The sequence below is a fragment of the Woronichinia naegeliana WA131 genome (assembly GCA_025370055.1).
In the GTDB taxonomy this organism is placed as follows: Bacteria; Cyanobacteriota; Cyanobacteriia; order Cyanobacteriales; family Microcystaceae; genus Woronichinia; species Woronichinia naegeliana.
On the sequence record CP073041.1, the window covers coordinates 6,976,704 to 7,092,046 of the forward strand.

A 115,343-nucleotide genomic window follows, 5' to 3' on the forward strand; every position below is an offset into this window, starting at 1 on the left:
GCCCCCGCAATATCCCAAATTTTAGGAGTCTTTTCTACTCCCCCCAAGGCCGTTCCCGATGCAACTAAGAGAATGTTATAACTGGTCACTCCCACCAGTCGAAACTTACAGGGAAAAGGCTTTGACATAATGTCCGTACTCCGCGAACAGAGAGTAAATACATGATTTAAACTTGGTTCATCTTGACTTGTCTCAATTAATTCTCCATTCAAATAGGCTCCCTCTGGCCCCGTTAAGCCCGAATCTTGCAGCCAATAACCCCAAAAAGATTGATTTAAGAGGGGAAAATGAACATAACCATAGACGGGAGTACCGCGATAGAGTAATCCTAGGGAAATGCCCCAAATAGGAATGCCTCTGGTAAAGTTAGTTGTTCCATCAATGGGGTCAATAATCCAACACCAATCATTGGCCGGAAAAATATGCTCGGTTTCTTCGGTTAAAACACCATGCTCAGGAAAACGTTCCGCTAGGCGATCGCGGAGTTCTTGATCCGTCCATTGATCTGCTTGAGTCACTAGAGTACCATCGGCCTTATGGGTAGCCGCGACTTTGGCAAATTTCGTCACCAATTCTGTAGCGATCGCGGTGGTGGCAACCTGACAAAATTCCAAGACCTCAGTCCAAAACATCTCCATGTCAACTTCTTGGTATAGTGGATTAGCAGCCCGAAACGAGCGATATAGTCATCATCACATACTATAGGAATTTGCTGTGACCCAGGTTTCGTTTAAGGGGAAACACTTTCCCGCTATTTTTCCAGCGATCTTACCGACTCACCTAACCTCCTCAGGAATGCAATTATTAAACCGTCCTGAAGTCCGTAAATGGGGGCGTTGGAGCCTGGCATCCTTTGGCACAGTTCTCATGTTGTCATGGAATTGGAAATTGGTTATGGCAACGGCAGCCGGTATGGGCAGTATGGGCCTAGTTTATCTGGCCCTTGGAGAAAATTGGCAACGTTACTGGCTTCTTTGGCAAGGGTTTTTCAAAGGTTCCCAGGGAAAGTTAACCCTCGCGGTGGGCAGTGGCAGTTTAGCGGCCTTGAGTACCTACATTGCAGCGGAATTGTGGGCAGATACGGACAATCGCTGGTTAGCAACGGGGATGATTGCTGAAGGGGTAGGAACGTTATTAACCCTTGGTCTGTTAAGTTGGCATATTCTTCATCAGCAAAAACAACAGAGCGATAATCAATTTGAACGTCTTTTGCAACAATTAACTGAATCCGATCCCCTAAAACGCCTGATTGCAGTGCGACAATTAACCAAACGTGCTCATCAATCCGTCTTAGTCCCAGGGGAAAAGCAAGAATTAGAAATTTACTTTAATCTGTTATTAAGCCAGGAATCCGATCCCCACATTCGTCAAACGGTTTTAGATCATTTACAGGCAGAACGGACTCAACTTTCTATCCCTAAAATTAATATTCCTCACTGAACTGAACAGTGATCGCTTTACAGAAGCGGGTGAAACGAGGCGAAAGTGTACCGCAGATACTGTAACGGACTCAACTTTCTATCCCTAAAATTAACCTACCTGTAAATAATTCGTTGATAGATTATCCTATGAAACGGTACGATAGGGCTTTCGAGCTCGCGTCAGATGTAATCAACGAAAATTTTACAGCAAGGACTATTTTTAGAGTTGGCGATCGCTTTTTGATTTTTGAACATTGCCCACAAGAAAACTGAGTTTTCTTTCGTCAACCTAATCTACGAATTGGTGATCGCACTGTCTTTAAATTCTTGATGATTTGCTATGACTTTTTGACTATACTTTTGAGCATAGCCTAGAACTTCTTGATGCCACTGAGTATCTTGGGCAAAATCAACCAATGCGTCGGCATTAGCGGCTCCTTGTCGTCCACTACTACGAAGGTGAGACCAGGCAACAATATCACCTAGCGTTTTCATTAATTTCTCTAGGGATTGTTGGTCTAGATTTGGGTTGTCAGAGGAGAGATCAATCTTGTCTTCATTGGGTTGATATTCCCGCATCACAAAATGTTCTCCGTTAATTTCTAAAGAATGTAGCAAAGCCGGTGTGATCGCTTGCATTTTTTTCTGATTTGCGATAATTCGTTGAGATTCATTATTCCATCGTGATTGGGAAAAGTATGAGATGAATCTGGTAAGGCTTGACGGAATTGATTGCTTTAAGTCAAGCAAATAATTATCATCGGGAGACCCTTTTCCCTCAACAAGCACGAGATAACGTTTTAAGCCTAAACTGCCTGTACCTGCAATGCGCCAAACAATATCAATTACATTAAAAAAATCAGGATTTTCTTGACTCTCAGCAAATTTTTGTAATGCAGTTTTGACATCGTTAAAAGTTGGAGAAGTAACTGGGCAAGTTTTGTCTGGTTTAATCTCAATTTTTCGTACATTTTTGTCATTAACAGGTGCTTTTTTGTCTAAAAATTTAGCTCGATCTTTGTCGTGTACCTCATTTAGTAATGCTTCGACTAAACCTTCCGCCGTGTCCCGCTCAATCCAACGGGCTTTTCCATCACTTAGGGTGGTAGTATAGCTGTTTAAAAAAAGCGTTGCTAATGCCAACGGATCGGCAGAACAAGGTTTAATTTCATCAACTGCTAAAAAAAGACTGGTGATGAGGCGAGTAACATCAAAAGTGCAGGGAGCTAAAACAGATTCGTCAAAATCATTAACATCGAAATAAGTTAGGCGATTATCTCCTTTATAGCTACCAAAATTTTCTAGATGTAAATCACCACAAATCCAGCTTAGGGGAGCCTGATTAAGAGGAGAATCGCTCGGCCAATCTTCGTAAAATAAGTGACAACTTCCTCGTAGGAAAACAAAGGGATTTTCCTTCATTTTTTTATACTTGAGTTGAACTAATTCTTGATCACGTCCTGGATTACTGTTAAATTCTTTAATTCGTTGACATATATCTGAGTTGCACATCGGAATCTCCTTCAGAAAAATCTGATTAAAAATAACTAATGGTTTGCTGAAATGGGAAATACTTCTTGATCAATTTAATATTTTGGGAAGTATTTCCACAAAATTGTTGAGCTTTATGCTAATTAGTAAGTTAAGATGAGAGCATTATATTAATAATCTCTAGAAAATATTCCATTTATCACGACTAAGAAAAAAACCGTGACCATCGGGATTACTACATATTAATCCAGTTCTTTTTGATATACATTTAAAACCTGAACTTCTCCAAATATTTTCATAAGAAAGCTCATATTTACTGCCGCCAATGGTATCACTAATGCAAAGAATTTCAGGTTTGCCCTGCTGACGGAGTAGAAAACCAGCACCCCAATCAAATTCACAGTAGCCAGAATAAGGCTGAGGTGGTAGAGGTTTTAACATACTCCGTATTTCGCAGCGCAATGAGTCTTTGTTTTCGCTAACAAGGGAACAATAAATGTTCCCGCTTGGAGTAACAAAGCTGCCAGTTGAATGATTCAATGAATTACTTGTTTTTCGAGATGGGTGTTCGGAAGCCCACAGAATTGGTGTCTGGAATGAAAAAAATAGACACACAAGCAGACCAACTTGAATTTTCTGGCTATACAGCATCGTACTTAACTAATGTGGTTCGTTATTGGTTGTGGATGTATAAGGTGGTCTGCCGTAACCCATCATTCCTGTACTACTACTACGCCGACAAACTTGATTTTCAACATTTCCCCGAATCGCAACGATTGAATTATCAGGGTTAACTTTTTCAACAATGCCAACATGATCGGCTGAACCATCAGCTTGCCAGTCAAAGAAGACAACATCACCGACTTGAGGCGCTGTATCCCACCATCCATGCTCTTTAAACCATTTTGCTGCATAAGGATGGAAAGCGAAACCTTTCGGTGTAGTAATTGGTAAAGGTAAGCCAGCCATATAAAAGCAATAAGAAACAAACATTGCGGCCCAAGGTGCAGGATCTATACCAAACCAAACACCATATTTAGTATGATCAGATCCCAGAGGCTGTTCTTTGTAGCCAATTTCGTTAGCTGCAACTTGTAGAACTTGTTGTGCAGTTGTCATAAAACTAAATTCTCCTAAAAATCATATCAGAGATTTTTGATTGATCTTCAAAACTTAATGCTCATGAGATGAGGCATCACTCAATTTCCAAACCCTACTCAGTGTTATTTCACGGATAAGACAGGAAGTGAGTTGTAGATTGAGCAATACCTACCAGATTTCGCAATTAATTAGTCAGGAGTGATAGGACTCTCCCATGCCATACGCCATGAAATGGGGCCAATTTTGCCATCAACTTCTAATCCTTTTTGTTGTTGAAATTTGATTAAGACTTCATGATCTCGTTCGCTAAAGACATTATCTGCATCAAGATTCCAACCACGACGTATCATTTGCCGCTGCCAAAGTGATACATCCTGACCTTCCATATTGGGGCTAGTTAGAGAAATGTAACGTTCTGGCCAAGGAGGAGCGACATCAGAATCATCAGGATTATGAGGAGGTTGGGGAGGCACATCATAAGGAGGACGAACATAACCTTTGATTTGTTGGCTTGTTCGATCATCACGCCGCATAACCTGTCCGCCATTGGAATTATTCCCCTTAGAAGTATTGCCTTCAATGGCAACAATGGAGCCATTGGGATTAACTTTTTCTACAATGCCAACGTGATCAGACTTTCCATCACCTTGCCAATCGTAAAAGACGACATCGCCAACTTGAGGGGTTGTGTGCCACCAACCTTTATTTTTGAACCACTCAACTCCGTAGGGACAGAAAGCAAAACCTTTTGGTGTACCTTTCGGTGCTGGAACAGACAAAGGTAAACCAGCAGTATAGAAGCAATAAGAAACAAACATCGCACACCAAGGCTGATGATCCATGCCATACCAAACTCCAAATTTGTTATGGTTAGAATTTGGAGGGTTTTCTTTGTAACCAATTTCACTGGCCGCGATGTGAAGAACTTGTTGTGCAGTAGTCATAGTTGTAAATTCCTCGATAAAGTAAGTGTGAAAGTTTAAAACTGATTTGGGTTAGAAAACTACTTTGTAGTAGTATTTCCAAAGCTTAAGACTCATCAAAGCAAGCATTAATCCTTGCAATTCCACCCCAATTTTTGAAATGTTGGGTTGCAACAGTGTTAATGTCGTCAAGCGATCGCGGCTTACCGTTTCCAGAGCCAGGAAAGACAATGTACATTACATCATTAGCAACTCCACCCGTCTTTGGACTAGAAGGAATAGCTAAAGCTTTAGCTAAAGCAATTGATCCCTCGCCAATTTTGGTAGAAGGGCCGACATCAGCATAAATAGCGTTAGCAATCTTACCGTTCTTATGATTAAAGACAACGGCAAAATCTCCTAATTTTGCCCCTGCACTATGATTGCCAGGCAGGACAATGTAGGGAATCTTGCTAGAGTCAACATATCGACTGGGATCGGTTTTTAGTTTAGACCCATCTTGTAGCGCAGTCATCGAGACAAAGTATCCTTTAAAATTTCCAGACGGTTGTTCGTATGCCTGACTAGGATGTTGAGGATCGGGAACAAGAACATCTGTCCACCAAGATTTATCGGGATAACCTGCATTTTTGAGATCATCTAATCCAATATTGTTAGGATGATAGGCATTAGGTGCGCCATCAGCATCAATGGTCATCCCAGATTTGTAAAAGACAGTTGATAGTCCATTCCATTTCCAGACTCGATGACCTGCGATTATAAAGAGTTGAGTTTTGTTAGTACAGTCCGTCATAGAACCTCCATAGATTCTAAAAAAATTAACGAGAAACTTGCTGAGATCGTGTTGCTCTAGAATTTATACAGCGCGATCGCAGAAGACATAAATCTGAAAAAGATAGAAGATAATCCAAACTAAGAATCGAGTTGACTCTGAAACTTCATCAGATTTACAGAACGATAAGCAGGATGAAGATTGGGAGATTGCCAACGTTGCTTGACGCTTTCGTGTAAATCAGCAAATGTACCCGTCACTTCACGGATATTGGGTTTTCCAATATTGAATGGAAATTTTGGTGTGTTATCAAAAGGTGCTTCAAAATTTGGATTAATCCCATCTTCAACATGGGTTGCATCTAAAGCTAATCCCAGTTTTTTAACCTGTTCCATCATCCAAAGTAAAGCACCATCGGATAATCCACGTTCTTCTTTAGAACCCCCACCAACACAGCCATGCGCGCCAGGAAACCACACTTGAGTTACCTGATTGGGTTTACTAGATTCCATACGAGTTAGATCAAAAACCTTACGAATCTCATCGATCGCCACTGCATGAATCGCATTTTCGATAGTGGGATTTACTTTGTCATCAAAAAAGCGATACCGTTCATTGAACCTTGCATCGAAATTAAGAGAATGAATGATATCAGGAATCCCCAATGAAGCTACCGTATCCCAACAACATAAGGCTTTAATCGGAACCTGTGGCCCATATTGCTTACGGAAAGCGATCGCCTTGTTTCCGTTAGGAGCATTATCAGGGTCTTGTTTTTCTCGGTAAATTTCGTAGGCTGCTGGTATTTTACGAACAAACTCTCGGTGAGGTAAGCCTGAGTTATAGATTAGTCCTGCTAAACAACGAACTGTGTAAGCACCACGACTAAACCCAAACAGATAGATTTCATCTCCTGGTTCATAGTTCATGCAGAGAAAACGATAGGCATCCTGAATCTTGTGGTCAATTCCAAATCCCAATCCACCTCCCATCATTTTGGTTAATTTATCGATTAAAGAAGACCCATCTACTTGTTTCGTACCTAGTCCCTCATCGTAAAAAACGATCTGATGAATATCTTGATTATCAACTAATTTAATAGCTTGAGCCATTTTGACTACATTGGTGGGATAGCCTTGATCTAAATCCTGCCAAGTGCCATCACAACAGACAATAAGACGGCGTTTCATTTCTATCTGATCTCCTAAATACCAATTCAAAAAAATTACTTTGATCAAACTTTAACTCTTGTCATCATTTCTAACTTCTCTAGTCAAGAGAAACAACTTATCAAGACTAAGGATGAAGTAGGTTGATCGATGAAATTACTATTAAGGTAACTTGCATCAGTCTCTAGATTGCATAACGATCGCCGCAAAGAAAATTGCGTTAAACCGCAAAACAAAATACGTTTATCTGCATCTGATCGCCATCAAAAACTCGTTATACTCAGGGGTTGACTACAAGTTATTTAGTGTTAAGAAAAATAACTGTTTGTAACTGTATTTTAACAATAAGAATGTGATTTTATGAAATATTTCTTAACATTAATCTCAACCACTAGCGATCGCCGAATCCCATAACCTAAAATGATTCCCCGCAAAACCTGGACACGCACTGCCCTCTGGCTTGGTATTGGCTGGAGCATCTTTTGGAGTGCCATTTTCTCCGATCTGTTTCTGATTCCCCACCGCCATCGTTGGCAGAACCTTATTCTTCTTCACCTCCATTTCGCTCGAATTCCACCTCCAGAAACCCTGCCGGAAGGATTGCAATTTGCTATCATTCTCATCGGAGGCATCGGTGTTAGCCACTGGGTGATGGTTCGTGTGCGCGATCGCAAAACAACACTGCATGGCCCCACCATCAAACGATTGCATTATTGGCTCTATCCTCTCTTGGCTTTAATCGGATTGGGATTGCTGCACTTTGCATTTCTGGCCCAGGGTTGGATTTTACCTCTGGCCCTACCCCTGATCACCTGGACAGTAACGGGACTATCAACCCTCTTCTGTTTACAGTTGGGACTTCAACAAGACCTGATTAACCAACAACAATGCGAAATCGATCGCTTACAAACCGTTGAACAAGCCGCCGTTATTTCCCAAGCTAGAAAACTGATGCACCGCCTCGCCTCCGATATTCACGATGGGCCATTGCAAGAACTAAAAGTGATCATGGATCGCCTAGAAATCCTCCAGAGCCAATTCCCTGAACCGCCCATTGACCCCATCCTCGATCAACTGGCTACCCTCGGCACTCACCTGCGCCAACACCTCAGCCGAACTAATGCGATCGCCTTGGAGATTACGCCCGAACTTCGCAATGGTTTAGACCAGGGCATCCAAACCCAACTCAACAATTTGATCCAATCAGGAGAACTCACTCTCAAGGTCATTCAACAATTGCAACCCCTGACCGAACCCATCCTCAATAGTTTGTGGCTCGAAGCCCGCGAAGACCTTTACCGCTTTTTTAAAGAAGCCATTCATAATGTTATTCACCATGCCCAACCACCTTACGGATCAGCCACTCAAGTAATTGTTAGCCTTAAACAGCAAGATCATCAGGCCATGCTAACCATTGAAAATGACGGTACATTTCTTGACCCGAAAATATTTGAACCGAATGCCCAACAACGACAAAAGGGTGGTTACGGCACAAAATTAATGGATACGATCGCCGCCGAATTACCCGATGGAAAAATCCAGCGTATTCCTTTAAGTAGTGGTGGACTACAGATACAATTGACTTGGAACCAAAATTTGAGCTTTAATTAAGTATAGGTTTCAACGGGCATAAGTTAATGCAGAGCAGCGTTCCTATTTTTTTGATCATTGAAGACCACCCCGAAGTGGCCCAAAATAATTGTCTCTTTCTCAAAGAAATAGACTCTACAGCAATTTGTACTATTGCAGCAACCCATCCCGAAGCCTTTGAGCGTCTTAATCTTCAACCCATTGCCCTAACTGTCGTTGACTTGTTAGTGGGTACTTTGACTGGTGAACAATCTGCCCACAATGCCCTCGCTTTTTTACAGCAAGTTTTAGAACAATATCCTGACTTAAATATTCTCATCTACACCAGCGAGTATAGCTATCTCAAGCCCCTTTCCCAGCGCATTGGTTCCCATCAAGGCGGTTTTGTCGTTGTCAGTAAACTTGAGCGGCGTAAAGTGTTTTTGGAAGGTGCAAGACAGGCTCTAGAGGGTAAACTGGCCTTGCCGAGAGAACTTCGTCACGATATTAATCTTACCGAACGGGAACTGGATATTCTAACCTTACTTTGCCAACAATCCCTAACCGATAAAGCGATCGCTGAAACCATGAATCTTTCCTTGAAAACCATCCAAAACTGTGTGCAACGTTTGAAAGTGAAACTCAGTGTGGACTATTTAGATGAGAATCAAACCAGTCCTCGTGTAGCCCTTTGTATGGAAGCGATGCGACGCAAATTACTTGTTTTTTGAGAGTCTTTGGAATTTTGCTTGCTGTAAAATTTTCGCCGTTTAACTTCCTAAACATAAAAAGCGATCGCCGTTCAACTTCCTAAACATAAAAAGCGATCGCTGTTTAACTTCCTAAACATAAAAAAAGTCTTGCTGTAAATTTTTCGTTGATTAGGTCTAAATGCGATCATGAAAATCTTAGCGTACCGTGCTCAAGGAGAAACCATCAACTAATTATTTATAGATGGGAGCAGTTTGGTGATGCGGAGGCACACAGAAAACGGAGTTAACCGAAGTTAAACAGCGTCAACTGCTTTATATTCGCTCCCCGATTGACCGATGGAGGCTTACGCTTCCTTGGTTCTAGGGTCTGGGACTTGCCTTTGTCCGTTTTCGCCTCCAATAATCAACTTCCTTGTGGTATCAATTACTGGAAACTTCCGAGTCCGTTCTAGCAATATTTCCTTTGTTTTTTAAAAAACAAGGAGGCGGGGAGTTCAAAATCCTCCATTCTTGCAGGATACCTTCGGCAACATTGGTATTTGAGTGCAATACGACCCCATTATCTCTGGTAAACTGCTCCCCAGCGCGAGCCTTTTTAAGAGTCTCGAACTGAGAATCGAGTTGTGACGTATCAACACTTGTCAATTCCAACAATCGCGCAACCTACGCGGTTTGAAACTTAATAACGATTGTAGCAAAAAAAGGAGGGAATTCTCTTATCGACAAGATTCTTTTTGGTCCGATTAACCCCGTTATACTTCGTTATTCCATGATCAGGTGTGTTGACGACCTTCACGCTTAAAATTGTCGTCGAGCAAAAATGAGATTGGCAAAGGTTAGTAACAAGACAATATATAAGAAGCCGTAGAGAGCACTACTCAGCAATTCTGTTGTCGAGGGCAGAAGACCATAAACCGCATCATTTTTTAAGTTAAATCGTTCTAAATTCGGTAAGACCAAGTATAGCGATCGCGTCAAGGTTTCAATATTGGCATTCTTGGTAATGGCACCGAGTTTCAGTAGATCTCGACTAATGTGACCCATAAAGTAAACACCAAAACTAAAGAGAGTGGCCAAAATCGAACTGGTAAAAACGCCAAAGAGAATGGCCACCGCCGTTAAGACCGCCAATTCCAAGAGCAAAAATGTCTGGGAAATGAGAATACTGGTTAAGGAGAAGGGAATTTTCGCCCAGAGTAACATCAGCAAATAGATGATAGTCATAGCCGCAATCATCACGGCGAGAACTGCTGATAAACCTAAATGTTTACCGATAATAAATTCTGTCCGACTAATCGGCTTGGGAATAAGTACTAAAACTGTGCGTTTTTCAATTTCCTTATTGATTAAACCTGTGCCAACAAAAATAGCAATGATCGCACCTAATAGAGACGTAGCAGCTAAACCCAGATCCAGAAAGATTTTACCGTCTGCGCCAACGGAAATTTCGGGCAAGAGTCTCAGCGCCAGAGCCATCAGGATCGCAAAGAAACCAATCACATACAAAATGCGATCGCGGATCACTTCTCGAAAACCATTAGCGGCGATCGCCCAGATTCTAAAGAAATTCATAGGGAAGAAATATCACAGATAACATTTTGATTATAGGATTGATCGAAAAAGAGGCAAGATTCCTCAGCAACTATGCTGATCCTCTAATATTGCGTTTCTTTGATCGTGAATTTTATCCAGGAAATTTAGCTAAAATAGGGCAAACAATGGTTAGGACGCAGAACTTTTGTGGAACAAAAACAGAACACTCGTCAGTCAGCAACCCGACAATTGCCCCCCCAAACCCGACTACTCAATAGTCATTATGCTATTTTAGGACTGCATCCGTCTGCCTCGGCCATTGAAATTCGCCGTGCCTATCGGGAACTGAGTAAACGTTATCATCCTGATACCACTCTGTTGGCGGCGGAAGTGGCCACCTTTAAATTTCAGCGATTAAATGAAGCCTATGCCATTCTCAGTCATCCTGAACGGCGATCGCTGTACGATCTCAAAATTGGTTATTCCCGTTATCATGTGATTCAAGTTCCCCTTGAACCCTCAACGATGGATACGGATGATCAGGGCTTGTCTCGTACTGCCTATCTTGACCCCAATGATCGTCCCCTATCGGCGGGAGAAATTTTTGCCCTCTGCCTGCTGGGGCTGACCCTGGTGGGCTGTTTGGGACTGGCCCTGCTGGTGGCTTGGCTCCGGGGAGATGCTCTCGGACTGACGGCTAATTTGGGCTTGAGTTATTGAACAGAATCTCTGGAAGAGAAGATTCAAGGAGAAAATAACCTCAGTTTTAACAGAGATCCTGAATAATGAAAGTTAAACTATTCTAAATTATTCTATTTCTGAAATATTTATTGCCTAAAATACAATATCTAACCTTGACGATTTTGCCTTTTGCCTATGTCTCTACCGTCCTCGGATACTCCCCTTTATAATCACCCCTTGCCAGCGATCGAAACCTGGTTAACCGAACTTGGCTGTCAGCAGGATCGTCAAAATCTTCACTGTTGGAAAATTCAATATCCTGCCTGGCAGGGGGAACTTTGTCTGGAAGTGGAAGAATTGATTGTTCGTTATTTTTCTCAGACAGCTCAACCGGAAGTGACACGAAGTTTCAAGTATTCGCTCAGTCGTCAAGACATTGAATCTGCGGTTTTTACTGGCCCCTAAGCTTTGGTATTCAAACTATGGAACCTTTCACCCCAGAGAAATTTCTCGTTTTGGTTGTTGACGATATTCGCGCCAACGTTCATCTGATCACCGAATTATTAGAGGCGATTGGCTATGCAACGACTTTTGTTACCTCTGGACGGGATGTCTTAGATCGAGTCAATTTGGCCCATCCTGATTTGATCCTTTTGGATCTGATGATGCCAGAAATGGATGGTCTAGAGGTCTGTGCCAAACTCAAGGAAAATCCTGAAACCTCTGATATTCCCATTATTTTCTTAACCGCTAGTAGTGAGACGATGCACCTTCTCCAAGCCTTTGAACAGGGAGCGGTAGATTATGTCACGAAACCCTTTAATCCGCCCGAACTGTTGGCCAGGGTTAAAACCCATTTGGAATTAAAACATACCCGCGATCGCCTAGAACAGGCCCTTTTAGAGCAGCAGGCTGCGGAAAGAGAAATCAGGGAAGCAGATCATGTGCTCCGCACCACCACCACTCGCCTTACGGCCCTCATTCACAACTTACGGTCTGGCATTCTGGTGGAAAATGAAGTCGGCCAAATTGTTTTAGCGAATCAAGAATTCTGCCGTCTTTTTGGCATTCAAACTAAAGTAGAAAGTTTGATCGGAGTTGATTTCTCCCTCTTGACTTTGCGGATTAAAACCCTGCTGGTAAAACCGAATGAATTTGACCCACGTTCAGATCATCTAGTTCATCCTTCCCGTCTGGTAATCAATGAAGAAATCTATTTACGAGATGGCCGAATCCTAGAGAGAGACTACGTTCCCATTGAAATGAACAATGAATCTTTTGGGTATTTATGGCTTTATCGAGATATCACACCTCGCAAACAGGCTGAGCAAATGTTGGAGCAAAAACTACGGTGGACAGTTTTACTTAAAAAAATCACCGAGGAAATTCGGGGCAGTCTAGATAGTCAGCAAATTTTTCAGACGACAGTTAATCAAATCGGGGCCACTTTTGAGGTGAATCGTTGTGTGATCCTCACCTATCTGGAGCAAACCGCCTCTCCCCTACTGTGTGTGGCCGAGTATTTGACCGAAGGGGTGGATTCGATGCTGAAAATGGATCTCCCTTTGATGGATAGTGCCCATCTGAAAAAGATTTTAACCCAAGACCAGGCTGTCATTTCTGAAAATATTGACACCGAAGAACTACTGGAATCCGAGCGATCGCTGTATCTCCAACTGGGAGTCAAATCCCTCATCGCGGTGCGAACCTCCTATCAAGGCAAACCCAATGGTATTGTTGTGTTACACCACTGTACCCAGTATCGTCATTGGCATGAGGATGAAGTGGAATTGCTCGAAGCCGTGGCGGCCCAAGTGGGTATTGCCCTGGCTCAAGCGAAATCCCTAGAACAGGAACGCAAAATTCGCCGACAGTTAGCGGAACAAAATGAAGAATTATCCCTAGCCACCCATGCCGCAGAAATGGCCAATCAAGCCAAAAGTGAATTTCTGGCCACCATGAGCCATGAAATTCGTACTCCCATGAATGCCATTATTGGCATGACTGGATTATTATTGGATACTACCCTCAGTTCTCAGCAGCAATACTATACAGAGATTATTCGCAATAGTGGTGAAAATCTCCTGACTCTGATTAATGATATTCTCGACTTTTCCAAAATTGAATCGGGCAAACTGGAACTGGAAGAACATCCCTTTGAACTGACTCAATGTATTGAAGAGGCTCTAGATTTAGTCATTCCCAGGGCCAGTGCGAAAAAATTGGAATTAGTCTATCGTTTTGATCCGGCTGTTCCCCAAAGCATAATTGGAGATGTCACCCGCTTACGACAAGTTTTAGTCAACCTCCTGAGTAATGCCGTTAAATTTACGGAGCATGGCACTGTTACCGTGGCCGTTGAAGTGGCTACACCTGCCCTGGTGGAGGATAATGTCTATAATCTTCGTTTTTCAGTTCAAGATACAGGCATTGGTATTTCTAAACCACAACAAGATTTTCTCTTTAAAGCGTTTAGCCAAGTCAACACTTCTATTACTCGTCGCTATGGGGGTACCGGTTTAGGTTTAGCTATCTGTGCTCGCTTGACGAAAATGATGGGGGGCGGGATTTGGGTCGAGAGTCAAGGAGGAGCAACGGGCAATGTTCCTGACGATTGGCAAACAGGTCAAGGGGACAACACAACCGGAACAACTTTTTACTTTACTGCCAAGGTGCAAGCGGTGATTCCAGAGGAGGGAGTGCCCCATCCCTTAGAAACTCCTTCCCTGGAAGGGCGGAAAGTTTTAATCGTGGATGATAGTTTTAATAATTGTCAATTTTTACAGGCTCTTTTGGAGAAATGGGGCTTAATTCCCCAGGTGAGCTTGTCCCCGCTAGAGGCTTTACATTGTTTAGAAGCTGAAGGGGTGCGACCTTTAGTTGATAAAAGCTGTTGTAATCAGGGTTCTACAGGGAACCCATATTGATCAAGTTTTGCCCAAAATTGACTCCATCGTTCCTTGGTCAATACCAAAGCTCGTAGGCTCAAAATAATTCCTGCTCCTTTTTCCTTCCATCGCATCCCTGAACAACATAATCGTTGTTTGACCAACGTCTTACAAGCTGCTTCCGTAACACCTGAACCAATCGGATACTTTTTCTCTATGTATTCAGCATAATCCATTTGATGCTGATGATTCTCGTAATAAGTAATCGCCGCTTGTAGTTTCTCGGTAAGATTCTTAGAATGACTTTTTTCTTCTTTGACTTCTTTCATCAGATTTAGCAGTTCTCCTGCTTTTCCTTTTTCATGCTTGAGTTCTCGACAATTTTCAGTCAACCATTCTTTTTGTTTTGACACGGTATTCGGATGCAACGCTTCTGCCAAGGCACCTAAGTAACCAGAGGCATGATAGAAATCTAATATCTGTTCTTCCGTTTGCTTTTCTAAAAACTTCCAATTTGATTCTGCCCCGTCTGCTATCCCGACCAATGTTGCCTCTGGATAACGGTTTTTCGCTCGCTCAATTTCTCTTTCTAATCTTTCTAGAAAACTCTTTTTTCCATACTCTGGTGCCGCACCTAGATAGATTGTATGTTGACGTTCGCCTTCACTATCGTATAGGGAAACGGTTCCCACCATTGCTTCACGGTAGCCATCCTCACACATCAGCATACAGGTTCCATCTAATCCTATTCCCACTGTTGCAATTTGGCTATCCTCCTTGGGCGGGGCATAACTCCACGCTTCTTCTTTTGCCTGTACCACACTTCCTACTGCTTCACTCAATCTTTGGATATAGGATAGCGCTACTTTTCTACCATGATTTTCTAATAAATCATTTTTCACCTCTTTGCCTGCCATCCCTGACATTTTTGAGGATACCTGTTTTGCCAATAATGGCGTTGATGTTATGATTATCCTTGCTTCTCTTTCTAAGGGGCAATACGTTTTTCCTCAAAGGTGAACGCTGATATACATGACGATTCACTATAACCTCACCATAAGGTGTTTGATATTCTTTCGGTTGCTCTCCCTTACTCTTCCAGATTTCTTCACCGATTTTTAAGGGTGAACCATCTGTATCTAAATATTTCAAGGCTTCTTTGCTGGCGATGCAACCTACTTCGTTTAAGCCTTTTTGAATATTTATTTCTGTATCCAACATTGAACGACTGAGTTCTAATGTTAGTTCTATTTTTATCTTTGAACCCTCTACATTAATTAGTTTTGCTGTCATCATTGTTTCCTCTTTGTCACTTTTCATCCCATGTTAACACTTTTCTTTTCCTTCATCAACTAAAGGTCACACCCAGCTGAAGAACATTTTGATGCCGCCATTTTAGATCTGAAAATGCCAGAGATGGATGGTATTAGTTTGGCCGAGGCGATTCGCGCTTTACCGACCCAACGGGATTTACCGCTCATTATGTTAACGGGTGTTTATCTATCTCCTACAGAGCAACGGGGCCAGACCTCGGTGCAATTTGCTGCTTGGTTACAGAATCCGATTAGAGCACACCAACTCTATCAAACCTTTATCCAAATCTTTAATCAGACCGATGCCTCATCTCTTCGACAGCGAGAGCCAGTCCGTCGGGAATCCAATACAGGTAGTCCCAGTAACTACCAGACTTCTGGGTCGATTCGGATTTTGTTGGCCGAGGACAATACGATTAATCAGCAAGTGGCCCTACTGTTGCTCAAGAAATTGGGTTATCGGGCTGATGTGGTCAGTAATGGCAAGGAAGTTTTAGATGCCCTAGAGCAAGCTGATTACGATCTCATTTTAATGGATGTGGAAATGCCGGAAATGGATGGTTTATCAGCAACCCAAGCTATTCGCACTAAGTATCCTCACACCCAACGCCCCTGGATTGTCGCAGTAACGGCCTATTCTATGCTCGGCGATCGCGAACGGTGTTTAGAAAACGGCATGAATGACTACATTAGCAAGCCGATTCGGATCAAGGAATTAGAAGATGCCCTCAGTCAGGCAACGCAGCAACTAGGATTAGGAACTGAAAAGCCATCTGAAAACGTTCCGGCAGCAACAACAACCTCTATGCCTACCACTCCTCCCATAACAGAGGCGGAAAGGATCATTGAGGCTAAAGTCCTAGATTCCATTCGTAAACTGGGAGGCTCTCAAGGGCAGATGATTCTTCAAGGCATTATCCAAGATTATTTAAACACTGCCCCTCTCCTCTTAGAGGAAATTCAAAAAGCGATTACCGCTAGGGATGCGAATCAACTGAGACAGTCCACCCATTCTCTGGGGTCAAGTAGTGCTAATCTCGGAGCCGTTAACTTTGCCAAACAGTGCAAAGTCTTGGAAAATCTCGCCCGTGCAGAGGATTTAAGTCTGGCAAAAGAGCAGGGACAAGGCTTGGTGACAGAGTATGAGAAAGTAAAAATAGCGTTGCAAAGTGAATGTACTCATGGTTGATTCGATTGCGTCTTCGTCCCCAGCCCCTTTGATTCTGATTGTTGATGATGATAATTCTTTGCGGACGCTACTGCGGTTAGCCATGCAGGGGGAAGGTTATCGCACCGATGATGCCACCAATGGGCAGGAGGCCCTGGCTAAATTTGAGCGTTTACAGCCAGATATTGTGTTATTAGATGCCATGATGCCGGAAATGGATGGCTTTACCTGTTGTCAAAAACTGCAAGGTTTCTCGCGTGGTACAACTACTCCCATTCTGATGATTACGTTCCTCGATGATCAGGAGTCAGTGGATCAGGCTTTTGCGGCGGGGGCAACGGACTATATTACTAAACCCATTCACTGGGGCGTTTTATCTCAACGAGTACGGCGATTACTTCAGTCCCAACGGGCCCTAGATACGGCCAAAGAAGCTCAGGAACAACTTCGCAAACAGCAAATTTGGGAAACCCTTTTTCAAGATACCCTTCAGCAGTTCAGCCAGGCGCGTGCCTTATTTCCCCTGTTGCAATCGACCCTTAACTATTTACAAACGATTCTGCAAAGTTCACGGATTGTTTTGAGCTATCCCGATCAGTCCTTGTTTCTAGAGGTGGTGGTTCCGATGATGGCCTCGGCTCGCAATCTGGCTTTTGCGGATTTAGCGTTTTTAAGTTCCTACGAAAACTATTATTTAACAGGGCAAATACTCCGTTTAGATCATTTAGCCACCAGTCCCTTGGCAACTTCGGAAATGGCGATCTTGAATGCTCTCAATTGTCAAGCTTTAATGAATGCACCTTTATTAAAAAATGGTCAGGTGGTGGGACTTTTAGCGGTTCATAGTCAATCGCCTCGGTCTTGGGATAGTTTAGATGCTCAACGGTTAGCCATGTTAGCCAATTTGATAGCGATCGCCCTTAGATAACTCAGGTTCAGATGCTGCGGTTAAACTGGGCGGTGGTAGATAGGGAATAATAACGGTAAAAATTGAGCCTTGATCGACTTCACTGCTTAAGCTCACCGTGCCTCCATGAATGGCTACATAGCGTTGAACAATGTGTAAGCCTAATCCGGTTCCTGAAATATTGCCCACATTATTGGCACGATGAAAGGAGTCAAAAATATAGGGGATGTCTTCGGCTGGAATGCCAATACCGCGATCGCTGACTTGAAAACGAATTTGCTGCTCATCAAGATCAACTTTAAAATCAATGTCGGCACAAAGGGGAGAATATTTAACCGCATTACTCAGTAAATTAGAGAGAACGTGATGCAGAATGCGGCGATCTAAATAAACATTATCGGACAGTAAAAAAACATTGGTTTCGGTTCGAGCTTGAAGAGAGGAGTTAAATATAAAATTAATACTATGACTCTCCTGAAATTGAGTATAAATTTCCTCGATTAGCATAGAACAAAATTCCCTTAAATCGAATTGGGTGCAGTGAAGTTGAACTTTACCGGCATCGAGACGACTCAAGACTAAAACATCTTCAATCATATCTTTCATCCTAATCCCCGCATTATAAACTTGATGCAGGTAATGAGTTTTCCGCTCTTTCGTTAATTTGGCATTGTATTTGAGTAAAAATTCGGCAGCACTGAGAATAATCGTTAAGGGGGTTCTAAATTCATGGGAGGCAACATCAATAAATTGACTTTTTAATTGGGCCAATTCTCGCTCCTGTTCGAGGGCTTTTTGAATTTCCTGCTCTGCTTTTTTGCGATCGCTGATATCCTTACCAATGGCGAGAAAAAGTTGATCATGTCGATAGTCAATACGTTGAAGATGAATTTCCACAGGATAACAGGTCTTATCGGCCCGTTGATGCTCGGTTTCATAGACCAAATGATTTTGCTGGTGTTGACCTAGAGGCATCAATAATTCTGAAAAGGAAGCTTGATCAAAGGAAGGAGCCAGGTTAAAAAAGCTCATCTTTAATAGCGTTTCTTTGCTATAACCGAGATTGCGAACTGCGCCTAAATTAACAAATTGTAATCTTGCCACATCAAAAATATAAATTTCGTTAAAGCTGGCTTCGATAATATATAAAAACCGATTCCGTTCGGCGATCGCCTGTTTTTGTTCCGTAATATCGCGAAAACTACCAATCACAATACGCTGATCTTCGTATTCCACAACACTCCCCGTAATATCCACAGGAATTGTATAGCCTTGCTGATGACAAATTAAGGTATCTAGTAACTGTCCCTGACCTTGACTAATAATATCGATAAATTGTCGTTGGGTACGTTCTGATTCCTGGGGGGGATGAAGTTGGGAAAAATGCAAATTTGTGAAGGTCTGACGGTCATAACCAAAAAGTTCTATGGCCTTTTGATTCACCTCTAAAATCTTGCCAGCCAGATTAGCAATTAAGAGCGCATCACTAGCTCCTTCTAATAAAGCACGATAACGATTCTCACTACTTTGCAAGGCACTGGTTCTTTCTTCAATACGAACTTCTAACTCTTGATTAAGGGCAAATAAATTATCTTCGGCAATTTTTCTGGCGGTGATATCCTCAGAAATACAGAGTAAATATTCCGGTTCTCCTTGCTGATTCAAGAGAGGAACTTTAATGGTATGCAAATAAATACGGCCATTGAGATAGGAATCAATTGTTTCTTCTGCGATATTAATTAAAGTTTTACTGGCTACGCATTCTCGATCAGCCTGATCAAACAATTTAGCTTGTTCTAAAGAATGAAGATCAAAAACCGTTTTACCGATCACCTCCTGATTCGTTAGCCCAAATAATTGTTCACTTTTGGGATTCCAAAGCACTATTTCACCAAAATGATCAACATTGGCATCTTTCACAAATAGGGCGACAGGTAAATAGTCTAAAAGGCTCTGTAAAAAATCTTGAGATTGCCGCCATTCTTCGGTGCGATCGCTGACTTTTTGTTCTAAGGTTTGGGTGAGTATCGCTAATTCTAACCATTTTTGTTGCAGGGTTTTAGCCAAAAAGCCAATTTCATCCTCCCGTAACGGTGGCAACTCGATTATTTCGCCTTGAACCTGATTTTGAACCGCGCTTTGAAGTTGCTGAAGTGGAATGAGCAAACGCTGTCGAATAGCCCAATAGGCAACCCCTAAAGCTAAGACAATCCCCGCGATTGATAAACTAGCATTGGCAATTAAAAAATGAGTCGATTGCTGTTGTATAGGTTCTAAATTGACAACCACAATAATAAGTCCAAAGTGCTCTTGATTGCTAAAGAGAACACTGCTAAAAGGGAGAACTTTAACAAACAAAGGATGGGATGTTTTGGTTAGTAAAATATCTAGCTCTTTACCCTGTTGAGAAGCCTGATTAAACTGGGTTATTATTTGTTGACGAACGGGTTGCCAAAAGGCTTGGCTTTGACTATCATTAGGGCTACTGGCAAGAACTTCACCGTCAGGAGTTAGTAGCTCAATTTGGAGAATTTCCGGCAGGGTTGCATAGTTTTGAATAATACGCTGAACGACGGCAGTTTGTTGGGAATCGACTAAATTTTCAGTGGCATATTCAATACCATGAGCAATGGTATCGGCACGTTGAGAGACTAAGCTATCGAGTTGGATTTGAGAAATGCGGCCATTGATGATTAAAGTTCCCGTCGTTGTCAGAAGTAGAACAGAGCCAACAACAAGGGAAAGATAATGGGTTAATTTCGACTTTACGGGAGGGGTGTCCATAAATCTAGACTGCTATTAATAAAATGCGCATCGTATCCTAAGTCGGTATAAAGTTTTTTGTGATTATAATAACTGGTATTCATCAATTCGGTTATTTTCTCAATTGCTGAGGCGATCGCGGTGGGTGAACCCAAAATTTCTCGATTCAGACGTTGATCGCCGGGTGTTAACCCTTGATAATCGGTGGCCATAGACTGGGGCGATCGCTGTAAGGTCTGACCTAAAACCGAAAAAAGGGTATCAGGCGATTTCTCCAACACATTGATGATATCTAACCAAACCCAAAATAAACGGCGAAAGCGATCCTGTTTTTCTGCAAAAAGAGATTGACGAGTTGCAATCAGATCAATCACTAAACTTCGGGTCTGGGCCGTCGTATAAATAATCTTGCCGCCAATCCGGTGGGCCACTTCTCCTAAACGGGGCTGCCAAATCACTGTTGCATCGATCGCGCCCTGGGTAATATGATCAACGGCGACATCATCGACAAGATTTATCCAGATTAGATCCCTGGCAGAAAGGTGATTAAGGGCGATCGCCTCTAATAAAATTAATTGATTAATTGTTCCAAACTTAACGCCAACTTTTTTACCCTTTAAATCCGCCAAGCTTTGAACAGGGGGACGAGCCACAATACCATCGCTACCGTGAGAAATATCCACGATCCAGAGAATCATGGGTTTCACTCTCTCATGATAGGGACTCGGCTGCATCAAATCCCAGAGAGTGGTAAAAGTTGCATCTAAAGCTCCATTCAACATCGCCCTAGTGGCATCTTGCAAATTACTAAAGTAGATTAAATCGAGGGAAATCTGTCTTTTTTTCAGCAGCTGTGATTGTTGAGCATAGCGAATAATTTGGTAGCCAACCCAATCATTAATACCAATATGCAGGGGGAGAGATTTTTCATTTTCATGACAACTATTGCCCATCATCGCCAACGCTATCCCAAGGGCCCCATAGCGCAGAAATTTCTGACGCGAGAAAAGTGGAGTTAGATTTTGATCGTTCAAATTCAAGAATGGATGGTAACTAATTTAGAAGTGATAACAGGTTATTGATGCTTTGATTAAGGGATAAAACCAGGGGTTAAAATCTGATCTGGAGTAAAGGGACATTCCCAGGGAAAGGTCTCCAGGGGAAGAAACGTTTCAGTGGCGGCATCAATGCGTGCGTCTTGATAGCAATCTTCCCAATTATCTCTGAGGTAGGGTTTTAGACTAGGACTATCTTTGAGGATTAAATTAATCTGAGTGCGTTGTTCATTGATAGTAGCAATCCAACTGCTTGTTTTTTTAGAAGGTTGGTATTTCCACTTAAGTAAGTGTATGAGTAACACTTTTAAGCGGCTGTAGATTTCCCGTTTGTCGCTACGTCCCATTGATTCAATTTCTTCAACCAGATTTTTAATGTCCAGGTCTTTTAAATTACCGTTTTTGAGTTGATTGATAGTTTGTTCTATCCATAAATTGAAATCGATGTCGTAGAGGGTTGGGCTTAGAGTGTTCATATAACGATACCCTTCAGAATTGGACTTAAGTAAGTGGGCTTAATTAATTGTTAGATGGTGGAACAGGCTTCTAGCCTGTGGACGGGCAGGATGCCCATCCCACGTTTTATCTTTAATTGCAACCAGCTACTTAATGGAGATAAGCTGTTACGAATTTAAATTGCATAACGATTTTGTTGAAAGTCCTGTAACAAGGGGCTTAAGCCCCTTGCCTATATGCGTTTTAGATAGTGAACAGCTTAACGCGGGCTACCTCCTTAATTTTAGTTGACTAAATGCCCAGGAAAATCCTTAAAAATAGCCATGATCAGTAATAGCCGTTTGCATTTTAGCGATCGCTTCTGTCACTAAGAGCATTCCCAATTCTCCCGAAGCACGGGTACGTACACTTAAGCCCTGGGATTCCACCTCCTTGGCCCCAATCACCGCCATCACTGGAATTTTTTGAGTTTCAGCATTGCGAATCATTTTGCCTAAGCGTTCTCCACTGCTATCTACTTCGGCTCGAATGCCCACCGCCTGCATCTGGGCCACAACAGTTTTAGCATAGTCTAACTGCTCATCACTGACGGGTAATAACCGCGCTTGAATGGGGGCCAGCCAGAGGGGAAAATCTCCCGCATATTCCTCAATTAGAATACCAATCAACCGTTCCAAAGAGCCAAAGGGGGCACGGTGAATCATGACAGGGCGTTGGCGAGAACCATCGGAGGCCGTATATTCGAGATCAAAGCGTTCCGGCAAATTGTAATCTACTTGTACTGTTCCCAGTTGCCATTCCCGTTCTAGGGCATCTTGGAAAATGAAATCCAGTTTGGGGCCATAGAAGGCCGCTTCACCAGGAGCTTCAAAATAATCCATACCTAACTGTTGTACCGCCCGACGAATCGCGCCCTGGGCCTTTTCCCAAGCCTCATCGGAACCAATATATTTGTCGGATTCAGGATCGCGGAAGGATAAACGGGCTTTGAATTTTTTGAGTTGCAGACTTTTAAAGACGGCCAAAATCAGATCCACAACCCTTAAAAATTCCCCATCCAATTGTTCTGGCATTACAAATAAGTGGGAATCATCCACCGTAAAGCCGCGCACACGGGTTAAGCCGCCCAATTCTCCCGATTGTTCGTAGCGATAGACAGTGCCAAATTCAGCCAAACGAATCGGTAAGTCCCGATAGGAACGCAATTCATTTTTATAAATTTGAATATGGAAAGGACAGTTCATCGGTTTCAGGACAAATCCCTGTTCCAAGGTCACGGCGGCTTCATCCTCGGCCATCATCGGGAACATATCTTCTTTGTATTTCTGCCAATGACCAGAGGTTTTAAATAAATCCACCCTGGCAATGTGGGGGGTGACGACGGATAAATAGCCCCGTTTCAGTTGTTCCTGTTTCAAAAAATCTTCTAGCAGCGATCGCAGAATAGTTCCCTTGGGAGTCCAGAGGGGTAAGCCGGGCCCGACTTCATCGGCAAAGAGAAAGAGACCTAATTGTTTACCTAACTTGCGATGATCGCGTTTCAGGGCTTCTTCTTTGCGGCGTTTATATTCTGCTAACTGTTCTGGAGTTTGCCAGGCTGTGCCATAGATGCGTTGTAACTGCGCTTTGTTGGAATCACCTCGCCAATAGGCCCCAGCCACACTTTCTAATTCGATCGCTTTGGGGTTTAAGGCTGAGGTATTTTCTACGTGGGGGCCAGCACAGAGATCCCACCATTGTTCCCCCAGATGATAGAGGGTAATAGGCTCCTGGATACTGGCTAAGATTTCGAGTTTATAGGGTTCATTGATGGCCCGAATCCGTTGTTCAGCTTCACTGCGGCTGATTTCTTCGCGAATGACTGGCAATTTTTGGTTGATGATCTTTGTCATCTCTTTTTTGATGGCCTTTAAGTCTTGTTCGGTAAAAGGCTGTTCATTGTCAAAGTCGTAGTAGAAACCCGTTTCTGTCCAGGGGCCAATGGTTACTTGAGCTTTAGGAAATAGTTTTTGGACGGCCATGGCCAAGACATGGGAGGTGGTATGGCGAATTTTTTTCAGGTCTTCTGATTCACTGGTGCGGGGAAGAGCGATCGCTACGGCGGTTTCTACTGCTTGGTTTACCATCGGGATATGTTCTCTGTAACTGACTAAGCCGAGAAGTATGGGATTTTGCTAAATGATAACAAAATACGGTCAGTCCCCTTGTCATAAGAGCTTGCTAATCCTGAGTAGGGCGATCGCTTGTAAGAGGAGAAGGGAGCGATCGCGTTTTGTGGGGATGAGATTTGGAAGGGTGATCGCGTTTCAGGAATCGATTGTTTTGTAAAGTGGCGATCGCGTTGCAAGAGTTTGTTTTTTAAAAATGGCGATCGTTTTTTGGTGGATGATCGTTTTGAGAATGGCGATCGCATTGCAATGGTTGATCTTTTTAGAATGGCGATCGCGTTTGTATTGTGGTAAAGTGCGATCGCTTTAGGTTACAACAAGAATCTGCTCAAAATCATTATTGAATGATATTTACTTGTGTCGAAAGGGTATCAACTTAAGGCGGGACAGCTTACCCTGAAAGGGTTTTAGCTTTCCTCCTACAGAGTAAGCCTTGCAGCCATTTTCCCTAGGCAAGACCCAGAACAAAGTGTCCCGTTTTACGCTGCTACCCCGATCAAGTAAAGAAAATACTCTTATCGAGACCCTTAAATCCACGCAATTCTAGGGGACTTGCTGGTATAAATTTCGTAAGCAATTACCTAAATTAGAGTAACAGTCGCTATTGCAGATTGTATAGGGTTGGTTTTTGTTTTAACGATAATTGTTACGGTTGATTGTGTTACTCCATCTCCTTTGGTGGTGGGGGCTACATAGACAAATGCAGGAGTTAAGTTTTTTATATATGTGCCAATTACAGGGCTTAGAGTAATGTCGTAATCATCACCAGACAATGATGCGTTACTGAGAGTAAATAACTGTGTTTTTCCATAGTTTAGTAGCGCAGTTGGTGGATCTATTGTCAACCCAGTACCAGGAAGTCCTTGAACGCTTGGCTTATTAGAATCATTAGCAGTAAGATTATTTGTAGTTTGAGTAATAAGATCGGGTACAAAGCGTTCACTAAACCCACCAATAAAAGCTAGAGCTAGCAAGCCATAATAATAATCACTAGTTCCTTTGTCCTTGAGAGATATAGGAGAGATACTAGAGTTAAGTAATAAAAAAATAAAGAATGCAAAACCTGCTCCTAAGATAGGTTTAATCAGTCCAATAAAAAAAGGAAGAAAGTCATCTTCGTATTTTTGTGCGGATGGACTGTCAAAATCTTTAATACGAATGAGAATACTAAGCCCTCCCCCTAAAGTTCCTGTCATCAATAATGCAATCATAAAATTAAGTGTATCTTGGTTTTTATTTTGACTGCTACTAATAATGGGAATAAATACCTTTTCCTGATTGTAAGCTTGATTAGCGCGAGGAACCTCTGGCAAAGGAAGGGCTTTTAGTACATCTTGAACAGGAGAGGTGAAATTTACTAATATTGGCCAATTAATATGCATTCCATAAATTATGAACCAATTGATAGGAAAGGCTGATATTACTCCGAGTAAAACTTTGGTTGGTGTTTTAATGCCATGAAAAAAATCATCAGCATAGTTACGAGGATCTGCCCATGACACGCCTTTTATTTTTCGTAATCTTGTCTTTGAGGCATAGCGTAATTTTTGAGCAAGAAGAAGGTTAGGCTTGCCTGTTAAAGAATCGATTGCAATTTCTAAATACTCTACAATGGCTTTAACTTGAGCAACTCGATTAGAATTAGACTCTTTTTTATCTGGATAGATAAATTGAGTAATTTGCTTCCAAATATCATGTTTAACATTAGATGGATCCTCTTGAACTTGAGCCTTTTGGATTTGAACCTTTTGAACTTGGGTCTTTTCAAGTTCAACTTGAGCCATTCCTACCAGTTTAATTAATGCGCCTAGTTCTGATTGCACTTCTCTATCTAATTCAGGAAGAAGTGTGGTAACTTTAAGCCTTGTATCTTGAATTAATTTGTCAATACGAAGATTAAGCTCTTTAATTAAAGCTCCTAGTTCCGATTGCATTTCTATATCCAAATCCAATTTAGAGGGAGATACAGGAGTATTAGTCCTTGTATCTTGAATTAATTTGTCAATACGAAGATTAAGCTCTAGTATGAGATCAATTAGTTTCTGTTCTGTCACCAAATCATCAATTTTTTTTGAAAAATCAGCTAAACCTGGTTCCTCAATGACTTTTTTAACCTCAGCTTTAATCTCACGAAACAGCGTTTCCAATGTTCCCTCTGATTCAAGAATTGGGGAAAGCTGAGTAAGTTTATCTTTAATGTCCACTAAAATAAAATCGGTTGTTTGATTGAAATCTAAGATCGATCCCAATTCTTCAAGGATTTTGTTAATCTTGTTAAGCCAGCCCTGAATAGCTGTTTTTAATTCCGATAAGTCTGACTCTGGCAGATTAAGTTGTTGTAATTTATCTGGAAGGGCAGAAGCTAGAGCCTCATTTTCTCGTTTGAGTGCTTCTATTTCTTCTTTAACAATTGTTTTGTCGATTACTAGTACCTTAGTCGTCTTTGCGATCGCGCTATTTAGCTCTGGATCATCAACCTTACCTTGAATCCTGCCCTGCAAATTATCTGTACTTGTCTTTGCCAAATTTAACTTAGGAGCAAGTTCCGACTCTTTAGCCGCCTTGATCGCCTGAAACTTAGTTTCAATTTCCTGAGTTAAGCTATTAATGGGAGAATTTAAGTCTGTCACTTTGGCCCACCAAAATACTGTTTTCTGATGATAATATTGATTTTAGATGAATAAAGCATATTCTTTATAATACTTAACAAAATATAACCAAGTAACTGTATTTCTTGACTAGTTCCCTTTTGCCGAGTTGCCTTTGTGTACTAAAAAGCAACTTCATTAAGACGTTCTTGCAAGAGGCGGGGAAATTGGGCGTAATATTTTTGATTGAGGGGAGAGGGATGGGGTAAGGGCATGAGGCTAACTTGACGCTGATGATTTAGGCCCTGTTCGTCAGTAGCTGTTAGCGTAACCGTTAAATGGGAAGAAAAGCGATCGCCGCCCAGAAAAAAATTATTGACTTCCCCTTTGCGTCCGTAGGGAATAAACCATTTGAAAGCTTCTGTTCCTAGGGGAATAATTTGTTTACCTTGCCAATGGAGAACTAATAAGCGTTCAATGAAGGGGCGAAAACGTTCTTTTACCTCTGGCGAGTAGGCTTTATTGCCGGGGGGTTTGTAGGGAACCGTATTAGTTAATAAAAGGCGATCGCAGACTCGGTGTAACTCTTGCTTCGATTTAGCCTTATGACCTTGCCAAGCTTGGTAAAAACCGTCTCGCACTAAAGTTCCGGCGGCTCCAATCAAAGGCTGGCCAGCGAAAACCTCATCTCGTCCTAGATCTCGACCAAAAAAGCAAAGTTGACTTTTCAAGTTACCGGCATACAGAACTGGAGCCAGGGGATCCTTACGGGCAGCCGTGTAGATATCAACATCAATGGGAAAGGGTTCTCTTTCCGCCTCTTGACGCACTTGCTGAATAAGATGAGCAATATCAGACATAGATTCCTGGTTCCAACCGCGATCAGTAACTTACCATATCTTGTCTAGAGCATTGCATCGTGATCCCGTCTTGAGATACCTTAGAAGTCGGTAACAAAACTTAAAACTTTTTTTAACACCCTTATTTTTTAGCTAAAATCCTTTGATTCCTCTTCTTTCCACCGTTGTTGCCCACTATGCTCGCGTTTGGCCGAGGGAAACCCTGACGCTTTGGACTCCTTCATCCCATCGTCAACAAGCCTGGGGAATATTGTTATGGTCGGGCTTTTTAGTATCAGTCCCCGTTTTTATCCAAGCTCCCTTGGTGCGCTCCTTTCCCTGGCTGACCTTGCTATTAACAATTGGATGGGTCGGTTTGGCTATGGGGTTAAAAAAATGGCCAAAGACGGCAATTTGGGGTGATCTCTGTCTCGGTTTTAGCTGGAGTTGGTTAGCTGGAGCTATCTATTGGGGTTGGTTTCGCTGGGAACCTCTCATCCATTTACCGATTGAGGCGATCGGTTTACCCTTCGCGCTCTGGGGTGTACGTCAACGCTGGGGGTTGGTTGGTCACTTTTTTTATCTTGGCTCTCTACTGGGGACAGCGATTACTGATAGCTATTTTTACTTAACAGGTCTCATTCCCTACTGGCGACAGGTGATGGCCGTTGAGCCGGATTTGGTGGCTTCTATTTTTCAGTCGGCGATCGCTCAAATTCAAAACCAGGTCGGAGTAAGTTGGGCTATAGTTTTAGTTAGCCTGCTCTTGGGTCTAGGAACTTGGGCTTTGCAAAAAAACGAATCCCACTGGTGGGCTTTTGCTGGAGCAGTGTTGAGTACAATCTTAGTGGATAGCGTATTTTGGCTGGCTGCACTCCTTGCTCACTGATCCCACCCGCTTTCCTGTGGAAAAACTCGAAAACTACTCTTATCTATTATGGCGTACCGTTAAAGGGGATCAAAAATTCCCATTGATGGACAGAAGTTATTGGACAATTGGCCGTAATCAGGAAAACGATATTGTTATCACCGATCACACCATCTCCCGAAACCATGCCATTTTACAGGCAACGGAAGGGGGTGAATTTTTGCTGATTGATCTAGGGAGTCGTAATGGTACTTTTGTCAATGACAGACGAGTGAGCATTCCAGTCACACTACAAAATCGGGATCAAGTCAACTTTGGCAAAACCCAGGTCGAATTTCATTCTCTCACCGATAGCCATCCTAACCATACCTTAATTCTTTCAGAACGAGATACCCAAACGAGTATTGTCCATGAGCGTCGTTTGATGACGGTAATGGTGGCAGATATGCGAAACTTTACAGGATTGTCACGGCAATTGGATGAAAAAATTCTCTCGGCCTTGATTGGGAACTGGTTTCGTCAATCGGGTCAAATTCTACGGCAGGCGGGCAGTTGGGTTGATAAATATATTGGCGATGCGGTCATGGCCATCTGGTTTCATGGCGAAGAGGCGGTAACGATCGAGGAAATTCTGAGAATTCTTGAGGTTATTAGTTACCTCAACCAAATGACCCAAAAATTAGCCAAGCAGTACCCCTTACCCTTTCCTCTTCGGATTGGAGTGGGTTTGAATACGGGTTATGCTATGGTCGGTAATACGGGTAGTGGTGATCATCCCGACTATACGGCGATCGGGGATACGGTGAATGCAACGTTTCGTCTGGAATCTGCTACTAAAGTGCTAGGCTTTGACATTGCGATCGGACAAAAAACCTATAGTTATCTAGAAAATTTTAGTGATCTCAATCAATACTTTACCGAGCATTTAGCTGAGCTAAAAGGCTATGAGAAACCGATTCTAACCTATAGTTTAACTTTTGAACGATTGTTACAATTTATTCAGCTTAATCAAAATATGAAAACCTTAACTTAGGCTATGGCCAGTCAAGAATTTTAGAAGTTACGCATTGACAAAATGGTTCTTCGGTAGGTATTATGCAACAAGCTTATCAAAATACCAAGAAAGCATACATCTCACTAAAAAATTACTACAATTTCTGAACCCAAAACCTCTTCTTTTTATTAACTTTTAGTTTATTATTAATACCCTCGAACCTTCCATTCGTCCTCCTCCTATCAAAATAAGCAGTAGTTTCTCTTCGCTATCGACTAATTGTTGCCGTACTTTTTGGTAATAAGTTTTTTGCTTTTTCTACCCAACTATTGATTTTTTTTACTCCTTCTTCCCAGCTTTTTACTGTTTTATAGATTTCTCTAAATTCTTCTTTCAGCTTGTGTATTCTTTCTGTTTCTGGAAAATTTTCTTTTACTTCTTTTAACTTTTCTTCCTTTTTTTGTTAATTCTTTTTCATTGTTTTAGTAAACCATATTTACTGTGGGTTAATATTTTTTCTTTTGCCTTTTTTATTATCCTAAACACGCTAGTCCAAAACTATGCACTTTCAGTGCAAGGCTTTAGCTGCTACACACTTTACAAGAGAGTATAAAATAAGGAAAGAGTATAAATTCAGAGAGTGTATGGAAGAAAATCGTCACGGAAGTCATACAATTACTCGTCTAACAGTTCACATAGTATGGGTAACGAAATACCGTTATAAGGTATTAAAAGGAGAAATTCAGAAGCGTTGTCGGGAACTGATTATACAGATTTGCAACGCGGAAGACGTGAGAATTATCAAAGGAGCAGTGAGTAAAGACCATGTTCATATGTTAATAGAGTATCCTCCTTCAAAATCAGTGAGTGAACTAGTGAAAAGGATGAAAGGAAGAACATCAAGATTGTTACAGCAGTAATATCCAGAATTGAAAAAACAATATTGGGGAAAACATTTTTGGGCAATAGGATATGGAGCATAGAGTACAGAAAATATGAGTGAAAAAATGGTGGAATAATACTTAGAACACCATCAAAACTCATCGAACAAGGGGAGCGAAGACTTTATGTTGGAGTAAAGGACTTTCAGTCCTCATTAAACCTCTGCACTGAAAGTGCAGAGTGGTTTAGTTTTCATTTTTTACTTCTTTTCTTTTTTCATCTAATTCCTCGTTCACTTGTTTCATTACATGGAATCTATCGGCGTTGTCAAAATTAAAGAGGAGCTAAATCAGCATATAAGCGAAAACGCTTTGATAGCAAGGTTTTCACTATGTTACAATTCATCCTTCATCTTCTTATCTGACAACACCTAGTGATTAGGCGAGAGATCAATCCAGAGAAAATTCGCCACTAACTGGCCATCTGTGAAGCACATAATATTAGCTAACAACTTTCCCAATATGGATTTGATCAAGAGCATCGACTCACGATAACGATGTCCTTCCAAACCTCCGCAAACACTGGTGATAGAACGGTTCGATCTTCTGTACCTGTGTAGCAATCACCCGCTCCTGCAACTTCCAACGACGAATGACATCCCAGCAAAAGTCTTGAAATAGCTGCGTCCTCGGCAGGTCGTAGGGGGGAAATAGTTGCTGAGAGCGCGACTCGGCAAAACTCAGAAGGGCATGGGGATTGGGATCGGTGATGATGCACCGCCGGCGATCTCAAATGGAGAATCTCATGGGCTGCAAACTGGTGCTGCCATTGCTGTAGCCAATCTCCCGATGGATCCAGCACGACAAAACGGTCTCGCATGGATTTTTTCTTTTGTAGCAGGTGGGTCACTAGGGTTAGGGCTTGGGGGCCGGCCCCCACAATGGCAATATCAACTAGCGGAGGCAATGCTGACGGCCTGAGGGATGATCGCATGGGTGTGGAATCATTCATGAATGGATTGCTCGAAAAGGAATAAAGGATTGCATTAAAAAGCTTAATTCATTATGATAATGATTATCATTCTAAAAATAATCTTCGGAAGTTATTTATGGTTGCCACTGTCGATTGCTTAACGGTACCCGTTACCGTACTGACGGGGTACTTGGGGGCTGGAAAGACTACCCTGTTAAACCGAATCCTCACCCACGAACACGGCAAGAAGGTTGCAGTAATTGTCAATGAATTTGGCGAAGTAGGCATTGACAACCAGTTGGTGGTAGATGCCGACGAAGAAATTTTTGAGATGAACAACGGCTGCATTTGCTGTACCGTGCGCGGGGATTTGATTCGGATTATCGCCAACCTGATGAAGCGTCGGGATAAATTTGATCACCTGGTGATTGAAACCACGGGACTAGCAGACCCTGCTCCCGTGATTCAGACCTTTTTTGTGGATGATGAGGTGCAGACTCAAACCCATTTGGATGCGGTGGTAACGGTAGTGGATGCCCACCATATTTGGCGGCATTGGGAGGCTGATGAAGCCCTCGAGCAGATTGCCTTTGCCGATGTGATTTTGTTAAACAAGATCGATCTAGTAAAGGAAGCAGAACTAAGAGAACTCGAACAGCGCATCCGCAGCATAAATGCGATCGCCAAGCTCTATCGCACCCGAGATGCCCAAATCGAAATGGATGCCATTTTGGGTATCCAAGCCTTTGACCTGAATAATGCTTTGCAAATTGACCCTGATTTTCTCAATGAAATCGCCCATGAGCACGATCAAACCGTCCGCTCCATTGCTCTAGTAGAGGCAGGGGCTCTAGACGGCGAGAAACTCAATCAATGGCTTGGCGAACTCTTGCGGAACCAGGGTAGCGATATTTTTCGCATGAAAGGCATCCTTAATATGGCAGGCGAAGATTGTCGCTTTGTTTTTCAGGGTGTTCATATGCTCTTTGATGGCAACCAGGATCGTCCTTGGCGGCCCAATGAAACCCGCAAAAATGAATTGGTGTTTATCGGTCGCAATCTAGATCAGATGGACTTAGCAGAAAGCTTTAGAGCCTGTTTAGTGACAGCATAAATCCTGGAATGAGAGCAATGCCAAGAGCTAGAACACAAGATTTACTGCACCTTTCATGGCAGGGGATGCTTTCGGACTATGTTACCGTACTCGCTTGGACTCCCGACGACAATCGCTTGGCGGCTGGTTCTGCGGCGGGGGAAGTGGTGCTATACAATGCCAATACTGGCACTCCTACTGTCCTACAGCCTGCCTGGGGACAATCTGTAGATGCCCTATCGATTTCCCCTGACGGTAATTTTTTAGCAGCAGCGGGACAATCAGGAACAATAATGATCTGGCAAATTGGGGAGAGATCTCTCCGGGTTATCAGTCAATTGACCTATCCCCACGCATGGCTTGATCGCCTGCAATGGAATCCTAAATATCCAGAGTTGGCCTTTAGTTTCGGTCGCCATGTCCAGGTGTGGGATGCTTTAAGCCAAACCATCGTCACCACCCTCAACTTTGAAAATTCTTCTGTCTTAGATCTAACATGGCATCCTAACGGTGAGCTTCTGACAGTGAGTGGCAACCAAAATGTGAAAACCTGGCATCGACAAAACTGGGATGATGATCCGACACTTCGGGAAACGGGAGGTGCGAGTGAGGCGATCACCTGGTCCCCCGATGGCATTTATTTGGCATCTGGAAATAATGATCGCTCCTTATTGGTCTGGGAATCGGGAAATCCCTATCCCTGGCGAATGCAGGGGTTTCCTGGTAAAGTTCGTCAGCTTGCCTGGTCAACACCAGCATCAACAAGAGATAGACCGATTCTGGCATCTACTAGCGCAGATGGAGTTGTCATCTGGCGGAGGGAGGCTAATTCATCCATTGACTGGAGTGCCACTGTACTTGAGCAACATTATGGCACAGTGACAGCGATCGCCTTTCAGCCAGGTTCCCGTTTATTGGCTTCTGCCTCTGATGATGGCTGGATCTTTCTGTGGCATCAGGCAAATAGGCTTGCTCAAAGACTTCAAGGGGTGTCCAAAGGTTTTTCTGCTCTGGCATGGAATCATCAGGGAACTGCCCTAATAACGGCTGGACAGCAGGGAGAACTGTTGATGTGGAAACAGCAAATGCGAGGCAAAGGTTTTAGATAAGAATTTAGCCTACATTCCGCGGATTGCCGCCACCCATAGAGTAGTTAATCGGAACCACTCTATTTCTAAAGTATAAAAACAAAATATTAGGGTTGGCTTTGACCGAACGTCTGTGGTCAGAAATCTTAATATTGATTACGATTACCCTACTTTTAAAAATAGCTTTGATTGAGGAAGAAATAATCATGAGAATTTTTATCCAAGCAAGTTTGGCGATCGCTCTTTCTTTCGGGATATTTCCTGTCCCAACGCTACAGGCCCAAACCCTTAAAAAACCCATTCTTGTGGCTAAACCTGGCCTAGATGGAATACTGGATAATCAATCGTCGAATCAGGGATTATCCCAAGTGACCAACGTTTCTGAATTGCGAGACGTGCAACCGGCAGATTGGGCCTACGAGAGCTTGAAAAGTTTAGTGGAACGATATGGCTGTATTGTCGGTTATCCCGATCGCACCTTTCGCGGCAACCGTGCTTTAAGTCGTTGGGAATTTGCAGCAGGATTAAATGCCTGTTTGAATACCATTGAAAGATTACTACAGGAAAATGTGGCGGTTTTGCGGGAAGACCTAAATAAACTTAAGGCTTTGGCTCAAAATTTTGAACAAGAATTAGCTGGTTTGGGGGCCAGGGTAGATAACTTGGAAGCTCGTACGGCTTATTTAGAAGACCATCGTTTTTCGACGACGACTAAATTAACAGGAGCAACGGTTTTAGGGTTAACAGGCATCGCATCGGGAGATAAAAACAACGGCACCGAAGCTATTCCCCAAGTCCCCGCCCTGGGCTATCGCACCCGCTTAGAATTTAATACCAGTTTTACAGGGGAAGATTTGCTGTTTACACGATTATCAACAGGCAATCAATCGGATTTTCTCGAAGAGACAGGTACATTTCAGGCAACTTTGGGTTTTGCTCAACCCCAAAATAATGAAGTGGGAGTTGAACAGGTTTATTACCGTTTTCCTGCTGCTGAAAATCTCACGGTTTGGGTAGAGGGCTTTGGGGCTTTAGATGATTTTAATAACACTCTTAATGTCCTAGATGGAGACGGTAATTTTGGAGCTTTATCGAAGTTTGCCACCCGTAGCCCCATCTATTACGGTGCGGAAGGAGGCGGTATTGGTTTACAAGGAAATTGGGGGGATTTGCAATTTAGCGGCGGTTATTTGGCCCCAACTTCTAACAGTCCTAGTTCGGGGGAGGGGTTATTTAATGGTAGTTATGGGGCGATCACCCAGGTGGGTTATGTTCCCCAGGACGGCAAGGGCGGTATAGCCTTGGTTTATCGTCATGGTTACAATACTGTTGATACTTTTACAGGCAGCGATCGCGCCAATTTCCGGGCTTTTACTGAAGCGGAGTTTGGAGAGGCGGTTCCTGTCTCAGACAATTCCTACGGTCTGGTCTTTAGTTGGCCCCTCGCAGACCAGTTTGTCCTCGGCGGCTGGGGGGGTTATACCAATGCCCAGGTTTTAGGTAACTTAGAGGCTCAGGTAAGTCGAGGCGGACTAGATATTTGGAATTGGGCTGTGACCTTGGGCTTTCCTGATTTATTTAAGGAAGGGAATTTAGCGGGAATTGTAGTTGGAATGCAGCCCTGGGTTGCCAGTTCTAATGTAATTTTGGGCAATGGACTTGCGGCTCAGGATCAAAATACTTCCTGGCACTTTGAAGCCTTCTATCAGTATGTTATTAATGACCATATTCAAATTACGCCTGGTATTGTTGTGGTGACCAATGCGAATAATGATGATCGCAATGGCACTTTGGTGTTAGGAACCATTCGGACAGTCTTTGCCTTTTAATCTTTATCGGGTATAGTTGACATACTCCCCTGCGTGAACGACGGGGGATTCTTATTCATAGTTCACAGAGATCCACTTACGATTGTTGGTTTCCCTTCAATGATAGAGGTGGTTCTCTCCCTATGCTTTCCCTCTTCCGAGGCAGATTCCTTTTGCCCAAAGGTACTGTTTTGCCATGACCTTCCCAAAATCCCCATCCCTTTTTTGAGGATATTAATTGCCGCATTTGTATCACGACAAATCTCTATTCCACAATTGGGACAAGAATGAGTCCTGGTACTCAATGACTTTTTCGCCCGATGACCACAATTAGAACAATCTTGAGAAGTGTAGTGAGGTGAAACCGCCACCACTGCTTTGTCCCAGATTTTCCCGTAGTAGTCTAACCATTGGGTGAATTGATACCAACTAGCATCAGAAATTGACTTAGCCAAAGAATGATTCTTGACCATATTCGACACCTTTAAATCTTCATACACCACGACATCGTTAGATGCCACCACGTTTCGGGCTTGCTTAATTGCCCAATCTTTCCGTTGGCGTTGAATTTTAAGATGGGTTTTACCCAGTCTTTTTCGTGCTTTATGGTAGTTATTGGATTGGGGTTTAGCCCCTTTCACGAATTTTTTGCTTAATCGTTTCTGAGCCTTTTTTAGTTTACGCTCAGATTTTCTTAAGAACTGGGGATAGATTACAGCATTATCGTTTTGGTCTTTGGTGAAATATTTTAATCCCAAATCCAAACCAACAACATTACCGGTATATTCCCCTTGTTCTTTGCGGTCAGCGTCAAAGCAGAACTGAGCATAATACCCATCTGCTCTTCTGACTACTCGAACTCGATTAATCTTTAGCCGAAACAGGTCTTCTCTCGTTTCTTTGTTGCAATATAGGGAAAAGGAACCAGCATTAAAACCATCAGTGAAAGCAATTTTCATGCAATCATCAGATAGTTTCCATCCTGAGACTTTATATTCTACAGAGCGACAATGTTTTTTAAACTGGGGATAGCCTTTCTTCTTTTCTCCTTTTCTGCAACGACTGTAGAAGCTAGAGATAGAAGCCCAAGCCCGTTCCGCACTAGCCTGTCTAGCCGCCGAATTTAACTTCTTCGCAAAAGGAAATTCCTTGGCTAATTCTTTGCATAGCACATACAAATCGGCTTTACCTACCCCTTGATTATCCATCCAATACCCGACCGCTTTATTCCTGATAAATTGCGCGGTACGGATAGCTTCATCAAGAGACTGGTATTGCTCTTTTGCTCCGTTCAGTAGTTTGGCTTCTCTGACTATCATTCCCCTAGTTTATCACAAAAGATTGCAGATAAAACATTAAGTTGATCTGGAAGTCGCCCTAGAAGGGCGAGGCTTTTACCCATTTTTCTGGTAAATAATTCTTTGATAGCTTTTCCTGTGAAAAGGGATGATAAGACTTCTGCGATAACATCAGGCATAATCAACGGAAAATTTACAGCAAGATAAATTTTAAACCTGGCCATGAGTATCGGCTTGTACGGCTTCGATCAGCGATCGCACCTGGGCTGTACCGTCTGAAGGTTCAAAGGAAGTGGGAAACTTGCGACTGGTTAACATCCGCAAACCCAGGGGCAAAATACTGCTAATGCCCTTGAGATCCCGAAAATAATTACCCACAACGTAGATACCAAACTTGCGTTCATCTACCCAACCACCGGCTTTAACCAAATCGATGAGAACTTTGCGGTGACGAATAGAACGACTGCTTTGGGCATCCTTGCGGTCTAGAATTTGCTGTTTAATTTTGCCAATCTGATCCATCGGAGCCACCTCCATCGGACAAACCGTGTTGCAGAGATAGCAACGGGTACAACCCCAGACTCCCTGGGTTCCGTCTGTATAATGCTCTAAACGCTCTTCAGTTTGGCTATCCCGTGAATCGCCTAATAGACGTTGAGCCTTGGCCAGGGCATGGGGGCCAACAAAATTGGGATTAGCAACCTTCCCATTACATTCGGAATAGCAGGCCCCACACAAAATACAATTGCCCATCTGATTAAGTTGTTCCCGTTCTGCCACCGTTTGTAAAAATTCTCGCTCAGGAATAGCCCGCCCTTGACTGCTCACGTAGGGATCAACCGCTTCTAGATCATCCCAAAAGGGCTGCATATCGACGACTAAATCTTTGACAACGGGCAAGTTTCCTAAAGGGGCGATTGTAATCACAGGGATACCATTTTCTGATTGATGCCCAAATTGTTTTAACTCATTGCCAACATTTTCCTTACAGGCAAGAGCCGAACGACCATTAATGCGAACGCTACAACTGCCACAGATGGTGTTACGACAATTTTTCCGAAAGGTCAAGGTTCCATCCTGTTCCCATTTAATGCGATTGAGACAGTCCAGGAGGGTGGTTCCTGCTTCTACCTCTAAGAGATAGGTTTGGCTGTAGGGATGACCATGATGGCTCTGGCGTAAAACCTTAAGTTGAACTTGCATGACAATCGATGACGGAGAACAGGACTGTATATCTATTAATAGTCTAAAGCACTGTCTAGCGACTAGGACGAAAGCAGAGAGTAAATCTTGCTCCCCAGAAAACCAACGATCAACTGACGATTATAAAATAAGGCGACGCGATCGCGCTGTAAAGAAGAAAGGATAACCGTTTAAGTATTCTTAGGGAGGATCAGGGTTCGTACAAATACTTAATCCCTAGAGGTTAACGAGGTAAGGGTCAATTTTCTCCGATCTTAAACGCAAATTCAGCGACCCAAAAGTGATAATCACGGCCAATCATCCCCTCCCAAAAAGTCCTGAAAGTTAGACTTCCACATTATTTGTTGCTTCCCAGACAGAATCTTATCTTCCTAAATTTTTGATCAAAAAATGGTTTGTCGTTAAGATTTAGTGCTATATTTTGATCAAGATCAATTTTCGATGGATTTGAAAATCCCTCTCTAAAAAGCTAGGAAGATTTGAGCCTTATGTTCGAGCAAACTACCCCATTAACTGGCAAAGCTCTCTTACAAAAAGTGAAAGAGCTATCACAATTACCCCGCCGTGAAACCGCAAGAAGCTGTGGTTATTACTCAACTTCAAAAGACGGACAAGTCCGTGTCAATTTGACAGACTTCTATGATGCTGTCCTTGCAGCAAAGGGAGTTCCCCTCGATCCAGGTGGCATCAAAGATGGTCGGGGACGTGAACCGACATTCCGTGTGAGTGTCCATAAAAATGGTCAAATTGTCATTGGCTCTACCTATACAGAGCAAATGGGCTTGGTCTCAGGGGATGAGTTCGAGATTAAACTCGGTTATAAGCATATTCATCTCAAACAGATTGGTGTTGACGGTGAGGAGGATTAGGTCTAGACAGACTATCATCTAGGCTATTTATTTTCTCACCAGGAGGTACTTTTAGAGTATCTCCTAATTTTTATTATTTCTTTTTCTCAAGGAGAGGATCTGCCTTGCTTCCTCCTTCTCCCTTCAGATTTTGATGGCAACGGCGATCGCGGCAATATTTTTTAGTTCAAAATACGGGTTAAGGTAATCTCTAATTCGGGAAAAGCGAGGGAAGTGAGGGTTTGGGGTGCAGTCAAAATAGTCTGATCTTGATAGTAGCCCTCTTGAGGAGAGTGATAGACTTCTAACTGAGCTTGATTCAAATTGACGAGCCAGACTTCATTAATACGATGCTTAGCGTAAAGCGGAATTTTAATTTCTCGATCATAACTGAGGCTAGAATCAGCCACTTCGATCAAAAGCAAGACATCCTGGGCTTGGGGCAGTTGATGAGCATAAAAGTCTTCACGAGGTTTAAGCAACACTAAATCGGGTTGGGGTTCAGAATGAGGAGCTAGCCGCAGAGAATTTTGAATACTAATAATTGTTCTTTTTTGGAGTTGGAGAGTCAAAAACTGATCCAATAAACGGTTAATCGTTGCCGCATGACGAAAACCAATGGGTGACATGGTAATCACTTCTCCTTCGATGAGTTCTAGGCGATCGCTCGGCGGAAAGATCTGAGCTTCCCCCATTTGGTGGAACTGTTCGGTCGTAAATTTGTGGGTGAGTAATTGCATGATTTTTGGGGTAGGAGAGAAAGACGATCGCGGCAATATTTTTTAGTTCAAAATACGGGTTAAGGTAATCTCTAATTCGGGAAAAGCAAGAGGAGTGAGGGTTTGGGGTGCAATCAAAATAGTCTGATCTTGATAGTAGCCCTCTTGAGGAGAGCGATAGACTTCTAACTGAGCTTGATTCAAGTTGAAGAGCCAGACTTCATTAATACGATGTTTGGCGTAAAGCGGAACTTTAATTTCTCGATCATAACTGAGGCTAGAATCAGCCACTTCGATCAAAAGTAAGACATCCTGAGCTTGAGGCAGTTGATGAGCATAGAAATCTTCACGGGGTTTAAGTATTACTAAATCGGGTTGGGGCTCCGAATGAGGATCTAGCCGGATAGGATTTTGAATACTGATAATGGCTCGTTCACCCAGTTGACGCGGGAACCAATTACCCAAATAGTTAATAACAAAAGCATGACGAAAACCAATGGGCGACATGGTAATCACTTCTCCTTCGATGAGTTCTAGGCGATCGCTCGGCGGAAAGATTTGAGCTTCCCCCATTTGGTGGAACTGTTCGGTCGTAAATTTGTGGGTGAGTAATTGCATGGTTTTTAGTAAAATTGGCTAAAATCTTGCTTATTAAGTCAGTTTCTCTTTTTTAAACTTGCAACAATACAGAAAACAATCACAAAACGCCAGGTAATTACATTAAATCATAGGCAACCCAGAACGGCTTTTCAACATTTTTTTTCTCAGACATTCACCTTCGTTGATACATTCCTCTCCGCAAGCCATTTTCTTAGACTCCTCTTCTACAATGAAACTATTTAGAAAAAAAGATAGTCTGGGGTGTATCCTAGGACTTTAATCCTTGCCCTGAAGTTGTAGTCATAAAGTACCCGTGTTTAAACAGTTCACCCGTCAACTGAAGCGAAAAACGAGTCAAGTTCTCCGTTCTCTGGCGGAGCAGCTTGATCAAACTCCCCCCGATGCCAACGTTGCAGATGAAACTGAGCATTCTCCAGATATAACGGAGGAGAAGATAGACCCCAGTCTGACATCAGCCAATCCGACAACGGGTCAAGTGATTATCCAAAATCTTACCTATGGTGAAGCAGAAGGAGAAGGGTCTCGACGCAGGGTGATGGTGACGGTATCGCCTCAAGACATTCCCACCGAACCCAGGGTGATTTTAACGACGGAGCCTAGTTCCTCACCAACTGAGCCGACTACGCCTGTCAGTCCCAGTAAATCCCCTAGAAGTAGAAGACGCAGACGTTCTCCTCAGCCCAATGCTCTACTGAATAAAGTATCAACGGCTCTTGCTCCCATCGGTTCAGGGTTACAGCAAGTTCGACAACATCCGCGTTTCTGGTTGCTAGTCGGTATGGGTCTGGGAGCTAGTAGCGGCGCGATCGCCCTTAGTTGGGGAATTTATAGTCTAGAGAAAAATACCCAGGAAAATATTGACAATGTTCTGACCTATGCTCAACCAGGGACATTAACCATCAAGGCCAAAGATGGCAAAGTACTGCAAGAAATTGGGCCCGTCAGTCATGATCAGTTAAAAGTGGGGGCTATTCCCCTCTTGGTCAAACAAGCCTTTATTGCCAGCGAAGACCGTCGTTTTAATGAACACCGAGGCGTTGATTTACAAGGTATTACCAGAGCGTTGTTTTCTAACTTGCAAGCGGGAGAGGTTAGGGAAGGGGGCAGTACCATTACCCAACAGTTAGCCCGTCAAGTCTTTTTAAATCAAGATCGTAACTTTGGGCGCAAGATCCGAGAACTCCGACTGGCTCAAAAAATTGAAGAAAAATTCTCCAAAGAACAAATTCTAGAACGATATTTAAACTTGGTTTATTTAGGGTCTGGAGCCTATGGGGTGGCCGATGCGGCTTGGGCCTACTTTAGTAAAACACCTGATCAACTTACCCTGACCCAGGTCGCCACTTTAGCGGGTGTGGTTCCGGCTCCTAGTTTGTATTCTCCCCTTGAAAATAAAGAGACCGCCACCCAACGCCGCAATGAAGTTCTGCGGAAAATGCAGGATGTGGGCTTTATTACCCAGGCCCAAATGGACAAGGCGATCGCCGAACCGTTAGTGGTTAAACCCAGTCCGCTCAAACGCTTTGAACGGAATGCGCCCTACTTTACAGACTATATTCTCCAACAATTACCCAAGCATATTTCCGAAGCGGATCTGAAAAAAGGAGGGGTAACGGTGATCACCACCCTTAATTATCCCTGGCAGCAGGCAGCCCAACGCATTTTAACGGAGGAAGTGAAGAATTCAGGTCAGTGGCAACGCTTTTCTCAAGCGGCCTTGGTCTCCATTGATCCGAAAACTGGGGCTATTAAAGCGATGGTGGGTGGTAAAGACTACGAAAAAAATCAATTTAATCGCGTTACCCAGGCCAAACGTCAACCAGGTTCTACTTTTAAACCAATCCTTTATTCCGCCGCGATCGCCTCTGGGATTTCTCCTAACAAGACCTACCTCAATGCTCCTTTTACCATTCGCGGTTACACTCCCGAAAACTATGGCGACAAATACACAGGCGAGCAAATGTCCTTGCGGCAGGCCCTCACCAATTCGGTCAATGTGGTCGCGGTTAGATTGCTCATGGATGTGGGTTGGAATCCCGTTATTAATTTAGCTCGCAAAATGGGAATTGAGTCTAAGTTAGAGCCAACCTATTCTCTTGCCCTGGGAGCCTGGGAAGTCACCCCCTTAGAAATGACCAGTGCCTATACAACTTTTCCGAATAAGGGAGTTCATGTTAGACCGTTTGCGATTCAGCAAGTTTTAGATGCTAAAGGATCGGTCATTTACCAAAACAAACTCCAATCCCAAGTGGCCCTTGATCCAGATAGTACTGCGATTATGATCTCGTTGATGCGAAGTGTGGTGACATCGGGAACTGGCCGGCCAGCCCAACTCAGCGATCGCCAGGTTGCTGGTAAAACAGGGACTTCAGACAAAGCGAGAGATCTATGGTTTATCGGCTATATTCCTCAGTTGGTAACAGGGGTATGGCTTGGGAATGATAATGGTCAGCCCACCAAAGGGGCCAGTGCAACCTCGGCTCTCATCTGGGGGAATTTTATGCGAGAGGCAGTTAAAGGTATGCCCGTTAAGTATTTTCCCCCTCTGCCTAAAAACCTAGAGAATCGTAAACCAACGATTAAAGCTGAACCATTGAAAGGACATAAGATTATCGCCCTGGCTATTCCTTCAGCCCCGTCAGGTAATACTAGTCAGTTGAATAGCACGGACGATACTAGTCGTTCCCGTCGTCGTTCCCGTCGTCGTCGTTCTCTTGAGACAGCCAATGCTGATAGTAATAGCAATAATAATAACTCTAGTAGTACTCGTCGTCGCCGTCGCCGTTCAGTAGAGACTGCCAGCAATGATTCTTCTTCCCCTCGTCGTTCTCGTCGTCATCAGTCAAGTGCTCAATCCTCTTCCCCTTCAGTGAGCAATGATAATGGCCTACCCGCCCCCCCCGCAGCCCGTAAGTCGGAATAGCTAATTGGGTTTTCTGTTTTGGCAGACATTCTTCGCCGATCGCTTTTTTTCTCAGGTTAAACGGCGATCGCATTTTTGTTAAAATTAATCAGAGGACGGAAAAATGATTTGCAATCTTGCAAGATTCAACCTCAAAACCTATTCTTGCATAGAATAAATACTATGAATCAGAGCATTACTCAAACTCTCTACGAACAGGATTTTTCCCTGTGGGTGAAGGATACAGTTCAAAAACTAAAGGCAAAAAACACGGAAAACTTGGACTGGGAACATCTGATTGAGGAAATAGAAGGCTTGACCCGTAGCGATCGCCGTGAAATCAAACATCGTCTCATTACTCTCTTTGAACACGCCCTCAAACGTCGCTATGTGCCACTCAATGAGTGTTATCGAGGATGGGAGCTGACGATTAAACGCACCCAATCTAAGTTACAGGATATTTTAGATGATTCTCCTAGCTTACATTCCTATTTGTTAGAGATCATTCCTAACTGTTATCAAGAAGCATTAGAAAATGTTCGGATTGAGTACAATTCTCTTTTTCCAGACGAATATGTTTTTTCCGCAAAAATAAACTTATTGCTGACTCAAAAAATCTGGGAATAACCTGTCTTTACCTGAATATTGAAAGTGAATGTTTAAGTTAATCACAAAGAAAGGCGATCATTATCATTCTAAACTTACTGGAAGTTTTCGATAATGGCAATTATAAATCCATAAACTCCATTGACAGAACAGGAAAATATTTTATAATACTTATAAAGTTCGACTTCAAAAGCTATGTACAAATTGAGGAACCCATCATGGCATTAGCGAAACTTATCAAAACGTCAGCAATGGGGGGGGTAATGCTTATGGGACTGAACCTGCTTTCCCAACCTGCCCAGGCTATTTTGTACAATGTTACTGGAAAATTAGCTGATGGTGGTAATCTCACTGGTTCGTTTGATTATAACCCTAACACTTACACCAACTGGAATATTAGCATTGCAAACTCACTAAATACAACGTTTAATAAAACTTACGACACTACTTCAAGCTTTGTTTCCATAAGTGGTTCATCGGGACTAATCTCCGACGCGAGTCAACTAATATTGGCACTCAACGGCTCAGATTTTAATACCGATAATTACCAATTCGTTCGCTTGAGTTTCGTGACTTCCTTAACAGGAACATCAACAGATGTCACATCCCTTGTACAAGGTAGCTTTCCTGTTTCTGGTTCGTTGGGTTCCGTAACATCATTTGCGGCAACTATTAACGGCGTGCCAGTGAATGCAAGGGAAGCCATTAATAGTGTTCCTAGTTCTGTTGTTGCTGTTCCTTGGGAAACGGATGCTCTTCCTGTTATTGGTAGCACCGTTCTTTTTGGTTTGGGGCTTTGGGCTAAACGGAAATTTGCCAAGCCTTTGCAAAAGTAATGCCCTCTGAATTTCCCAATTCTGGGGGAAAGCCCCCTAAATCCCCCAATTTTGAAGGACTTTGGAGTAATTCTGGTGTTAAAAGTTGAAGGTGCGATCGCTTTTTCTGGGGAGAAAAGTTAAACGGCGATCGCTTTTTATGTTTAGGAAGTTGAACGGCGATCGCTTTTTATGTTTAGGAAGTTGAACGGCGATCGCTTTTTGTGGGTAAAGAGGTTAAACGGCGATCGCTTTTTATGTTTAGGAAGTTGAACGGCGATCGCGTTGTTATTGCAGAATTATAGTTATGTAAATTAACCAGAGGACGGAAAATGATAAAAGAGAGCCATCTTCAACTAGGGAAAATTCCCACAATCCTCTAATCTTAAATCTTGTTCTATTTTTATATTTTAGCGAGTTAAGAGGTGTAAGTGAACCAAAAACGACGGCTAATTGGTCTAACAGGGGGAATTGCCACCGGCAAAAGTACGGTTTCCCACTATCTAGCCCAAACCTATCAATTCCCGATTTTGGATGCAGATGTTTATGCCAAGGAAGCTGTACTAAAAGATTCGCCCATCTTAGCTCAGATAGTAGCCCGCTATAGTCCTGCTATTTTACAAAGTAATGGGGAATTAGATCGCGGTAAGTTAGGAGAGATTATTTTTCAAGATGCGACGGAAAAAGCCTGGTTAGAAGCCCAGATCCATCCCTATGTGGGGCAACAGTTTGAGAAATTTTTATTATACTATCGAGATCCGACAATAATTCTTGCTATTCCCCTCTTATTTGAAGTGGACTTAACCCATTTAGTCACAGAAATTTGGGTCGTTTATTGTTCTCTTGATCAGCAAAAACAACGTCTGATGAGTCGCAATCAGTTAACCACTGAGCAGGCGATCGCGCGCATTCATAATCAGCTTCCCTTAGCAGAAAAGATGGCAAAAGCCGATGTCATTTTAGATAATTCAGGGGATTTGGAGTCATTGTATCAACAAATTGATCAAGCCTTACAGCTTAAATCCTCTTGATCCTAAAGTCTTTCTACCTGTAAATAATTCGTTGATAGATTATCCTGTGAAACGGTACGATAGGGCTTTCGAGCTCGCGTCAGATGTAATCAACGAAAATTTTACAGCAAGAGATATTTTAGAATCTATCAGTGAAATTGAACAACGTACAAAGGGAATAACGTTTGAGCAATTTGCTAGGAATCAAACAACTGTCAAAGCGGTTCTCTATGATTTCATCATTATTGGAGAAGCCACTAGAAATGTATCGAAGGAAATTCAATCTCGCTATCCTCTTATTCCTTGGCGTTTGATGGGGGGAATGAGAAATATTGCAACTCACGAATATTTTCAAATTAATTTAAGTAGAGTTTGGGCAACAATTCAAGAAGATTTACCTACCTTAGTGCCACAACTACAAGAAGTATTAGATGGCGAAGTAAAGATAGAATAGTTGACTTGATAAGCGAGGGAGAAAAATTGTCCTTTCAACTGAGTGAATTAAGGGGCGATCGCTCTTTTTTCATTGATGGTTTGTAGGAGATTTTAGTTTGCGCTTGAGGATTTCACCTACAGGGCTATAATATTGACATCAGGTTCAAGGAAACATCCGATGAAACGAGATGAGGTACTGGCAATTCTAGCGGCACACCGAGAAGCGTTGCAGAGACGGGGAGTAAAATCTCTTACTTTATTTGGTTCAGTGGCACGGGATGAAGCTAGTCCCGATAGTGATGTGGATTTGTTAGTGGAATTTAATCAACAAGGTGGTTTTTTTCAACTTCTGCAAGTACAGTATTATTTAGAAGATATTCTGGGGTGTTCTGTGGATTTAGGAACTCAGGATGCCTTAAGAGAACATTTACGAGAACCTGTGTTGGAGGATGTCATCAATGCCTTCTAGAGATTGGCGACTTCGCCTTCAAGATGTTTTAGAATCTATCAGTGAAATTGAACAATGTACAAAGGGAATAACGTTTGAGCAATTTGCTAGGAATCAAACAACTGTCAAAGCGGTTCTCTATGATTTCATAATTATTGGAGAAGCAACTAGAAATGTATCGCAGGAAATTCAATCTCGCTATCCTCTTATTCCTTGGCGTTTGATGGGAGGAATGAGAAATATTGCAACTCACGAATATTTTCAAGTTAATTTAAGTAGAGTTTGGGCAACAATTCAAGAAGATTTACCAAGCTTAGTACCACAACTACAGGAAGTGTTAGAAAGCGAAGCAGAAATAGAATAGTTGTTTGATAAGCGAAAGAACAACTTTCCTCTCAACTGACTGAATCAATCAGGCTAAACTCAGATAATGTTCGAGGGAAACAGTGCGATCGCACTTCATCAGAGAAAGCGATCTCAGTAACTCGACAAATTAGCCAAAAATAGAGTTACAATTCTATTGCAAGATCGGTGATAGAACTTGAGTTGGCACACAGTAACCCACAATGAGGTTATCATTTCCCCTAGTGGGTTTACGTTCCTTAACCCAAACTACAGATCGGCGATCGCACTACGAGATCGGCGATTGTACTACAGAGTCAAACTTTTGAAAATTTCATCAAACGAAGTGGGAAGTAATTGCTCCATTCTGGACTCTAGCCAGCTTGTAACTTGCGCTGAATTTGAATTGGCTGGGGTGTGACCTTTAGTTGATGAAGGAAAAGAAAAGTGTTAACATGGGATGAAAAGTGACAAAGAGGAAACAATGATGACAGCAAAACTAATTAATGTAGAGGGTTCAAAGATAAAAATAGAACTAACATTAGAACTCAGTCGTTCAATGTTGGATACAGAAATAAATATTCAAAAAGGCTTAAACGAAGTAGGTTGCATCGCCAGCAAAGAAGCCTTGAAATATTTAGATACAGATGGTTCACCCTTAAAAATCGGTGAAGAAATCTGGAAGAGTAAGGGAGAGCAACCGAAAGAATATCAAACACCTTATGGTGAGGTTATAGTGAATCGTCATGTATATCAGCGTTCACCTTTGAGGAAAAACGTATTGCCCCTTAGAAAGAGAAGCAAGGATAATCATAACATCAACGCCATTATTGGCAAAACAGGTATCCTCAAAAATGTCAGGGATGGCAGGCAAAGAGGTGAAAAATGATTTATTAGAAAATCATGGTAGAAAAGTAGCGCTATCCTATATCCAAAGATTGAGTGAAGCAGTAGGAAGTGTGGTACAGGCAAAAGAAGAAGCGTGGAGTTATGCCCCGCCCAAGGAGGATAGCCAAATTGCAACAGTGGGAATAGGATTAGATGGAACCTGTATGCTGATGTGTGAGGATGGCTACCGTGAAGCAATGGTGGGAACCGTTTCCCTATACGATAGTGAAGGCGAACGTCAACATACAATCTATCTAGGTGCGGCACCAGAGGGGTGCGACTTTTAGTTGATGAAGGAAAAGAAAAGTGTTAACATGAGATGAAAAGTGACAAAGAGGAAACAATGATGACAGCAAAACTAATTAATGTAGAGGGTTCAAAGATAAAAATAGAACTAACATTAGAACTAAGTCGTTCAATGTTGGATACAGAAATAAATATTCAAAAAGGCTTAAACGAAGTAGGTTGCATCGCCAGCAAAGAAGCCTTGAAATATTTAGATACAGATGGTTCACCCTTAAAAATCGGTGAAGAAATCTGGAAGAGTAAGGGAGAGCAACCGAAAGAATATCAAACACCTTATGGTGAGGTTATAGTGAATCGTCATGTATATCAGCGTTCAGTAGGAGGAAAAACGTATTGCCCCTTAGAAAGAGAAGCAAGGATAATCATAACATCAACGCCATTATTGGCAAAACAGGTATCCTCAAAAATGTCAGGGATGGCAGGCAAAGAGGTGAAAAATGATTTATTAGAAAATCATGGTAGAAAAGTAGCGCTATCCTATATCCAAAGATTGAGTGAAGCAGTAGGAAGTGTGGTACAGGCAAAAGAAGAAGCGTGGAGTTATGCCCCGCCCAAGGAGGATAGCCAAATTGCAACAGTGGGAATAGGATTAGATGGAACCTGTATGCTGATGTGTGAGGATGGCTACCGTGAAGCAATGGTGGGAACCGTTTCCCTATACGATAGTGAGGGAGAACGTCAACATACAATCTATCTAGGTGCGGCACCAGAGTATGGAAAAAAGAGTTTTCTAGAAAGATTAGAAAGAGAAATTGAGCGAGCGAAAAAACGTTATCCAGAGGCAACATTGGTCGGGATAGCAGACGGGGCAGAATCAAATTGGAAGTTTTTAGAAAAGCAAACGGAAGAACAGATATTAGATTTCTATCATGCCTCTGGTTACTTAGGTGCCTTGGCAGAAGCGTTGCATCCGAATACAGTGTCAAAACAAAAAGAATGGTTGACTGAAAATTGTCGAGAACTCAAGCATGAAAAAGGAAAAGCAGGAGAACTGCTAAATCTGATGAAAGAAGTCAAAGAAGAAAAAAGTCATTCTAAGAATCTTACCGAGAAACTACAAGCGGCGATTACTTATTACGAGAATCATCAGCATCAAATGGATTATGCTGAATACTTAGAGAAAAAGTATCCGATTGGTTCAGGTGTTACGGAAGCAGCTTGTAAGACGTTGGTCAAACAACGATTATGTTGTTCAGGGATGCGATGGAAGGAAAAAGGAGCAGGAATTATTTTGAGCCTACGAGCTTTGGTATTGACCAAGGAACGATGGAGTCAATTTTGGGCAAAACTTGATCAATATGGGTTCCCTGTAGAACCCTGATTACAACAGCTTTTATCAACTAAAGGTCGCACCCCATCAATTGGGTGTGACCTTTAGTTGATGAAGGAAAAGAAAAGTGTTAACATGGGATGAAAAGTGACAAAGAGGAAACAATGATGACAGCAAAACTAATTAATGTAGAGGGTTCAAAGATAAAAATAGAACTAACATTAGAACTCAGTCGTTCAATGTTGGATACAGAAATAAATATTCAAAAAGGCTTAAACGAAGTAGGTTGCATCGCCAGCAAAGAAGCCTTGAAATATTTAGATACAGATGGTTCACCCTTAAAAATCGGTGAAGAAATCTGGAAGAGTAAGGGAGAGCAACCGAAAGAATATCAAACACCTTATGGTGAGGTTATAGTGAATCGTCATGTATATCAGCGTTCACCTTTGAGGAAAAACGTATTGCCCCTTAGAAAGAGAAGCAAGGATAATCATAACATCAACGCCATTATTGGCAAAACAGGTATCCTCAAAAATGTCAGGGATGGCAGGCAAAGAGGTGAAAAATGATTTATTAGAAAATCATGGTAGAAAAGTAGCGCTATCCTATATCCAAAGATTGAGTGAAGCAGTAGGAAGTGTGGTACAGGCAAAAGAAGAAGCGTGGAGTTATGCCCCGCCCAAGGAGGATAGCCAAATTGCAACAGTGGGAATAGGATTAGATGGAACCTGTATGCTGATGTGTGAGGATGGCTACCGTGAAGCAATGGTGGGAACCGTTTCCCTATACGATAGTGAAGGCGAACGTCAACATACAATCTATCTAGGTGCGGCACCAGAGTATGGAAAAAAGAGTTTTCTAGAAAGATTAGAAAGAGAAATTGAGCGAGCGAAAAACCGTTATCCAGAGGCAACATTGGTCGGGATAGCAGACGGGGCAGAATCAAATTGGAAGTTTTTAGAAAAGCAAACGGAAGAACAGATATTAGATTTCTATCATGCCTCTGGTTACTTAGGTGCCTTGGCAGAAGCGTTGCATCCGAATACCGTGTCAAAACAAAAAGAATGGTTGACTGAAAATTGTCGAGAACTCAAGCATGAAAAAGGAAAAGCAGGAGAACTGCTAAATCTGATGAAAGAAGTCAAAGAAGAAAAAAGTCATTCTAAGAATCTTACCGAGAAACTACAAGCGGCGATTACTTATTACGAGAATCATCAGCATCAAATGGATTATGCTGAATACATAGAGAAAAAGTATCCGATTGGTTCAGGTGTTACGGAAGCAGCTTGTAAGACGTTGGTCAAACAACGATTATGTTGTTCAGGGATGCGATGGAAGGAAAAAGGAGCAGGAATTATTTTGAGCCTACGAGCTTTGGTATTGACCAAGGAACGATGGAGTCAATTTTGGGCAAAACTTGATCAATATGGGTTCCCTGTAGAACCCTGATTACAACAGCTTTTATCAACTAAAGGTCGCACCCCATCAATTGTTCTTTTAATCCAGCTATGCGTTTGATTAGATAAATTGTTAGATTGAAATTTTAGATCTACAAGAAATTCTAAAAGATTATAACAGGCTTCATGAATAGACTGATCGCAGGTATAACTATCTTCTGGCTTCTGACAACTTGCATAAGCAAATACATCAACAAGCATTTTTTTAACCTGATGAACATATTCGTTTGGAGTTTTTTGCTGTTGATAACTAATTAACCCCTTAAATAATTCTCCCTTCTCATTACCTAGCACCTCGCAGGAATATAATACTAGATCTGAAATAACTTCACCTGTCCAGCAACTAACAGGAATAATGATTGGCTGGTTATCTTCACCAAGAACAAAATTATGGACTTCTTTAATTCTCGTAGCAACATCTTTGATATTTTGTTCGGTTGCATATATAGTGCCAGTTTGTTTGTCAGCAAATATATTGAACACATAAATAATCTGACTGTATCGACTTAGTAAGTCTCCAAGATAGAGACAGTCCACGTCTAAGAACTGCTTATCTGGGGCAATCAGATACAGAATTAAGTCAGGCTCAAGTATTTGCCTATGTCTAAATTCTGAGACAGTAAAGGTGTTTTTAATAGGTTCACTACCGATGCTATATTGTGAAAGAATTAAATCATCTACTTTCTGAAGCTTCCCTCTCTGCTCAATACCAAGAGCAGCACGATTATAGTTTTCCAACTTTCCTTTACTAGCAACACCTGGAAGATCGAAGTACTTTAACCCATTAGGAAATTCAACAAGATTGACTTCATCGGTACAATCTTGTTCTCCTGTAGACGGCATGAAATAATCAACTCCAATAAGTCGATTGCCTAGAGTTGTTTTTCCGCTTCCTGTTCTTCCTGTAGCACAGAGATTGATTGAAGTGAAGCAGTTTGAAAGCTCGTTTAGCTTTTCAATTAGAAACTTAGCCCGAATAGATGATATTGACGGGGAATCAAGCTTAAAAAACATACTTTTTTACTCCTGAAATTAGCTAAATTAGAGCGTTTTCCAAAATTTGAATTAATTTTTCTTCGCCATGCGGATCATCTACTAACTGTTCAATTCGTGATTTGTAGGGCATCAACTTTCGCTCTGCCAACAACTCTCCTTGTTGTACACTTAGTGACCATGCTGCGTTTGCATTACTGCAATAGTTTTGAATACCCAAGCCTAAGCCTAGCAAGAACTTAATTGCGGGATAACCTCCTGCAAGGTGCTTAGTGCCAACAACTTTGTCGACTTGTGCTACAACGACCTGAACTGTGTCAACTACCTCTTCTTCATAGCCGACAACACGAGTTTCAAGTTTTGTCTTGGTTTCTTGAACCCATTCAGTTGTTGTCACATCTTTCCTGACAGTTCTACTTTCAGACTCAACAACTTCAACCTCTTCACTGACAGTACGCTCAACATATCCATCTACTTCTTCGGTGTAATAATCTTCACCTGTCCAGAATTTACCCCACCCACTTCTTTCCTTGGTTTCTTTTACTTTTCCTGGGAGAAGTACGGTCTTCTTCAAGTTCTTAGTTTTACTTACAGGCACATAAATTTCTTCTTCAACCGTCTCTGTTCTTTTTTCAGGTCGCCAGTCAGTATAATTTACTTCTACTTGCCCTTCTTTAGGTTTGATGCGGGTAATATCTTTAGTACCCATCACATTCTCTTTAGTGGTTATGTTCTCGCGCCTTGCCCCTTCAACTTGCTCAACCTGGTCAACCACAGAGTCAAACTCAGTTTTAATGTCTGCAATGGCATCTAAACTCTTGAAAGTCATAACACCATAAGCACAAATTGCTGATGCGGCTGCCTGAAAAAGGCTTTGCCCTTCAATCTTTTTATCAACTGTATATCTTCCCAAACGACCAGAGATTAGACTGAGTGTTTGATAGTAACGACGAACCCGCTCTTGTTCAGCATAACCCTTAAGATCATCTTTCAAAACTTTCCCCAAACTACCAATCTTTTCAGGGGGTAGAATTTGACAGATCATCTCTGTGATTTTAGGAATGCCTTCACCAGTTTTTGAGTTGATTTCAATAACTGGTGGAAAATCGTCAGTCTCAAAGGCAGCTTTGTAAACTTCAGGTATTTCGCGTTTGGCATAAGTCATCTCTTGTGAGGTAGGAACAACTGTCCCATCATCTTTTCTAAAGACATTGAGTATGGGGATGATTATACATTTTCCTGAATTTTTCAAATTCTTCCAAGTTTCTAATAATTCTCCCAAATACTGCCGATCTGGATCGAGAAATTTCATGTGAGGAGCCAAAACATAAAGAATCACGTCTGGCTGGATATCTTCCTGCATCTCCAAACGCCATTTCCCAACTTTTACATTTTCTTTTTCTGGCTCAACTCCTGGAGAAAGACATTTAGAGAAATCCTTAATAAGCAAGTAATCACTATCTTTGAGAGGAACAACAGGAGGGCGAGAAAATTTGTTTCCTGCAAGCTGCTCCATCATCAAAGCAGCCCGATTTATATTCTCATAGTTGATATTGCTACCAATTCCAGGAGTATCCCAGAATCTCAAGTTACTTGTTAGCCGAAAATAACCAAGAAAATCGGTACAATCTTGAAATCCATTCGATTTCATGACATCTGAATCCAGTAGGCTGTTTCCTAAAGAGGTTTTTCCTGCACCTGTTCGTCCAGTTACCCATAGATTGATCGCATCGGCAAACAGTTCACCGTTATCTCTGAGTTTTTCCTTGAGATACTGCGACTCCAAACTTTGTAAATCAAAAACTTTAAGAGCTTCTGGTTTGTCACCAAACAGTCCTCTTAGAATTTCTAAAGACGCTTCAAGCATAGACATAATTGTTGTTCTCCTTTTTAACCTTAACGTTTAAATCTGGCTGGGCGTTCCAACTCTTCTTGTTTATACTCTGAACGGGTTGGAGCTTAACCTTTTGAAAATGCGTAAAATCTTTATCAGATAAGGATTTCAGCCCTTTTGTCGAGAAGTCCATTTCTTAGCCGTTTAGAGTATATCTAATTGGAGTGCGATCGCTGATCTGTAGGCTGGGTTAAAGAACACAGCCCAACTAGGGGAAATAATAACCTCATTGTGGGTTACTGCGTACCGACTCAAGTTTGATCACCGATCTTGTCGAGGCATTGTAACTATGTTTTTGGCTAATTGTCAAGTCACTACGATTACTTTTTCTGATGAATGGCGATCGCTTTTTGAGGGGATAAGATTGGAGACGGCGATTATTGGGGAGTGAAGGGGAAGTGGCGATCGCGCCCAACATATAACAATACAAACCTACCTAAGATGGTAAACCGGCTAAGGCAGAGTAGGCCAGGGCAACCGGAATGGCATAGGCCGCTAATGTAAAACCGGACACCAAATCCAAGCTCAACCATACCCAGAAAGTCTTGAAAAAGCTATAATTGGTTAACAGATTACCATTCCACCAGGGTTGGCCGAGCGGTTGAGGCAGCGAACTCATAATTCGCCCAAGGCAGGTTCAACTCCTGCACCCTGGATTTTACCTTGCTAAGTTATGTCAGGTTCTACCGAACATCGTAAAGCAGATCACATTGAAATTGTCTTGGAAAAGGATGTGGCCGCTAAGGGAGTGACCACCGGATTTGAGCGTTTTTTCTTGGAACACTGCGCTTTGCCCGATCTCAACCTTGAAGAGATTGATCTAAGCTTAACACTATGGCAAAAATCCCTTAAAGCTCCCTTGTTAATCAGTAGTATGACAGGAGGAACAGATATTGCCTTAAAAATCAACCTACATCTGGCGGCGGTGGCTCAATCTTTGGGACTAGCCATGGGGGTTGGTTCTCAACGAGCAGCGATTGAAAAGCCTGAATTAGTGGCAACCTACCAAGTCCGAAAAGTGGCTCCTGATATTTTATTGTTTGCTAATTTAGGAGCCGTACAGCTTAATTATGGTTACGGTTTGGAAGAGGCCAAACGGGCGGTGGAGATGATTGAGGCTGATGCACTCATTTTGCACCTGAATCCTCTTCAGGAAGCGGTTCAACCAGGAGGCGATCGCAGTTGGCAAGGACTATCACCGAAAATTGAACAGTTAACTCAAAAATTAGCGGTTCCTGTGATTGCCAAAGAAGTGGGCAATGGGATTAGTGGAGCCTTAGCCCGTCGTTTGGTGGATTGTGGTGTAGCGGCGATCGATGTGGCCGGGGCGGGAGGAACCAGTTGGAGTGAAGTAGAAGCCCATCGTCAAACCGATCCGAAACTGCGTCATATTGCCCATGCCTTTGCTGATTGGGGAATTCCCACGGCCCTGAGTTTAATCGAAGTTTCCCGAACTGTACCCCAAATTCCAATTTTTGCAAGTGGCGGTATTCGCAATGGTATTGATGCAGCCAAAGCCCTTATTTTAGGAGCCACTTTAGTGGGGAGTGCAGCTCCCATTCTGGCCTCAGCGATTTTCGACGAAGAACAGGTCTATCAAAAATGTCAGGCCTTGGTAGAGGAACTGAAAATTGCAGCCTTTTGTAGCAATGCCGCTAACCTAGAACAAATTCGTCGTATTCCCCTGCGTCGTTGCGATACCTGGGAAGTGGTTAATATTTAACACCCTGATGGGTGTTGCGGCTAATGTACCAAGTTAAAATGCCTCCGGCGATCGCCATAGCTGCCAGAAACAACATCACAGGACGCAAACCAAAAAGACTTTCCGCCACACCGGCTAGAGCCAAGGGTAAGGACAAAGCAATATTATTCGCATTATTTTCCAAACCAAAAACCTTACCGTGCATTTCTGGGGGGGTTTCCACTTGGATCAAAGTTTGCATCGGCACTCCCACTAAAGCTGCAAAAATGCCCAGGGTCAAGATAATTAACAAACTTAAGATCAAACTACTGTTAAAAATGGCTAAACCCATTAAACAAACACCCATGCCTAACGATCCCCAAAGTCCTAATTGAATTTGAGAAAAGCCTTGTCCCCAATGGCCTAAACTAACTGCTCCGATCGCCATGCCCACACCCCCAGCAGCCAATAAAAAGCCAAATTGGGAAGCCTTGAGGTTAGGAATATGGGCTGCCATACTCACCGCTAAAACGGACAAAGCGGCAAAAATTGAGAACAGAATCAGTAATTGAATAAGCGCGTTGCGTACCCGATGATTGCCCTGAAGATAGCGAATACCATCGGCAATATCCGTAAAAACATGGGGTTCATTGCCCGTTGGCTTAGTATAAATTTCCCCCGTTCGTAACCACAGCAGAATAAAACCGGCTATTAAATAAGAACCACCAACAACGGCCACTTTTCCCAAATCCCAGGTTCCATCCACATGGCCTAGCCATTCATCCGCCAAGGCCAAAAGCGGCTCACCGATCGCAAAACCTACAATTAAAACCGCCATACTCGTTAAGGTATTGAGGGAATTGGCAGCCAACAGATTACGACGACGCACCACCAAGGGCAATACTGATTGTTCGGCAGGTGCAAAAAACTGGGTAAGGGTAGAAACCAAAAAGGTAACGCCCAAGAGAATGGCAAAACCCAGGGGCAGATTAAAGGCATCATGTTCTACGGAACGCCAACGCCGTAAAAAATTGGGCAACCAAGCCACGGAAATCGCTAAACTTTGTTGTCGAGTCAGCCACAACAAGGGAGGAATACTGAAAACCAAGAGACCGCGAATAAAATTAGAGATCACCAACACCTCTTTTTTCGTCCAGCGATCCACATAAACCCCTGCTAAGGAGCCAAATAATACGGCTGGAATAGTATTCGCAATCATAATCGCCGATACCCAGCCACTAATAGATTGGTTTGCACCCTGGTAATGATTAGCAATCAGGGCAATCATTAAAACTAAATAGAATTTATCCGCCATTTGGGAGAAAATTTGTCCGACCCAAAGCGCGAGAAAGCGTTGATTGCGAAGAACAGGGCCAAAGCCTTGATTAGAGGACAGCAAAGGAAGTGACCTAGAGTAAGAGGACAAAAAAAGGATTTAGGGTCTAGAGTACAGGATTTAGCGTTCAGGGAGAATCTCGGCCGTTGCCCAAAGGTTCAGTTTGCCTTAACGATACCTTCCCGAAGCTCTTCCCTCTTAAAAATGTTACCTGAAATCTATCGCTTAAAAGTCTAAAACCGTTAAACTATCCACCAAGGTTGCGGCCCGAAAGGTACGTCCTAAATGAAATTGGGCATAGTCTCGCAGTAAATGTTCTAATCTGACCCAGTCACCCACTCGCAAAGATTTGAGGGCGATCGCGGGTAAAACATCGGCGAGAACAGGTAAGTCTGGATAACTCAGTTGTTGCAATAAGGCCACATCGATTCCATTGACTTTGCGAAAAACAGAACGATGAGAATGGGGTGCTGGCTGAGTAGCTGGCTGAATCATTAAGCCACCGGCCTCAAAACTAAACCCTAACTGCCAACGGGGATCGGTAAAGTTCGGTTGAATGGGTAAATGGCTCAGACAACAGTGATGAACTTGAGGCGCGAAACCGCTCAGGGCAAGAAGATGGAAAAGAGCTTGAGCCAGATAAGCTTGAATGGCCAGGTCAGTTGCTGGGGTGATTAAGCGTCGTAGATGTTCATTAAACAGGCTGTATAAATCCGGTTGGGGTTGGTCACTGAGAGCAAGACCAAGAACCACTTCTGCCAAGTATTGCCCCGCCGCTAATTTTTCTACCGACTGACTAAGACCAGGATAGGATTCTAGGGTTTCCGCCTGGGTAATTCTGGGCAGCGATCGCCCTTGATTGATCAGATATTGGTTAATGACAAACAGTTCACAGCGACCCCGTAAAAACGATTTCGGTTTTCTCGCCCCTGGAGCCACAGCCCGCATTAAACCCACTTCTGGTGACAAAATGGTTAACAGGCGATCGGCTTCTCCCAACGGTGTTCCCTTGAGAATAATGCCCGTCATTTGGAAAGTACGACCCATAGATCAACAGTTAGGACTCACGAGGTTTATTTTTCCAGACGAACTGCATACCATTGTAAATAGCTGTTATCCCCCATATCCAACTCACAAAAGTTATCCCGTAGAGAGCGGGCTTGTTCTGCGAGGGAACTAAATCGTTGCAAGTTACGCGGTAATTCTTCCGTGTAATGTTCTAAGATATCCTGGAGTTTAGCTAATAATTCTTCAGCAGTCAAAAAGACTTCCGGTTTATCCGCTTCTAGAACAACAAACATATTTTCTTCATACATAAGAGCGGATGGCATAGGCGTTAATTAATAATGTTAAAACTCTCCTGACTCTATGATAACTAAAATTGAGCATAAACCTAGAATATTTTTTACCCTTGCTTTCCCTATCTCTTCATGGAAATTCTCAACGTTTATCAGACCTTCCTTCAGCGATCGCGTAGGGATCTACTTCATGGTACAAAATTTGTTTTTTCTAGGTTACATTAGGATTTAATCATTCTTCTAGGATTTGACGTTCTTCCTGGGGAAGTTGTAATAAGACACGGCGATCGCCTTTTATAAACTTGGGTCATAAAAAGTTTTTCTAATACTCTCAGTTTAAGGAGGATGTAAGTTCACTGTAATTAATAAATGCCGTAGATTAACTATGCCCAAACGATTCAAAGATAAGGCAAAAATGGTTGCCCTACCACAAGCGGTTTTTCCAATCATTTCTATTTTGTTATCAGACCATTTAAAATGATCCTGCCAAGATTGTTTGCGAGGATTAAAAAGGGAAATTTTTTGGTTTGTTTCCGGATCAATACCTTCTATTTTAGTATGCTTATAAGCGTTACAACCGAAACAACTCCAGGCAAGATTTTCTAAAATAGTTTCGCCACCTACTTTTCTAGGTTTGATATGATCAACGGTAAAGCTTTGAGTTGAAAATTGTTCTAAGCAACGGCAATATTCACAAATATTATTGGCACGAGTTGCGACAATTAGCCTTACGGATTTTGGAATACGCTCTGACATTAGACACTTTTATTCGGGAGAAATTCATCAATAATTATTTTTAGATCAACCTGACGAAGTTGGGCCAGTTGGATTAAGGCTTCGGCACGTTTTGCATCTTCTTGTTCAATTTGGTCAACATAATTCAGTAATTCTTGATGTTCTAGATTGCTAATTTTACCCGTTTCGTGTTGTTGACGCAGATATTCTAAGCGTTTTTGTTCGTCGGAAGATAAATGAAATTGGATGATTTTTATTAGTTGAGTTTCGTTACTTAAGCTTGTTAAATTAATGGTTTCCTGTTGAGCATTTTGAGAAAGTATTTCTAAATATTCAACGGCTTTATTTAGAGATTGTTGGGGTAATTGTTCTAATAGAGATAGAGCTTTTTGACGGATTTCGGTAGAGATAGCCATAATAAATCTAAGTTACTAGGAGCAAGATTACAATAATTGTAGTTTATTTTTTAGAAAGCGATCGCGTTTCTAAACGGTTTCAGAATTTAATAATTCTTCATGTCTAAACTCTTAATTTTTGTGAAGTAAACGAATAAAACCTGCTTGTTCAAAATGTTTATCTGAAGTAAAAGCTTCTTGAATTTGTTCTCTCTGCATTACAACAAAGCTAATGCAATCTGTTAAGCTCCAATCTTTGTCTGATCTCTGTTCGTATAAGTTGAGACCTGATTGTAATAAATTCTGACTAAATGTGATAATTTTAGTGGATTTTAATTGATAGATATTCTGCAAAAAATTAGCAGTATTTTGTCTTAAACTTTGAGAACATAAAGCATCTCCGACTTCTAACAAAATAAATTCTGTTGTGATAAAAACATAATTTTGTTCAACTAACTCTAAACGTGTTTGTTTTGCTTGCTGATGCCAAATATCATCAACATTAAGCAGGGCAATCCAAGCAGCCGTATCAACAAAGACTTTTTTTATTTACTCTATTTCTCGTTTTGGAGTGCCGTGTAAATAATGATCATGTTGATAGGAAAGATCGGCAATTCCCGTACTCATTTCACAATTAGCTAACAAGGCTCCTAAGTCATCTTGATATTCTTGATTGTGTTTAGGCCAATCCTTAATAATGTCATAAAGTTTTTGAAGTTCCTGTTCTGGAATCAATTCTAGTTCTGCTTTAATTAATTCTTTAAAACTCATAGATTTTTCTCCTGAAAAAAGATGGCTGACTTATTATAGCTTGGCGATCGCGTTTCTAAGGGCTTTCAGGATTTAGTAATTCTTCTAAAATTTGGCGTTCTTCCTGGGGAAGTTGTAATAAGACACGGCGATCGCGGTTTACCTTGTATTCGACTGCAACTTTTAGCAGATTAAGGGCAACTTTAAATTCATCATAGTTCCCTGCAAGGTTTTGCCACATTTCTAACCATGCCTGAGCAGTACTATTGCTAGTATTAAGTTCATTAATGTCTTTAATACTTTCAACTAATCCACTACTGAGATCATCTAATAAATTGTGTTTATTGTAAATCTCTAACACAAACTGACCATCTTTTATCCAATTTTTGATTGTACCTTTTTTAAGAATATAAATAATAATATTTTGAGCAAGAGATTTTATTCCATCTTTGGCTGAAACTTTTCTTTGTATTACTGAATTGGAACTGTACAAATCAACAGATTTATCAAGGCATTCAATTCCCTCAATTATCAATCCTATGTTTATAAGTGAAATTGCCTTTAGCATCCATGAAAAATCATCATATTGATATAATTTGATACTGTAATTAATTGAATTTATTACTAGTTGATAATCACCTTTAAGATATTGAATCATTGCAAGTCTCTTAAAATTTTCACTAGAATTTGGATTAAGTTGCACAGATATTTCTGCACATCTTAAAGATTCTTCTATATCAATTTTTGTAAGTATTCCTGCTTTCTCTCGCCAAGCTCTATCTTCGTCAGGATTAATTTCTATCACTTTATTGATATACAAAATAGCTTTTTTAATATCTTCTAGTCGCTCATATACCAATGAGGCATTACCTAAGACATAAATATTATCTGAATCAATTTCTAAAGCTTTTTTTATAGAGAATAAAGATTTTTCTTTTTGATTAGATATCGACTCTGCTAGAGCTTTTTTACTCCATGTGTGAGCATTTTGGGCATCTAATTGAATAGATTTTCCATAGGAAATTGAAGCCTCAGAAAACAATCTCATATCATATAACTCATTACCTCGTAGGCTCCAGACATCTGGATTGTCAGGTTCTATCTTAATAGCCTGATTGAGATATTGAATAGCTTTATTAAACTCACCTATAAAGTAGTGTGCCTGTGCTTTTTTAATCCAATCCAATCCTGATCCACGAATAAGAATTAATTCTTCTGAAATCTCTAACATTTTCTCATACTTAGAATTTTTCCAAGCATCATTCCAATCCCTTAATAAAGCTACAATTTTAGGATCATCAGAAACTTCCATTTCTGCCAAAGCTTGAAGCGTACATTCTCGATCAAAAATAGCTTCTAATGGCAAAATTTCTAAACGATTTTCTAACTCCTTACGGGAAAACCGAACCCGCAAAAAACTAATAAATAATTGATTCGGCGTTCCCCTGCGTTTTTTCGCCTCTAAACAAATTCGCATCAAAGGTTCCTGTAACTCATAAAATGATTCCCGTCCCTCAGACTCAGAATAGACATAACCCATCTCTCGTAATTGTTTTAACTGAGAAGAAGCTGTTTGCTGAGAAATAAAACAATGTTGGGCAATCTGTTTAACTGCGATCTTTCCTCGTTGATCACAAAGATATTCAATGATTTTGCGTTGTTGCGGCGAAATAAACTGCATTCGGGACTGGTAAAAGGGGGTCAGATCATCCAACGTTTGCATAAACGGTTTTACCAAAGTATCCAAAGAATCATTCGTTAAAAACTGCGAAAAAATTATATAAATACGATGATTTCCCCCCGCTAAATGGTGAATAGCTCGAATCCGAGATTTTCCCAGGGGAGTTATTAATAAATCAGCCAAATCTTGATCGCCTCGCCATTTTGCAATATTGGCTAATAATTCTATGGCTTCTTCTAAAACTAAAGGCTTCAAATGAGTCAGACTAAAAAAGCCATAAAAGGGTAAATTACGGGACTTAACCCCACTAAATAAACTTTGAGAAGTCGCAACAATGGTAATAAAACCATAATTCTGTAAATAGGCACGAAAAGCTTGCTGTCCTAATTTATCCAAACCCTTAAAAATTTCATCCAGATTTTCCATTAACAATAATAGGGTTTTATCCTGACAATATTGCTTCAGAATATGTCCCGCTAATTGTTCGGCCTGCTCCGTTGAAACACTGTATAAACCCTTAACCTGTTCCTCTAAATTAGGATCTTTATATTCTTCTATTAAAGCATTTAAAATTCTCACTAATAAATCCAAAAAAGTTGCAACGCCCCATTCCTCTTCGCGTAGCCAAGCAATTTTTAATTTGTCTTTAAAAACTTTATTTGCCGACACCCGATGATAAATCATAGAGATTAAATGGGTTTTACCAATCCCTCGCGGCCCAATTAATAAAGCATGATGTTTTGCTTCCGTTAAAACACTCCTTTCAATATTTTCTAATAAATCTGTTAAAAGTGGCTGACGTTGCACAAAAATTGCGTCTAAATCTTCTGGATTCATCAGACTTGGTGTATAGTGAGACAGAAAACCTTTCATTAATTTAAACCCTAATTTAAATAATGTTAATATGTGGAATATTTAGATAATTTTCCACAAAAATATGCCAATAATTCCCTCAGCAGTAGGAGATTTAGAGAGCAGAAAAGCCCTATTTTTTTCGACAAGCAGTAATAATTTCGGCGGCGGCTTTGGCTCCAGCGATAATCACGATTGACGTAGCCAACGCACTGGAGACGATCAGGATCGCCCCTTGATCATGCAAAATGCCATCAGTAATCGTAGTTAATAACGGTTTACTATCCGAAGTCGTTGTGAGTAACTGCTCCCCCTGCTTAGTCAAACTTTGCTCAATACGAGCAGTCGAGCCTTCACTACCCAGTATTTCAATAAGACTTAGTTGTCCACCCAGATTAACTCGAACCATGACCCACCTCCAAAGCGCAGTTTTTATACGATGTTTTTATTGTACATTGCTTTTTGTCGTACGTCAAGAACATCGTATATTTAATTGGGTAAAAAAATATGAACTTTTATAAAGATAAAAAAACCCGCCTAGCGAAAAATCTAAGCGAGTATCATCTATTCTGAACTTTTAGGCCGCATCATCGTGGGCAAAACGGTTATATAAGAAGTCCAGAGCATAGTTGCGGAGTTTGTAATACTCTGGGTCCTCCATAATGCGATCGCCGATTAATCTGTTTCCTTGTCCGAAACGCTCGCCGACCTCATTTTAATGCTGTTCTCAGGGGCGATCGCAGGGTTAAGGAGTTCGTAAAAGGGTCTGCTGATCGGTGTAATACGCTTTTTAGACAGATTATATGGAAGCCATCTTGCGCTTCGTCGCTCCGTACTGTTTGATGGCAAGATACAGAAAGTTTCTGAATAGGCTCCGTATTTGAGGTAATATGCAGGAAGTTTTTGTATAATCCCTCGTTAACTCCTAAAAAATATGACTGAAGAAGAACGTTGGGCTTATTTAGTGGAACTTGATGAAGAATTACTAAAAGGTGGTGTTATTCTGTCGGAGTGGTGTAGCTTCATTGTACGAGAAGCTGACCTTGCCTTTGCTAGTAGTGCCTATTTGGCATCTATCCTTACATCTGTCTCTGGCATAGAAACTTACCTACGTTCTGAGTATGGAGAGAAATCTAGAGAACGACTGATAGATTTGATCAAAAAAGCATCCTTAGACCCTGAACTGACTAAGGATATTCATACACTTCGTCAATATCGAAACAGATGGGTACATGTTGATGATCCTTGGGATGACGAGTCTTTGTTGGAAGATCCAGAGGGCAAAGAGACTGAACTAGAAAAAATGGCATTTTTTGCAGCAAGGGTGCTGAGACGTACAATATACGAAAATCCTTGGCTATAAAGTGTGATCACCGCTCCCATCAATCAACTTTTTAAAATTTATTATTTCATTACTAACTAATTTTTTGAAACGTGATCGCAGTTCTTCTTGGAACTCTAACGAAGGGCGATCGCCTTATATTTCATTAGTAAACTTCATCCAATTAATCTGTTAACTTATGAGATTTTAAAGAAGTCGTAAAAGGATCGTTACTCAATAACTCTAAAGCTGCTAATATTTTGGCTTCTAACTGAGGATTTTTCCTGATTAATTGCTTAAAACTTTTCTTGAACTTGCTATCTGTTGTTAAAATCATTCATCGTCATCCTCTAACAAATAAGACTTCAAATCTTCAAAATTTCCCCGTTTAGCAGTTCCCATTTCTACAGCCTTAAGCACTTCCTGAGCATTAGCCGCAATTTGAGATCGTCGAGCCTGAATCCGCCGCTTACGGATTAACTCAAATAATTGGTCTTGATCTTCTGTTGACAGAACTTCAATGGAATCAATAATTTCTTGAAAAGTAATCATACAACTTCTTTTTAAGTAATACTTGTCTTTACTGTAACAATAATGTCTATCATTATAGCATAACCGTTCTTAATCTCGTAATTCTGTGTAATCTTCTAATTGGCCTTAGCGCGATCGCTGCTTTTTAAATTAACTTAACGAACTGGACAGTGGGAAGTTTATGGATGGCAGAGAAGGTAATGACTATGCGGCCAAAGTAAGTCTATCAGGACTTGGAAAAGGGTCAAGTTTAGCGGCAAGGAATTTAGGCAAAAGCAGACTAGGTGGACTTTGAGGAAAAATCATTGGGGCTTGATGTTGGATGGCTAGTTGAGCAATGCGTTCACTAGGATAGCCATGGGAGGGTAGAGTCCGAAACCAGCGAGGGAAATTAGCCCAAATCCCCTGGGGTAACTCTAAGGAAAGAATTTGAAGTAAGCCGAGAACAATGACATGAAGATTAACAAAACGCTCAAAGGCTTCTACTTTGTTTAAAATCTGAGTCTGAACAGTTTGGGGATAGTCAGGGAGGATAAGATTGCTAGGCCAGGTCGGTAAAGTAGGAAGAGCCTTAAGCCAAAAACGATAGGCAAAGCCGCCCAAAAGATGGATTAATTGACGAAAAGTGACTTCAATCTTAAATCGGAGACCGTAAGCGGCAATAATCTCAGGTCCAGTCAAACAGAGGTCAGTAGAAAGCAGAATCAGTCTTTGTCCGTTGGGCAATTGGGTGAGGACAAACTTAACGAGCTGATGGGGACTATCCCAGTGGAACTCAAAGCACTGATAAGAAACGGAGACTTGTTGACCATAGAGCCAGACTTTAGCGGTGGGAAAATCCTCCACAAGAGCAAACAGGCTTTCTAGTTTTATTGAACTCCCCCAAAGCCGTGGTCGTCCTTTCCCCCTCAAGGTCGGAACGGAAGAAAAGGGAGCATATGCCACTGTAGAGCAACGCACTCGGGTGATGAGATGCAAGGCATTTTGGCGAAAACTTTTGAGCACTGCTCCACAAGCGAAGTAAGCATCCAAAATCACATAGCTTCCCGCCTCTGCGTAGGTAGTGCAAAGCTCCCCCATTTTCGTGACTAGAGTAGTCTTCTCTTTTTTGCTGCCTTTTTTCCCTTCCTTTGCCGTTGCTTTGGACTTGATGCCATCGTCTAGCCGCAACACTAAGGGCAAGGCAAAGCAGGCTTTTCCTGCTCCCACCAAAACACTCAAGGCATTGAAGTAATGCCCCCTTATCCATTCTGGCTTCGCCACATTTCCGGATTCTTGGTGTAGTCGTTTTACCCCTGGCATCTTGCGCCCTTCTTTCCCCACTTTGATTCCATCCCCCACATACACTCGTTTTTCCTTGATTCGATATAGATTTTCATGCTGACTTACCCACTTCGACCATCCCAAGGTCAGTCCTTTGACGTTAAATGCCTTGGATTCAAACCAATGTAGTGCCTGATGGTAGTAGCTCTCTGTTAACCCTAAGGCATTGACATAGCTTGTTATTGCGCTCGGTTGGCTGTTGAGCACTACTCCCCAGGCTAATAGGATAAACCATTGGTACGTTGCTTCTCGGCTAAAGGCGGGACGGAGATTCTCTAGGATTTGCTCTAGTCGCTGACATAGTTGCATAATTGATAGATAGCACTGGCTATCGATTTTCTATATCAGCCAGTTTCGGACATAACGGCACTCTTGGGTATCGCATGTCCGATTTTCTTTTCTCACTTACCCTGCTCGAGAACTTCCCACTGTCCAGTTAACGAAAAGCAACCCCATTTTTTATTAATTGTTTTCAAGAGATAAATATTGACTAAGATTTTGCAATAATCTACGATGCCTTGTTGTTGAAATAGAGCCAATAGAACCAATAATTTGCCGAGAAGGAATCACTGTCAAAAAGCCAAGTCGAATCACTGAAATTTTTATTAAACCACTCGCTTCAAAATCATTATCTTCACTTGTAATAATTTCATCAAAATCCCTGATATATTGTTTTAGTTGACTGCTAATACCACAGATCAAAAAATCCTGATACTTTGGCATAATTCGTAAAATTAGAGCAGGACGATTCTTAATTTCCTGATTTGATTGAGGGATCGGAGTTAAGACAATATTACCTTCTTTCATAATCAGAATTATATTCCTTAATATGAGTTAAATCATAAATCGGTTCATCTTCCGAATAGCACTGATTTAGATTATTTAAGGCAAAAACTTCCCAACTTTGGCTTTCTAGGGAATCTTGCTCAAGCGAAGAAATTATATCATGATCAATTGAGGCATTATCTATACCAGTGGCATAGCCTAGACTGATACTACCTGCATGACTTTTAAAACCTCGCCTTGCTGGTTCTTGTTGCGTATTATTTGGTAGATTTTCAACGCTATCAGAGTTGCCGAGTTTTGTAATTATCCAATCTGTGACAGATAAACCGATCGCATCAGCTTGATGTTGTAAAGCATTGTAAATCTCATCACTAAGTTCTAAGGTTAGTTGTTGACTCATGAGAAAAAGTTAATTGTCAATTACGATAGAATCATTATAACTGTTGTCTCCCTTACGAACAAAAAAGCATTTAAGCTTATGAGTCAGACCTTTGAGATAAATGATGATTTACGTCCTGAGTATGATTTTACTAAAATAACTGTTGTTGCTAGGGGAAAAGATCGTAAGCAGAATAGCCAACAGTGGACAAGCCTCGATCCCTGGACGAAAAATTTAATAGGTATTATTCAAGCTTATTCAGAAATGTCTTTAGCTGATTATGTAGATTATTTGGCGAATAAATACGAATAAGGCGATCGCCGCTTCCCTCAATCAACTTTTTCAAACTGATTATTTCATTAATAACTAATTTTCAAAAACGCGATCGTCGTCCCCAGATTGATAATAGAAAATGGGTTAAATCAGTTAAATTCAGTAAAAAATATTAACTCTTATAAAAATAAAAAAAACTCGCCTAGAAATGAATCTAAACGAGTACCATCTATTCCCAACTTTTAGACCACATCATCGTGGGCAAACCTGTTATAAGAGAAGTCCAGAGCATAGTTGCGGAGTTTATATTACTCTGGGTCTTCCATCGTGCGATTAATGCGATCGCCACAAATATTCATTTCTGTTTTTGAGTTATCTTGCTTCCAATAAACTTTTCAGGCGAATACTTTCGAGTTCTAGCACCTTCATTGCTAAATGGCGATCGCGCACTAAGAGATCATCAAAAGCTTCGACTGGAATCGCTAAAACACGAGTTAACGGTGCTTTGGCCACAATTGTTCCCATCAAATGGGTATGGGTTAAAACTTCTAACTCATCAAGCATTTTTCCTAGGGCTAAACTCGATATAAATACGTTGCCATCTGCTCTTTGGATCTGAATTTCCACATTGCCTTCCATTAGTAATAACAGTTCCCGACAGGTATCTCCCGCTTCTGTTATCTGCTCATCTAAGACAAAGGATTTAACCTCTGCACGATAGGCTAATTCAATCAAAGTCTCACTGTCTAAGGATTGGAAAAAGTCACTATTAAACAGATAAACAATACGCTCTAAAATCGGTAAATCTTTTAAAGTAATAGATGATTTCTCCTTTGCTGTTAAGAGAAGGGGGATAATTTCCCCTAATAAAGGATGACGATCAGCAGCCATATTCCTTGACAAATTGTAGCTCCGTTCCTGATCAAATTGCTGTAATAAATAGAGACAAATTGTCTGAATTAAAACATCGGGTTCTGTCAATAAAATATCAACTGTTTCTAATAAATTATTGATTGGCAGTTCTAAAGAGCAAGCGGATGGTTCGACTGTTCTTTGTAATTGTTCAACTAATCCCGTTCCCAGACGTTGATGCCATTCTGAATAGGGATTATCTAAAATATCTTGTAATACGGTGGGAGATAATTTTGCTAATTGGTTAATAATCTCTGCTCCCTCTATCATGCCTAATTTTTCAATTCGAGACAAAATAGCAATGACTAAAAATTGTTTTTTCTGGCGAATAACCCCTAATAAAAGGGCAACAACGAGACGATGTTCTAGCAAAAAAGGTTGATTTAAAACATAATAGAAATTGAGTAAATGCTCCAACCGTTCTAGATAAAAATAGGCCTGTTTTTTAATATCTGTAGGAGAGTCTGAATCATCTTTGATGTCCTCTTCTTTGTCCCAGGAAAGGGAGTCAACAGGAGAAAATCTTTCTAAAGCTTCTTCGGTAAGCTGTTGCAGATTTATTAACCGTTCTAAGGATTGACGATAGCCAGAAATTCGCACCAAATTTTCGAGCTTACGTTGACGGCTAGGATCAAGTAGGGTGGGGTCTTCTACACCTAATTCTGTCAGTAATTGTTCATGATCGTGGTTGTCAATATCCAATTCTATTCGTAATTGACGAAGAATCTCTAAACTACTAGCCGAATTAGCGTAACCTTCCTCTAAGGCTTCTCGCAGTACTCCTTTATAGGCTTCATCCCGCTTTTGTTTGTTAAAACCAGGTAAAACTTTGGCAACAACATAAATCTCATGGGGATTTAAGTCATCAATTTTTCGTCCTGTAAAATAGCGTTCGATGGGAAATTTCATCTTAATTAATTGTTTACGAAATCTCCCCGCTAAACCTTCACGAGCATATAATTCAGGTTCCCGTCTTAGGCTACGAGCTAACCAAAATGTACTGAGGAGAACGATTAAAACATCTATGCTTTCTTGGAAAAAAAGGGGCAATAAACGAATAAAAGGACGACCGCCAAAAATAAAAAATAGGTTGAAGGCAAGAAAGGTACAAACACTAAATAAACGGTGTCGAATTAAGCGTAAATGATTGGTTCGTTTAGTTGAGGTTAGATAAGTGCGATATAAACGTTCGGCAGTTAGACCCAATAAATAGCCCCAAAGGGTAAACAAAGTCAAGGTGATCGGTACTGCTAAAAGTTTAGGAATGGTAATCGCTTTACCGTAGAGATACCAACCAGGAGATAGCAATGTTTGTAGGGTATTGGCTTCCATTGCCCAGGCACCAGAAAAATAGTAATCCCAGTTTCCTGCGTAGAGATAGTAATAGAAGAAGTAACCGACGACTAAACCAAAATAACAGTAATAAATGAATTGAGTTTGGGTTTTTTCGACTCCTTCCCAATAGGAACCTTCGGCATCAATATCAATGCAGGGTGTTTGACAGGCAACACAGGCACTTTTTTCTTGGCCGTTATCAACAGTACGGCACATGGATTGGGTCAGGGGTGTATCGCTCATGTGAGCTTTGCTGGTAAAAAGTCCCCCTGGTTCAGCATAAATTTTTTGGACAGGAGCCATCGGACAAAAGTAATTGCACCAGGTTTTGCCGCCATAGAAATAGCCGACAGCAATGGCAGCAATAATGGTTGTACTTAGCCAAATTCCTAGAGCCAGGCGATCGCCATTAATAAATAAAATGCGAAAACATAATCCTAAAAAGAGCAAACCAAATTGTAAATAAATATAATTGCGACCGAGCCAAGAATTAGGCTTGATTTTCGGGATTTCGTAACGGACTTTACCTGATTTCGCATCTGTTCGCTTGAATTTCCGTTGCCAACCGAGAGCGCGTGGGATTTGCGATAAAAACGATAGGGGACAAATACGCCGCCACATTTCATGCCCAAATACCAACAAAATAAAAATTCCGCTCGGTACGATGATCCCCCAAAAAATCGGTGCGCCGAGGGCATAGGGTTTGAGTTCAAGGCAACTGTTTTGGACAGTAATACATTCTTCTGGTCGAATGCGAAAGGGACTCCAGGTTTGTTCGGGCGAGGTGATGAGCGGGGAGAAAGGATCGTAGAAAAGGGAGGCAATGAGCAACAACCAACCAGAGGTTAAAATCCACCGCAGACGATGCATCTGTTTCTCTGAGATGCGGGACAACATGACTTTATTTTTCCAGTAAATTGTGAGGAGTTGTGAGGGGCGATCGCAAAATAGCGTTTGATCCCCCTTGTATCTTAAAGGAAGAGTGGTAGACCGATTCCCCCTTGGTTATAAAAGCCGAGATTTAGTCTAGGTCGCCACTCATCAATCCTTCAAAAACTCGAAAAATCGAGAGGGTCACGAACCCGTAGTGAACAAGGTCGAGTAATGAAGATAAAAACTCAAAGTAAAGGGGTAAAAGCATGGAAACTCAAGTAGCAAGCCAATGGGTTGGTATAGACGTCAGCAAAGCCAAGTTGGACATAGCTTTACGTCCAGCGAATAAGGTTTTGCAAGTAACCAATCAAGAGTCAGGCTGGCAGGAATTAAGCGAACAACTCAAAAAATACAAAATTGAGTTAATCATCATCGAATCAACAGGAGGAATGGAAAGAGGAGTGGCTCACAAGCTGCAAAAAGAGGAATTCAAGGTAGCAGTGATTAATCCCAAAAGAGCCAGAGATTTTGCCAAGGCATCAGGTCGTCTAGCGAAAACGGACAAAATAGATGCCGAGGTATTAGCCCATTTTGGAGAAGCCTTGCAACCAAGCCCAAAACCGTTAGCATCAGAATCTCAAGTAGCTTTATCCGATTTGGTCAATCGTCGTAGTCAGTTAGTGGAAATGCTAAACAGTGAACAAAAACGAGCGCACAGTGTTCGTAGTAGCACGGCGAAAGCTGACATTGAGACTAATATTCAATGGCTCAAACAAAGGATAAAAGGAATGGATGAGCAGATAGACCAACTGCGGCAAGACAACGAAGAGAGTAAAAAGCAGTATGAGCTATTAACCAGTGTACCTGGAGTGGGCAGAGTAACGGCCGTGACCTTGCTATCAATGTTGCCAGAATTAGGAGAGCTACCATTGAAGAAACTGTCGAGTCTAGTGGGAATTGCTCCCATGAACTGTGACAGTGGGCAAATGCGAGGAAAACGACGTATTATCGGTGGACGAGCAAGGGTGCGTGCCGTGCTGTATATGTCAGCCCTAGTGGCAATACAACACAATCCGGTAATTAGGGTTTGCCGAATAAAGGCAGAACCTTTATCAGATAAGCTTTTCAGCCATTTTGAACACGATTAGGTGCAAGCTTATGGCATTTGAAGGCTCAAAATCCATGCACTTTGCTAGAAAATTGTGGGTTAAAATCGGAAACTGATTTCTGAAGTCACCATTTTTCGCGCCCTGTGGCATCTAGGTTCGATTTGCAGACTTATTCAGCAAGCCCTAATTAAGGCGTTTTATCAAAAATTGCTCCAGGCAGGTAAGGCCAAAAAAGTAGCTTTAATTGCCTGCGCTCATAAGCTATTGGGATTTCTTCATGCTATAGTCAAGAGTCAAAAACCTTGGCGATGTCCAGAGAATATTGAGATAAAGGAGGAAAAACTGCAAGCGTGCTAATTCTCTGATATTGGTTGAAAGAGTTAACATAACTCATTCTCTGACGAGTTGTATGAGGATGAGTTGTTTGTTTTGACTAATTTTATTTGATGAGCGATCCTATCAAGGCCTTGACAAACAAGATAATCGCTAAATCCCCCTTAAAAAGGGGGACTTTTTTGAATTTGCAAGAGGTCTATTTTTGTTGCTTGATCACTCTGCTTTAAGCCGCATCATCATCGTGGGCAAAACGGTTATACAAGAAGTCCAGAGCATAGTTACGCAATTTGTAATACTCTGGGTCTTCCATAATACGATCGCGATCGCGGGGGCGCGAAAACGGAATGGTCATAATTTCCCCGATTTTAGCGTGTGGGCCATTGGTCATCATTACTAGGCGATCAGCCAGAAATAAGGCTTCATCAATATCGTGGGTAATCATCAACACCGTACAGCGATGTTCACCTTCGGTGCGCCCTTGGCGACCGTTCCAAATTTGCAATAATTCTTCCTGTAATTCCTCTTTGGTAATGGCATCTAACGCCCCAAACGGTTCATCTAAAATTAAGACCTGGGGACGAATGGCTAAGGCTCTAGCAATCGAAACCCGTTGTTTCATTCCTCCCGAAATTTGCGTTGGTTTCTTGTCCATTGCTTCCGTTAAACCCACCATTGCTAAATGGTCTTTAGCGATCGCTTTTTTCTCGGCTTCGGATTTGTTGGGATAGACCGAATCTACCGCTAAATAAACATTTTCTAAGGCCGTTAACCAGGGCAAGAGAGCATAACCTTGGAAAACTACCATGCGATCGGGGCCAGGTTCCACAATTTGTTTTCCACCGACTCGAACGGAACCTTCTGTGGGATGGGCAAAGCCTGAAACCATGTTTAATAAAGTAGATTTACCGCAACCAGAGTGACCGATTACGCAGATAAATTCGCCTTCATTAACGGTTAAGTTAACATCTTCTAAAACGGTGTAGGGGCCGCGAGGCGTTTGATAAACTTTGGAAACATTTTCGATGCTTAAAAATGGTTCAGTAGCAGTGAGAGTTGCGTTCATAGGTTTGTCGAGAAGCTCTAAGTTTTGCATAATATTGATAGTTGACAATTGATAATTGACAATTAGTGAAATTACAGCCAACGATGCAACACAAGTTTTTCTGCCTAAGCTTTTAGGTTTTATCCCCCTAAATCCCCCTTGGTAAGGGGGACTTCAAACCGTTAATTTGTCTGGTTCCCCCCTTTCAAAGGGGGGCTAGGGGGGATTTTATAACAGCAGCTTTTTCAGGGGAAAAGATCAGGCTGAAACTAATCGCTGACCATCTAAATGCACTTCTGCCATCGTAAAATTGCGATGAATCTCTAAATGGGTGAGGTAAGAAATGGGATCATCGGCGTTAAATTCAATGCCATCAAATAGGGCGATCGGTTGCCGTTGATAATTCACATCCATGCCTAACTCCCTGGCGGCGGTACTAAAGACACCTACGCGACAAACCCGTTCTAAAATTTCTACCCAATTACGAGGGAAAGGAATTTCACCCCAACGGGCCATCTGGGTCATCATCCAGAGATGTTCCGTCCGACTGGGACGATTGACATTCACGCCGTAAAAGAGGTGATGGGCATACTCTACTGGCTTATTTACATCACAGGTGTATTGATTAGGATCGCCCAGTTGAATGTACTCGATAGAAGTACTCAGATAATTGCGACCCGCTAAAATTTCGCGTATTTCCTGTTCATGCTGAGGATTAGCACAATATTCGCAGGCTTCTAACAAGGCTTTCACTAAAGCAATATGGCTATTGGGATATTTGATCGCCCAATCTTCCCGTACTCCTAGTACCTTACCTGGATGACCCTGCCAAATTTCTAAATCCGTCGCAATGGTGAAGCCAGCCCCTTCGATCGCCGCCCGTAGATTCCAAGGCTCACCGACACAATAACCGTCAATGGTTCCCGCTTTCAAATCCGCGACCATCTGAGCGGGAGGAATGGTTTTTAGGTTCACATCGTGATCGGGATCAATGCCATTAGCCGCTAACCAGTAGCGCAACAGCAGATTGTGCATTGAAGAAGGGTGTACCATGCCAAGGGTATGATTTTCCCCCTCGGATTCCAGCAATAACTTTTTAAAATCGGCGGCAGTATAAACGCCCTTTTCGTATAACTCCTTACTGAGGGTGACACCGTTACCATTGCGAGTCATGGTTAGAGCCGTTACAACGGGCAAAGATTGTTCTTGATGGCCGCCAGCCGTTAACCAAGTGGGCATTCCCGAAGGCATTTGAGCCGCATCCAGATACCCTCCTGCAATGCCGTCCACAATTCCGCGCCAACTGGTTTCCCGTACTAGGTTGACCTCATCCAAACCATGTTTGACAAAAAAGCCTTTTTCTTTAGCAATTACCAAGGGAGCACAAGCGGTTAAAGGCACATAACCCAGTTCTAAATTGATTTTTTCTAAGCCATGACGGGCAATAGTGGTAACTTTTTGAGCGCGTAATTTTTTAATCCGTTTCTGTTGATTTAAAAAGTAAATAATTTCACTTCTCAAACTGTAATAACTGGGATGATTAACGACTTCCATTCGTTTGCGAGGACGGGGAATATCTACTTCTAAAATGCCGCCAATTTTAGAGGAGGGGCCATTAGTTAACATGACGATGCGATCAGACAATAAAACCGCTTCATCTACATCGTGAGTCACCATTACCGAAGTTACTTGATATTCCTCGCAAATCTTCATTAATTGTTCTTGCAAATTACCGCGAGTCAGGGCATCTAAGGCTCCAAACGGTTCATCTAATAGCAACACTTTAGGACGTATTGCTAAAGCGCGGGCGATCGCCACCCGTTGACGCATCCCCCCCGATAATTCCTTGGGTAATTTCTCTACCGCATGACGCAAACCAACCAGATCAATATGCTGTTCAATAACCTCATTTTGTTCTTGGGCAGAACTTCCCGCCATCACTTCTTCAACGGCTAAGGCAATATTTTGACGCACCGTTAACCAAGGCAACAGGGAATAATTTTGAAAAACCACCATGCGATCGGGGCCAGGTTGTTTAATGCGTTGACCCTCTAGAGTAACGACTCCTTCCGTCGGTAAATCTAAACCCGCAATCATATTTAAAAGCGTAGATTTACCACAACCAGAGTGACCAATCAGAGAAATAAATTCACCCTTTTTTATTTCTAGATTAATTCCCTTGAGGGCGATATACTCACCACCACCAGAGAGGGGAAAAACTTTATCAATGTTATCAACAGCAACAAAAACACTCATGATAGTTAATAGGGAATAGAGAAAAGTGAATAGAGGATAATTGAAAATGGATAATTGATAATGAACAATTACAAGGTTTAGCATTTGTCCCCCTTATCAAGGGGGGTAGGGGGGATCAAATTTTATGAAAACGTAGAAAAGATCTACTCCTTGACAATCAAGGTCTGAACAAAAGCCATTAACTTATCCAAAATTAAACCGATCGCGCCGATATAAACGAGAGCCAAGATAATGTCACTGATGTAATTATTTTGGTAAGAATCCCAGATAAAGAAACCAATCCCGACAATCCCCGACATCACAATCTCCGCCGCAATAATCGCTAACCAAGCCAACCCGATCGCAATCCGTAGTCCAGTGAAAATGTAAGGTAAAGCCGAAGGAATCAGAATTTTCAAAAAGAACTTTTGAGGTGCGAGTTGTAACACTTTACGGACATTAATGTAATCCTGGGGAATTTGTTGAACGCCAACCGCAGTATTAATTAAAATTGGCCAAACCGAGGTAATAAAAATCACGAATAACGCCGCAGGTTGATTTTGTTGTAAAGCCGCTAATGCTAAGGGAACCCAAGCCAAAGGGGGAACAGTTCTTAAAAATTGAAAAAGAGGATCTAAGGCTTTATTCCAAAAAGAATTTAAACCAATGACAATACCAACAGAAATACCCACAACAGCCGCGAGAGAATAACCAATTAAAACCCGTTGCAGACTGGCCATTGCTTGCCAGAACAAACCCACATCCGTGCCACCGCGATTAAAGAAAGGATACATCAAATAAATGCGAGTCCGTTCATTAGTAATTAAATCCGTTGGAGGGGGTAATTTAATCAGTCCTGTCATCGAACAGATTTGCCAGACAATCAGAAATCCTAAAATTCCGACAATGGGGGGTAAGATATTTTGGGAATTTTTGTGCCAGAATTTCGCTAAAGGATTCGGGCTAGGACGATTCGTTTTTAAAGTGGTTGCCATAATGTAAAGCTCCTCAATTGAATTGATAATTGACAATGGATAGTTGATAATTAGTAGTTGGAAATTAGTTGATGATGGACAGTTTATAATTGATAATTAGGAGTTAACTAAGTGACAAAAAACGATGCTTCATTATTAATTGTCAATTATCCATTATCAATTAACTTTAATTGCCAAGCTATTAAGATAGGCTTGCGGATTTGCAGGATCAAAAACTTTGCCATCAAAGAATTTTTCAACTCCACGAGAATCCCCTGTAGGAATGTCGGCGGCGGGAATACCAGCTTCTTTAGCCGCTTCTTTCCAAATATCAGAACGATTGACTTTATCAATCAAATTCTTAGAGCCTTCCAGATAGGTTTTAGGCAAGAAACCCCAACGTACACTTTCCGTTAAAAACCAAAGATCAAGGCTCTTATAGGGATAGGAAATAACACCTTTGTCGGTTTTCCAATAACGGACAGCCATATTAAAATCATCAATATCGGGCTGACCATCTCCCATCACATATTTGCCCATAAACATTGGTTCTAAGGTTGCCGCAGGAACATTAAAGTAACTCGCTTTAGCAACAATTTGAGCCAATTCTTTACGGTTTTCCTGTTTGTCACACCATTGCTGGGCTTCCATTACCGCTTTTAAAATTGCTTTAGTTGCCTTGGGATTTTTATCAACCCAATCGGCTCGCATTCCTAAATATTCTTCAGGATGAGAAGGCCAAATTTGAGCCGTTAAAGCCGCAACAAAACCAATGTCATCTTTAATTAAACGTCCTGGCCAAGGATCGCCCGTGCTAAATCCTTCCATTGTTCCCGTTTTCATATTGGCAACAGTTTGGGCGGCAGGAACAGTCAACAAACTAACATCTTTGTCGGGATCAATTCCCCCGGCGGCCAACCAATAACGAATCCAAAAGTCTTGATTTGCTTTCGGAAAAGTATAGGCGGCTCTAAATTTTTTGCCTTCTTTTGCTAATCCCTGGATATAGTCCTTGGCTTTGGACATATCGAGGCTAATATTTTTGCCCATTTGACTTTTGGAGATCGCAATACCATTACCCTGGGTGTTTAACATGGCCAACACATACATCGGAATCCCACTGGGATTTTTAGTAATTAAACCCTCGGAAATTAGGTAAGGCATAGGCATTTGCCACTGACCACCATCAATACCGCCCCCCGCCGAACCAATTTCGACGTTATCTCTAGCGGCTCCCCAGTTGGCTTGCTTAGACACTTCCGCATCAGTCATGCCGTACTTAGCAAAAAAGCCTTTTTCCTTGGCAATAATTAACGGGGCCGCCTCAAAAATAGGCATAAAACCGAGTTTAACCTTGGTGGTTTCAGGGGTGGTTTCAGGGGTTAGGTTTGTCGCTTGAGTAGTGGCAGTAGTTGTAGTCCCACTGTTTCCTTGGGGTTCGGGAGGATTGCCCAAGCAGCCTTTTAAGAAGATGGAACTGCTGGCCACCATCCCTGCGGTGATTAAAAATTTGCGGCGATTAAATGAATTCATGGGGAATAGTAATAGAGAGAAGCTATTTTAAAATGGGGATCAATTGAGAGTATCGGGGTTAGGGAAGAGCAGGGATTTCAGCCCGAAGAGTAAGACCAGTAAAGCAAAGTAACCTGTAAAACCGTAGATAATTAAATCTGTCATCGTGATTTCCTCAATTCGTTGAATTTAATCATAAAGGAAATCTAAGATAGATAAATACCCAATATTTTATTTATACGATAGGCTTTGTCTATTGATATTCAAGGTGTTTCTAGGTTAGCATTGGTGTCAACTTAAGCCAAAAGCCTTACTAAATAAGGATCGTAGGATGGATTATGCGATCCTAACCCATCATCAATCAACGATTAATCAAGCGTTATAGTTTCTAATCCTCCGAAATAAGGCTCAACGGCTCGTCATCAAACGGTTCCAAAGCCTTAATTAGCAAGAGTTACACATTAAGTTGACACAGATGCTAGGTTAGTCGCCGTAACGATAAGTTTTTGCGTCGATCACTTAGCGCATCGGATCTAGTAGTACCAATGAAGAACTTTTTCTGACCCAACCAACGGTTTCTCAGTCGATGAAGCAACTTACAAAAAAGGTTCTTAGGTACTTATTATGCTAAATATGAGGTTATCTACTCCAGAACCCTTGCCAGGAAAGGGTTTCCTTGTTTTTACACTTAATTCATGCCAAATTAACTGACAGTTTTCACCGAAAGCCTTATACAGCAAGGATTGTAGAGGTTGATAAGACGTGGCACTGGTGGTTAACAGTAAGGTTCCCGTACCAAAACCAGAGTTGCCTGAGATGCCATCACATAGCTTCTGAGACTAATCAGTTTTTTCTCATGTTAAAGGGGATTGATATCAATGTGAGGAGATTGATTCTCATTACTCATCTATCACAATCGTTGTATTGTATGAATTTATGGTGTGAATTTGCAGTAACCTAAACAATATCGGGTTCAAAAAAAGATCAAGAACTTCCCCGAAAACCGCTATTTTTAACCAGCATGGGCAAACAACGAATTCTTTCCGGTGTACAACCGACAGGCAATCTTCACCTCGGCAACTATTTAGGTGCGATCCGTAACTGGGTCGAAAATCAAGCGGACTACAATAATTTTTTCTGTGTGGTAGATCTACACGCCATCACGGTTCCCCACAATCCCAAAACCCTAGCAGAAGATACCTACACGATCGCGGCTTTGTACTTAGCCTGTGGTATTGATCTTCAGTACTCTACCATTTTTGTGCAATCCCAGGTCACGGCCCACAGCGAACTGGCTTGGTTGCTAAATTGTATTACCCCCCTCAATTGGCTAGAGCGCATGATTCAATTCAAGGAAAAGGCTCTTAAACAAGGGGAAAATGTCAGTGTGGGACTGCTGGACTATCCCATTCTCATGGCAGCAGATATTTTGCTCTACGATGCCGATAAGGTTCCTGTGGGAGAAGACCAGAAGCAACATCTAGAGTTAACCAGGGATATTGTGATCCGCGTTAACGACAAATTTGGCAGTACGGATCGCCCCATTTTAAAATTACCAGAACCCTTAATTCGTCAAGAAGGAGCCAGGGTGATGAGCTTATTAGATGGCACGAAAAAAATGTCTAAATCCGATGAATCTGAACTCAGTCGGATCAATGTCCTAGACCCCCCCGATCTGATTCAGAAAAAGATCAAAAAATGCAAAACTGATCCTATTAAAGGTCTGACTTTTGACGATCGCGATCGCCCTGAATGCCATAATCTCCTAACCATTTATAGCCTACTCTCAGGAAAATCTAAAGCTCTCGTCGCGGAAGAATGTCGAGAAATGGGCTGGGGTCAATTTAAACCCCTTTTAACGGAAACCACCATCGCCGCTTTACAACCCATTCAGGAAAAATATCAGGCCATCCGCTCAGAATCGGGTTATTTACAATCGGTCTTGCGCGAGGGTCAGGAAAAAGCGGCAGCAGTGGCCAATCAAACCTTAAGTCGGGTTAAAGAGTCCCTTGGCTTTTTGCCATCTTAACTAGGCGATTAGAAACTGCTTTAAAAAGAGATAGGCTATGATTGTTGTGTTTTGCAAACTGCTAGAAGAAAATCTCCATGACCAAAGTTTATTTTGATATCGCTATTGGTAGCGAACCCGATCGCCGCATTGTGATGGAATTATTTGATGATGTAACTCCTACAACGGCCGAAAACTTCCGCGCTCTTTGTACGGGAGAAAAGGGAGTGGGTAAAGCCGGTAAACCTCTCCATTTTAAAGGCTCTCTCTTCCATCGGATTATTCCTAATTTTATGGCCCAAGGGGGAGATTTTACTCGTGGCAATGGAACGGGTGGAGAATCCATCTACGGCGAAAAGTTTGCCGACGAGAATTTTAAAAAGAAACACGATAAACCTGGTTTACTCTCGATGGCTAATGCTGGCCCCGATACCAATGGTTCCCAATTTTTTCTAACCTTTGTGGAAACGCCCTGGCTAGACGGTAAACACGTTGTCTTTGGCGAGGTGGTGGAAGGACTCGAAGTGCTGAAATTGCTCGAAGCTCAAGGTAGTGACAGTGGTAAGACTAAAGTTCCTGTAACGATTACTAATTCCGGTCAACTTTAAGTTTCTTATTCTGGCCCACCGCGATCGCTGTTAAGTTTTAGCTGCGAACATTGAATCCCCCCTTGAATAAGCCCAGTTTGCTTAAGGGGGGAAGCGAAGAAAAACACTAATCTACCGACAGAAGGTACTGTATATTGTATCTACTTTAGCCTTGGGGTTTAACCAGAGTAGCATTGGCTAACTGTTGAGTCCGAATCAGATTTCCTAGAGCGTATTCCAGGTGAGGCCCGGCATCCACTGCAACCCAGCCTTCCTTAGTTAAGTGTCGCCATTCAAAATGGAGGTGAGGCCCGGTAGAAAAGCCAGTACTACCCACACGACCAATGACTTCACCCTGTTGTACTGCTTGACCAGGTTTCACGAAAATCTCAGACAAGTGTCCATAGCGCGATTCTTGAGTCCCTTCGAGGTGGCGAATAATGACCGTCATGCCATAACCCCCTAACCAATCCGCTACAGCCACTTCTCCTTGATAGGCCGCCAATACTGGTGTTCCCAAGGGCGCACCAATGTCCGTTCCTGAGTGCATTCGGCCAGTACCCGCAATGGGGTGAATCCGCCAACCAAAAGCGGAGGTAATGGGGGCAACAACAGGCAAGGGGAAAAGTAAGTCAGTTCGACTTTCTCCCTGGGGTGCAGTGGGGGCATAGAGAGAGGTGGCACGGCTATATTCCGGCATGGGAGCCAAAGCGATCGCTAACCCACGACGAATAATCGGTTCTAGGCTAACAACCTGACTCGAATTAACTTCTTGATTGGCACGATAGGGTTGATAATTGTGCTGACGGAGCGCGATCGGTCGGATCGGAGCAAAACCAGAATTCTGGCTGATTAGGCTTTGGGCCGATACTCTAGGACGGCTGGCCAACCGTTGATAGCGAGGAATAAAAGCTCTGTTATTGGCGATCGCTTCTCTGGTCATGGAAGTCGAGATCGAGGTTCGACGAGCAGAACTAGCCGTGACCCCACAGCCCCGATTTAATGAACCATTTTGGACGACTATTTGACAACCACTGCTTCTTTCCGTTAGGACAACCGTTGGTTGCTGTGACTCGCCCTTATAGGATGTATTGTCAATATAACTGTTCTTGCCTTGAAGGTTGTCTGATGCGTTTGGTAAAGTGTTAGATTCACGCGAGAGAGAAATTCTAGGGGCCGACAGTTGGGAATGGACAGTCCGCGATCGCTCAGAACGAAAAGCTTGCCGAGGGGAACGAACCCGAACTGACTCGAAGGAACGGACTCTTTGAGGTTGCGGTGCTTCAACGGGTTGAATGGCTGGAGCCTCTCGAACGGCTGGAGCCGCAGGAGCAATGGGAGCAGGGACATCAGGAATGACGAGGGTTTCCTGGGCTATCGTCGGAGCAACCACTAAGGGATTACTCAATAAGGCCAAACTACCCAATACCCCCAATCCTCGCTGTAATAAGGGAGTTTTTTCTGATTTAACCGACGGGAGACTCATGGTCTGATCCTCTCTCACAACACAATAATGCGATTATTCGCTTCATTGATTGTAAGGGGTATTGCAATAAATGCAAATGGCCCGCTAGGCGTTTTTGGGAAATGGGCAATCATCAACGGCTATAATGCTCGAAAGTATTGTCACACAACGGCTGTTGACATTGATATTTTAAGGGCATGGACTGTCTGGATTTCTTTGAAAAAAATATTAACAGTGAAATGATAATTAGTTTTATTGATAAATTTAGTGAAAAGATAGAGAAGAAAACAGTATTGTTGATGGATCAAGCAACAATACACACAAGCGACAAAATAATGGAAAAAATAGAAGAGTGGAAAGAGAAAAATCTAGAAATATTTTGGTTGCCAGCTTATTCACCAAAGTTAAATTTAATTGAAATACTATGGAAATTCATAAAATATGAATGAGTAGAAGTAAGTGCGTATGAAAGCAAAAAGAGTTTACGCAATTACCTCACAAAAGTGCTTGAAGGCTTCGGGACTGAGTATGTAATTAATTTTGCATGATCACTTACGATAGTGAGGGAGAACGTCAACATACAATCTGTCTAGGTGCGGCACCAGAGTATGGAAAAAAGAGTTTTCTAGAAAGATTGGAAAGAGAAATTGAGCGAGCGAAAAACCGTTATCCAGATGCAAAATTGGTCGGTATAGCAGATGGTGCAGAATCAAATTGGAAGTTTTTAGAAAAGCAGACGGAAGAACAGATATTAGATTTCTATCATGCCTCTGACTACACCATCTTTTATCAACTAAAGGTCGCACCCCCGAAAAGTCCCTTTTAACATAGACCATAACAAACTTAAATGGGTTATCCTGGCGATCGTTGAGTAAACCCAAGACAATCTAGAAACTTTGACGGGAGACTAACTTTTCTATCATCGCCTGGCTCTCATGAACCAGTTGCTGACGGCTATCACCCGTATGGGCAAACGTGGGAGTCAAATTACGGGCTTGGAGGGCCATGTGTAGCTGTAGCTCGGCTACATATTCACGGATATCTTCGCGATTCAGATTGGGTTTAGCAGAGAGAGTGGGCACAGTGAGTTTCCTTCCCAAGAGCAGCATTGAACAAGCCACTGTAGAATCTATCACACCTTCTCTCGAATTTAGATGACCTGTTTACAGTTTGTAATATTGACTCGCGTTGACCCGAAGCATTTAGGGGTGAATAACAACAGGTGTTCCTACTTTTGACCAGTTAAACAGCCACTTAGCATGATTGACCGCCAAATTCGTGCAGCCGTGACTGACAGGGGTTCCAAAGCTTTTGTGCCAGTAGGCTCCATGAATGGCATAGCCACCACTGTAATACTGAGCATAGGGTACATCGTCAATGTCGTAACCATCCCCTTTCATGCGATCAATGCGGCGTTTGCTCTGGATCGTAAACATGCCTGGGATAGTGGGTGTCTTTTTTTTGCCCGTTGAAATTAGGATCGCGTAAACGGGTTTAGAACCTTCCCAGGCGGTGAGGCGTTGTGTGGAGAGATTTATTTCAATCCAACGATCTTCAGTTTTCTTTAAATTCGCCATTTTTTGATTGAGAGTAGCCTGATAGGTCTGGGCTAAAACCGACGGCATCCGTAACATTTTCTCCGAACTGCCAGCAGAAACCCAAACCGTGATTAATAAGCCACTGCCCCAAGCCAAAACACGATGAAAGCGCATGAAATCCTATCAATATAAAAAGTTTTAATTTACCTTGATACCGATCTTATCTTAACAAAAGTTCTACCCTAAGACAGTTTTTGGACTATTTTCAACGATGGTGTTCAGAAATCGGGCATGATTAAGATAGAACCCAGTAAAGCTCTCTCTAATCTTTCTATAATTTCCCTAAAATAACTTGAACAAATGACTAGAAAACGGATATCAGATCTATTACGCGAAGAAGTCAAACCTCAGAAGGAGGAACTTTCTGTACCTTCCCCAGGCGAATTGCCCACGCCAGCAGAAACCGAACCGCTTGCCCCCGCTCTTCCAACCCCATCACCTGAGCTTCCAAGCACATCAGCGATCGCCGAGGAATCGAACTTACCGCAAATTGAAGCCAGTATTGATCGTTTAAATCAGGAACTATCCCAGGAAAAAGCTCAGGTTAGCCAACTGCAAGAACAACTAACTGAACAAAAAGCCTTGGTCAAAACGCTAACCACAGACTTAAGTCAGGCGAATAAACATCAACAGTCCCTAGAAGTCGCCCAGCAAAAAATTCAGGATCTCAACCAACAAATTAAATTGCTAGAACCCCTCAAGCAAGATTTGGAATCTCAACAAATCTTAATCAATAAACTTTACGCAGAAATCCAAACCTTACAAACTACTTTAGAAAAGGCCCAGGCAACTCCTCCTGATCCTATTCCTGCCAATAACGCTTTTGCTTTGGTTCTACCGACTCGTTATGTGGCCCCTGGTCAACCCGATACCCATCTATCTAATGAAGATATCGGTTGGTTTGATTAAGCATTAAAACCCACTAATAAACCGTAAACGCCCCAAATGGCCATGGCTCGTAAATAATGACTAGCGCGAAAAGTACCGACTGTGGTGATGGCTTCAGGAGTCCGAAACTGTAATCCATTCTCATAAACTTGTTTGACGACAGCTTCTGTTAAGCGCAAAGCCTCCTCTTTCATGCCCATTTGAATTAAGAAAGAAGCCAAACCAAAGTTAATTCCTGTCCAGACTTCCAGGGGATGGGTCGCATCAGGATTTTCGGGTTTACCATCGGGCATCAAACCATTAGCTGCCCCAAACTTTCCGTCAGCAAATTTCAGAAAACAGGTGTCATAAACTTTTTTCAAAGCTTTCTCTGCATACTCATTTTCTACGACATCAGGCAAACCCAATAAACGCGCATAAAATTGACCGCAAAGTTGATCGGCCATGACCACTTCTGAACCACTTTCACTATCCAGTTTATAAAATTCGCCATTCCATAAGGTTGGATGGAAAATTGCACGGGACTGAGCTAACCAATCTTGATAGGTTTGCAAACTTTCTCCTATTTCTTTCGGTTTTAATGCTGTTTCTGTGGGTGGATTTTCTAGGAGTAAATTGGCGATCGCGATCGCGGCTTCGAGGGCGGCAATCCATAAAGCTCCACAATAGGCACTAATCCCTTTTAACTGCCAATCATCAAAGGTTTGGTCGGGTGCGCCAGAGTTTTCGGGAATACCATCATTATCTAAATCAAAAGTTTTTAAATAAGCTAAAGTTTCCACAATACTGGGCCAACATTCCCCTAAAAACTCATAATCTTTTTCGGGTAATAAGAGAAAATCTCGATAAACTTGCAGAACAAAATCGCTGCCTAAATCTTTCCACAAATTGCAATCTTGATAGGCCGTGTAATTAGTTTGTTGCCAGGGATGTTCATTGGGCGCACCGAGATCGTGGGGAGTCGCTCCCTTAATTTTACGCGCCGCAGAAACCAGGTTATAACCAATGGTACGCTCACTTTTATCCTCTTCAAAAATGCCACGAGCAAAGGCGATTAAAATGGCTTTATCTAATTTTGGCCAGTTCATCATTAACCCAAAAGAGCCATAAAGACGCACATCTAGACTTTCATACCAACGATAATCCATGCACTCGCAGACCCCAAATTGACCCACAGGATCGGTTTCTGTGGCGGCTGTCCAGAGCGTTCCCCCTTGGGCTAAAAGGTATAACTCATTAAATAAAGCCATTTTCAACCAGTTAGCTAGATCGGGGTTTTGTAGGATCGGATTTTGCCAAGCTTCGACGTTTTCACGCCAGGTATCACCATGTTTTAAAGCGGTGCGAATCATAGCCCAAACATTCTGGCCATTGCGACCATAAAAGTCAGTATAACGGCGATAATATTTAACCCCTTCCTTAAATTCCGTAATGGGAAAATCCCAAGCCACAATGACTGGAATTTGACGGGTTTTACCTGGACGAATCGTAAAACGTAAGGCGATCGCCCCCGCAATTTGTTCCCCAGGATCGGCAGGAGTTTCATCTTGAATATCGGGCAAAGAACCGTTGGCTGCAAACCAATCCCAAACCTCGGAACCATCGCCTTGAGGATTCCAACGACTATGATAAAAGGCTTCTAAACTAGGGTTTCGCACACTGGCAATACAGATTTGTCCTTCCCCTTCTTCTATTTGATCCCGCAGTTGAATACGATTAAATAAACAACCGACCCGAAAATTATCTTCAATCCACTGATTAAAATTACCCGTACTGTCGCCCCAACGGGGTTGATATTCATAGACAGGACTGCCATCGTCGCGCAATTTGACGGTCGGAGATTTAATGGCATTGGTAAACCAACCGACAACATTTTGCCAGGTTACTAACAAGCTAAGGGTAATCGGTTTATCGGTAGGATTATGAAAACTCCAGTTAAAAATACCGACAGGATAACTACTTTCTTGATAATTATTAGCCCAAATGGGAGAAAATTGTTCACAAATAATTTGACTTTTAAAAACGCCTTGATATTCATACCAACTGCGGGGATATAACGCCGAATAGGTTCCTTTTTCCTTCGGATACCATTGCCAACGGGATAAACTGCCATCTTCGGGAGCTTCTGTACTTAACGCATAGGCTTGAGCCTGTTCTCCTTCTGGTTGCTCAAAAATGCTGAATTGACAGGCGGCTAAACTGCGAAAAACGTGTTCCCCCCCGTCCAAATGCCAGAGATTAAAATCTCCTCGCGGCGATCGCCCGATACAACCTGCACCAAAACCACCGAGGGGCATCCCATGCCAGGGGCCATCATCCAAATTACTGGCATAACGGACGGTGTAGGGTTTTTCCCAACCTTTGGCGATCGCACGTTGCCAGGCAGCAGAGGGAATTTTGGGCAGTTGGGGCAGCAAGGTCATTGGGGATAAGTTTTTGGAATAACATAGGATTATAAGAGAATTGGGAGACAAATCTGACGGTTATATGCACTTGATTTGCCTTTTTTCGTTTTTTCCCTCTACCCATTCTTGCAAAAATACTTCGTCAATGTCTTGATCTGCACCAATCACCGTTACCAGTTGGTTGGGATTGTCTAAGTATCCTAGTCTTTGAATCGCTAAGGCTTCAGCCGAAGACTTTGTTTGACGAATTGCTTGAGCCATTGATAGACCTCATTAATGGAGACGTTTTTAATAATACTTAAAACTGAATAATAACGCGATCGCCGCCAGGTTCTTTTATTTTTAATCGGGTAGTTGTAATAATTCATCGCCAATTAAGTCGGGCAGATTTTCTGTGTGAACGTGTAAATGACTAATCGAGCCAACTAATTCGGCTAAAATATCGCCTTTTTGATCATTGCTAAGATTAGATAATCTAAGTTGATGAAGAAGGGTTAAAACTGTATTGCATTCTTCTTCTAATTCTGATAATAAAGTTTCTAAAGTAGGATTAAGAATTGATGAGTTTTTTGTTTGGAGAAGCATTTAATGACCTCTTTTTAATCGTTTTTCGGCTCTGACTAAACTTTTTTCGAGTCCAGAGATTTCTCGTCTCCAGTAGTGGATAAGGTTAAAATCGGGAGATTCCTTTTGTTGTTCATCGGCAATTTTTTGGTGATGTCTGGAGATTTGATAACGCAAGCTCTTGACGGATTTGCGAAATTGTTTTTTCGGCAATGATGAACTCCTTTTAACCAGTGAGCATGTTTATCCTGTTTTACTCTAATGATTACCGACCAATCTTACTGTGTCAATAAATGGTTTCAAGCCTTAAACTTCTACCCCATCATCCCCAAGTCCCCAACTCTCGAATATCCGCAATAATTTCAGCAACCACTGCGGCATCAGGAGAACGTAATCGATTTACAGCAAGGCTTTCACTGATTTTTGCTTATTTGCTTTAACGCCATTCCCCCTGAAGGACAAAGGCTGACCAGTAATAGGGCGATTTCCATTCAGTTTCGTTTTGCATTTGCAATTGCGCTTCCCGTAGGGCTTGGACGGGGGGAAGTTTTTTCTCTAAAATTAACTTATAAAATCGGGTCATCAATTCCGCCGTTGCTTGGTCATCTACTTGCCAGAGGCTAACTAATACTCTTGGTGTCCCTGCATACATAAATCCTCTTGTTAAGCCGACTAAGCCTTCCCCTTTGATTTCTTGGCCTAAGCCCGTTTCGCAGGCACTCAGTACCACTAATTCCGCAGGCAGATTAAGGTTAAAGATTTCGTTGAGGCGTAGGAAGCCATTGATCGGTGTTCCTTTGGCATCTACTAAGGAGAGAATGATGCCAGAATCGGTGGGTTCTTCTCCATTAAAAACACCGTGAGTCGCTAGATGGATGATGCGATACTGACTGAGTTGGGGATTGATGGCCAAATTAAGGTTAGCTCGGTCATCAAAGGCGGCGTTGGTTTCGGTTTTGGGGAGTAGCGCGAGGATGGCTTGGGCTTCTTGGCGAGTGCCAGGGAGTCGCGTAAATTGGTTATTGTCTCCTACTGCACGGCTTTTTTTAAGGGTTTTTGTGACACGGTTGATAGCTAATTGGTTTAAGTCGGGGTTGGTTGGGGAAATGGGTTGTTTTTGAGGTGCTTTAAGGCGTTGATCGTCTGCACTGAAAATTGGGTCAGCAAGAATGGCAAGGGTTTTGGGGGCGGGTTTGCGGTTTTGGGTGTCTTGGCGAATGAGGGCAATACTAGAACTGGAGGGCAGGTTAACCAGTTCGTGTTGGTTAATCAGAGGTTTGTCGTTGAGGGTGAAGATAGAAAAAGGGATGTAATTCAATACACCATCGGGAACGATAATTAAGCGTTTTTGATTTAGTTTAGCGGCGGGAGTGAGGACAAGTTGGCTGAGTTGGTTGGCGGCTTGGCTAATATTTGCGGTGTCATCTTTGCCGAATTGAATGGCATTCAGGAGTTCTCGTGCGGCGGTTTCAATTTCTTTTTGGGCGGGGAGAATGTGGGAGGTGAATCCGTTTTTGGTAATGATCCAGAGGTAGCTTTTCTCTTCGCCGAGGGAGTATTGCAGAAGGGCGGTTTCGGGGTCGAGAGTTTGCTGTTGGACTTGGGCTTGGGTAAGAGGTTGGGGATATTTGAGAGCGGCGTATTTGGGGGATTTGACGCGGATTGTGTCTTGAATAGCTTGATATTGGGCAAGTAAATTTTTGCGTTCTTGTTGAAAAAAGGCTTTTTGTTGGTCGGTAGGATTTTTATTAATAAGCTCGCTCCATTGTTTTTCAAGGGCGGTAGTTTTATCTTTAAGAGCATTTTCTTGATCTAACAGCTTGGGATTAACACCCTGGCGAATATCGGCATTAGATTCGTTGAGCAGTTCCAGCAGGGTTCTAGCACGACTACGTTCACTGGTATCAAAAGCTTGGGCATTATAGCCTTGGGTAGAATCTTGTTGGTGTAAATCCATCAAAATATCAATTTTCAAGGCATAGTAATCTTGTTTGGTAGCAAAAAAGCTAGTTTTCAGTTCAGGATTGACAATCTCTTGACGAATATTTTCAACAATGTCTATGGCTTCACTGATGGAACTTAAGGCGGCTTTTAGATCGCCCTCTTTTCGTTCTAATTTAGCGAGATCGTAGAGGGTTTGCGATTTCTCTGGTTGAAAACTAAGGTCTTGGTAGAGGGCAAGTTGATCTCGATAGGTTTGGATCGCTTTTTGAGGTTGTTTGAGAGCGATATAGACTTCAGCAAGAGTCGTAAAAACAATGGCTTCTACTGTCGGAAACTGAGACTGTTGAGCTAGGCTCTGGGCTTTTTGGGCATATTCGAGGGCTTCAGGATAATTTTTCTGCTTTAATTTAGCTTTAGCAAGGACGTTATTAACTGTGGCTTGCATGAGTAGCTTTGTTTCAATTACTTCCAATTTTTCCGCGATCGCTAATGCTTCATTACTACTGGCGATCACCTGCTGCTCGTTGCTTGTATCTAGATAAACTTGACTGATGCGGAATTTAGAGCGAGCGGCCTGTAGGCAATTGCCAGTCGTTTCAGCGATCAAAAAAGCTTGCTGATAGAGTTTTAGGGATTCGGGATAATTTTTTAACTTTCGGTAAACAGTTCCCATGTCTTGTAGGGCAGTAATTTCTTCAGATCGCTTACCCATATCCTGAAAAATAGACAGGGCTTTCTGATAGGTATCGAGGCTAGAATCATAGGCCCCCAGAGAGAAGTAGATGTAACCGAGGGTTGATAAGGTATCGGCTTCGTCAGGGCGGATATTAAGCTGTCGTCGAATCTCTAAAGATTGATTTAAGGTATTAATTGCCTCTTGCTTTTTCCCTTGACGATTGAGAATATCGGCAATGCTTTCTAAGGCTTCTGCTTCTTGCGGCTTAGCTCCCATGAATTGCAAGAGTTTTAATTGTTGTTGATAAGTATCAAGAGCTTGGGGATATTGTCCGAGTCTGGCAGACTCCAAGCTTGCTAACATACCTAAAAAATCAGCTTCTGTCTTGATATTTTCTTGCTTGCGATATTTTTGGACAAATTGTTGGAAGCTTTCGATAGTGTTAGTAGCAGGTTCAGAAGCAGGTTCGGATGAATTCGGTACATTAGCCGATGGTTCTGGGGAAGATGGTTTTTGTAATGTTGCAATTTGATCAGAACAGCTAGATGTTGACAATGAGGCGTAAATTAGGTCAAAAATGCTTCTATCTCTTTTAAATTCAGGATCGAGCGCGTTAGCTTGCTTTAGAGACTCTATGGCTTTTTTGACTTCTCCCAAACTAATAAGATAAAACCCGGTAATAAAATCAAGTGTTTCAGCTTGTTTAACAACATCACCTCTAGCTCGCCAGAAAGATAGAGCTTGGTTATAGTAATCAAGTCCTTTCTGGTTTTGTCCTAAATTTTGACTGTAAGTCTGTCCAATGCTTGTTAAGGTAGTCGGTGTCACTTCGGGAGTATCAGGAAACAGGGACGGAACTTGTTGAGAATAATCGATCGCCTTCTGATATTGCCCTATATCCTTATAAATTAAAGACAAGGAACCAACGGCTGCTCCCTGACATTCTCGATCATTCAATGCTTCACAAGCCGATGCCGCTTGCTGGGCATACTCTAATGCTTTTGCATATTCTCCTCGAAACCAGTAGAGTTTAGCGATGTAGTCGAGTTTTTTTGCTACTTGAAGGCGATCGCCCGTTAATTGCCAGTACTTTAACGATTCAAGTTGTTTAGGAATCACCTGGGTCGCCAGGGGCGCGTCTTCTCCCATTAATTTTCTGGCTTCTGTGTCTGCTTTCTCTGCCGCAATACGGTTAGGGTCGAGATTGGGACTGACTGGCGGGGTTTGAGCAAGAGATAAGGACGGAATCAGGCTACTCGGTAAGGCGATCGCTAATGGCAACAGAAAGTGAAAAGGGTTTAGCTTTATAGGCATAGGACAATCTAAAAGAAGAGCATGGGAGAATGGAATCAAATTTTATAGGTATATCAGTATGATTAAGCTGCTAGATACAAATCTAACGCCATTCCCCCTGAAGAACAAAGGCAGACCAGTAATAAGGAGATTTCCACTCAGTTTCTTTTTGCATTTGCAATTGTGCTTCCCGTAGAGCTTGGGCGGGAGGAAGTTTTTTCTCTAAAACTAACTTATAAAATCGGGTCATCAATTCTGCCGTTGCTTGGTCATCTACTTGCCAGAGGCTAACTAATACTCTTGGTGTACCTGCATACATAAAGCCTCTGGTCAGTCCTACTAAGCCTTCCCCTTTGATTTCTTGGCCTAGGCCAGTTTCGCAGGCACTCAGTACCACTAATTCCGCAGGTAAATTAAGGTTAAAGATTTCGTTAAGCCGTAGGAAGCCATTGATCGGTGTTCCTTTGGCATCTACTAAGGAGAGAATGATGCCAGAATCGGTGGGTTCTTCTCCATTAAAAACGCCGTGAGTCGCTAGATGGATGATGCGATATTGGCTGAGTTGGGGATTGATGGCCAAATTAAGGCTGGCTCGGTCGTCGAAGGCGGCGGCAGTTTCGGTTTTGGGGAGTAGGGCGAGGATAGCTTGGGCTTCTTGGCGAGTACCAGGAAGTCGCGTAAATTGGTTATTGTCTCCTACTGCACGGCTTTTTTTAAGCGTTTTTGTGACACGGTTGAGGGCTAATTGGTTTAGGTCGGGGTTGGTTGGGGAAATGGGTTGTTTTTGAGGAGTTTTGAGGCGTGGATCGTCTGCACTAAAAATGGGGTCGGCGAGGATGGCCAAGGTTTTGGGGGCGGGTTTGCGGTTTTGGGTTTCTTGGCGAATCAGGGCAATACTGGAACTGGAGGGCAGGTTAACCAGTTCATATTGGTTAATCAGGGGTTTATCGTTAAGGGTGAGGGTAGCAAAGGGGACGTAACTCAGCACGCCATCGGGAACGATAACTAAACGTTTTTGCTTCAATTGAGCGGCGGGAGTGAGGACAAGTTGGCTGAGTTGGTTGGCGGCTTGGCTAATATTGGCTGTGTCATCTTTGCCGTATTGAATGGCATTCAGGAGTTCTCGTGCGGCGGTTTCGATTTCTTTTTGGGCGGGGAGAATGTGGGAGGTGAATCCGTTTTTGGTGATGATCCAGAGGTAGCTTTTCTCTTCGCCGAGGGAATATTGCAGAAGGGCGGTGTCGGGATCGAGAATTTGCTGTTGGACTTGGGCTAGGGTCAGAGGTTGGGGATATTTAAGGGCGGCGTATTTGGGGGATTTGGCACGGATTGTATCTTGAATTGCCTGATATTGGGCCAGTAAATTCTTGCGTTCTTGTTGAAAAAAGGCTTTTTGTTGCTCGGTAGGATTTTTATTAATAAGCTCGCTCCATTGTTTTTCAAGGGCGGTAGTTTTATCTTTAAGAGCATTTTCTTGATCTACCAGTTTGGGATCAACACCTTGGCGAATATCGGCATTGGATTCGTTGAGCAGTTCCAGCAGTGTTCTAGCACGACTACGTTCACTGGTATCAAAAGCTTGGGCGTTATAGCCTTGGGTAGGATCTTGTTGGTGTAAATCCATCAAAATATCAATTTTTAAGGCATAGTAATCTTGTTTGGTGGCAAAAAAGCTAGTTTTCAGTTCGGGATTGACAATCTCTTGACGAATATTTTCAACAATATCTATGGCTTCACTGATGGAGCTTAAGGCGGCTTTTAGATCGCCCTCTTTTCGTTCTAATTTAGCCAGATCGTAGAGGGTTTGCGATTTCTCTGGTTGCCAACTAAGGGCTTGGTAGAGAGCAAGTTGATCTCGATAGGTTTGGATCGCTTTTTGGGGTTGTTTGAGAGCGACATAGACTTCAGCAAGACTCGTGAACATAGCGGCTTCTAATGTCCGATACTGAGATTGTTGAGCTAGGCTTTGGGCTTTTTGGGCATATTCGAGGGCTTCAGGATAATTTTCCTGCTTTAATTTAGCTTTAGCAAGAACATTGTTAATTTTGGCTTGGGTAACGAACTTCATTTCAATCAAATCTATTTTCTCAGCGATCGCCAATGTTTCATGACTACTGATGATCGCCTGCTGATCCTTGCCTGTATCTAGATAAACTTGACTGATACGGTATTTAGATTGAGCGGCGTGTAGGCAATTGCCAGTCGTTTCAGCGATCAAAAAAGCTTGCTGATAGAGTTTTAGGGCTTCGGGATAATTTTTTAACTTTTTGTAAACAGATCCCATGTCTTGTAGGGCGGTAATTTCATCAGATCTCATACCTGTATCCCGAAAAATAGACAAGGCTTTCTGATAGGTGTCGAGACTAGAATCATAGGCTCCCAGAGAGAGGTAGATGCGGCCAAGGGTTGATAAGGTATTGGCTTCGCTAGGGAGGATATTAAGCTGTCGTCGAATCTCTAAAGATTGATTTAAGGTATTAATTGCCTCTTGCTTTTTCCCTTGATCATTGAGAATAGAGGCAATGTCTTCTAAGACTCTTGCTTCTTCTGGTTTAGCTCCCATGAATTGCCAAAGTTTTAATTCTTGTTGATAAGTATCAAGAGCCTGGGGATATTGTCCGACTCTGACATACTCCAAGCCTAGTAACCTTAAAAATTGAGCTTCTGCCCTGATATTTTCTTGCTTGCGATATTTTTGGACAGATTGTTGGAAGCTTTCGATATTGTTAGTAGCAGGTTCAGAAGCAGATTCAGGTGAATTCGGTACATTAGCCGATGGTTCTGGGGAAGGTGGTTTTTGCAATGTTGCAATTTGATCAGAACAGCTAAATGTTGACAATAAATCGTAATTTAGGTCAGCAATCTTTCTATTATATTCAGGATCGAGCGCGTTAGCTTGTTTTAGAGAATCTATGGCTTTTTGGTTTTCTCCCAAGTTAACAAGATAAAAAGAGGCAATAAAGTCAAGTCTTCTAGCTTGTTCAACAACATCACCTCTGGTTCGCCAGAAAGAAAGGGCTTGGTTATAGTAATCAAATGCTTTCTGGTTTTGTCCTAATTCACCATAACTCTGTCCAATGCTTGTTAAGGCACTCGATGTCATTTCGGGAGTATCAGGAAATAATGAAGGAAGTTGTTGAAAATAATCGATCGCCTTCTGATATTGCCCTATCTCCTTATAAATTAAAGACAAGGAAGTAACGGCGAGTCCCTTACATACTCGATCATTCAATGCTTCACAAGCCGATGCCGCTTGCTGGGCATACTCTAATGCTTTTGGATATTCTCCTCGCAACCAGTAGAATTTAGCGATGACATCGAGTCTTTTTGCTACCTCAAGGCGATCGCCCGTTAATTGCCAGTACTTTAACGCTTCAATCCATTTGGGAATCACCTGGGTCGCAAGGGGCGCGTCTTCTTGCAGTAATTTTCTGGCTTCTGCTTCTGCTTTCTCTGCCGCAATACGGTTAGGGTCGGTGCTTTTTGGAGGAGATTGGTTTTGAGTTTGTATTACTGGATCTGTCGTGGAGGATTGAGCAACAGTTGTTTGGGCAATGACCGCTTCTGTTGCCGTTACTAGGGGAGACAGTCCCCCAGCAAGCAACAAAATGCCAACTATCAAAACTTTAGAAGAATAAGTCATAGGAGCAGGAGGGAAGTTAAACTTCATAACCGACATTCCGCAGGTTGCCGCCACCCATAGAGTAATTAATTTAAACTACTCTATTCATAGTGTATTAAAACAAATTAACGCCATGTAGAAAGAGCATCTATTTGTATTTATACGCTATCTGTAGCGTTTGCGGAATGTGGGTCATAAGAAAGCCCGTAAATTTTGCCTAATCACTCGGAGGATGCCAGCCAGCCTGCACCCAATAGCTACGAACTATCAAAGCGTCTGCATCATCACTCAGATGAAGTGCAGAAACAGTTGCCCTACCAATGGATGTCAACCCAACAATAATAATACCGTCTTCAGCCCATCGGAAGTGTTTAGACCAAATTTGAGTCGCTGGATTAAAAAGTGGGACTCTTTCACCAGTTTCAGGGTCAATGCCCGTCGTTTTGTCGCTTTTGTAACGATTACACAAAGGACAAGCCAACCATAAATTAGACTCATCACTACTCCCTTTTTTGGCAAGCGGAATGATGTGTTCAATCTCCAAACGAGCCATCACCAAGTGCTGAGGACTCAAACAATAACCGCAGCGATAACGAGCTTTAGCGCGAACCCGACGCTCAACTTCAATTGGGATATAGGGACGTGCCATCACTCAAAGCAGGGCGTAAACCCCGTTCAACAGCCACTTTTAAAGCACGAGCTTTATGAATTAAACCCCGCCGATAAACTTGCATCAGTCCATCTAGTCGGCTAACACCAGCTTCATTAAGTTCTCCTTCTCGACTTTGGGCTAACAGACCGCTAAATATCTCTTGCTGTGCGTCTTCCATCTGGAGATCGCAAAGAGCTAAAATCTGGTTATCTGACAAAGATTCGATAGGGAGTTCACTAATAGCATAATCAATCCACTCGACTAAGATTTCTTCCAGCCGTCTATGGGTGAGTGTTGCAATTTGCTTGGCTTGTTGGGCTAAGGCTTCAGGCAGTTCCAAGGTGACAGTTTCAGTCATTTTTTCTAATCATGATGAGTGTACACAGACAGTAGCCTTAAAAAAGGGGACTAGGATACCAGCATCAAATATACCGAACATGGTTTTCCATCTCATCTGCTGTCACTTGATTTACAACAACCAATAATCGTTGTGCAATTTCTTGGGGCGGACGACGGACAGCGAAAATAACACCATAGTGCATTTGCTCAGTATTAAAATAAATTTGCGTTAGTTCTTCAAAGTCAGTTCGATTGTGCGTAACCAATGTTCTTTTTTGGCTAACAGCATAAGCAAGCTGCTCTTCATCACTCGCCGAAAGTCTTCCCGCATCCCTTACCGTAAGACTATCAAACCCCCTAGCTTTTAATAAGTCTGCTATCATCACATTGACATCCTCATCAAGATATAGACGGATAAAAACATTACTCATAAATCTTTGACCAATGGATCAATCAATTCATCAGGAATGCAGTTAAATTCGATGTAATTATTAATCTCATTCTGATGGTCACTATAGTAACTTAACGCATCAAATACTTGTGCCAATGTTAAATGAGGCATCCCCGTAGGTATTTCTTCAGGGGCAATACCTGTACGCCAGGTCTCAACAATCGCCCTGACAGGTGTGCGGGTTCCCTTAATAATCGGCTCCCCTTTAAGAATGCGATCATCTCTAACAATATAAAGATGTTCTGTTACTTGAACCATCGCTGTTTTTACCCCATAGGAAAACTTTAAATCCAATTATAGCGATAATGCTACTTTCAATTTAGCGATCGCCTGTAGTAGAGATGCCGCTTTGAAAGGGAAAAAACAGATAAATTAAAGGTAGAGGCTTGGTCTCCAAGTCTTGCACTCTCAGGATTTGGAAACCAAACCCCTACTTTTGTGCAGTAGCTTTTAAAAGGGAGAAAAATAATCTTTAACTGTTTTTTAACCGTTTTTGAATTTCCTCGATCCGTTGTGCCAATAGCTTCACCTGGGACTCATCCCCCAAAACAGCATAACTAGCCTGAGCCTTTTTCAACCAAGAAAGAGCCTCCTCCTTCTTCCCTAGTCCAAAACTGGCCTCTCCTAACCCCGATTGAGCTTCCGCTTCACCCTCTTGATCTCCCGATTTTTGGGCAAGGGCTAAGGCCTGCTGGTAAGCCTGCTGGGCCTGTTGATTTAAACCCGTCTGTAGCAACAAATCCCCCAATAAGCTATAAACCACCCGATTTTGGCTTTTCTGTTGACTGAGAGGCTGCAAAAGGGCGATCGCTTCTGCCTTAAGGTTATTCCCTTCATAGAGATAGGCTAGGGACAAAGTTTCCACTTCTGGAGACAAACCCTGTTTTTTAAGACTCGTCGCCTCCTCCTCAACAACCTTTGCCTTCTCCGTAGCCATCAGCCCAAACATCAAATTGGCCCCTACTTCCTGCCTAGACGATACCCCCTTATCCGTCGTTACCGTCAACAAATACTTTACTCCCGACTTCAAGGGTTCTTGCCCTCCATAAAGTACCTGGGTCTCCTTAGTTTCTGTTTGCCAATCTAAGCCGCCGCCCTCTAACTGCACCTGATAACGAGTTGCTCCCTTCACAGGATTCCACTTTAACAAAGGGCGATCGCTTAAAAGCTCCGTATTGCGAGGACTGATAATGTAAGGAGTCAGCGCATTTTGCCCACGGGTTTGGCCACGAGCAACCTTACGGGGACGGGAAGCGGTTCCCCTCGGACAACCCTCAGAGACTCTAAATTGTTTACCCGCAGTGGGTTGCCAGCGTTCTGTGTTACTACACAAGAGAAATGCAGAGGCATTTGAACCCATTTGTAAGTAGTCATTGGGACGTAAAAGCGAACCAGTACTAGCTTTTTGGAAAGCTTTCCAGTTCTCCTTCTTAATTTTGACTTCGCCTTTATTGACGATTAAAATATTAATGCCCGTTGATTCGCTTAAACTCAATTCAGACAAACCGATGACTATCCCACCTGCAATCAATACGGATGCGACTAACTGTTTTTTGGGTATCATGGAGTAGATTTTTTTTCGAGATTTAATTTTTGTTTAGCGAGGGAAAACCAGGTTTCCTCCTCAGCGTTACGAACATTTCTGGCTGCTAACCGCTTATTGACTAAATCATAGCATTGTCGCCACTGTTCAACTGCGCCCGATGATTTTTGTGCCTCTAGGACTTGGGCCAAGAGACAATTAGCCGCCCCTGGATTGAGAATATAGGACTGAATTTCTGGAATACGAGCAATACCGATCGCCGTATCTAAAAATCCCTGAGCTTCTTGATAGTTTGCTTGCTTAAGTTTCGCCCAGCCTAAATTTTTGAACATACTATATTTAACAGCATTTAAGTCATTAGATACATTTGCTTCTTGTTGTTCTTTTTGCTCCATCAATGCCAAACCATCTTTTAATAACAGAACAGCCTCTGAGTATTTATTTTCTAAAATATACAAACGTGCTAAATTATTATAAGCATCGGGAACACCTCCCTTAGCTGCAATGATGTAATATTTACGGGCATTGTCAAAATTTTGCAATTCTTCATAAAGATTTCCTAGATTATACGTCGCATCCAAATTATTACCATCTAAGGCGATCGCCTTTAAATAATTTCGCTCTGCATTTGTTAACTGACCTTTTTCTTCCGCTCGACGGCCTTCTCGATTAATTTCTTGAGAAAATTGAGGTTGTAGAAACCAAATAATTAGTAAAAAGCCAAATAAAGAGGCCGTAGGAATAAATTTTGCCTGCTCATAGAGATAGGGCGGAATTTTGAGCCGATTGAACAGTCGGTTAAACCCTTCTTGACCCGAAGAAGTTAATTCGTTATTTGCCTGCAATAAAACTAAAATACTTGGCAAGGCAATGGTTAATACCTCGGTTAATCCAGAAGCACCGCTAAAAAAGCGAGTTGCTAAAGTTCCCAATAAACCTAAATTCATTGTCCATACGCTCAGCCTTGCCCCCTTCCATAACCAAGCAAATTTGTCGGAAGAGTCAGATTCAACCGTCGAATCTAGGTTCCACCACCATTCCTGGGGCGTGACAGAAAGAGAATTGCGATAGGTCGCTAAATCCAAAATTTGGGAGATTAAAGCCGCATTTTCTTGGAGTCGATTGTCTAATACCACTAATCTTTCTAAAAGATTTGCTGTTACTGGGTTTTCAGCCCCTAAAGCTTTTTGAACTTTGTCTCTCGCGGTTAAAATATTGACTGCCTGCTCACCATTAGGCGTTTCGCTATTTTGCCAACTACTCAACACCGATTCATAATCGCTCAAAGCAGTATCTAAAAGTGAAGACTCAGGGGAAGACATTGTAGCTCCAGATTTTGATCGTGATTTTATTGTAGGGCGATCGCCGTGAAGTATTTACGCCACTTGCAAAAGGGGTTTGGGACTGGGTAAATGGTTCATCTTTTACGCGATCGCAGTGAAGTATTTACGCCACAGGCAAAAAGAGTTGTTTTATTTTCTGAAATGATTGCTAGACTGAGATTGTAACCTAAAACTTATTGGAGAGTCCTCAATGCAACCATTGAAATCAATTTTTGCTGACAACATGAAGCATCTTGGAACAACTCTTGAGGAACAAATTAAAAAAAATCAACCACTTATGGAATGGTTAAAACAAGAACTAGAAGTCGAAATTACTGAAGAAGAGGCTCAAGTTAACCATGAAAAATTAAAAAGTCTCAAACTAACCCTAGATAGTTTTCGTCCCGAAGGTCATAAACTTTTTAGCGAAAAATGATTATTTTTTTGGACACTGGTGTTCTTGGCGTTTTGGCTTCTCCCAACGACAAATAAGAGGTTAGAGACTGTCAACAATGGCTCTATTCTTTAACGATTAGAGGGACTTACTGTGTCAGTTCAGATATTTGTGATTATGAACTCAGAAGAAGTTTAATTTTAGAATCTTTTAAATATGATAACGAGAAAAGTATCAAAAAGTTGGATGAGCTTCAATCATTGATTGACTTTTTTCCTGTTACTAGCCAAGTCCTAAATCATGCTGCTTATCTATGGGCAAATTCTCGTCGTCAGGGGCAACCGACCGCAGACCCCAAAACCTTAGATGCGGATGTTATTATCGCCGCTCAATGTCAGTTTTTAATACAAGATTATCCTGGTCAGAGTCTTATTTGTGCAACCACGAATGTTAATCATTTAAGCCGTTTTATTGAAGCTCAAACTTGGCAAAGTATCATATTTTAAGCCGCCATTCATTCATTCACCTGGAACATGAAGGGATTACACTAATTCAACTAATCATATTATACTCCCATAAAATCCTCATCTAAGAGTTGTTCTGATGTAAAGGGACAAGTCATCGGATAGGCAGTTTCGGGCGGAATGGAAACCCAAAACCTTGCCAGTTTTCCCGCCTTAATCGCTACTTTTCTGGCATCAGGATAAGCTGATTGAATAGCGGTTTCTAGGTGATTTTTTAAAGAGGGGGTATCTCGCAAACTTTTATAAATCCGTTGACGATGTTCGACTACTGAATCATACCAACTGCCTTTCATTGCTTCGGGAACATTGTTTTGGATTTTTAGCTTTAATAAATGGGCGATCAGAATCATTAAGTTACTTTCTAATGCTTTTCTATCTGAGTGTCCCAAATCCGTCAACTCCTCAATTAAATGTTGAGTATCTAAACGGTTAAATTGTTGCTTCTCTAAACAGTCAATCGTCTTTTCTAACCAGCTTTAGAAGTCGCTATCATAAAGGGTTTGTAAGGTTGGGTCATTCATAAAAAATTTCCTGGGTTTGCTTGATTAACTGGGTGATTCTTTTAAAATTTTATCTTCTACAATGAAATCAGCCTGGCGATCACCAATGGGTTCGGGTAAGTCTTTGTAATAAATGGGTTGTTCTATCGCCAATGGGTTTGGGTCAGTCTTTATAATAAATCGCCAATGGGTTTGGCTGGAACTGGTATCGTCTGATTAAAGTTGGAAAAAGTTATGGTGTAAGAGTTTGAGAAAATAGAAAAATAGTTTAAGACTAGACATCGGCCCGTTTTTATTATACTATTATTATTGTCATTATATCAAAGAAGAAGGAAACAGAAAACAATGTCAATATTAAAGAAAAGCTCTATGGAAGTCCTAAATGATGTTGGCTTGTGCCAAGAGAAAGAGGATGCCTTATTTCAGAAAAACTGTCCTCATTGCTATAGTGAAAACGTAAAAATACATTCTCATTATCAAACGAAAGGTAACGGGGAACGTAAAATGTTCATCTGTCAAGAATGTGGTTCTTGTTTTGCTGAGACTTATGGTAGCGTAATCGCTGGCTTAGAAACCCCATTAAGTGAAATTGTAAAAGTATTAAAAGCCAGAATGGAAGGAATAGGATTAAATGCAGCAGCCCGAGTATTCGGCTACGCGAAAACAACAATATTGAATTGGGAAAAGAAATTATCAGGATTACAAGAGACATTATTTTTATACGCCTTAATGAATGAATTTGTTAAATTAGTAATAGAAGGGGATGAACTATACACAAAAGTTGGAAAAAATAAAGAAGCAAGTGCCTCTGAGGGGTGGACAATCGTGCTCATGGACAGGGCTAGCCGCTTTATTTGGCATTTAAAATGTGGTCGAAAAGAGCAGAAATTATTTCTAGAAGCAATGATAACAATAGCGGAATTATTTGAAAGGAGTGCAGAATCTCTCCAGTTATTTACAGATGGAGAAAAGCGATATAGTCAACTGCTATTTAATATTTGTCACGAAGTATTAAAGACTGGAAAGCGAGGTCGTCCCACCAAAGTATTACCGAAGGGTCTTGTGGTAAGACTAAAAAATAAGAGTAGTAAACGTCGAGATTCTGAGGGTAAACTAAAGAAAGTAGAAACTCCGAAACCAGAACATCCAGAGACAACAGAAAAACCAGAAGAAAAGGACGTCCATGCCAACCACGTTGAGGCATTTAATAGTGCTATCCGACGCTATTTAGCCGCCTTTCGTCGTCGTACAAATACTTATGCTAAATCTGTTGTGGGATTACAGCGAGTCCTAGATATTTTCTGGATGGTTCATAACTTTGTTCGCAGCCATTTTACGACTAGAGAAGTTCCTGCTGTAGCTCTCGGTATAATTGAAAAAGGGTTAACTTGGGAGGACTTACTCCAAATTCGCCTGATTTCTTGAACCTCTCGTATTGCAACGTTTGTAGCTTCTAGCTAGACGATACCAGTGCCAGCAAGCCCTATTTAGAATCAATGTAATGCTCTATTTAGTGATTGATCAAGTTTGTTTGCAGTTTGCAGTTTGCAGGTTACTGGCCATTGGTGTCAACTTAAGCCAAAATGCCTACTCACAAAAGATTAGCCTAAAAGCAGGCGGAAGTAAGAGTAGGCTGAAAAAAAGGTTAGTATATAAAAAAGTGAGCAAAAAACAAATGGCAAGACAACATCCTCGGAGAAAAGGAAACCCAGACTTACGTCGTAAGACAAATCAGCCAGGGGTAGAAATCCCTGAAATAACAAAAGAGTTGTTTGAATTACTAGAACCCACAATGTTTACACCATTAAAATATTTACAGGGAACTCATGAGAAAATGATGAGAGATAGGGTATTAAATTTACCAGTAATGGTGGCATTAGTGTTAAGTATAGTGTATCGTCAAATAGCGGGTATAAGTGAAGCGGTAAGACTGTTAGAGGAAGAGGGATTGCTATGGGTAGCATCATTAAAAGTAAGCAAACAGGCAGTATCAAAAAGAATGATGAATGTGCCAGCCGAAATATTTGCAATATTACTAAAAGAAGTGTTAGAAAAAGCAGCCGAAAAAGGGAAGAAGCTCCAAGTAGGAGAAAAATGGGAAAAAATAAGAGAAAAGTTTAGTGCAGTGTGGATAGCAGATGGCTAAACGCTAGAGCAGGTAAGGAAAAATATGAAAATAAGTAAAGAAGAAAAGAGTAAATTGGGGGGTAAAATAATGATGGTAGTGGAAGCCTTTACCCAAAGACCCGTTACTTTATGGTACACAGAAAATGATAAATCAAATGATAAAATATGGTGTGAAGAATTGGCAGCTAAATTACCAGAAAATGGTTTAATTCTCGTAGATATGGGATTTTTTAGCTTTGTGTGGTTTGATTTGTTAACAGAAGCTAAAAAGTTTTTTCTAACCAGATTTAGAGCGGGTACATCTTACAAAACCAAACAAGTATTGTCTCAAGGTAGTCATTACAGAGATGAGATTATCATTATGGGAAATTACCGTTCTAATCCTTGCAAGCATCCGGTGAGATTAGTCTCAGTATTATGGGGAACAATCTGGTATCAGTATTTAACAAATGTGTTGTCTCCCGAACAACTGTCCGCCGAAGAGGTCTGTGATTTATATCGAAGACGATGGACAATCGAAGAAGCCTTTTTATTAACGAAAAGACTTTTAGGACTAGCCTATTTATGGGTAGGGAATAAGAATGGTGTCCAAATCCAGATTATTTGCACTTTGATTTTCTATACGGTCTTAAATCAATTGGTAGGGGAAGTGGCGATTGCTCTAAATCAACCGAAAGAAAAAATCTCAGTAGAGATGGTGTTTCGGAGTCTATACTATGTAGCGAAGGCTATTGCTAGAGGAGAAAAGCCTGATACAGTAACCTATCTGGCTGAACGTGCTAAGTTATTTGGTTTGGTCAAAGCTGAGAGAAAGCGACATCGAGAAAAGGCCGCTCTCAATCAACAAATTTGGGAACCCATTCCTTTAAGTTGACACGGATGGTTACTGGCTCTCTAAGAGACCGAGATTCGAGGAGGGAATGCAAAAAACTCGGAGATTAGGTTAATATCTCTCATATTCATCAAAACAAGATCGTGTCTGTATCCTATGTTACCGTTTGAATTTGGAATTGCTGGCCAATAGACAGCAATTCTAAATTTAAGGATGGGTAAGGGCAGGGTAATCGCATCTTATTTGTTACAAAAAATACAGACAAAAAGAGAGAAATATAGTGTAAAAAAGAAGCAGTCATCTAAGAGAAGAAAAGGCTATTATTTAAAAAAAGTAAGTGAGTGAGGTCAAAGATGGCAAAAGGCTTCGGCGCAAGAGTTCTAACCCCACAACAAGAAAAAGAAGTCAAAATTATCAAAAGAAGCATACTGAAACATTTTCAGTGCCTAAAAGAACCGAGAACAGGGAGAAGGCAAGACCATAACTTAACAGCAATTGTCACCATAGGAATATTGGCAGTATTGTCAGGGGCAGATGGCTTTGTAGCAATTGAAGCCTATGGCAAAGCCAAACGAGAATGGCTAGAAATGTTTCTAGAGTTACCAAAGGGAATTCCCTCTCACGATACCTTTGGAAGAGTATTTGGAATGTTGGAAACAGAAGAACTAGAAAAAAGTTTTCTGAGCTGGATAAGCAGTCTAACGGAGAAAATGGACATAGAGCTGATACAGATAGATGGAAAAACGAAAAGAGGTTCTTATGATAGGGAAAAAGGACTAAATGCGTTACACAGCATAAGTGCGTGGAGTAGTGAGCGGGGACTGATGTTAGCGCAAAAGAAAGTAGATAGTAAATCTAATGAAATAAAAGCAGTCCCCTTGTTACTGAAGTTACTTAACATCAAGGGGGCAGTAGTAACCCTAGATGCAATGGGAACGCAGACAGAAATCGCAAAACAAATAAAGCAAGGTGAAGGTGACTATGTATTGGCTCTCAAAGGAAATCAGGGCAAACTTAATAAACAAGTTAGGGATTGGTTTAAACAAGCGGTCGCTCAGAACTGGCAAGGAATTGAATACAGTTATCATGAGAAGACAGAAAAAGGACATTACCGTTTAGAAACTCGTCAAGTCTGGACAGTGTCAATCAATCAGCTTTCCGCATTGCATCGCCAAAATCAGTGGGTCGGTTTAGCAACTGCTGTGATGGTTAAAAGTAAAACTCAATTCGGTCATAAAACAACAGAGACGTTTCGCTATTATATTAGCAGTCTTCCTACGGATGCCGAACGTCATAGCCATGTGATTCGTTCTCACTGGAGTATTGAAAATAGTCTGCATTGGGTTTTAGATGTCACTTTTAATGAGGATGCGAGTCGAGTGCGTCAAGGTAATGCGGCTGATAATTTGGGCTTGCTCCGTCGTTTAAGTATTAATTTGCTTAAACATGAGCCATCTCAAAAAAGCTTGAAGATGAAGCGTTATTTGGCGGCGATGGACAACAATTTTCTTCTACAGGTTTTAGCAGCTAGTTCACGGGAGTGATATTCATGAGTATATTTAGCTTCAAATAGGAGGATTGGCAAAATATTGACACCAACAATTATGAATTAGCGAAATTACTTAATCTTTTAGAGTTTAAGTTGATTTTCTTCTCTTTTTAGTTTTTGATATAGTCTATTTTTAAGCTAGATTTCTTTTTTGATTCCACTCTACTAATATGCGATTACCCTGTGGGTAAGGGTTGTAGAAAAAAAGGATAATGGGAAAGGACAACAAGGTAGCCAGAGAGGAAGAAAAGATGCAAGGAATAATCAGTATGACTGGTCTGATAGCGTACTTGGTAGCAAGTATAGAGAAAATGAAAGACCCTCGCCAACCCAGTCCAAATACAACCTACAGCCTAAAAGATGCGGTACTAGGTGGTTTCAGCCTGTTTCTAATGCAATGTGAATCATTCCTAGAACATCAAAGACAACTGCATAGTCGCAACGGTAGGGATAATCTTCAAACTCTATTCGGTGCCATCAAAATACCTAGTGACAATCAAATCCGCAATATCCTGGATAAAATCAAAGCCAATTCGTTATTTGTGGTGTTTAGTGACATTTATCAACTACTAAAGACCAGAGGAATATTGACTCGGTATGAGGTGTTAGACAAGCAATTACTAATTCCGCTAGATGGCACAGAGTATTTCTCCTCCCAAAATATCCACTGTGAGCAATGTTCCCATCGAACCCATAAAAACGGGACAGTGACTTACTTTCATTCGGCAATTTTACCGGTAATTGTCTCACCTCAGCAAAAAGCAGTGATTAGTCTTGACCCTGAATTTATTACTCCTCAAGATAGTCACGAGAAACAGGACTGTGAGGTAGCGGCGGCAAAACGTTGGCTCCACAGACATCGAGAATTCTTTGACCCGTTTAGCGTTACTATGATTGGGGGATGACCTCTATAGTCGTCAACCGATGTGCGAAGAGGCTCTTCAAAACCACTTTCACTATCTCTTTGTCGTTTGCCTGAATCTCACCCTACTCTCTATGAGTTTTTGGACTATGCCGAGAAGATTGGGGAAGTTTACTCTTTCCATGAGCGTCGTCGTCATGGTCGCGATTGGCATGACTATCATTATCGTTGGACTTATCACTTGCCCCTAAGAGATGGTTCCGCCGCCCTCAATACTCATTGGTTTGAGGTCACTGTTACTCGCCGTTCTGATGGTCAGGTTCTCTTTCACAACGATTGGATTACCGACCTTTTTCCCCAAGCCGATAACATTGTTGAGTTAGTCAGTGTCGCTCGCTCTCGTTGGAAAACCGAAAATGAGAACCATAATACTCTTAAGACTCAGGGCTACCATCTAGAACACAATTTTGGACATGGTGACCACCATCTTGCTACCTTTTTGCTCACCTTAAATTTACTGGCTTTCTTGTTTCACACCGTTTTACAGCTTTTAGATGAGTCCTACCAACGTATCCGACTACTTTTAGGGACTCGAAGATGCTTTTTTTCCCATTTACGCACTCTTACTACCTATTTTGTCTTTGATAGCTGGCAACACCTTCTTGATTTTATGCTTGAGCCATTTGACTCTCTGCCCGCCACTAATTCCTCCTGATTTTTCAAATTTAGAATTGCTGGCCAATAGATGTGTGTACACAGTAGGTCAAAAAAGATGATAAGACTTCCGTGATAACATCCAGCAATTCCAAATTCAGAATGTAGTCCAAGATACAAAAGTCTTGAAGTGCTTACGGTCAAGGGGTTTTGTTTCAATATGTGGAATCAGCGTAATGCTCTATTTAGTGATTGATCAAGTTTGTTTGCAGGTTGCTGACTCTCCAAGAGGCTAAGATTCGAGGAGGAAGTACAAAAAACGTCAGAAATCAGCGAAATCTCTCTTGACACCATAAAAGCGAGATAGTGTCTGTATCTTATGTTACCGTTTGAATTTGGAATTGCTGGATAACATCAGACATAATCAACGAAAAATTTACAGCAAGAATTTTTTCTGGGTCACGCATGATGTTTAGGTACAAAGCCTGTAGTACTTTAATGGTGGCAGGATGGTTTTGGCATAGTAGTGTTCCATTCGCTCTTACCCTACCGCCGCCCGATGATATTCCCGAAGAAATTTTAAGAGCCGAAATCATCACCGAAGCGCGATCGCCCATTGATGGTAAACCCTTGACAGCAGCCCAATATCAGGAATTGCAGCAACGCTTTGCCAACAATCCTAACCCCCCCGAACTGAATCCTAAGATCCGCAATCTAATTTTTCTCTTGAAAATTCGTAAGCTTATTAGGGCAATTATACCATTTTAGAAAAAGTTGGCGTTTAGTATTCCTGGCTTTGAGGTTTTGTTTCTGTATTCTTACGGCATGACTGTGATCGCCAATCTGTTTTTTTATGGGTCTGCTCCCTTGCGTCTCAAAATAGGAGTGCTATCATAAATAACTAGTTCACAAAGATACTGTAGCTCAGACGGATAGAGCGAGTGCCTCCTAAGCACTAGGCCGCCGGTTCGACTCCGGCCAGTATCGTTGCTATCAGACTAAATTAACGTCAGTTCGGGTTAAGGGTATTGATTCGATAGTAGTGGTGGCAGCAGCAATTCCAAATTCAAATGGTATAACCCACATTCCGCAGGTTGTCGAAGAGGAGCACTAGTTCACGCGAGCTAGTACCGGTACTTGTGCATTGATTTCGGGCAAGGATAAAAAATGTCAATAAAGTTCTAAAATGGAGTCTTGTCTTAGATAGAATCAACAGTAAAAATGAATAACCTAAATATTAAAGACCTCGACCACTTAGGAATCGTAGCGGGAATTTATAGATGAAATGGGTTTAGTAGAAATTATCGATGAGGAAGTGGGAACTCATCCTCAAGAAAAGCTCAGTGTAGGTACAATAGTAAAAGCAATGATATTAAACTGCTTAGGAGGTATCAATGCTCCGTTATATTTGTTGAGTGAGTTTTTTAAAGGAAAAGCATTAGAACACCTATTAGGAGAAGGAATAAAAGCAGAAGATTTAAATGATGACAAGCTAGGAAGGTCATTGGATAAGGTATTTGGAGTGGGGGTAAAAAACCGGTTCACGAAAATAGTCCTAAAAGCGGCAGCAATCTTTGGAATAGAACAAAAGTCAAAGCATTTAGACTCAACCTCAATGTCTGTACAAGGGAAGTATAAGGAAAGGATAGAAGATGAGGAAGACGAGCAGACAAAAGCCATAAAAATAAAATTTGGTTATTCCAGAGATAAACGACCAGACCTAAAACAGTTTATGTTAAATATGATATGTAGTGGAGATGGTGGTGTCCCTCTCTTTATGCAATTAGGAGATGGCAATGAATCGGATAAAAAGGTGTTTCCCCAGATAATCAAAGACTGTCAAGAAAGGTTGAATATGGAAGGTTTATCGGTGATGGATGGAGCTTTTTATACGGCGGAAAATGTGGGCATGGCGAGGTCAATTCAATGGTTAAGTCGTGTCCCTCTGAAAGAAGCCACTGAGACTTTGGCAAATATATCAGAAGACCAATGGCAGCAGGGTGAACAGGACGGTTATCGTTGGCAAGTGAGGGCTTCGGAATATGGGGGTGAACAGCAACGATGGCTTGTGGTCGAAAGTGCTCAACGTCTCCAGTCCGATAATAAAGCTATAAGTCAAAAAATTGAGAAAGCCGATAAAGTTGTCAAAAAAGAATGGCAGAAACTTTGTGGACAGAATTTTGCTTGTGAGGCCGATGCTCTTACTGAGGCTCAACTCTGGCCAAAAACCTTGACTTATCATCAACTCAGTCAAGTTGAGGTTCAGACTATTCCTTACTATGCCAAGGGAGGAAGACCGAAACAAGGGGCTACCCCTCTCGGTTTTCATTACCGCTTAACTGGGCAATTAAGCCTTGATTCCTCTTGCTTGGAAGCCGCATCTAAACGGGCTGGACGTTTTATTTTAGCTACTAATGTTCTTGATTCTCAGGTTTTGAGTCCCGACCAGATGTTGGCTGAATATAAGGCTCAACAAAACACCGAGCGCGGCTTTCGCTTTCTCAAAGACCCTTTCTTTTTTGCCTCTGCTCTTTTTCTCAAGAATCCTCAACGCATTATGGCTTTGATGATGATTATGGTTGTCTCTTTATTGGTTTATACTTTGGCACAACGTCGCCTACGACAGGCTTTGGCTCTTGCCCATCAGACTATTCCTAATCAAAAGGGTAAACCGACCGCCATTCCCACTCTGCTTTGGGTCTTTCAGTCTTTTCTGTTTATCCGTTGGTTAGAGATTGACGGCATTCAAACTATCGTTAATTTGACCTCCAAACACAAACATATTCTTTCCTTTCTTGGCTCTTCATGTCAAAACTACTACTTTGTCTCTTGACTTACCTGCGGAATGTGGGGTATAAATAGGGCTTGCTGAAAAAAGCTGAAACCTTTACGGAGAAAAATAGTAGGCGAATTAAGAACCGCTAGAATGCACGAAAATAGGGTAGAATGCCTCAAAACCATTGCATTAAGAAGAGAGAAAGCAGATGTACCGAAAGCAACAGTACTCAATTGAAACACCAGAAAACTTGAAAAATCTGTTCGGCGGGCAGTTAGACGAAGAAAATCGTTGGATAGAAATGTCAAAAATGATTCTTTGGGAAGAATATGAGGAAGAATATGCAAAAAACTTCACAGAAAAAAAAGGAGCCCCAGCCAAATCATTTAGAATGGCATTAGGAGCATTAATTATCAAAGAAATTTCAGGAAAAAGTGACAGAGAAACAGTAGAACAAATAAAAGAGAACCCTTATTTACAGTACTTTATAGGAATGGAAAGCTATAGTAGCAAAGAAGCATTTAATGCGTCAATGATGGTTCATTTTCGTAAAAAAATAGGAATGGAATTAATAAATAAAATTAATAAAGAAATAGAAAAAAAAGCGACGGGTGTAGCGTCAGAAAAAAAAGAAAATGAAGGAAAGTTATTGTTAGATGCGACTTGTACACCAGCAGATATAAAATATCCAACGGATATAGGAATATTGAATGATGCCAGAGAAAAAACAGAAAAAATAATAGATAAGCTGTATGAAGAAATAAAAGAGAAAAGGAAAGAAAAGCCGAGGACTTATAGGGAAGTGGCAAGAAAAGAGTACTTAGCCATAGCAAAAAAACGTCGTGTGTCAAAAAAAGAAAGAAGAAAAGGAACAAAAAAACAACTAGGATATATAAAAAGAAACTTGTCTGATATAGAAAAAATGATAGAAGAGGGAGCAAAGTTAGAAAAACTAACGAAAAAAGAGCAAGAAGAGCTTGTAACGATAGGAAAAGTGTATGAGCAACAGTTAGAAATGTATGAAAAAAAGACAAATAAAGTAGAAAACAGAATTGTGAGTGTAAGCCAACCTCACGTGCGTCCAATAGTGCGTGAAAAAGCGGGAAAAGCAGTAGAGTTTGGAGCTAAAATATCGGCAAGTAATGTGAATGGCTTTGTCTTCTTAGACAAATTAAGTTGGGATAATTACAACGAATCGGGAGATTTACAAGCGCGAATAGAAGAATATAAAAGGGAAACAGGATGTTATCCGGAATCGGTTCATGTGGATAAAATCTATCGAACAAAAGCGAATCGAGCTTATTGTAAAGAAAGGGATATAAGAATGAGTGGTCCCCGATTGGGAAGACCGCCGAAAGAGGTGAGCAAAGAAAAAAAGAAAGAGGCACGCTCAGATGAAAGAGTGCGTAATGCCATTGAGGGTAAATTCGGACAGGGAAAGAGGAAATTTAGTCTTGGTCGAGTGATGGCCAAACTACCTGAGACCTCGGAAACGGTAATTGCGATGAACTTTTTGGTAATGAATCTTTCTACTCTACTTCAGAAGACAAAAAGTAAAAAGTTGTAGAGTCGTTTTTCTTGTGAAAAATGGTGTTAATTTTCCTCTCTTTTGTGAGGAGTGATTTGTGTTGACCTTTTTAGACAGAAAGGAACAATAGATTAAACAAAATCTGTATTTTGATTTGTTTCCATAAGGATAAGTTATCTATGCTTTTTCAGTCCATACTTCCCTAACCCACATTTCTTTCGTTTTTTGACTTTTTCAGCAAGCCCGAAGTAGACTAGAAAGATTCATTACCAAAAAGTTCATCGCAATTACCGTTTCCGAGGTTTCAGGAAGTTTAGCCATCACTCGACCAAGACTAAATCTTCTCTTTCCCTATCCGGGTAGTGTTCTGAATCTGTGGAAGCACATCTAAATAAGACATCCAAATTCAAAGCGATTGATAAATAATCCAAGGACAATATCGTGCATCACAATAGATTTGGAGAAACAAATCGTTTTTCTCGCTAATCTCTTTATTCGAGTTCTCAATGTCAAGTGCTTTCGTTCGATTTTTTGAGTATTATACTTACCCACCTCATGCAATGCTGGCTCAATATGTCGTTCGTAAGCCCCCCATCCATCTGTATAATATTGAGTAATACCAAAAGGTTCTAAGCTGTCATCAGTTTAACTTGCAATAATACTTGAGCCCTTGTTTTTGATTTTACGTCCCCAACATATTGTCAATCCACCTTCATTAAGAAGTTTATGGATGAGAGATTCTAATTCTTCAATTGATTTGAATAATTTATTTGCAATATATTCTTTTGCTGAATGCCATACCAATTCCATTAAATTATAATCGGGACTATAGGGGGGTAAAAACTCCAAAATAATGTTTGGCATTTCTTCCGTGCTCTCGTCTAGAATTTCTTGCTTTTTGTGGAAGCTCGCATTATCTAAAATAATCACAATCTTCGGACCATTCTTTTCAAAGTCTTCTTTTTTATTTCCTTGTTCTATCCATTCTCTTTGTATGTCTTTGTAAAATTTTAATAATACACTCTTGAAGTTCTGAGAGTTACCAGTGGGAATCAAATCAACCCACCGTTTTTTGTCAGTATATCTAATACCACCCATTACATTGACTCTTCCTTTTCTTCTATCTCCCCTCACTTTTTTACGCTTTCCTTTTTTTGTCCAATGTTTTCTCCGTATTACTCTTAAGCTGAAGCCACTTTCATCCCAAAACCATATCTGGATTGATTCTGGCTTTTCTTTCAAAAGCTTCTTGTACTCTTCAACTTTCTTTGTAAATTCCTCTCTTTTTTGCTCATCTTTTTTATCTTCTAGACTATATTTTGCCCAGATGTAGACAAATCGCTTTTTTTAAGCATATTTCTAAGTTGTGTATTTCCTAACAATATACCCGTTTCTTTTTCCATATGAGTTGATAGTCTTGCTACTGTCCAACGTCCAAATTCATATCCAAACTCTTCAGGCTCTTTGATTATTATCTCCGTCAATTTCTCTATGTATTCTTCTGTTACTTTCCTGTGATTTCCTTTTTTTCTTTTGTCTCTTAAGCTTTCTATCTCTTTCGGATTTCCATTATTGCACCAGTACCACACTTGTCGTTTGCAACATCCTAATAACCCTGATATTTCATCATACGTTTTTCCTTCATTTCTCAGTAACATAATCAATATTCTCTCTCTTGTAACTGCGTGCTCTTCCGTTTTAAGGGCTTTTTGTAGCTCTTTCTTGGTCTTTTGGTCTAAGAAGTTTAACGTCAGCATAGTCATACAAAAAAGTAAGTCTATATATTCTACCTTATATCCACTTAGAGTGATGACAGCTTAACAACTCTTTTAGCCTTAGAAATGCTTCGTCTTTGTGACCAGACAAAACATAAGCTAATATCTCACCTGTCTTATGATCAATAGCGTGCCATAACCATCTTTGCTCTTTTTTGCTCTTCACAAAACCCCACATTTCGTCGAGTTCTGCTTCCACGTCATTCCATTGGCAGAGCGTTACAATACTCTGACTGGGTTCCAGTTCTGCTAGTTTTTTTTCGTTGACGAATACTAAACTAGACTCTTTTTTTTAGTTCACTAATCACTGTTGATGGACTAATCCTCAGCACACGGGCTGTATCCCTTATGCCACTACCATTCATTGCCATTTCGGCAATCTTTTCCTTTACTTCTGGCAAATAACCTTTATAAGTATAGTTTAAGATAAATGTGCAACGCTTACATTCTGTATTACGACATCTGTAACGCTCTTTCCCCTCCCCAGAGGGGCCGTGTTTCACAATATCCGTACTTTGACAACTTGGGCAAACAATTGCTTTGAATAGCATGGCACACCAATTTTAAGATTTACATTTATTTATTATTACTCTTTTCCACAGGTTTAGAACACGACCCCCTGTCCGAATTTACCCTCAATCGCATTACGCACTCTTTCATCTGAGCGTGCCTCTTGCTTTTTTTCTTTGCTCACCTCTTTCGGCGGTCTTCCCAATGGGGGACCACTCATTCTTATACCCCTTTCTTTACAATAAGCTCGATTCGCTTTTGTTCGATAGATTTTATCCACATGAACCGATTTCGGATAACATCCTGTTTCCCTTTTGTATTCTTCTATTCGCTCTTGTAAATCTCCCGATTCGTTGTAATTATCCCAACTTAATTTGTCTAAGAAGACAAAGCCATTCACATTACTTGCCGATATTTTAGTTCCAAACTCTACTGCTTTTCCCGCTTTTCCACGCACTATTAGACGAACGTGAGGTTGGCTTACACTCACGATTCTGTTTTCTACTTTATTTGTCTTTTTTTCATACATTTCTAACTGTTGCTCATACACTTGTCCTATCGTTATAAGCTCTTCTTGCTCCTTTCTCGTTAGTTTTTCTAACTTTGCTCCCTCTTCTATCATTTTTTCTATATGAGACAAGTTTCTTTTTATATATTGCAGTTGTTTTTTTATTCCTTTTCTTCTTGCTTTGTTTGACACACGACGTTTTTTCGCTATGCCTAAGTAATCTTTTCTTGCCACTTTTCTATACGTCCTCGGCTTTTTTTCCTTTTTTTCCTTTTTTTCTTCTATTTCTTCATACAGCTTATCTATTATTTTTTCTGTTTTTTCTCTTGCCTCATTCAATATTTCTATATCCGTTGGATATTTTATATCTGCTGGTGTACAAGTCGCATCTAACAATAACTTTCCTTCATTTTCTTTTTTTCTGACACTACATCCTCCACATTTTTTACTATTTCTTTATTAATTTTATTTATTAATTCCATTCGTATTTTTTTACGAAAATGAACCATCGTTGACGCATTAAATGCCGCCTCGCTACTATAGCTCTCCATTCCTATAAAGTACTGTAAATAAGAGTTCTCTTTTATTTGTTCTACTGTTTCTCTATCACTTATTCCTAACATTTCTTTGATTATTAATGCTCCTAATGCCATTCTAAATGATTTGGCTGGGGCTCCTTTTTTTTCTGTGAAGTTTTTTGCATATTCTTCCTCATATTCTTCCCAGGGAATCATTTTTGACATTTCTATCCAACGATTTTCTTCGTCTAACTGCCCGCCGAACAGATTTTTCAAGTTTTCTGGTGTTTCAATTGAGTACTGTTGCTTTCGGTACATCTGCTTTCTCTCTTCTTAATGCAATGGTTTTGAGGCATTCTACCCTATTTTCGTGCATTCTAGCAGTTCTTAATTCGCCTACTATTTTTCTCCGTAAAGGTTTCAGCTTTTTTCAGCAAGCCCTATTTAGGTTATTCATTTTTACTGTTGATTCTATCTAAGACAAGACTCCATTTTAGAACTTTATTGACATTTTTTATCCTTGCCCGAAATCAATGCACAAGTACCGATACTAGCTCGCGTGAACTAGTGTTCCTCTTCGACAACCTGCGGAATGTGGGTTTTAACCTACATTCCGCAGGTTATGTTGAATATGTTTTATTGAACCCAACCCTTTCATAGATTAGTTCCTTCAAGGAGAAATGTCCCTATGTCAAACACTCTCTATGAAACCGATTTCAACCGATGGATTGACGAAACTGCCCAAAGCCTGAAAGACGGTAACTTTCAAGCTCTAGACCTAACCAACCTAATTGAAGAAATTGAATCAATGGGCAGCAACAACAAGCGAGAAATCAAAAGCCGATTAATTGTGTTGCTCATGCACTTACTCAAATGTAAGTATCAATCCAAAAAGCAGAGCAGAAGCTGGATTGCAACCATTAATACCCAGAGAAATGAAATCGAGCTTGTTATTGAGGACAGCCCTAGTTTCATTGGTGTCAACTTAAGCCAAAATGCCTACTCACAAAAGATTAGCCTAAAAGCAGGCGGAAGTAAGAGTAGGCTGAAAAAAAGGTTAGTATATAAAAAAGTGAGCAAAAAACAAATGGCAAGACAACATCCTCGGAGAAAAGGAAACCCAGACTTACGTCGTAAGACAAATCAGCCAGGGGTAGAAATCCCTGAAATAACAAAAGAGTTGTTTGAATTACTAGAACCCACAATGTTTACACCATTAAAATATTTACAGGGAACTCATGAGAAAATGATGAGAGATAGGGTGCTAAATTTACCAGTAATGGTGGCATTAGTGTTAAGTATAGTGTATCGTCAAATAGCGGGTATAAGTGAAGCGGTAAGACTGTTAGAGGAAGAGGGATTGCTATGGGTAGCATCATTAAAAGTAAGCAAACAGGCAGTATCAAAAAGAATGATGAATGTGCCAGCCGAAATATTTGCAATATTACTAAAAGGAGTGTTAGAAAAAGCAGCCGAAAAAGGGAAGAAGCTCCAAGTAGAAGAAAAATGGGAAAAAATAAGAGAAAAGTTTAGTGCAGTGTGGATAGCAGATGGCTCAACGCTAGAGCAGATAAGGAAAAATATGAAAATAAGTAAAGAAGAAAAGAGTAAATTGGGGGGTAAAATAATGATGGTAGTGGAAGCCTTTACCCAAAGACCCGTTACTTTATGGTACACAGAAAATGATAAATCAAATGATAAAATATGGTGTGAAGAATTGGCAGCTAAATTACCAGAAAATGGTTTAATTCTCGTAGATATGGGATTTTTTAGCTTTGTGTGGTTTGATTTGTTAACAGAAGCTAAAAAGTTTTTTCTAACCAGATTTAGAGCGGGTACATCTTACAAAACCAAACAAGTATTGTCTCAAGGTAGTCATTACAGAGATGAGATTATCATTATGGGAAATTACCGTTCTAATCCTTGCAAGCATCCGGTGAGATTAGTCTCAGTATTATGGGGAACAATCTGGTATCAGTATT

General features: G+C 41.5%; 99 protein-coding genes, 2 tRNA genes and 13 pseudogenes (2 of these 114 cut by a window edge). 50 read left to right on the forward strand and 64 right to left on the reverse strand.

Translation table 11 applies throughout. From position 1 onward, the window contains the following. On the reverse strand, window positions 1-632 hold the 5' portion of the coding sequence (locus KA717_35485) for an inositol monophosphatase family protein (protein UXE60738.1). 184 nt of this gene lie to the left of the window's left edge; the window shows 632 of its 816 coding nt (coding positions 1-632); its start codon is at window positions 630-632; its stop codon lies off the left edge, out of view. Between the two features lie 163 nt (window positions 633-795). Between KA717_35485 and KA717_35490 the strand changes: the two genes are divergently transcribed. Beyond that, window positions 796-1,440, forward strand: a complete 645-nt coding sequence (locus KA717_35490; GenBank protein UXE60739.1) for a hypothetical protein — start codon at window positions 796-798, stop codon at window positions 1,438-1,440. Window positions 1,441-1,715: 275 nt separating this feature from the next. On the opposite strand, the gene KA717_35495 is transcribed toward KA717_35490, so the two are convergent. The 6 genes from KA717_35495 to KA717_35520 all read right to left on the reverse strand — a co-directional run bounded on the left by KA717_35495 (window position 1,716) and on the right by KA717_35520 (window position 6,946). After that, the gene (locus tag KA717_35495; GenBank protein UXE60740.1) at window positions 1,716-2,933 is read right to left on the reverse strand and encodes a DUF2252 domain-containing protein; all 1,218 of its coding nucleotides are present in this window, start codon (window positions 2,931-2,933) and stop codon (window positions 1,716-1,718) included. 159 nt (window positions 2,934-3,092) lie between these two features. After that, window positions 3,093-3,353, reverse strand: coding sequence for a hypothetical protein (locus tag KA717_35500; GenBank protein UXE60741.1), 261 nt, complete (start codon window positions 3,351-3,353; stop codon window positions 3,093-3,095). A gap of 219 nt (window positions 3,354-3,572) precedes the next feature. Continuing rightward, window positions 3,573-4,031, reverse strand: a complete 459-nt coding sequence (locus KA717_35505; GenBank protein ID UXE60742.1) for a CHAP domain-containing protein — start codon at window positions 4,029-4,031, stop codon at window positions 3,573-3,575. A gap of 170 nt (window positions 4,032-4,201) precedes the next feature. Beyond that, window positions 4,202-4,957 carry a CHAP domain-containing protein gene (locus KA717_35510; GenBank protein UXE60743.1) on the reverse strand — a complete coding sequence of 252 codons (756 nt, stop codon included), beginning with the start codon at window positions 4,955-4,957 and terminating at the stop codon, window positions 4,202-4,204. Window positions 4,958-5,042: 85 nt separating this feature from the next. Beyond that, entirely contained in the window at window positions 5,043-5,729 is a 687-nt protein-coding gene (locus tag KA717_35515) for a glycoside hydrolase family 75 protein (GenBank protein ID UXE60744.1), read from the reverse strand. Between the two features lie 119 nt (window positions 5,730-5,848). Then, window positions 5,849-6,946 (reverse strand): DUF2235 domain-containing protein, encoded by a 1,098-nt coding sequence (locus KA717_35520; GenBank protein UXE60745.1) that lies wholly within the window; start codon window positions 6,944-6,946, stop codon window positions 5,849-5,851. Between the two features lie 351 nt (window positions 6,947-7,297). On the opposite strand from KA717_35520, the gene KA717_35525 reads away from it, so the two are divergent. Then, window positions 7,298-8,488 (forward strand): hypothetical protein, encoded by a 1,191-nt coding sequence (locus KA717_35525; protein ID UXE60746.1) that lies wholly within the window; start codon window positions 7,298-7,300, stop codon window positions 8,486-8,488. Between the two features lie 50 nt (window positions 8,489-8,538). Then, entirely contained in the window at window positions 8,539-9,177 is a 639-nt protein-coding gene (locus KA717_35530) for a LuxR C-terminal-related transcriptional regulator (protein UXE60747.1), read from the forward strand. Window positions 9,178-9,957: 780 nt separating this feature from the next. On the opposite strand, the gene KA717_35535 is transcribed toward KA717_35530, so the two are convergent. Next, entirely contained in the window at window positions 9,958-10,731 is a 774-nt protein-coding gene (locus KA717_35535) for an ABC transporter permease (GenBank protein UXE60748.1), read from the reverse strand. A 210-nt stretch (window positions 10,732-10,941) separates the two neighbouring features. Here KA717_35535 and KA717_35540 point away from each other — a divergent pair, with 210 nt between their 5' ends. The 3 genes from KA717_35540 (at window position 10,942) to KA717_35550 (ending at window position 14,300) form a co-directional block, all read left to right on the forward strand. Next, the gene (locus KA717_35540) at window positions 10,942-11,412 is read left to right on the forward strand and encodes a J domain-containing protein (protein ID UXE64876.1); all 471 of its coding nucleotides are present in this window, start codon (window positions 10,942-10,944) and stop codon (window positions 11,410-11,412) included. 156 nt (window positions 11,413-11,568) lie between these two features. Then, window positions 11,569-11,838 (forward strand): DUF3143 domain-containing protein, encoded by a 270-nt coding sequence (locus tag KA717_35545; protein UXE60749.1) that lies wholly within the window; start codon window positions 11,569-11,571, stop codon window positions 11,836-11,838. A 17-nt stretch (window positions 11,839-11,855) separates the two neighbouring features. Further along, window positions 11,856-14,300: a response regulator gene (locus KA717_35550; protein UXE60750.1), complete on the forward strand. Its 2,445-nt coding sequence runs from the start codon at window positions 11,856-11,858 to the stop codon at window positions 14,298-14,300. Here KA717_35550 and KA717_35555 read toward each other — a convergent pair. Continuing rightward, window positions 14,273-15,554, reverse strand: a pseudogene (locus KA717_35555) (ISKra4 family transposase). The gene KA717_35550 and the pseudogene KA717_35555 overlap by 28 nt on opposite strands. Window positions 15,555-15,668: 114 nt before the next feature. On the opposite strand from KA717_35555, the gene KA717_35560 reads away from it, so the two are divergent. Then, window positions 15,669-16,763, forward strand: coding sequence for a response regulator (locus tag KA717_35560; protein ID UXE60751.1), 1,095 nt, complete (start codon window positions 15,669-15,671; stop codon window positions 16,761-16,763). Beyond that, entirely contained in the window at window positions 16,756-17,670 is a 915-nt protein-coding gene (locus KA717_35565; GenBank protein UXE60752.1) for a response regulator, read from the forward strand. The genes KA717_35560 and KA717_35565 overlap by 8 nt, the downstream gene beginning before the upstream one ends. On the opposite strand, the gene KA717_35570 is transcribed toward KA717_35565, so the two are convergent. The 6 genes from KA717_35570 to KA717_35595 form a co-directional block, all read right to left on the reverse strand. Further along, window positions 17,638-20,433 (reverse strand): PAS domain S-box protein, encoded by a 2,796-nt coding sequence (locus tag KA717_35570; GenBank protein UXE60753.1) that lies wholly within the window; start codon window positions 20,431-20,433, stop codon window positions 17,638-17,640. The two genes, KA717_35565 and KA717_35570, sit on opposite strands and share 33 nt — an antisense overlap. Continuing rightward, the gene (locus KA717_35575) at window positions 20,415-21,368 is read right to left on the reverse strand and encodes an ABC transporter substrate-binding protein (protein UXE64877.1); all 954 of its coding nucleotides are present in this window, start codon (window positions 21,366-21,368) and stop codon (window positions 20,415-20,417) included. Before KA717_35575 ends, KA717_35570 begins: the two co-directional genes overlap by 19 nt. A 134-nt stretch (window positions 21,369-21,502) precedes the next feature. Continuing rightward, window positions 21,503-21,943 carry a DUF29 domain-containing protein gene (locus tag KA717_35580; GenBank protein UXE60754.1) on the reverse strand — a complete coding sequence of 147 codons (441 nt, stop codon included), beginning with the start codon at window positions 21,941-21,943 and terminating at the stop codon, window positions 21,503-21,505. A 291-nt stretch (window positions 21,944-22,234) separates the two neighbouring features. Continuing rightward, on the reverse strand, window positions 22,235-24,049 hold the full coding sequence (thrS, locus tag KA717_35585) for a threonine--tRNA ligase (protein UXE60755.1): 1,815 nt from the start codon (window positions 24,047-24,049) through the stop codon (window positions 22,235-22,237). A 623-nt stretch (window positions 24,050-24,672) separates the two neighbouring features. After that, window positions 24,673-26,721 carry a hypothetical protein gene (locus tag KA717_35590; GenBank protein UXE60756.1) on the reverse strand — a complete coding sequence of 683 codons (2,049 nt, stop codon included), beginning with the start codon at window positions 26,719-26,721 and terminating at the stop codon, window positions 24,673-24,675. Between the two features lie 140 nt (window positions 26,722-26,861). Continuing rightward, a complete protein-coding gene (locus KA717_35595) occupies window positions 26,862-27,539 on the reverse strand; it encodes a uracil-DNA glycosylase (protein UXE60757.1) in 678 nt (225 codons plus the stop codon). 202 nt (window positions 27,540-27,741) lie between these two features. Here KA717_35595 and KA717_35600 point away from each other — a divergent pair, with 202 nt between their 5' ends. From KA717_35600 to tnpA, 3 genes and pseudogenes are all read left to right on the forward strand, one after another. Next, window positions 27,742-28,407, forward strand: a complete 666-nt coding sequence (locus KA717_35600; GenBank protein ID UXE64878.1) for a DUF3120 domain-containing protein — start codon at window positions 27,742-27,744, stop codon at window positions 28,405-28,407. Between the two features lie 85 nt (window positions 28,408-28,492). Beyond that, window positions 28,493-29,419, forward strand: a complete 927-nt coding sequence (locus tag KA717_35605; GenBank protein UXE60758.1) for an FHA domain-containing protein — start codon at window positions 28,493-28,495, stop codon at window positions 29,417-29,419. Between the two features lie 605 nt (window positions 29,420-30,024). Next, window positions 30,025-30,399, forward strand: a pseudogene (gene tnpA, locus KA717_35610) (IS200/IS605 family transposase). A gap of 394 nt (window positions 30,400-30,793) precedes the next feature. Here the strand turns inward: tnpA and KA717_35615 are convergent. Then, complete coding sequence (locus KA717_35615; protein UXE64879.1) at window positions 30,794-31,255, reverse strand: lysine N(6)-hydroxylase/L-ornithine N(5)-oxygenase family protein; 462 nt, start codon at window positions 31,253-31,255, stop codon at window positions 30,794-30,796. Window positions 31,256-31,370: 115 nt separating this feature from the next. Here KA717_35615 and KA717_35620 point away from each other — a divergent pair, with 115 nt between their 5' ends. The 3 genes from KA717_35620 (at window position 31,371) to KA717_35630 (ending at window position 35,244) form a co-directional block, all read left to right on the forward strand. Further along, window positions 31,371-32,348 (forward strand): GTP-binding protein, encoded by a 978-nt coding sequence (locus tag KA717_35620; protein UXE60759.1) that lies wholly within the window; start codon window positions 31,371-31,373, stop codon window positions 32,346-32,348. A 65-nt stretch (window positions 32,349-32,413) separates the two neighbouring features. After that, on the forward strand, window positions 32,414-33,436 hold the full coding sequence (locus KA717_35625) for a hypothetical protein (protein ID UXE60760.1): 1,023 nt from the start codon (window positions 32,414-32,416) through the stop codon (window positions 33,434-33,436). Between the two features lie 185 nt (window positions 33,437-33,621). Continuing rightward, window positions 33,622-35,244, forward strand: coding sequence for an iron uptake porin (locus KA717_35630; protein ID UXE60761.1), 1,623 nt, complete (start codon window positions 33,622-33,624; stop codon window positions 35,242-35,244). 62 nt (window positions 35,245-35,306) lie between these two features. Here KA717_35630 and KA717_35635 read toward each other — a convergent pair whose 3' ends face one another. From KA717_35635 to KA717_35645, 3 genes are read right to left on the reverse strand one after another with little or no spacing between them, the layout of a single operon-like run. Beyond that, a complete protein-coding gene (locus KA717_35635; GenBank protein ID UXE60762.1) occupies window positions 35,307-36,542 on the reverse strand; it encodes a transposase in 1,236 nt (411 codons plus the stop codon). Further along, window positions 36,539-36,700, reverse strand: a complete 162-nt coding sequence (locus tag KA717_35640; protein ID UXE60763.1) for a hypothetical protein — start codon at window positions 36,698-36,700, stop codon at window positions 36,539-36,541. Before KA717_35640 ends, KA717_35635 begins: the two co-directional genes overlap by 4 nt. 31 nt (window positions 36,701-36,731) lie before the next feature. Further along, window positions 36,732-37,724 (reverse strand): succinate dehydrogenase/fumarate reductase iron-sulfur subunit, encoded by a 993-nt coding sequence (locus KA717_35645; protein UXE60764.1) that lies wholly within the window; start codon window positions 37,722-37,724, stop codon window positions 36,732-36,734. Between the two features lie 488 nt (window positions 37,725-38,212). Here KA717_35645 and KA717_35650 point away from each other — a divergent pair, with 488 nt between their 5' ends. Continuing rightward, window positions 38,213-38,593, forward strand: coding sequence for an AbrB family transcriptional regulator (locus KA717_35650; GenBank protein ID UXE60765.1), 381 nt, complete (start codon window positions 38,213-38,215; stop codon window positions 38,591-38,593). 161 nt (window positions 38,594-38,754) lie between these two features. On the opposite strand, the gene KA717_35655 is transcribed toward KA717_35650, so the two are convergent. Continuing rightward, window positions 38,755-39,267, reverse strand: coding sequence for a Uma2 family endonuclease (locus tag KA717_35655; GenBank protein ID UXE60766.1), 513 nt, complete (start codon window positions 39,265-39,267; stop codon window positions 38,755-38,757). 87 nt (window positions 39,268-39,354) lie between these two features. Next, entirely contained in the window at window positions 39,355-39,864 is a 510-nt protein-coding gene (locus KA717_35660) for a Uma2 family endonuclease (protein UXE60767.1), read from the reverse strand. A gap of 340 nt (window positions 39,865-40,204) precedes the next feature. Between KA717_35660 and KA717_35665 the strand changes: the two genes are divergently transcribed. From KA717_35665 to KA717_35715, 11 genes and pseudogenes are all read left to right on the forward strand, one after another. Next, window positions 40,205-42,835: a penicillin-binding protein 1A gene (locus KA717_35665; protein ID UXE60768.1), complete on the forward strand. Its 2,631-nt coding sequence runs from the start codon at window positions 40,205-40,207 to the stop codon at window positions 42,833-42,835. A gap of 213 nt (window positions 42,836-43,048) precedes the next feature. Next, window positions 43,049-43,441, forward strand: coding sequence for a DUF29 domain-containing protein (locus KA717_35670; protein ID UXE60769.1), 393 nt, complete (start codon window positions 43,049-43,051; stop codon window positions 43,439-43,441). Window positions 43,442-43,638: 197 nt separating this feature from the next. Continuing rightward, window positions 43,639-44,256: a hypothetical protein gene (locus tag KA717_35675; GenBank protein ID UXE60770.1), complete on the forward strand. Its 618-nt coding sequence runs from the start codon at window positions 43,639-43,641 to the stop codon at window positions 44,254-44,256. A 410-nt stretch (window positions 44,257-44,666) separates the two neighbouring features. Next, entirely contained in the window at window positions 44,667-45,266 is a 600-nt protein-coding gene (gene coaE / locus KA717_35680; protein UXE60771.1) for a dephospho-CoA kinase, read from the forward strand. Next, the gene (locus tag KA717_35685) at window positions 45,235-45,699 is read left to right on the forward strand and encodes a DUF86 domain-containing protein (protein UXE60772.1); all 465 of its coding nucleotides are present in this window, start codon (window positions 45,235-45,237) and stop codon (window positions 45,697-45,699) included. Before coaE ends, KA717_35685 begins: the two co-directional genes overlap by 32 nt. A gap of 159 nt (window positions 45,700-45,858) precedes the next feature. Then, entirely contained in the window at window positions 45,859-46,149 is a 291-nt protein-coding gene (locus tag KA717_35690; GenBank protein ID UXE60773.1) for a nucleotidyltransferase family protein, read from the forward strand. Then, window positions 46,139-46,492, forward strand: a complete 354-nt coding sequence (locus tag KA717_35695; GenBank protein UXE60774.1) for a DUF86 domain-containing protein — start codon at window positions 46,139-46,141, stop codon at window positions 46,490-46,492. Before KA717_35690 ends, KA717_35695 begins: the two co-directional genes overlap by 11 nt. 438 nt (window positions 46,493-46,930) lie before the next feature. After that, on the forward strand, window positions 46,931-47,359 hold the full coding sequence (locus tag KA717_35700) for a hypothetical protein (protein ID UXE60775.1): 429 nt from the start codon (window positions 46,931-46,933) through the stop codon (window positions 47,357-47,359). Then, on the forward strand, window positions 47,325-47,645 hold the full coding sequence (locus KA717_35705) for a hypothetical protein (GenBank protein ID UXE60776.1): 321 nt from the start codon (window positions 47,325-47,327) through the stop codon (window positions 47,643-47,645). Before KA717_35700 ends, KA717_35705 begins: the two co-directional genes overlap by 35 nt. Window positions 47,646-47,704: 59 nt before the next feature. Then, on the forward strand, window positions 47,705-48,985 hold the full coding sequence (locus KA717_35710; protein UXE64880.1) for an ISKra4 family transposase: 1,281 nt from the start codon (window positions 47,705-47,707) through the stop codon (window positions 48,983-48,985). Window positions 48,986-49,101: 116 nt separating this feature from the next. Continuing rightward, window positions 49,102-50,383: pseudogene (locus KA717_35715) on the forward strand (ISKra4 family transposase). Here KA717_35715 and KA717_35720 read toward each other — a convergent pair. The 3 genes from KA717_35720 to KA717_35730 form a co-directional block, all read right to left on the reverse strand. Next, a complete protein-coding gene (locus KA717_35720) occupies window positions 50,356-51,405 on the reverse strand; it encodes a GTPase domain-containing protein (protein UXE60777.1) in 1,050 nt (349 codons plus the stop codon). The pseudogene KA717_35715 and the gene KA717_35720 overlap by 28 nt on opposite strands. Window positions 51,406-51,427: 22 nt before the next feature. Then, the gene (locus KA717_35725; GenBank protein UXE60778.1) at window positions 51,428-53,257 is read right to left on the reverse strand and encodes a 50S ribosome-binding GTPase; all 1,830 of its coding nucleotides are present in this window, start codon (window positions 53,255-53,257) and stop codon (window positions 51,428-51,430) included. Window positions 53,258-53,714: 457 nt separating this feature from the next. Further along, the gene (locus tag KA717_35730; GenBank protein ID UXE60779.1) at window positions 53,715-53,897 is read right to left on the reverse strand and encodes a hypothetical protein; all 183 of its coding nucleotides are present in this window, start codon (window positions 53,895-53,897) and stop codon (window positions 53,715-53,717) included. Here KA717_35730 and KA717_35735 point away from each other — a divergent pair. Further along, a tRNA-Ile gene (locus KA717_35735) sits at window positions 53,862-53,934 on the forward strand. The genes KA717_35730 and KA717_35735 overlap by 36 nt on opposite strands. Window positions 53,935-53,951: 17 nt before the next feature. Continuing rightward, window positions 53,952-55,001: a type 2 isopentenyl-diphosphate Delta-isomerase gene (gene fni, locus KA717_35740; GenBank protein UXE60780.1), complete on the forward strand. Its 1,050-nt coding sequence runs from the start codon at window positions 53,952-53,954 to the stop codon at window positions 54,999-55,001. Here fni and KA717_35745 read toward each other — a convergent pair. The 10 genes and pseudogenes from KA717_35745 to KA717_35790 all read right to left on the reverse strand — a co-directional run bounded on the left by KA717_35745 (window position 54,991) and on the right by KA717_35790 (window position 62,676). Beyond that, window positions 54,991-56,385: an MFS transporter gene (locus tag KA717_35745; protein UXE60781.1), complete on the reverse strand. Its 1,395-nt coding sequence runs from the start codon at window positions 56,383-56,385 to the stop codon at window positions 54,991-54,993. The genes fni and KA717_35745 overlap by 11 nt on opposite strands. 135 nt (window positions 56,386-56,520) lie before the next feature. Beyond that, on the reverse strand, window positions 56,521-57,342 hold the full coding sequence (recO, locus tag KA717_35750) for a DNA repair protein RecO (GenBank protein UXE60782.1): 822 nt from the start codon (window positions 57,340-57,342) through the stop codon (window positions 56,521-56,523). 26 nt (window positions 57,343-57,368) lie between these two features. Then, a complete protein-coding gene (locus KA717_35755) occupies window positions 57,369-57,626 on the reverse strand; it encodes a chlororespiratory reduction protein 7 (protein UXE60783.1) in 258 nt (85 codons plus the stop codon). A 303-nt stretch (window positions 57,627-57,929) separates the two neighbouring features. Further along, on the reverse strand, window positions 57,930-58,349 hold the full coding sequence (locus KA717_35760; protein ID UXE60784.1) for an HNH endonuclease: 420 nt from the start codon (window positions 58,347-58,349) through the stop codon (window positions 57,930-57,932). Continuing rightward, window positions 58,349-58,744 (reverse strand): hypothetical protein, encoded by a 396-nt coding sequence (locus KA717_35765; GenBank protein UXE60785.1) that lies wholly within the window; start codon window positions 58,742-58,744, stop codon window positions 58,349-58,351. Before KA717_35765 ends, KA717_35760 begins: the two co-directional genes overlap by 1 nt. Window positions 58,745-58,855: 111 nt before the next feature. Further along, window positions 58,856-59,215 carry a hypothetical protein gene (locus KA717_35770; GenBank protein ID UXE64881.1) on the reverse strand — a complete coding sequence of 120 codons (360 nt, stop codon included), beginning with the start codon at window positions 59,213-59,215 and terminating at the stop codon, window positions 58,856-58,858. A gap of 57 nt (window positions 59,216-59,272) precedes the next feature. Further along, window positions 59,273-59,494, reverse strand: a complete 222-nt coding sequence (locus KA717_35775) for a hypothetical protein (protein ID UXE60786.1) — start codon at window positions 59,492-59,494, stop codon at window positions 59,273-59,275. A gap of 55 nt (window positions 59,495-59,549) precedes the next feature. Next, window positions 59,550-62,027 carry a tetratricopeptide repeat protein gene (locus tag KA717_35780; GenBank protein UXE60787.1) on the reverse strand — a complete coding sequence of 826 codons (2,478 nt, stop codon included), beginning with the start codon at window positions 62,025-62,027 and terminating at the stop codon, window positions 59,550-59,552. A gap of 112 nt (window positions 62,028-62,139) precedes the next feature. Further along, window positions 62,140-62,415, reverse strand: a complete 276-nt coding sequence (locus tag KA717_35785) for a hypothetical protein (protein UXE60788.1) — start codon at window positions 62,413-62,415, stop codon at window positions 62,140-62,142. 168 nt (window positions 62,416-62,583) lie between these two features. Then, window positions 62,584-62,676 (reverse strand): annotated as a pseudogene (locus KA717_35790) (ABC transporter ATP-binding protein). A gap of 264 nt (window positions 62,677-62,940) precedes the next feature. On the opposite strand from KA717_35790, the gene KA717_35795 reads away from it, so the two are divergent. Continuing rightward, on the forward strand, window positions 62,941-63,369 hold the full coding sequence (locus KA717_35795) for a hypothetical protein (protein ID UXE60789.1): 429 nt from the start codon (window positions 62,941-62,943) through the stop codon (window positions 63,367-63,369). Window positions 63,370-63,660: 291 nt separating this feature from the next. Here KA717_35795 and KA717_35800 read toward each other — a convergent pair whose 3' ends face one another. The 4 genes from KA717_35800 to KA717_35815 all read right to left on the reverse strand — a co-directional run bounded on the left by KA717_35800 (window position 63,661) and on the right by KA717_35815 (window position 66,367). Beyond that, complete coding sequence (locus KA717_35800; GenBank protein UXE60790.1) at window positions 63,661-63,879, reverse strand: hypothetical protein; 219 nt, start codon at window positions 63,877-63,879, stop codon at window positions 63,661-63,663. Window positions 63,880-64,062: 183 nt separating this feature from the next. Continuing rightward, the gene (locus tag KA717_35805) at window positions 64,063-65,490 is read right to left on the reverse strand and encodes a transposase (protein UXE60791.1); all 1,428 of its coding nucleotides are present in this window, start codon (window positions 65,488-65,490) and stop codon (window positions 64,063-64,065) included. Window positions 65,491-65,643: 153 nt separating this feature from the next. Continuing rightward, on the reverse strand, window positions 65,644-65,988 hold the full coding sequence (locus KA717_35810; protein UXE60792.1) for a type II toxin-antitoxin system PemK/MazF family toxin: 345 nt from the start codon (window positions 65,986-65,988) through the stop codon (window positions 65,644-65,646). Next, on the reverse strand, window positions 65,975-66,367 hold the full coding sequence (locus KA717_35815) for a hypothetical protein (GenBank protein ID UXE60793.1): 393 nt from the start codon (window positions 66,365-66,367) through the stop codon (window positions 65,975-65,977). Before KA717_35815 ends, KA717_35810 begins: the two co-directional genes overlap by 14 nt. A gap of 78 nt (window positions 66,368-66,445) precedes the next feature. Between KA717_35815 and KA717_35820 the strand changes: the two genes are divergently transcribed. After that, window positions 66,446-66,658 carry a hypothetical protein gene (locus KA717_35820; GenBank protein UXE60794.1) on the forward strand — a complete coding sequence of 71 codons (213 nt, stop codon included), beginning with the start codon at window positions 66,446-66,448 and terminating at the stop codon, window positions 66,656-66,658. 333 nt (window positions 66,659-66,991) lie between these two features. Here KA717_35820 and KA717_35825 read toward each other — a convergent pair whose 3' ends face one another. Further along, window positions 66,992-69,763, reverse strand: coding sequence for a cyclic nucleotide-binding domain-containing protein (locus KA717_35825; protein ID UXE60795.1), 2,772 nt, complete (start codon window positions 69,761-69,763; stop codon window positions 66,992-66,994). Between the two features lie 242 nt (window positions 69,764-70,005). On the opposite strand from KA717_35825, the gene KA717_35830 reads away from it, so the two are divergent. Next, a complete protein-coding gene (locus KA717_35830; GenBank protein UXE60796.1) occupies window positions 70,006-70,887 on the forward strand; it encodes an IS110 family transposase in 882 nt (293 codons plus the stop codon). A 520-nt stretch (window positions 70,888-71,407) separates the two neighbouring features. Here the strand turns inward: KA717_35830 and KA717_35835 are convergent. From KA717_35835 to KA717_35850, 4 genes are all read right to left on the reverse strand, one after another. Next, window positions 71,408-72,247, reverse strand: coding sequence for a nitrate ABC transporter ATP-binding protein (locus tag KA717_35835; GenBank protein ID UXE60797.1), 840 nt, complete (start codon window positions 72,245-72,247; stop codon window positions 71,408-71,410). Window positions 72,248-72,484: 237 nt separating this feature from the next. Beyond that, window positions 72,485-74,482, reverse strand: a complete 1,998-nt coding sequence (locus KA717_35840) for a nitrate ABC transporter ATP-binding protein (GenBank protein UXE64882.1) — start codon at window positions 74,480-74,482, stop codon at window positions 72,485-72,487. 143 nt (window positions 74,483-74,625) lie between these two features. Beyond that, window positions 74,626-75,456, reverse strand: a complete 831-nt coding sequence (gene ntrB / locus KA717_35845) for a nitrate ABC transporter permease (protein UXE60798.1) — start codon at window positions 75,454-75,456, stop codon at window positions 74,626-74,628. Between the two features lie 156 nt (window positions 75,457-75,612). Further along, a complete protein-coding gene (locus KA717_35850) occupies window positions 75,613-76,968 on the reverse strand; it encodes an ABC transporter substrate-binding protein (protein UXE60799.1) in 1,356 nt (451 codons plus the stop codon). Window positions 76,969-77,473: 505 nt separating this feature from the next. Here KA717_35850 and KA717_35855 point away from each other — a divergent pair. The 3 genes and pseudogenes from KA717_35855 to KA717_35865 all read left to right on the forward strand — a co-directional run bounded on the left by KA717_35855 (window position 77,474) and on the right by KA717_35865 (window position 79,563). Then, window positions 77,474-77,557: pseudogene (locus KA717_35855) on the forward strand (LysR family transcriptional regulator). Between the two features lie 411 nt (window positions 77,558-77,968). Beyond that, a complete protein-coding gene (trpS, locus tag KA717_35860; protein ID UXE60800.1) occupies window positions 77,969-78,976 on the forward strand; it encodes a tryptophan--tRNA ligase in 1,008 nt (335 codons plus the stop codon). Between the two features lie 77 nt (window positions 78,977-79,053). After that, window positions 79,054-79,563 carry a peptidylprolyl isomerase gene (locus KA717_35865; GenBank protein UXE60801.1) on the forward strand — a complete coding sequence of 170 codons (510 nt, stop codon included), beginning with the start codon at window positions 79,054-79,056 and terminating at the stop codon, window positions 79,561-79,563. Between the two features lie 274 nt (window positions 79,564-79,837). Here KA717_35865 and KA717_35870 read toward each other — a convergent pair. Then, window positions 79,838-80,173: pseudogene (locus KA717_35870) on the reverse strand (M23 family metallopeptidase). 1,067 nt (window positions 80,174-81,240) lie between these two features. On the opposite strand from KA717_35870, the pseudogene KA717_35875 reads away from it, so the two are divergent. Both KA717_35875 and KA717_35880 read left to right on the forward strand, forming a co-directional pair. Then, a pseudogene (locus KA717_35875) lies at window positions 81,241-81,555 on the forward strand (transposase). A 5-nt stretch (window positions 81,556-81,560) separates the two neighbouring features. After that, window positions 81,561-81,785, forward strand: a pseudogene (locus KA717_35880) (ISKra4 family transposase). Window positions 81,786-81,894: 109 nt separating this feature from the next. Here the strand turns inward: KA717_35880 and KA717_35885 are convergent. Beyond that, entirely contained in the window at window positions 81,895-82,089 is a 195-nt protein-coding gene (locus tag KA717_35885) for a hypothetical protein (protein ID UXE60802.1), read from the reverse strand. A 120-nt stretch (window positions 82,090-82,209) separates the two neighbouring features. Further along, window positions 82,210-82,719 carry a L,D-transpeptidase gene (locus KA717_35890; protein ID UXE60803.1) on the reverse strand — a complete coding sequence of 170 codons (510 nt, stop codon included), beginning with the start codon at window positions 82,717-82,719 and terminating at the stop codon, window positions 82,210-82,212. A gap of 186 nt (window positions 82,720-82,905) precedes the next feature. Between KA717_35890 and KA717_35895 the strand changes: the two genes are divergently transcribed. Further along, window positions 82,906-83,514, forward strand: coding sequence for a hypothetical protein (locus KA717_35895; GenBank protein UXE60804.1), 609 nt, complete (start codon window positions 82,906-82,908; stop codon window positions 83,512-83,514). Here the strand turns inward: KA717_35895 and KA717_35900 are convergent. The 11 genes from KA717_35900 to KA717_35950 all read right to left on the reverse strand — a co-directional run bounded on the left by KA717_35900 (window position 83,511) and on the right by KA717_35950 (window position 98,304). After that, a complete protein-coding gene (locus KA717_35900; protein UXE60805.1) occupies window positions 83,511-85,916 on the reverse strand; it encodes a bile acid beta-glucosidase in 2,406 nt (801 codons plus the stop codon). The two genes, KA717_35895 and KA717_35900, sit on opposite strands and share 4 nt — an antisense overlap. 60 nt (window positions 85,917-85,976) lie before the next feature. After that, the gene (locus KA717_35905) at window positions 85,977-86,159 is read right to left on the reverse strand and encodes a hypothetical protein (protein ID UXE60806.1); all 183 of its coding nucleotides are present in this window, start codon (window positions 86,157-86,159) and stop codon (window positions 85,977-85,979) included. An 81-nt stretch (window positions 86,160-86,240) separates the two neighbouring features. After that, a complete protein-coding gene (locus KA717_35910) occupies window positions 86,241-86,483 on the reverse strand; it encodes a hypothetical protein (GenBank protein ID UXE60807.1) in 243 nt (80 codons plus the stop codon). 415 nt (window positions 86,484-86,898) lie between these two features. Continuing rightward, a complete protein-coding gene (locus KA717_35915; GenBank protein UXE60808.1) occupies window positions 86,899-90,396 on the reverse strand; it encodes a CHAT domain-containing protein in 3,498 nt (1,165 codons plus the stop codon). Between the two features lie 82 nt (window positions 90,397-90,478). Further along, entirely contained in the window at window positions 90,479-94,054 is a 3,576-nt protein-coding gene (locus KA717_35920; protein ID UXE60809.1) for a CHAT domain-containing protein, read from the reverse strand. 160 nt (window positions 94,055-94,214) lie between these two features. After that, a complete protein-coding gene (locus KA717_35925; GenBank protein ID UXE64883.1) occupies window positions 94,215-94,646 on the reverse strand; it encodes an HNH endonuclease in 432 nt (143 codons plus the stop codon). Beyond that, the gene (locus KA717_35930) at window positions 94,621-95,007 is read right to left on the reverse strand and encodes a hypothetical protein (GenBank protein UXE60810.1); all 387 of its coding nucleotides are present in this window, start codon (window positions 95,005-95,007) and stop codon (window positions 94,621-94,623) included. The genes KA717_35925 and KA717_35930 overlap by 26 nt, the downstream gene beginning before the upstream one ends. 64 nt (window positions 95,008-95,071) lie before the next feature. Continuing rightward, the gene (locus KA717_35935; GenBank protein UXE60811.1) at window positions 95,072-95,419 is read right to left on the reverse strand and encodes a DUF5615 family PIN-like protein; all 348 of its coding nucleotides are present in this window, start codon (window positions 95,417-95,419) and stop codon (window positions 95,072-95,074) included. Further along, window positions 95,416-95,733 (reverse strand): DUF433 domain-containing protein, encoded by a 318-nt coding sequence (locus tag KA717_35940; GenBank protein ID UXE60812.1) that lies wholly within the window; start codon window positions 95,731-95,733, stop codon window positions 95,416-95,418. The genes KA717_35935 and KA717_35940 overlap by 4 nt, the downstream gene beginning before the upstream one ends. A gap of 178 nt (window positions 95,734-95,911) precedes the next feature. After that, on the reverse strand, window positions 95,912-97,003 hold the full coding sequence (locus KA717_35945) for a tetratricopeptide repeat protein (GenBank protein ID UXE60813.1): 1,092 nt from the start codon (window positions 97,001-97,003) through the stop codon (window positions 95,912-95,914). Then, complete coding sequence (locus tag KA717_35950) at window positions 97,000-98,304, reverse strand: tetratricopeptide repeat protein (GenBank protein UXE60814.1); 1,305 nt, start codon at window positions 98,302-98,304, stop codon at window positions 97,000-97,002. The genes KA717_35945 and KA717_35950 overlap by 4 nt, the downstream gene beginning before the upstream one ends. Before the next feature lie 211 nt (window positions 98,305-98,515). Between KA717_35950 and KA717_35955 the strand changes: the two genes are divergently transcribed. Together KA717_35955 and KA717_35960 are read left to right on the forward strand one after the other, a co-directional pair. Beyond that, on the forward strand, window positions 98,516-98,740 hold the full coding sequence (locus tag KA717_35955) for a hypothetical protein (protein UXE60815.1): 225 nt from the start codon (window positions 98,516-98,518) through the stop codon (window positions 98,738-98,740). Between the two features lie 218 nt (window positions 98,741-98,958). After that, entirely contained in the window at window positions 98,959-99,204 is a 246-nt protein-coding gene (locus KA717_35960; GenBank protein ID UXE60816.1) for a hypothetical protein, read from the forward strand. A 59-nt stretch (window positions 99,205-99,263) separates the two neighbouring features. On the opposite strand, the gene KA717_35965 is transcribed toward KA717_35960, so the two are convergent. Together KA717_35965 and KA717_35970 are read right to left on the reverse strand one after the other, a co-directional pair. Further along, window positions 99,264-99,680 (reverse strand): DUF29 domain-containing protein, encoded by a 417-nt coding sequence (locus KA717_35965; GenBank protein ID UXE64884.1) that lies wholly within the window; start codon window positions 99,678-99,680, stop codon window positions 99,264-99,266. Window positions 99,681-99,767: 87 nt separating this feature from the next. Then, window positions 99,768-99,875 (reverse strand): GxxExxY protein, encoded by a 108-nt coding sequence (locus KA717_35970; GenBank protein ID UXE60817.1) that lies wholly within the window; start codon window positions 99,873-99,875, stop codon window positions 99,768-99,770. Between the two features lie 192 nt (window positions 99,876-100,067). Here KA717_35970 and KA717_35975 point away from each other — a divergent pair, with 192 nt between their 5' ends. From KA717_35975 to KA717_36015, 9 genes and pseudogenes are all read left to right on the forward strand, one after another. After that, on the forward strand, window positions 100,068-101,147 hold the full coding sequence (locus KA717_35975) for an IS1 family transposase (protein ID UXE60818.1): 1,080 nt from the start codon (window positions 100,068-100,070) through the stop codon (window positions 101,145-101,147). Between the two features lie 250 nt (window positions 101,148-101,397). Then, window positions 101,398-102,723: pseudogene (locus KA717_35980) on the forward strand (IS4 family transposase). A gap of 311 nt (window positions 102,724-103,034) precedes the next feature. After that, window positions 103,035-104,225: an ISAs1 family transposase gene (locus KA717_35985; GenBank protein ID UXE60819.1), complete on the forward strand. Its 1,191-nt coding sequence runs from the start codon at window positions 103,035-103,037 to the stop codon at window positions 104,223-104,225. Between the two features lie 217 nt (window positions 104,226-104,442). Beyond that, window positions 104,443-105,135 carry a hypothetical protein gene (locus tag KA717_35990; GenBank protein UXE60820.1) on the forward strand — a complete coding sequence of 231 codons (693 nt, stop codon included), beginning with the start codon at window positions 104,443-104,445 and terminating at the stop codon, window positions 105,133-105,135. Window positions 105,136-105,201: 66 nt separating this feature from the next. Further along, window positions 105,202-105,807 (forward strand): hypothetical protein, encoded by a 606-nt coding sequence (locus KA717_35995; protein ID UXE60821.1) that lies wholly within the window; start codon window positions 105,202-105,204, stop codon window positions 105,805-105,807. A 437-nt stretch (window positions 105,808-106,244) separates the two neighbouring features. Beyond that, window positions 106,245-106,514, forward strand: a complete 270-nt coding sequence (locus KA717_36000) for a hypothetical protein (GenBank protein UXE60822.1) — start codon at window positions 106,245-106,247, stop codon at window positions 106,512-106,514. Between the two features lie 145 nt (window positions 106,515-106,659). Then, window positions 106,660-106,733, forward strand: a tRNA-Arg gene (locus KA717_36005). A gap of 298 nt (window positions 106,734-107,031) precedes the next feature. Beyond that, entirely contained in the window at window positions 107,032-108,579 is a 1,548-nt protein-coding gene (locus tag KA717_36010) for an IS1634 family transposase (protein UXE60823.1), read from the forward strand. Between the two features lie 151 nt (window positions 108,580-108,730). Next, window positions 108,731-110,068 (forward strand): annotated as a pseudogene (locus KA717_36015) (IS5 family transposase). A gap of 216 nt (window positions 110,069-110,284) precedes the next feature. Here KA717_36015 and KA717_36020 read toward each other — a convergent pair. The 5 genes and pseudogenes from KA717_36020 to KA717_36040 form a co-directional block, all read right to left on the reverse strand. Further along, complete coding sequence (locus KA717_36020) at window positions 110,285-110,374, reverse strand: transposase (GenBank protein UXE60824.1); 90 nt, start codon at window positions 110,372-110,374, stop codon at window positions 110,285-110,287. A 63-nt stretch (window positions 110,375-110,437) separates the two neighbouring features. Beyond that, window positions 110,438-110,623 (reverse strand): IS1 family transposase, encoded by a 186-nt coding sequence (locus KA717_36025; protein UXE64885.1) that lies wholly within the window; start codon window positions 110,621-110,623, stop codon window positions 110,438-110,440. A 72-nt stretch (window positions 110,624-110,695) separates the two neighbouring features. Further along, window positions 110,696-111,807: pseudogene (locus tag KA717_36030) on the reverse strand (IS630 family transposase). A gap of 296 nt (window positions 111,808-112,103) precedes the next feature. Then, window positions 112,104-112,226, reverse strand: coding sequence for an IS1-like element transposase (locus KA717_36035; protein ID UXE60825.1), 123 nt, complete (start codon window positions 112,224-112,226; stop codon window positions 112,104-112,106). 218 nt (window positions 112,227-112,444) lie between these two features. Beyond that, window positions 112,445-113,679: pseudogene (locus tag KA717_36040) on the reverse strand (IS5 family transposase). A gap of 370 nt (window positions 113,680-114,049) precedes the next feature. Here KA717_36040 and KA717_36045 point away from each other — a divergent pair. Then, window positions 114,050-114,274 (forward strand): annotated as a pseudogene (locus KA717_36045) (DUF29 domain-containing protein). A gap of 174 nt (window positions 114,275-114,448) precedes the next feature. Next, window positions 114,449-115,343, forward strand: the 5' portion of a protein-coding gene (locus KA717_36050) for an IS4 family transposase (GenBank protein UXE64886.1). It continues 350 nt past the right edge of the window; only the first 895 of its 1,245 coding nucleotides appear in the window; it begins with the start codon at window positions 114,449-114,451; its stop codon lies off the right edge, out of view.

Bases quoted from the DNA above. Each gene is read 5' to 3' on its own strand.
- KA717_35490 (UXE60739.1), top strand. From the start codon at position 796: ATGCAATTATTAAACCGTCCTGAAGTCCGTAAATGGGGGCGTTGGAGC.
- KA717_35495 (UXE60740.1), bottom strand. From the start codon at position 2,933: ATGTGCAACTCAGATATATGTCAACGAATTAAAGAATTTAACAGTAAT.
- KA717_35500 (UXE60741.1), bottom strand. From the start codon at position 3,353: ATGTTAAAACCTCTACCACCTCAGCCTTATTCTGGCTACTGTGAATTT.
- KA717_35505 (UXE60742.1), bottom strand. From the start codon at position 4,031: ATGACAACTGCACAACAAGTTCTACAAGTTGCAGCTAACGAAATTGGC.
- KA717_35510 (UXE60743.1), bottom strand. From the start codon at position 4,957: ATGACTACTGCACAACAAGTTCTTCACATCGCGGCCAGTGAAATTGGT.
- KA717_35515 (UXE60744.1), bottom strand. From the start codon at position 5,729: ATGACGGACTGTACTAACAAAACTCAACTCTTTATAATCGCAGGTCAT.
- KA717_35525 (UXE60746.1), top strand. From the start codon at position 7,298: ATGATTCCCCGCAAAACCTGGACACGCACTGCCCTCTGGCTTGGTATT.
- KA717_35535 (UXE60748.1), bottom strand. From the start codon at position 10,731: ATGAATTTCTTTAGAATCTGGGCGATCGCCGCTAATGGTTTTCGAGAA.
- KA717_35545 (UXE60749.1), top strand. From the start codon at position 11,569: ATGTCTCTACCGTCCTCGGATACTCCCCTTTATAATCACCCCTTGCCA.
- KA717_35550 (UXE60750.1), top strand. From the start codon at position 11,856: ATGGAACCTTTCACCCCAGAGAAATTTCTCGTTTTGGTTGTTGACGAT.
- KA717_35560 (UXE60751.1), top strand. From the start codon at position 15,669: ATGCCAGAGATGGATGGTATTAGTTTGGCCGAGGCGATTCGCGCTTTA.
- KA717_35565 (UXE60752.1), top strand. From the start codon at position 16,756: ATGGTTGATTCGATTGCGTCTTCGTCCCCAGCCCCTTTGATTCTGATT.
- KA717_35570 (UXE60753.1), bottom strand. From the start codon at position 20,433: ATGGACACCCCTCCCGTAAAGTCGAAATTAACCCATTATCTTTCCCTT.
- KA717_35575 (UXE64877.1), bottom strand. From the start codon at position 21,368: ATGATGGGCAATAGTTGTCATGAAAATGAAAAATCTCTCCCCCTGCAT.
- KA717_35580 (UXE60754.1), bottom strand. From the start codon at position 21,943: ATGAACACTCTAAGCCCAACCCTCTACGACATCGATTTCAATTTATGG.
- thrS (UXE60755.1), bottom strand. From the start codon at position 24,049: ATGGTAAACCAAGCAGTAGAAACCGCCGTAGCGATCGCTCTTCCCCGC.
- KA717_35595 (UXE60757.1), bottom strand. From the start codon at position 27,539: ATGTCTGATATTGCTCATCTTATTCAGCAAGTGCGTCAAGAGGCGGAA.
- KA717_35605 (UXE60758.1), top strand. From the start codon at position 28,493: ATGGACAGAAGTTATTGGACAATTGGCCGTAATCAGGAAAACGATATT.
- KA717_35615 (UXE64879.1), bottom strand. From the start codon at position 31,255: ATGCGATCATCCCTCAGGCCGTCAGCATTGCCTCCGCTAGTTGATATT.
- KA717_35620 (UXE60759.1), top strand. From the start codon at position 31,371: ATGGTTGCCACTGTCGATTGCTTAACGGTACCCGTTACCGTACTGACG.
- KA717_35625 (UXE60760.1), top strand. From the start codon at position 32,414: ATGCTTTCGGACTATGTTACCGTACTCGCTTGGACTCCCGACGACAAT.
- KA717_35630 (UXE60761.1), top strand. From the start codon at position 33,622: ATGAGAATTTTTATCCAAGCAAGTTTGGCGATCGCTCTTTCTTTCGGG.
- KA717_35635 (UXE60762.1), bottom strand. From the start codon at position 36,542: ATGATAGTCAGAGAAGCCAAACTACTGAACGGAGCAAAAGAGCAATAC.
- KA717_35640 (UXE60763.1), bottom strand. From the start codon at position 36,700: ATGCCTGATGTTATCGCAGAAGTCTTATCATCCCTTTTCACAGGAAAA.
- KA717_35645 (UXE60764.1), bottom strand. From the start codon at position 37,724: ATGCAAGTTCAACTTAAGGTTTTACGCCAGAGCCATCATGGTCATCCC.
- KA717_35650 (UXE60765.1), top strand. From the start codon at position 38,213: ATGTTCGAGCAAACTACCCCATTAACTGGCAAAGCTCTCTTACAAAAA.
- KA717_35655 (UXE60766.1), bottom strand. From the start codon at position 39,267: ATGGGGGAAGCTCAGATCTTTCCGCCGAGCGATCGCCTAGAACTCATC.
- KA717_35660 (UXE60767.1), bottom strand. From the start codon at position 39,864: ATGGGGGAAGCTCAAATCTTTCCGCCGAGCGATCGCCTAGAACTCATC.
- KA717_35675 (UXE60770.1), top strand. From the start codon at position 43,639: ATGGCATTAGCGAAACTTATCAAAACGTCAGCAATGGGGGGGGTAATG.
- KA717_35690 (UXE60773.1), top strand. From the start codon at position 45,859: ATGAAACGAGATGAGGTACTGGCAATTCTAGCGGCACACCGAGAAGCG.
- KA717_35695 (UXE60774.1), top strand. From the start codon at position 46,139: ATGCCTTCTAGAGATTGGCGACTTCGCCTTCAAGATGTTTTAGAATCT.
- KA717_35700 (UXE60775.1), top strand. From the start codon at position 46,931: ATGAAAAGTGACAAAGAGGAAACAATGATGACAGCAAAACTAATTAAT.
- KA717_35705 (UXE60776.1), top strand. From the start codon at position 47,325: ATGTCAGGGATGGCAGGCAAAGAGGTGAAAAATGATTTATTAGAAAAT.
- KA717_35710 (UXE64880.1), top strand. From the start codon at position 47,705: ATGACAGCAAAACTAATTAATGTAGAGGGTTCAAAGATAAAAATAGAA.
- KA717_35720 (UXE60777.1), bottom strand. From the start codon at position 51,405: ATGTTTTTTAAGCTTGATTCCCCGTCAATATCATCTATTCGGGCTAAG.
- KA717_35725 (UXE60778.1), bottom strand. From the start codon at position 53,257: ATGTCTATGCTTGAAGCGTCTTTAGAAATTCTAAGAGGACTGTTTGGT.
- KA717_35730 (UXE60779.1), bottom strand. From the start codon at position 53,897: ATGAGTTCGCTGCCTCAACCGCTCGGCCAACCCTGGTGGAATGGTAAT.
- fni (UXE60780.1), top strand. From the start codon at position 53,952: ATGTCAGGTTCTACCGAACATCGTAAAGCAGATCACATTGAAATTGTC.
- recO (UXE60782.1), bottom strand. From the start codon at position 57,342: ATGGGTCGTACTTTCCAAATGACGGGCATTATTCTCAAGGGAACACCG.
- KA717_35755 (UXE60783.1), bottom strand. From the start codon at position 57,626: ATGCCATCCGCTCTTATGTATGAAGAAAATATGTTTGTTGTTCTAGAA.
- KA717_35760 (UXE60784.1), bottom strand. From the start codon at position 58,349: ATGTCAGAGCGTATTCCAAAATCCGTAAGGCTAATTGTCGCAACTCGT.
- KA717_35765 (UXE60785.1), bottom strand. From the start codon at position 58,744: ATGGCTATCTCTACCGAAATCCGTCAAAAAGCTCTATCTCTATTAGAA.
- KA717_35775 (UXE60786.1), bottom strand. From the start codon at position 59,494: ATGAGTTTTAAAGAATTAATTAAAGCAGAACTAGAATTGATTCCAGAA.
- KA717_35780 (UXE60787.1), bottom strand. From the start codon at position 62,027: ATGAAAGGTTTTCTGTCTCACTATACACCAAGTCTGATGAATCCAGAA.
- KA717_35785 (UXE60788.1), bottom strand. From the start codon at position 62,415: ATGGTTCGAGTTAATCTGGGTGGACAACTAAGTCTTATTGAAATACTG.
- KA717_35795 (UXE60789.1), top strand. From the start codon at position 62,941: ATGACTGAAGAAGAACGTTGGGCTTATTTAGTGGAACTTGATGAAGAA.
- KA717_35800 (UXE60790.1), bottom strand. From the start codon at position 63,879: ATGATTACTTTTCAAGAAATTATTGATTCCATTGAAGTTCTGTCAACA.
- KA717_35805 (UXE60791.1), bottom strand. From the start codon at position 65,490: ATGCAACTATGTCAGCGACTAGAGCAAATCCTAGAGAATCTCCGTCCC.
- KA717_35810 (UXE60792.1), bottom strand. From the start codon at position 65,988: ATGAAAGAAGGTAATATTGTCTTAACTCCGATCCCTCAATCAAATCAG.
- KA717_35815 (UXE60793.1), bottom strand. From the start codon at position 66,367: ATGAGTCAACAACTAACCTTAGAACTTAGTGATGAGATTTACAATGCT.
- KA717_35820 (UXE60794.1), top strand. From the start codon at position 66,446: ATGAGTCAGACCTTTGAGATAAATGATGATTTACGTCCTGAGTATGAT.
- KA717_35825 (UXE60795.1), bottom strand. From the start codon at position 69,763: ATGTTGTCCCGCATCTCAGAGAAACAGATGCATCGTCTGCGGTGGATT.
- KA717_35830 (UXE60796.1), top strand. From the start codon at position 70,006: ATGGAAACTCAAGTAGCAAGCCAATGGGTTGGTATAGACGTCAGCAAA.
- KA717_35835 (UXE60797.1), bottom strand. From the start codon at position 72,247: ATGAACGCAACTCTCACTGCTACTGAACCATTTTTAAGCATCGAAAAT.
- KA717_35840 (UXE64882.1), bottom strand. From the start codon at position 74,482: ATGAGTGTTTTTGTTGCTGTTGATAACATTGATAAAGTTTTTCCCCTC.
- ntrB (UXE60798.1), bottom strand. From the start codon at position 75,456: ATGGCAACCACTTTAAAAACGAATCGTCCTAGCCCGAATCCTTTAGCG.
- KA717_35850 (UXE60799.1), bottom strand. From the start codon at position 76,968: ATGAATTCATTTAATCGCCGCAAATTTTTAATCACCGCAGGGATGGTG.
- trpS (UXE60800.1), top strand. From the start codon at position 77,969: ATGGGCAAACAACGAATTCTTTCCGGTGTACAACCGACAGGCAATCTT.
- KA717_35865 (UXE60801.1), top strand. From the start codon at position 79,054: ATGACCAAAGTTTATTTTGATATCGCTATTGGTAGCGAACCCGATCGC.
- KA717_35890 (UXE60803.1), bottom strand. From the start codon at position 82,719: ATGCGCTTTCATCGTGTTTTGGCTTGGGGCAGTGGCTTATTAATCACG.
- KA717_35895 (UXE60804.1), top strand. From the start codon at position 82,906: ATGACTAGAAAACGGATATCAGATCTATTACGCGAAGAAGTCAAACCT.
- KA717_35900 (UXE60805.1), bottom strand. From the start codon at position 85,916: ATGACCTTGCTGCCCCAACTGCCCAAAATTCCCTCTGCTGCCTGGCAA.
- KA717_35905 (UXE60806.1), bottom strand. From the start codon at position 86,159: ATGGCTCAAGCAATTCGTCAAACAAAGTCTTCGGCTGAAGCCTTAGCG.
- KA717_35910 (UXE60807.1), bottom strand. From the start codon at position 86,483: ATGCTTCTCCAAACAAAAAACTCATCAATTCTTAATCCTACTTTAGAA.
- KA717_35915 (UXE60808.1), bottom strand. From the start codon at position 90,396: ATGCCTATAAAGCTAAACCCTTTTCACTTTCTGTTGCCATTAGCGATC.
- KA717_35920 (UXE60809.1), bottom strand. From the start codon at position 94,054: ATGTCGGTTATGAAGTTTAACTTCCCTCCTGCTCCTATGACTTATTCT.
- KA717_35925 (UXE64883.1), bottom strand. From the start codon at position 94,646: ATGGCACGTCCCTATATCCCAATTGAAGTTGAGCGTCGGGTTCGCGCT.
- KA717_35930 (UXE60810.1), bottom strand. From the start codon at position 95,007: ATGACTGAAACTGTCACCTTGGAACTGCCTGAAGCCTTAGCCCAACAA.
- KA717_35935 (UXE60811.1), bottom strand. From the start codon at position 95,419: ATGAGTAATGTTTTTATCCGTCTATATCTTGATGAGGATGTCAATGTG.
- KA717_35945 (UXE60813.1), bottom strand. From the start codon at position 97,003: ATGATACCCAAAAAACAGTTAGTCGCATCCGTATTGATTGCAGGTGGG.
- KA717_35950 (UXE60814.1), bottom strand. From the start codon at position 98,304: ATGTCTTCCCCTGAGTCTTCACTTTTAGATACTGCTTTGAGCGATTAT.
- KA717_35955 (UXE60815.1), top strand. From the start codon at position 98,516: ATGCAACCATTGAAATCAATTTTTGCTGACAACATGAAGCATCTTGGA.
- KA717_35975 (UXE60818.1), top strand. From the start codon at position 100,068: ATGTCAATATTAAAGAAAAGCTCTATGGAAGTCCTAAATGATGTTGGC.
- KA717_35985 (UXE60819.1), top strand. From the start codon at position 103,035: ATGGCAAAAGGCTTCGGCGCAAGAGTTCTAACCCCACAACAAGAAAAA.
- KA717_35990 (UXE60820.1), top strand. From the start codon at position 104,443: ATGGGAAAGGACAACAAGGTAGCCAGAGAGGAAGAAAAGATGCAAGGA.
- KA717_36000 (UXE60822.1), top strand. From the start codon at position 106,245: ATGGTGGCAGGATGGTTTTGGCATAGTAGTGTTCCATTCGCTCTTACC.
- KA717_36010 (UXE60823.1), top strand. From the start codon at position 107,032: ATGGGTTTAGTAGAAATTATCGATGAGGAAGTGGGAACTCATCCTCAA.